This is a genomic window from Maricaulis sp. (assembly GCF_048270095.1).
In the GTDB taxonomy this organism is placed as follows: Bacteria; Pseudomonadota; Alphaproteobacteria; order Caulobacterales; family Maricaulaceae; genus Maricaulis.
Map to the genome: position 1 here is coordinate 165197 of NZ_JBLWTL010000001.1, position 113695 is coordinate 278891.

The window sequence follows — 113695 nt, forward strand, 5'->3', positions numbered from 1 at the left end:
GCGCCCTAAGCGGTCGCATTCCTCTAGCGAGAGTCTGTCGCTTAGCTGTCCGCAATGTCGGCAAATCACCCCCAATTCGTCCGGATGCATGTAACCGTCGCACCGCGACAGGCCGGCTAGAAGGATCGCATGGGGCCTGGCTCTGTCACGGGCCGCTCGCAATCTGGCAGAATCGACATCGGCCACAGGCGCTTTCACGCTGATGTCTAAGTCCAGTGTTTCGAGCAAAAAAGGTGCCGGTTCGTGAACTTCTCCATCGTAATCGATGCAGCACTGGATACGGTCAATCCGGAAAGAGCGCGGCGCATTGCGATGGTGGCAAATGGCCCAGAGGGACGGGTCGCCATGATCGTTGTACTTTACCGAGAGGACGGAAATCGGGCGGCGCGATTCCCTGTTCTTTGTATCAATGTATTCGATCATGAAGGACTGCCCCTCGAACGCGATCTCTCTCGCGAAAGGTTGTGTTTCTTGGGCATCTTCTTCGGGGAGCACTGCGGGCTGGGGCTCTAGAGCCCGGGCGTCGTTGGGCCGCCAACCAGTATAGAACTTCCCCCAATCCATTCCCATTGCAGCCACCTCAATCTTCAGAGGCGTCACTCTAACGGGAAGTTGCCGGAAAAACACCATTGAATTGAGCGGTCACGCGTTCCCGTTCGCCGTTTCCTCACCACCGCCTAATATTCCGTCACCCTGACGAAGGTCAGGGCCCAGTTCACAGGGCTCTTTCGCTTCGGGAGTTCGCGCTATTCTCGTTGGGTTGAGTTTGAAACTGGGTCCTGACCTTCGTCAGGATGACGGTTTGGGGGCGTGGTGTCTGGTTGGGCAGCGCTTCAAACCACCTGACCGCATCTCTTCCCACACTCCTTCCCCCGGAACAGGTCCGGGGGAATTGAGCTGCTTGGGGAATGGGTTGGTCGCTGCAGTTCTGCGCCCGCCACCCGGCTCGCTTTGCTCGCCGCCCCTCCGACATCCTTCGCCAGGGCGAAGGACGTCACCTCCCCGGCTTCGCCAGGGAGGAAAGGCGTGGCGCCTGGCTTTCTTCCCCGCTTGACGGGGAAGTGGGCTGACGCGTAGCGGCAGGTCGAAGGGGCCGCAGCCAGCGGCTGCGGGTGGCGGGATCTCGGCACGGGTTTTGGGTGAGGCGCCCCCCCGCTACCCCGCCGTCAGCGTCTCGATCGTCAAATTCTCATTGGTGTAGATGCAGACCTCGGCGGCGATGGCCATGGCCTTGCGGACGATGATTTCCGGGTCGGCTTCATAGTCGAGCAGGGCGCGGGCGGCCGAGCTGGCATAATTGCCGCCGGAACCGACGGCGACGACGCCATGTTCCGGTTCGAGTACATCGCCGGCACCGGTCAGCACGAAGGTGGCGCTGGTGTCGGCGACGATCAGCATGGCGTCGAGCTTGCGCAAGTAGCGGTCGGTGCGCCAGTCCTTGGCCAGTTCGACGCACGCGCGCGCCAATTGTGAAGGATATTGCTCGAGCTTGGCTTCGAGGCGTTCGAACAGGGCGAAGGCGTCGGCGGTCGAGCCGGCAAAACCGGCGACGACCTTGCCGTCGGCGAGACGGCGGACCTTCTTGGCATTGCCCTTCATCACGGTCGGGCCGAAGGAGACCTGGCCGTCACCGGCGATGACGACGGTTTTGCCCTTGCGCACGGCGAGAATGGTGGTGCCGCGCCATTGCGTGGCGTCAGTGGATGAAGGTCTGGACATCGGCGTCTCCGTCAAACTGCAGAGACAGATGTGGCCGCAGCCGCCGCCGCGATCAAGCCCTCAGACCATTGGCCGTCTCAGCCCGGCTTATTCGGAAACCGCGCGTCTGGCCGAACCACCTTCTGTATATTCGACGAAATCATGGGCCGGCATCGGGCGGGCAAACAGATAGCCCTGGGCCAGGGTCGCGCCCTCTGCGCGCAGCATTTCGAACTGTTCCCGGGTCTCGATACCTTCAGCGACGGTTTGCAGCTTCAACGCCTTGGCCATGGCCAGGATGGTCTCGACCACGACGCGGGCGTGCGGATCTGTGGTCATGTCGCGGACAAAGCTCTGGTCGATCTTGAAGACGTCAAACGGCATCCGCGTCAGATAGGAGAGCGAAGAATGGCCGGTGCCGAAATCATCAATGGCGAAATTGACGCCGCGATCCCGCAGGGGCTGAACCTGAACGATGGCGCGCTCGGGATTTTCCATCGCGATCGACTCGGTCAGTTCCAGCTCGAGCAGGTGTGGCGGCAGGTCGGCCAGTTCCAGCGCGTGCAGCACGGATTCCGAGAAGCCTTCACGCTCGAATTGCATCGCCGAGACATTGACGGCCACCGGGATCTCGATACCCAGTGTGCGCCAGCGGGCGGCTTCGATACAGGCAGCGCGCAAGACCCAGTCGCCAATCTCGCCGATCAGGCCGCATTCCTCGGCCGCCTCGATGAAGGCGCCCGGCGATAACAGGCCGGCGGTCGGGTGTTGCCAGCGCACCAGGGCCTCGGCCCCGGCGACAGCGCCGGTCTTCATGTCGATCTTGGGCTGGTAGAAGACCACCAGCTGGTCCTTGAGGACAGCGTCGCGCAGCTCGTTTTCCAGCACCAGGCGCTCGAAGGCGGACTGGTTCATGGCCGATTCGAAGAAGCGGGCCGAGGAACCGCCATCGCGCTTGGCATGTGCCATGGCCAGGTCGGCATGGCGGATCAGGGATTCCGGATCGGCCCCGTCCTGCGGGAAGACGGCAATCCCGATCGACACACCCAGGAAGACCTGGTGACCGGAGATTTCAAACGGCAGGCGGATGGCATCGACCAGTTTATTGGCAATCCGGGCTGCGTCGGCCGGTTCGTCAATCTCGGGCAGGAGCACGGTGAATTCATCACCGCCCAGGCGCGCCACCAGGCTCGGTTCGCCATTGCGGCCGGCTGCGAGATCGCACCCACGGGTCACTTCCGACAGGCGCCGCGCGACCATTTCGAGCATGCGGTCGCCTTCGCCTATGCCCAGGCTGTCATTGACGCGCTTGAAACGGTCGAGATCGAGGAAGAGGACGGCGCCGGTCTTGCCTTCTTCGAGCGCCTTGCGAGAGACCCGTTCGGTCTCCTTGCGGAAGCGTTCGCGATTGGGCAATTCGGTGACCAGGTCGACATAGGCCAGGCGGTGGATACGTTTCAGATTTCCGTCGAGGCGCGCAAACATGCGGTTGAAGGCATTCGCGAGCACTTCCAGCTCATCACCGGAGCGAACATCAATGCGCATGTCGAGGGTTTTTGACGAGGCCAGCCGCGCAGCATCGGTCAGGGTCTGAACCGGTTTCAGCGCCCGTCCCACGATCAGGGCGGCCAGCGGCAGGAAAATCCCCAACGCGAACAGGGCGATCAATGTCTGGCGCTGGATGGCAGCATTGCGCGAGCGCACCAGTTCCGTCAGCTCCTGACTGGCAAATACAACCCCGACCAGGCGGCGTGAAGACGTATAGATCGGAACGGCGACTTCCAGCGTCGTGGAACCGAGGGCTGCCCGGCGATCGCCGGCGCCCAGCGCCATGACGGCCAGGTCGGACTGAACCAGGCGTTCCGGCTCCAGACCTTCAGCAAAGGCGCTGCCCAGAACTTCACGACGATTATTGATCGCATAGACTGCGGACAGGTTGAGCCCGGCCAGCATTTCGGTGAGGTAGCCCTGAATAAAATCGACATCATTGCCGGCGAATGCGACGGCCATCCGGTCGGTGGTCGCTTGCAATCTTGCGATCGAGCTTTCGGCCAGCAGATTGCGGGTTTCGCGCTGGGCCGCGATATTCTCCAGCGTCATCAGCATCAATGTGGTCGCAAAAATCAGCATGCCGGTGAGAAGCGTGAACTTCATCACCAGTGATCGCATTACACGCGATATCGCCTTGCGGATGGGTGCCATGTCTGCCCCTGATCGCGACCTTTTCAGATCGCGCCTACACCATCAAAACCTCTGGCATGACACGAAGTCCGCCAGTTCTCAGGGAGCAGAATGGGGGCAACCACTTGAATTGTGGTTAAAATGCCGGACAATTTTCATTAAGAATTGAATCGAATTTACGGCCAAGCCTTACTCAAAAGGGATTCCGGCCTCTTCGGCGAGTGTTTTAAGACTGCATTCAGGGCGCGCACCGAAGTGAGAAATGATTTCTGCGGCGCAAATAGCCCCCATCCGGCCGGATTCCGCCAGATTTCTGTCCTGGGCGAGGCCAAGCAGGAAGCCGGCGGCAAACAGGTCGCCCGCGCCTGTCGTGTCAATCAGTTCGGCCACAGGCTCGGCCTCGATGGTGATTGTTTCCCCGTCACGCAACAAGACGGCACCCTTGTCGCTTCGCGTCACGGCGGCGATCGCGACGTCGCGGCGGCACATCTCGATCGCGGCGTCAAAATCATCGGTTTCGTAGAGCGCGGTGATTTCGGCCTCGTTGGCGAGCAGAATATCGATGTGATTGGCGACGAGATGGCGGAAGGCGGCGCGGTGGCGTGCGACGCAGAATGTGTCCGACAGGGTCAGCGCGGTCTTGCGGCCGGCGGCTGCGGCCAGTTCGGCGGCGCGGACATAGGCGCGCTTGGCCTCCTCGCGATCAAACAGATAGCCTTCCAGATAGACGATGCTCGACGCGCGCAGTGCGTCGGCACCAGCTTCGACATCCTCTTCGGTCACCAGGGCTGCAGCGCCCAGGAAGGTCGACATGGACCGGCCGGCGTCGGGCGTGACATTGATCAGGCAGCGCGCGGTCGCCGGACCGCCCTTCAGCGGGGTGGAGGCGAAATCAACGCCGATGGCGCGGATGTCATGACTGAAAATCTCGCCCAGCTGGTCATCGGCGACCTTGCCGATATAGGCGGCGCGTCCACCGAGCGAGGCGATGCCGGCCACTGTGTTGGCGGCTGACCCACCCGAGGCCTCCTTGCCCGGCTGCATCCGCTCATACAGGGTGCGGGCGCGCTCTTCATCGATCAGCGTCATCGCGTCGCGGGCAATACCCTCGGCGGCGAGGAAGGCGTCGGTGGCCGGCGACAACACGTCGACAATGGCATTTCCAACGGCAAGAACGTCAAAGCGGGTCGCGGTCATGGCGGGTCTCTCGATCATTAAGGTTAAGCCCGGCTGGGCTGGCGGGCTGCCTCGCGGGCTCAATCTGGGTTAACCCCGACCGCGCCATACAGCAAGACTTGCGGGCATTGCCATTCCCGATTACGAGCGCCCCATGAAACATGTCGCTTTTCTCTCCGCCGCCTGCATGCTCAAGGACAATCCCGAAGCCCGCAAGGATTATTGGGAATATGATCTCGAGATCTCCGCCCTGGCACCAGCCTGCCGTGAAGCCGGTATCGAGCTGGTCACGCGTATCTGGGATGATCCGGATCTTGACGCTTCGCAATATGATGGCGCGGTGATCGGTACCTGCTGGGACTATATGCAGAAACCCGAAGCCTTCGCGGCTGCGCTGGAAAGCATGGCTGGCAAGACTCGCCTGCTGAATCCGATCGAAATCTTTCGCTGGAACCAGCGCAAGACCTATCTCAAGGACCTGGCGGCGCGCGGCGCGCCGATGATCCCGACGCTCTGGGCCGATCGTGCTGACGCGGCGACCATTGAGGGTGCATTTGACGCGCTGGGGAGCGACGACATCATCGTCAAGCCGGTGGTCGGCGCCGGCGCCTGGCGCCAGGCCCGAATCCGGCGTGGTGAAACCCTGCCAGAGGCGGAAAAGCTGCCAATCGCCGAATGCATGATCCAGCCTTTTCTGCCAGCCGTGTCGGAAGAGGGCGAATACGCCTTTCTTTTCTTCGGTCGCGAGTTTTCCCATTGCGCCCGCAAGGTGCCAGCCAAGGGCGATTACCGGGTGCAGTCGGAATATGGCGGGCGTGAAGAGATCCATATCCCGACCGATGAAGAGCGGGCGCTGGCGCAAGCCGTGATCGATTGTGTCGACGGCGATCTCCTCTATGCCCGCGTCGACATGCTGCGCGGCCTCGATGGCCAGCTGGCCCTGATCGAGCTGGAATTGATCGAACCCTATCTCTATCCCGAACAGGGGCCGCAGATGGGTGCCGCCTTCGCGCGGGCGCTGAAGGCGCTGATTTAGACCCGACCCGCCATAATCTGGCCGTCACAACGCGATTGCATGGCGTCTGGTTCTGCAACGGGGTTGATGATGCGTGTTCTTCTTCTGGCTTTGACAGCGCTTGCCCTGTCGGCCTGCGCCACGACGCAATCTGGCCCCGGCCCGACCGGCCCGGGGTCAACGGGGCCGGCCTGGACCGAGATCGAGATTGTCGAGGGCGCATGTTACGGCTTCTGCCCGATCTACACCATCACCGTCACGCCTGATGATCGCTATACGCTGAATGGCGAGCGTTTCACCCGCCATGACGGCCAGACCAGTGGTCGCCTGGAGGCCGGCAGTTTTCAGCGCCTTGCCGCGATCCTGCAGGCACACGGTGCCGCCGCCCTGCCCGCCGATATCACGATGAATAATCCAGCCGCCTGTGGCCGCACCATGATGTCGGATCTGCCCGATTTCCGGCTGGGGCTGACAGGCCCGGCCGCCCGGCAGGATATTGTCTGGTATCCGGGTTGTGCGGACTCGCCGTATCGGGAGGCGCTATCGCAGATCCGCGATCAGGTGCGGGTGGCGTATCAGTACGAGACCTTGATCGTGCCGAAACGCTAGGCTCCCTTCGGCGCCGGCGTCTTGTCCTTGAAGCGGCAGAGGTCGGCGATCGGGCAACGCCAGCATTCCGGCTTTCTCGCCTTGCAGACATAGCGCCCGTGCAGGATCAGCCAGTGATGCGCGCCCTTCATATAGGCGGGCGGCACGATCTTCATGAGCCGCGCCTCGACCTCGTCAGGATTCTTGCCCGGCGCCAGTCCGGTGCGATTGCCGACGCGGAAGATATGGGTGTCGACGGCAATGGTCTCCTCGCCGAAGGCCTCATTGAGCACGACATTGGCGGTCTTGCGCCCGACCCCGGCCAGCGCTTCCAGCGCGGCGCGGTCATGCGGCACCTGGCCGCCATGGCGGTCGACCAGCTGTTGCGACATCAGGATCGCGTTCTTCGCCTTGTTGCGGAACAGGCCGATCGTCTTGATGCGGTCGCGGACATGGTCCTCGCCCAGAGCCAGCATTTTCTCCGGCGTATCGGCCTCCTCGAACAGGCGCTTCGTCGCCTTGTTGACCCCGACATCGGTCGCCTGCGCCGAGAGCGCGACGGCGACGAGCAGAGTGAAGGGGTTCACATAGTCCAGCTCGGTCTTCGGGTCGGGACGGTCCTGGGCCAGGCGGGCGAAGATATCGAGCGCCTGCTCACGGGTCAGACCACGCGGGGCGCGTTTGGCGGGTTTTCTGGTTGGCGTCTTGCTCATGGTGCCCTGTCTAGCGCAGGCCGGAGGTCAGCGTCATGCCGTTTCTTGCGCTAGCGCGCTGTCGCAGCCAGCAGCCAGATCGCGACGCCGACCAGCAGCAGCGACAAGGCGCGCTGAAAGACGCGGTGACGGGCGGGGTCGTTGAGGAAATGGCGGGCACTGCCGGCCAGCAGTACAATCGCGATATGGATGGCCGTGGCGATTGCGACGGAAATCACCGCCAGCAGGGCCGCCTGGATCGCGACCGGTTTGGCCGGATCGATAAATTGCGGGAAGACGGCGACATAGAAAAGCGCGGCCTTGGGGTTGAGCGCATTGATCAGGAAGCCGCGGGCGAAATAGCGCATCTTGCTCTGATGGTCCGGGGCCTCCTGGCGGGTATTGGCCTTGCGCCAGCCTTCCAGGCCGAGATAGAGCAGAAAACCCACGCCCGCCCAGCGCAGGCCCTGATACAGCCAGTCATAGCGCTCAATCACCGCGCCGAGCCCCAGCGCCGCCGCTGCCGCGATCACGGTCAGGCCGAGCGCAATGCCCGCCACCGCCGCCAGGCCCGCCCGGCGGCCTTCACTGACGCTGAGCACGGCCAGCCAGGCCATATTCGGGCCGGGCGTCAGCTCGATCACCAGCACGGTGAAGGCGAAGGCGAGAAGGGCGGTGATTTCGATCATGTCGTCTGACTAGGCAAATGGATGCGCGGCGTCACCTGTTCTTGCAGGCCTGGCCTGCCGAGGTCCGGTTCGCCCAAATCGTCTCAGATCAAGAGTTTTTCTATACCCTGTGAGCATGAAATCGATTGGAGTTATGGCTAAAGGCGCTGCATCATCCAATCATAGCGTCAGAGCGTAGGACCCCCTCAATTCAATCTGGACCCTGATCGGAGATCAATATGGACGGCGAGAGCAAATGCCCGGTAATGGGCGCATCCCAGCGACACACAGCGGCCGGTACGGCCAATAATGGAGATTGGTGGCCCGAGCAGCTGAACCTGCAAATCCTCCGCCAGAATTCCAGCCTTGCCAACCCGCTCGACCCCGATTTCGATTATGCCGAGGCGTTCAAGAGCCTCGATCTCAAGGCGGTCAAGCAGGATCTCTACGCCCTGATGACGGATAGCCAGGACTGGTGGCCGGCTGATTACGGCCATTACGGTCCCTTCTTCATCCGCATGGCCTGGCATAGTGCCGGCACCTATCGCATCAGCGATGGCCGCGGCGGCGCCGGTTCCGGCTCGCAACGCTTTGCACCGCTCAATAGCTGGCCCGACAATGTCAATCTCGACAAGGCGCGCCGCCTGCTCTGGCCGATCAAGCAGAAATACGGCAAGAAGATTTCCTGGGCGGACCTGATGGTGTTGGCCGGTAATTGCGCCCTGGAATCAATGGGCTGCCCGACCTTCGGCTTCGCCGGTGGCCGCAGTGATATCTGGGAGCCGGAGCAGGACATTTATTGGGGGCCCGAGAGCACCTGGCTTGGCGATGAGCGCTATAGCGGCGACCGCGATCTGGAAAACCCGCTCGCGGCCGTGCAGATGGGCCTGATCTACGTCAATCCGGAGGGCCCGAACGGCAATCCCGACCCGGTCGCATCCGGCGGTGATGTGCGCGACACCTTTGCCCGCATGGCGATGGATGATGAAGAGACCGTGGCGCTGGTCGCCGGCGGCCATACTTTCGGCAAATGCCATGGTGCCGGCGATGCCGGCCTGGTCGGCGCTGAACCCGAGGCGGCCTCGATCGAGCAGCAGGGGTTGGGCTGGAAGAGCAGTTTTGGCAGCGGCAAGGGTGCCGATGCGATCGGCAGCGGTATTGAAGGCGCCTGGAAAGCCAATCCGACGAAGTGGGATATGGGCTATCTCAACGTGCTGTTCAAATATGAGTGGGAGCTGTCGAAGAGCCCGGCCGGCGCCCATCAATGGCATCCCAAGGATTGCGAAGAGGCCGATATGGTCGTCGACGCTTTCGATCCGTCGAAGAAGCATCGGCCAATGATGACCACGGCCGATCTCTCGCTTCGCTTTGACCCGATCTATGAGCCAATTGCGCGCCGCTATCAGCAAAACCCGCAGGCCTTCGCTGACGCCTTTGCCCGCGCCTGGTTCAAGCTGACCCATCGCGATATGGGTCCGGTCTCGCGCTATCTCGGGCCGGAAGTCCCGTCCGAGGAGCTGATCTGGCAGGATCCTGTCCCCGACGCCGATCAAAAGCCGATCGGCGACAAGGATGTCGCCGCACTGAAGGCGAAGATCCTCGCCTCCGGTCTCACCACGGCCCAGCTGGTCCAGACCGCCTGGGCGTCGGCGTCGACTTTCCGCGGTTCGGACATGCGCGGCGGCGCCAATGGTGCCCGCATCCGGCTCGCGCCGCAGAAGGATTGGGCGGTCAACCAGCCGGCCGAGCTCTCACAGGTGCTCGCAAAGCTGGAGGAGATCCGCAAAGCCTTCGGCGAGACGAAAATCTCCATGGCCGATCTGATCGTGCTCGGCGGGTGTGCAGCGGTTGAAGCGGCGGCCAAAAAGGCCGGGCATGATGTCACCATGCCCTTCACGCCGGGCCGCACGGATGCGTCACAGGCGCAGACCGATATCGACTCCTTTGAACCGCTGGAGCCCAGATCGGACGGTTTCCGGAATTATCCGGGCAAGACGGCCGACCGGCCAGCCGAGGAATTGCTGGTCGACAAGGCCCAATTGCTCACCCTGACAGCACCGGAAATGACGGTTCTGCTGGGCGGCATGCGTGTGCTCGGCGGTAATTTTGGCGGCACCAAGCATGGCGTCTTCACAGACCGGCCCGGTACGCTCAGCAATGACTTCTTCGTCAACCTGCTCGATATGGGCACGACATGGGAGCCGGTCGCCGGATCCGATGTGCTATTCGAAGGGCGTGACCGCAAGACCGGCCAGGTCAAATGGACCGGGACACGCGTCGATCTCGTCTTCGGTTCCAATTCGCAATTGCGCGCCCTGGCCGAGGTTTACGCGTCTTCGGACTCGAATGCCTCCTTCGTGCGTGATTTCGTCAAGGTTTGGGACAAGGTGATGAATCTGGATCGCTTCGATCGGGCCTGATCCATCTGGCCTCAATCAATCTATGATGCAGGAGAAGAGCGGGCCAGACGGTCCGCTCTTTTCTTTTTGGCGGGCCGCCCCGGCTTGGCCTGCGATGAAACGCCACCTGTCGCGCCGGGCCAGGCCGGGCTTGAATGGTGTCATGACAAGTCTTGTCGAAACCTGGCCCGCCTCCAGCGATGGCCATGAAGCGGCTACCGGCCCCTTCACCATGGATGCCGAGCTCGCGCCCAATCGTTCCCTGCCCAACCCGGCCTTCACCGTGTTGATGCTGACACTGGCGGCGGTCTCGTTCTTCTCCGGCATTCTCTTTGTCTCGATGGGGGCCTGGCCGGTCATGCCGTTTTTCGGGCTCGATGTCCTGCTGGTCTGGCTCGCTTTCCGGGTGTCCTATCGCGATGGCCGGATGCGCGAATATGTCCGCGTTGATGCGCGCGATATCGAGGTGACGCGCCAGCACCCGACCGGCCATGTCCGCCGCTACCGCCTGCCGACCGGCTGGTCGATGCTGCGTCATAGCAATGCCGGCAAGCATGACGCCCAGGTCGCCATTGGTTCGCACGGCCGCTGGCTGGTGCTGGGCACATTCCTCAGCCCGAAGGAGCGCGATGAGTTTGCCGCCGCGCTGGGGGCGGCGATTGATGTCGCGCGCCGGTTCGAGCCGCAAGAACCGGGTGGCGAGCTGGCGTAACCGGCCTAAACTCCGCCCCATGACCGCTGAAATCTACACCCTCGACGCTGCTGCCCGCGATTTTGATCGCGTCTCGGCCGCCCTCGCCTTTCTCGGCGATCATTGGCAGGACCATCCCGATCTGGATGCCGCGGCCCGCGCTGCCGGCCTTTCGCCGCACCATTTCCAGCGGGTTTTCACGCGTTGGGTCGGGGTCAGTCCGAAGAAATTTGTGGGTGCCCTGGCGCACGGCGCTGCCCGCGCCGCGCTTGATGAGGGCGCCTGCGTGCTTGATGCGAGCTTCGAGGCCGGCCTGTCAGGGCCCGGACGGCTACATGATCTTTTCATCGCCCATGAAGCAGTGACGCCAGGTGAGGCGCGCCGCCGCGGGGCCGGGCTGGACTTTGTCTGGGGTGCCGCACCGACACCGTTTGGCGAAGCGGTGTTTCTGATTGCGCCGCGCGGCTTGTCGGCGCTGGCCTTTGCCGATCCGGATCCGGAAGGCGGTTTCGCCGACCTGCAGGCGCGCTATCCCGCCGCGAATTATCGCCGCGATGATGATGTCGCGCGGCAATGGGCCGAGCGTGTATTTGCGTCCACGCCCGGCGAGCCGATCCCGCTGGCGCTTTACGGCACGCCCTGGCAGCGCCAGGTCTGGCGCGCCCTGCTCTCGATTCCGGCTGGCGCGACGACGACCTATAAATCCATCGCTGATGCGGTCGGATCGGCCAAGGCCTCGCGCGCTGTCGGCGCTGCCGTCGGGGCCAATCCGGTCTCCTGGCTGATCCCCTGCCACCGCGTGCTCGCCAGCAATGGTCTTCTGACCGGCTACCACTGGGGTGTAGACCGCAAGCGCGCCATGCTCGCCTATGAGGCAGCGAGGGGGTAAAAGAGGGTCATGGACCTGACCCTGTTTATCGTTGCGCTGGTGATATTCACCGTCTCCGCCGCCTTGCTGTCGCGATGGCTGTCGGCGCGGATCAATCTGACCGCTGATGCCCGCGCTGAATATGCCGAGCGTGTTCTCACCAAGCCCGGCACGATTGCCGGTGTCGAGGAGGCGGTCTTCGTGAAGCTCTATGTCGGAGCGCATGAGCCGCGCTGGGCACTCTATATGCCGATCGCCCTGCTGAGCGCGACCCTGGCCACGCCGCTGGCGGCAATTGCCCTGGTCGCCTTCTGGCCGGTCTTTACCTCAATGCTGGATGGCGGCCCCTGGTATGATGTCGGCTATTACCCGTGGATGTTCTACATGTTCTTCGGGTTTTGCGGCCTGTGGGCGCTGTGTGCTGCCATTGTCGCGCGCATCCATCACGCCCGTTCGCCGGAAGCCTTCCAGCCAGCCCTGGCGCGCGCCCGCGGCGAACCGCTCGATGATGTCGTGATCAGGCGCGGTCGTCCGAAATGGGCCGTCAAGGCGCGGCCCAATCCGACGCCTGATCCGAAACCCGAAGCCAAGCCAGAAGCGGAGCTCGAATAAATGGAATTCCTGCACACCATGGTCCGCGTTTCCGACGTTGATGCCAGCCTGCGTTTTTATTGTGACGGGCTTGGCCTGAAGGAAATCAGCCGCTTCGACAGCGAGCCCGGCCGTTTCACCCTGATCTTCCTGGCGACGCCCGAAGACATTGCCCGCGCCGGCTATACAGGCGGGCCAATCCCGACCGGGCTGCCCTGCGTTGAGCTGACCCATAACTGGGATCCGGAAACCTATGAGGGTGGCCGCAATTTTGGCCATCTCGCCTATCGTGTCGCCGACATCTACGCCACCTGCGCCCATCTCGATGCGATGGGCTATCTCATCTGCCGCCCGCCGCGCGACGGCCATATGGCCTTTGTCCGCTCACCGGATCTGATCTCGGTTGAATTGCTGCAAAAGGGCGAAAGCCTGCCACCGCAAGAGCCCTGGGCCTCGATGGAAAATACCGGGAGCTGGTAGGGAGCGCGGCTCAGCCGGCCCGCTGCATATCCTCGAAACGTTTGCCGATTTCGTCTTCGAAGCTTTCGGCGAGGACGGTCACGCGTTCGATTCTGTCAGTGCGGAAGTGGCGAAAATCATTGCGCAACTCGCACCAGGCCGTCAGTAGCCAGATGCGGCCGAAACAGGTCAGTGCGAGCGGGCGAATGATGCGCGTTGTCGCTTCATCATTGAGCGAATTATAGCGGACCCGCAATTTGCGCCGGTTTGTGATCGCATTGCGCACCGGCCCGAACGCTTCCGGACGCACCGTGTCGTCGAGGAAGGCTGCAAAGAGCGGCGCCGACTTCAGACGTTCGCGATGGGTGTCGGGCAGGGCGTGCTCGATCTTCGACAGGGCTTCATCGGCTGCCGAAGCGAGATCGCGATCGCCGGTGGCGCGCACAAAGCGGGCGCCCAGGGCGAGGGCGTCGAGCTGTTCATAGCTGAAGGTGATCGGCGGCAGGTCGAAGCCCGGCCGCAACACATAGCCGACACCGGCTTCGCCATCGATCGGCGCACCGGAACCGATCAGATGCGCAATGTCGCGATAAATGGTGCGCTCGGAGACATCAAACTTGCCCCCCATTTCCTGGGCCGTAACAGCACCCGGCGCGGCCTGACGCAGGGCCTGGATAATGCGGATCAATCTTTCGGCGCGACGCACTGACAATCTCCTGACGCCAACGGGCAGAGTGGCAAGGTGTCAGGGTTCGACGGGCTGATCAAGCGTAGAATTGCCGGGATGGACGCGCTTGCGCGTTTGACCTGTCTGGTGACGTCAGGCTGACAAAAGGCAGGTCACGCCGCTATCGACCGGTGCAGGATTGGCGGCCAGTGGCGCGGCGCGAGACAGGCCGCGCTCATGACATCTCCCGACATTAAGCTCAAGGCTCCGAAATGACGCGTGAAATTCGCGCCCGGGCGTCATTTCGGGCATTCCTGAGCTGACCCGCCCTGTCCCACGTGAAACAGCTTGCCTAAGCCTTAACGACATCCTGCATCGAATACAGGCCGGGTTCGCGGCCCGTACCAGCGTCACACATCCAGCGTGCGGCTGTGATTGCGCCGCGGGCGAAGACGCGCCGGTCATGCGTGCGGTGGCTGATGGAAATGTCCTCCATGTCGGACAGCAGGCGCACTTCATGCTCGCCAATAATGCCGCCGCCGCGCGAGACGGCATAGCCGATCGTGCCGGGCCGGCGTGGCCCGGTCACGCCTTCGCGGGCCCAGACGGCCATTGCCTCATGATGGATACCGCGGCCGCGCGCGGCCGCATGCCCGAGCAAAAGCGCAGTACCCGAGGGCGCATCGGCCTTGAGCCGGTGATGGGTTTCCGAGATCTCGATATCCCAGTCCTTGGCCGGCAGGATGGCCGCCTGCTCGACCAGGGCCTCGATGACCGCGATGCCCAGGGAGAAATTGCCGGCGGCCAGCAAAGGGACGCGCTGGGCGGCGGTGGCCAGGCGTTCGGATTGTTCGGTCGTGAAGCCTGTCACCCCGGTCACCAGGCCACACTTTCGTTCCTGGACAGCCATGCGCTCGGCCACTGAGACGGTCATGGCGGGCAGGCTCGCATCAATGACGATATCGCTCAGTTCAAGCGCGTCCTCGAAGGGGACTGTGGTGCGGCAACCGGCTGTATCGCGATCCAGCATTTCGCCGACATCCTCGTCAAGATAGGCCGACTGGCTGCGAACGATGGCGCCCACCAGTTCCATATCCGGAGCATCGAGAACGGCGGCGCAGATGGCGCGCCCCAGGCGGCCCGTCGGGCCCAGCACGGTGACTTTGGTGACTGATTTCAAAACACGCCTCCGGAAAGAATGCGATCAGCAAACTTTTCAAACAGATAAGAGCCTAGAATCGGCAGGATGGGGATCAGGATATAGAGGCTGAAACGCAGCGTGACCGAGGTCGAGATCGGCCATTCCGGGCGGCGCTCGACCCAGACTTCGTAATCGGTCAGACCAGCCAGTGCCGAGGCCGCCGCATCATCGCCGGCAAAGGCCCGCTCGCGCGCCTGTGCCATGTGCCGGTGCACTTCGACCAGTTCGGTGGCTTTGGCCGCCTGTACCTTGCGCTGGATCGGACGAACCGCATTGGTCAGCGCCACCACCCCGCCCAGCGCTGCCAGGGCGATCGCCGGCACAGCGATCCAGGCCTGCCGGGGATCTGCGATGAAGAGCAGGAGCACGCCGGCCATCACCAGCCATGAACCCGCTGCGGCCAGCCCGATACGGCCGAAAATATCCAGATTTTCGAGATGATAGAGATCGATCACCGCATGGCGGTCGATCAGTTTTCGCATTTCCCGGCCTTCGCGGGCCAGGCTCAGTCCGGCCCGCAGGCCGACAGCATAGAGCCAGGGCGAAAAGACGAGGAACCACAGCCCGATTGACTGGACGTATTCGAGCGGCGTGACGGCTTCGGCATCGGTCATGATGATGTTGAAGATCAGCCCACCGATAAAACCGAAAATGGTCAATGCCCAGTAAGAGCGGCGCCAGGAGGCCGGGACGCCTTCGCACAGGGCATTCGCGGCGGCGCGGCCCTGTGGGTCCATGGCGGCGAGCAGGCTGGCCCGTTCCGTTTCCCAACGGCGGCGTCCGATCTGGGTCAGCGCGACCCCGGTTGTCAGGATCATGGACAGAACGAAACCGATCCAGCTGACTGTATTCAACTGCCAGGCCCCGGCAGCATTCACATAGCCCAGATGCGGCCGGCCGGTAATCTCGGCGATCAACGCGAAGGAGCCAAAGCTGACTGCGAAAACCGTCAGTGTGGTGCCCCAGAAACCCAAGGGCGACCAGCGATAGAGCGCGGTCTCGGCGGGGGTGAAGCGCTCGAGGTCCAGGACCTGCTCGGGTGTGGCATCGCTGTCGGTCATGCCCGCCACATTAGGCTGCACCGGGCGCGCGTGTCACCTGCCCTTTGAGCGGGCCCTGGTCAGGCGTTCGGCCGTCCGTCATCCGTGGTGACGTCGCTCCAGAACTGCTTGACCTTGGTGAAGAAGCCATCGCTGTCGGGGTTGCAGCCCTCGCCGGAGAGCGAGCAGAATTCCTTCAGCAGCTCCTTCTGGCGTTCGCACAGATTGCGCGGGGTCTCGACAAAGAGCTCGATCACCATATCGCCGCGCGGTCCGCCACGCAGGCGGGGCATGCCCTTGCCGCGCAGGCGCATGCGCCGCCCGGTCTGGGCGCCGGCCGGGATTTTCAGTTCGGCCTTGCCGCCATCAATGGTCGGCACTTCAATGGTGGCGCCCAGGGCAGCGGAGACCATGGAGGCCGGGGTGCGGCAATAGAGATTGGGTCCGTCGCGCTCGAACAATTCGTGCGGCTTGGCGGAGAGGAAGAGATAGAGGTCGCCGCGCGGGCCACCGCGCGCTCCGGCCTCGCCTTCACCGGCGAGGCGGATACGGGTGCCGTCCTCGACGCCAGCGGGGATATTGACGGTCAGGGTGCGGTTCTTGCGCACGCGGCCGACGCCGTCACAGTCCTGGCAGGGGGTTTTGACATATTGGCCGCGGCCACCACACTGCGGGCAGGTCTGTTCCATGGTGAACAGGCCCTGGGAGCGGCGGATGCGACCGGCGCCATGGCAGGTCGGGCATGATTCCAGATCAGTGCCTGGTTCATTGCCATGACCATCACAGCGCTCGCAATTCATTGCGGTCGGAACGGTGATGGTGGTTTCCTTGCCAGTGAAGGCGTCTTCAAGGCTGACTTCCATGTCGAAGCGCAGATCATTGCCGCGCGCCGGGCCGGTATGGCTGCCGCCACGGCGGCCACCACCACGCCCGAAGGCATCGCCGAACACTTGTTCGAAGATATCGGCAAATTCCGCAGCACCGCCGGCGCCAAACGGGCCCTGGCCGCCATAGCCGCCGCCACCGCCCTGATCGAAGGCGGCGTGGCCCATGCGATCATAGGCGGCACGCTTGTCACCATCGGACAGAATGGCATACGCCTCGCCGACTTCCTTGAACTTGGCCTCGGCTGCGTCATCGCCCGGATTGCGATCCGGGTGAAACTCCATCGCCAGCTTCCGGTAAGCCAGTTTCAGGGTTTTTTCATCAGCCGTCTTGGCGACGCCAAGGATTTCGTAGAAGTCACGCTTGCTCATTAAATTTCACCCGGTTTCAGCACCAGCACCGCGTTCTGACGCATCTGCAAGGCCAATTCATATCCATTTCGCAGGCACAGGCCGGCCGCCCCCGCTGTGAGGCCGGCCACATGGCGGGTCTCGAGCAGGATCATGCGGGGCCATATGGTTCGGGGCGCGTCCCCGAAAAAGGCTTCGAGGACAATTTCCTCAAAGCCTTCAATGTCCATTTTCATGATGTCGACATGGTCGACACCGGCTTCATGCAAGGCGGCGCGCAGCGGGCGCAGACGGATGCTGCTGCCTTCGCCGCCGGCCTCGATATGGACTTCGCCGCGATTATGGTCGGACTGGACCAGCACGGCTTCGCCTTCTTCGGCACCGAGCGCATAGGGCAGAACGGTAACATTGGCCGCATTCGAGGCCGCGAGATTGAATTCCAGCCGGCGCCGGTTTTCGACGTCCGGTTCGATCGCGACCGCCTTGACGCTTCGCCCGAGAGCCTGGCCGTCGGCCACCGCCGACAGCGTGTAGAAGCCGGCATTGGCTCCGGCATCGACGAAGACAAAATCTTTTCCCGCCGGTTTGGCGGCGATGCGCTCGCGAATGGCGGCGCGTTCAGCATTGTCCCAGGTTCGGGAACCGACGAAGACCCGTTTCTCACAGCGATTATCGCGCATGTGCAGGCGGGCGAACTGGCCCGGAAAGACCTCGACATCGGCGATGTCGCGACCGCCTGACATCAGCACGCGGCGGATGGCGGATTCGGCGCCGCGGCGCAGCCCGTCTGTCGGGAGCGACATCGCCAGCCGGCGCAGCCACTCCTCGCGGGAAGACAGGGCAAAGGCGCCAAAAGGCGCGGTCATCGGATCGGGGTTCGACATGATTACGCTCTCAAGTCCGGTGCGGGCCGGCACCGCTGACGCGGTGCCGGCCCGGATACCGTTTCTTAGGCGTCTTTCTTGGCGTCGTCGTCAACCTCTGAGAATTCAGCGTCGACGACATCGTCATCGGCTGCCTCTTCGGTTTCGCCTTCAGTGCCGCCCTCGCTCTGCTGGGCGGCATAGATGGCCTCACCCAGCTTCATCGAAGCCTGGACGAGGGCCTGGGTCTTTTGCTGGATGGCTTCGAGGTCTTCGCCGTCCTTGACGTCCTTCAGCTCTGCAAGGGCGGCCTCAATGGCTTCCTTGTCGGCGGTCGGGACCTTGTCGCCGAACTCCTCGAGCTGTTTCTCGGTCTGGTGCACCATGGCTTCGGCGCCGTTCTTGGCTTCGACCAGCGCACGGGCGGCCTTGTCGCTTTCGGCATTCGCCTCGGCGTCCTTGACCATCTGGTCGATATCGGCGTCGGAGAGACCACCGGAGGCCTGGATGCGGATCTGCTGCTCCTTGCCGGTTGCCTTGTCCTTGGCCGAGACATTGACGATGCCGTTGGCGTCGATGTCGAACGTGACCTCGATCTGCGGCAGGCCGCGCGGTGCCGGTGGCAGGCCGACCAGGTCGAACTGACCCAGCAGCTTGTTGTCGGCAGCCATTTCACGCTCGCCCTGCGAGACGCGGATGGTCACCGCGGTCTGATTGTCATCGGCGGTCGAGAAGACTTGGCTCTTCTTGGTCGGGATCGTCGTATTACGCTCGATCAGTCGGGTGAAGACACCGCCCAGCGTTTCGATGCCCAGCGAGAGCGGGGTGACGTCGAGCAGCAGCACGTCCTTCACATCGCCTTGCAACACGCCGGCCTGGATGGCGGCGCCCATGGCGACAACTTCGTCCGGGTTCACACCCTTGTGCGGGTCCTTGCCGAAGAAGCCTTTCACGACTTCCTGGACTTTCGGCATGCGCGTCATGCCGCCGACCAGGACGACATCATCAATGTCGGCCGGGGACAGGCCGGCATCCTTGAGCGCCTTCTTGCAGGGCTCGAGCGTGCGCTTGACGAGGTCTTCAACCAGGGCTTCCAGCTTGGCGCGGGAGAGTTTGATATTGAGGTGTTTCGGACCGGAGGCGTCAGCGGTGATGAAGGGCAGGTTCACTTCATAGCTGGTGGCCGAAGAAAGTTCTTTCTTCGCCTTTTCAGCTTCTTCCTTCAGGCGCTGCAGGGCCAGCTTGTCCTTGCGCAAATCGATCGCGTGTTCTTTTTTGAACTCGTCGGCGAGATAGCCCACGATACGCATGTCGAAGTCTTCACCGCCGAGGAATGTGTCCCCGTTGGTGGCTTTCACTTCAAACACGCCATCGCCGATTTCCAGCACGGAAACGTCAAACGTGCCGCCGCCGAGGTCGAACACGGCAATCGTCTTGCCTTCATTCTTGTCGAGGCCGTAGGCGAGCGCCGCTGCGGTCGGCTCATTGATGATGCGCAGGACTTCAAGCCCGGCAATCTTGCCGGCATCCTTGGTGGCCTGGCGCTGGGCATCGTCGAAATAGGCCGGCACGGTGATGACGGCCTGGTCGACCTTCTCACCGAGATGGGCTTCGGCGGTCTCTTTCATCTTTTGCAGGATGAAGGCCGAGACTTCCGACGGCGAATACTTCTTGTCGCGGCCCTGGACCCAGGCGGCGTTATTGTCGGACGGGACGATCTTGTAGGGCACCATATCGATGTCCTTCTTGACCGTCGGGTCGTCCATCGTGCGGCCGATCAGGCGCTTGATGGCAAAGAAGGTAAAGTCGGGGTTGGTGACAGCCTGGCGGCGGGCCGGCTGGCCAATCAGGCGTTCGCCGTCAGCGGTGAACGCGACAACAGACGGGGTGGTGCGGGCGCCTTCGGAGTTTTCAATCACCTTTGCCGTGCCGCCATCCATGACGGATACGCAGGAATTGGTGGTTCCGAGGTCGATGCCGATGACCTTGCTCATAGATATATTCTCCGTTTTTCTCACAGCGGGACCGCCACGCGGACAGGGACCTTGAGACCAAGCGTCCATTACCCGGGTTGACTGCCCCCTTCGGGATCGTCGTTGAGTGTCCGGCGGAGCCGCCACCGGACGTGGTTCGTGTTCAGCGGGAATACCCCCGCTCTTGGTAGGCGATTTAGGGAGCGATCACGCCAAGCGCAAGTGCGCGTGCAGGATCAGTGCAGGCATTCGCAGATTCATGCCGACCCGGCCGGGGGCCTGGCACGGCCGGTGAGAACGCCTTGCCCGCTTGAAGGAATTCGCGGGGCGGATCCGGCGTGCGCTTTCCGGGTGGCGGCGCGGCCCGGTCTGCGGCAGTTTCGCCTCCATGACTACATCCTTCACCCTCCCCGACGGCTTTCGCTATCTGCCCGGCCATTACGACCGCACGGCCCAGACGGCATTGATGGAGGCGGTTGTGGCGGCAACGCGCACCGCGCCTTTCTGGCGCCCGGCCATGCCGCGCACCGGCCAGCCGCTCTCGGTGATGATGACGAATTTTGGTCCACTCGGCTGGGTCACCGACAAGGCGAAGGGTTATCGCTATGAGCCCTGCCACCCGCAAAACGGCCAGGCCTGGCCGGACATCCCGCCAGCATTGCTCCAGCTCTGGTCGGATTTCGCGGACTATCCTGCGCCTCCCGAGGCCTGTCTGGTGAACTGGTATGCGCCGGACAGCCGCATGGGCATGCATATCGACTGGGATGAGGCGGCCACCGATGCCGCCGTGCTCTCGGTTTCGCTGGGGGACAAGGCGCGGTTTCGTATCGGCGGCCCGCAACGTGGCGGCAAGACCGGCTCGATTGTGGTGTCCTCGGGTGACGTAGTGGTGCTCGGCGGCGCGGCCCGGCGCTGCTATCACGGCGTCGATCGTATCTACCCCGGCACATCGACGCTGCTGCCGCCCGAGCACTTTGCCGGTGGTGGACGCATCAATCTGACGCTGCGGCGGGTGAATTTATTTTGAGCCCGACCGGAACAAAATACCGGCCATGGGCGTTATTGCCATGATTTCGACAAGGGCGTGATATCGGCTGGCGCTTGCCGTCAGCATCCGGCCTTGAGAATGATGCGGGTAATTCACCATGGCAGGTCCGGTTCGGATTTGTCTCAACAGAAAGGCGACATCATGTTGACCAAGATTGTCACGATTTCCCTGACCGCGCTGGCCCTGACGGCCTGTGGCGCGACCACTCAGGGTGCCATCTCCGGCGGGGCGATGGGTGCTGCAGCTGGCGCCATCATCGGCAATAATACCGGTTCGGGCGATGCCCGTACCGGTGCCATCATTGGCGGCGCGATCGGCGCTGCAGGCGGTGCCTATGCCGGTTGCCGCAGCGAAGGCACCTGTGCGTGGGACCAGAATAACCGCCACCAGTCGCGCCTCTATACCGACCAGCGCACCGGCGGCCAGTATTATCTCGACGACCGGGATGGCTGCTCCTACTGGCGCAATGGCCAGTTGCGCGGCTGCTAGACGCGAACGCATGACATAAAGGGCCCGCCTCACCGATCATCGGTGGGGCGGGCTTTTTCTTGCCCGAAATCAGTCCTGTGCCGGCAGCTCAGCCGGCCCGGACTCGTCCGGCGGCATGTAATCGATCGCGGTCATCGGGATCGAGCGGCCATTGGCCTGCACCAGCCTGACATGCTTGCGCCGCAACAGGCGTGGCTCGGCGACGCCGCAGGAATGGGCGATCATCTCGACATGCTCACGCACGGTATTGGCATAATGGGCAACCTTCTCGAATTTCTCCGTCACCACGAGACCACGCTGCAGGCGCGGATTATGGGTGGTGACGCCGGTCGGGCAGGTATTCATGTGGCATTTCATCGCCTGGATACAGCCAAGCGAGAACATGAAGCCGCGGCCGCACTGGATGAAGTCCGCACCCGAGGCGAGCGCCCAGGCGACGGAGCCCGGGGTGAGAAGCTTGCCCGAGGCGATAATGCGCATCCGGCCGCGCAGCCCGTGCCGCTCCAGGATCGTGACAGCAATCGGAAGGCTCTCGCGGATCGGCAGGCCGACATTGTCCATCAAGGCCATGGGTGCCGCGCCCGTGCCGCCATCGCCGCTATCGATGGTGAAGAAATCCGGCGCAGTGTCGAAGCCGCGTTTCCTGATCTCCAGGCATAATTCCTCAAGCCAGCCATAGGCGCCGATACAGGCCTTGAATCCGACCGGCTTGCCGGTGACCTCACGCAGATGGGCGACCAGGTCGAGCAGGTCTTCGGTATTGGCGACTTCGGGATGGCGATTGGGGGAAATCGAGGCCTGGCCAGCGGGTATACCGCGGATCGCCGCGATCTCGGCCGTCACTTTCTCCGCCGGCAAAATCCCGCCCTTGCCCGGCTTGGCGCCCTGGCTGAGCTTGAGCTCGAACATCTTCACTTGCGGTATGGCAGCGATCTCGCGCAGCTTCTCCTCGGACAAATTGCCAAGCGCGTCACGCACACCGTATTTGGCGGTGCCGATCTGGAAAACGATGTCGCAGCCGCCATCCAGATGCATTTCGGTCAGGCCGCCCTCGCCGGTATTCATCCAGATCCCGGCCTTGCCCGCACCGCGTGACAGGGCGCGCACCGCCGGCTTGGACAGGGCGCCATAGCTCATGCCGGAAATATTGAAGAAGGAGGGCGCGTCATAGGGCTGGCGCGCGGTTGGCCCGATCCGCAGCGCCTGGGTATCGGCGGCATGGTCATCGAGCGGGGGAAAAGCGCTGTTGGCAAAGATCGCTGTTCCCACCGGGGTCAGCGGTTTGGTCGAGCCGAAGGGCACCGTGCCGCCTTCGCCGCGGGCTGAACGATAGACCCATTCGCGCTCGGCGCGGTTGAAGGGCAATTCCTCGCGATCCATGGCAAAGAAATACTGGCGAAAGAACTCGCCGAGGGTTGTGAACAGACTGCGGAAACGCCCGACCACAGGGTAATTGCGGCGGATGGCATCGCTGGTCTGGGTGCGGTCGATGATGAACAAGACCAGCGCGATCAGCGCCAGCACGCCCAGTGCGAGGATGAAAGCCTGGGTCAGGACCGACATCGCCTGCACTGCCCAGCCCGGAAGCCCCATCATGCCGCATTCTCCCGATTCAAAACTGCCGCCATGATGGCCCAGCCCGTGGCGCGAGGCGAGCGCCTATAGCGCCAGCTCCGTCTTTGGTGATCCGGTATGAGGTTCTATTCCGCGTTGGCCGCCTCAAGCTCGGCCGCGATGGCTTCGGCGCGATCGATGCGCAGGTCCGGCGTCTGGTCGGCGGCACCCATTTCAAGCTGACCGGCCTTCCATTGCATCGCCATGAAGACGCGGGCCCGGCCCGACGGATGGTCGAACATGAAGCCTTCCTCCAGCGGGCCCGGCTCGATCTTGCGATAGGAGGACAGGCGCAGCGCCGTGGTCGCAAAACCATCGGGTTCGCGCGCGGCATTGAGGCCGAAAATATCGGCCTCCGCCTCATTGGTGCGGATGATGGTGTTGAAGACCGGCGTCGCCGCAAAGAAGAAGACCGAGAGGCAGGCGATCAGCAGGGGAAGGCCCGCGACATCGCCAATATCGGCGATGCCCCAGCGCTGACCCAGAACGCGATTGGCCCAGCCGAACAGCCCGTTGGTGACGGCAAAGCCGATCGCCAGCAACAGGGTGAACATCGCAAACATTTCCCAGATATGGTTGAGCACATAATGGCCCATCTCATGCGCCATCACGGCCATGATCTCATCGCGATCCGTATTCTCGATCAGCGTGTCGGACAGGGCGATGCGGGTGGTGTCGAACAGGCCGGAGACATTGGCGGTGATCCGGTTGGACTGGCGCGAGACGTCGAAGACATAGACATCGTCGGCCGGGATGCCATTGGCGTGGGCGACCGCGAGAATTTCGTCGCGCAGCTCACCCGCTTCCATCGGCTGATAATCATTGAAGAGCGGGTCGATATAGATGGGCGAGAGAAAGAGCATGAAGCCGAGGAAGAGCACGGACAGCGCCGTGCCCCACATCCACCAACTCGCCTTGGCGATCCGGATGACCGCGTAGAGAATGGTAAAGAAGACTGCGAACATCAGGGTCGAAACCCCGAGATTTATCGCCCATTCGCCCAGCCAGCCCGGCAGGCTCATGGTCGAGAGATTGAAGGCGTGCTCGCGGTAAAAGCCTTCATACAGCGCCATCGGAAAAGTCAGGATCGAAGTGATCAGGGAGTAGACCGCGGCGAAGATCAGCGTCGTCAGCCAGTTGAATTTCACGGCGGCGCGCAGCTTGTCGCGCAGGGTTCTGGCGAAACCGGTTTGCAGCAGGATCCCCGCGACGATCAGGCCGATCACGAAATTGGCCAGGATCAGCCAGTAGCCGCCTTCGAAATAGGCGTCAGACCGGGCTCGGGCCGCGCCATCGAGGGTCGCAAGATAGGCCTGGGTTGCCGTTTCCGGATCAAAAGCCGGCGCCGCCTGCAGCGCCAGGCTGGCAAACTGGGTGATGATCATCCTCGTATCCCCGCATTCCCGCGCCGGTACAGGGCGGCGCTTTGGCGGCGATTAGAGCGGAGTCATCACCCAATAGGCAAGCATGAAGCTGGCGAGAGGGCCTTGATCAGGCCTTCATGTCGATATGTCCGCCCGGTTCGCCACCTTGCGCTGCATCACCGGCGGGCTGTCCTGCGGAGACGGCCACCATGGCGGCGCGCAGGGTGCGTCCGCCAATCGTGAAGCCGGTCTGCATGGCTGCCGCGATCGTGCCGGCCGGTTGATCGGACGGGATTTGCGCTACGGCCTGGTGCAGGTGCGGATCGAACGCCTCGCCCGGCTGCGGGTCGACCTTGCGAACGCCATGGCGTTCCATCTTGGCCAGCATGGAGCGCTCGGTCATCGCGACGCCCTCGATCAGATTCTTCATCGGCTCAGAGGCATTCGCGATGGTGTTTTCATCAACTGCAGCGACAGCACGCGACAGGCTGTCAGAGATGTCGAGCATGTCCTCGGCAAATTTGGAGACGGAATAATCGCGCGCGTCGCGCACTTCCTTCTCGGCCCGTTTGCGGGTGTTGTCGGCATCGGCGACGGAACGCAGCAGGCGGTCGCGTGTCGCTTCCAGCTCGGCATTCAGCTTGAAAATGATGTCATCGCGCCCGGCGGGGATGTCCTCGGCGGCGTTATTGTCGTCGTTCTCGATCGCGTCGTCGGTCATGATGTCCTCGTTCTCAGTGTCCTGAGGCGTGCCGTCGGTCGTGTCAGTCATGCTTCTTCACTCTCAAGGTCTGGCGCCGTCCAGGATCTTGCCGACGACGCGGGCTGTATAATCGACCAGGGGGATAACACGCGCATAGTTCAAACGGGTGGGGCCAATTACACCCAGTGCGCCGACAATCTCCTGATCCCTGTTCATATAGGGAGCCACGATCACACTTGAACCCGACAGGCTGAAAAGCGGGTTTTCGGCGCCGATGAAGAGGCGCACGCCCTGGCCGTCGCGAGTTCTGTCCAGCAGGGCAATCAGCTCCTGCTTGCGCTCGAGATCGTCGAACAGCATGCGGATGCGTTCGAGGTCATCGGCGGCTTCGAGGTTCTCCAGCAACCGGCCCTGGCCGCGAACGATCAGCGAACGATGCTCACCGCCGCCGCCCCAGTCGGCGAGGCCCTGCTTGACCAGGCCCTGGGCGGCGCTGTCGAGCTGGGAGCGGTTTTCGGCGATTTCGCGCTCGATATCGAGGCGCGCCTGTTCCAGGCTGCGGCCGGTCAGGCGCGAGGAGAGGAAATTGCCCGCCTCCACCAGCGTCGCCGGTGGCAGGCCTTCCGGCGCCGTCATCAGCCGGTTCTCGATCGAGCCGTCGGAGAAGACCAGAACGGCGAGGACTTCATGGCGCGAAATCGGCACGAATTCGACATGGCGCAGCGGCGCGTCCCGCTTGGGCGTGACGACCAGTCCGGCCCCGCCCGACAGCCCGCCCAGCACGGCGGAGACCTCGTTGAGCAGATCCGGGACGGTGCGTCCCGTGGTCGCGACACGGCCTTCGATCGCGCCGCGCTCGGACGCATTGAGCTCGCCAACCTGCAACAACCCGTCCACGAAGAGGCGCAATCCGGCATGGGTCGGCATGCGGCCGGCGCTGGCATGGGGCGCCGACAAGAGGCCCATCTGGGCGAGATCGGCCATGGTATTGCGGATCGAGGCCGGCGACAGCGCCAGCTTGCCGGCCTGGGCCAGGGTGCGTGAGCCGACCGGACCGCCCGATTGCAGATAATTCTCGACGATCTCGCGGAATATATCGCGCATGCGCTCATCGAGCGCGGCCAGGCCGGTCTTGGGTGTCGTGTCGGACATGTCTCTCAATTAGGCCCGACCGCGCAAAGGTTCAATTACCCTGTTCAATTGTCATGCTCCGCGGGCCCATGCCGCCATCATCGCCGGTGTGAATGCTTGATGCGCGGCGGGATGACCGCTAGAGCGGCAGTCGAACACCCTATGGAGACAGCTATGAGACCTTTTGGACGCGCGCCCGACGCGATGCGCGAAATCACCCTTGAGCCGGGCGTCTCGCTCTATGCCGAGGGTTCCTGCCTGGCCCGTTTTGGTGGCACGCATGTGCTGTGCACCGCCAGTATCGAGGACAATCTGCCGCCCTGGCTGCGGGGTGGCGGCAAGGGCTGGGTGACGGCTGAATACGGCATGTTGCCGCGCGCCACCCATACGCGTTCGCGCCGTGAGGCGGCTGCCGGCAAACAGTCGGGCCGGACCCAGGAAATCCAGCGTCTGATTGGCCGCTCCCTGCGCGCTGTCGTCGATCTCAAAGCCCTTGGCGAGCGTCAGATCACCGTCGATTGCGACGTGCTGCAGGCCGATGGCGGCACCCGCACCGCTGCCATCACCGGCGCCTGGGTCGCCCTGAAACAGGCGACCGCCTATCTGATGGAAGAAGGCCTGCTGAAAGCCGATCCGGTCTATGGCCAGATCGCCGCGATTTCCTGCGGCGTCATCGATGGTGAATCCCGTCTCGACCTCGAATACGAGGAAGATCGCCGCGCCGAAGCCGATGCCAATTTTGTTTTGTCGCCCAATGGCGGTATCGTCGAAATCCAGGCAACGGCGGAAGACCGGCCGATTCCTGAAACGGCATTTGAAGAATTGTTTGCGCTGGCCCGCGCCGGTGTGGCGACTTTGGGTGAAGCACAGCTTGCTGCCCTTCGCGCCTAGATCTTTGGATTTTGGCTTGTTGGTCAGAGCATAGGCAGACGGCGGGAGCGCGCTGGGGGGCAGAAAATGGCCCGCTCGGACTCTCTTGGGAAGGGGCGTACCGTGCAGGCCCGCTCCCGCCGTCTGATCCGCTCACCGAACCGGTGAACGAATTTCATTGCAGCCCACGCGCCTATCGTGCGGCGTCGGGACTGTCGTCCTCGTCTTCATCATCGAATGACAGCAGGTCGCCCGGCTGGCATCCCAATTCGCGGCACAGCGCTTCAAGGGTCGAGAAGCGGACGGCCTTGGCCTTGCCTGTCTTGAGGATGGACAGGTTGGCCATGGTGATTCCGACGCGGTCGCACAGCTCGGTGAGCGACATGCGACGCTCCAGCAGCATCCGATCGAGGGTGACGCGAATAGGCATATCTGGCGCTCCCCCTAAATCGTCAGTTTTTGTTCTTGGCGCATTTTCGCACCTTCGCGGAACACTTCCGCAAACACCAGCAGGGTTACCACTGCGAACCAGGCACCGAGGCTGATATTCGGCATTACGCCAAGCTCTGCGCCGCCGATGACCGGCTCTTCCATATCCATCAGGGTCAGGATCATGGCGACCGCGCCCTGGGTGAGATGGCGCAGCACCTGATAGGCGGCGATGGCGATCGCGATCACTTGCAGATGGCGCGCATTCTCCGGCACGAAAGGATCGCCGGCGATCAGTGTTGCAAAGACCCGGCGCAGGCGGTCGACGACCACCATGGCTGCCACGATCTCCGCGATCAGAAAGGGGTAGATCCAGCCGAGCCGCTGTACGGCGTCAAAAACCTGCGAGGCCGGACCCGGCGAATAGCCGAGAATGTCCATCAGGAAAGCGGCTGCCGCGGCAACCAGAACCAGTGAGGCAAAGGCCAGCAGGGCCCACCCCAGATACCAGGCACCGCCCAGTATCATTCTGAGAACCGATGTAATCGATCCGCGTCCCAGCGTTTTCATGCCCAGCCCTTCCCAAATTCATTGGGTGGGCCGGCGGCGGAATGACCCGTCGCCAGCCTCACCTGATGTCAACCATTACGCGACCATCGGCGCAATAGCGTAGAACGTACCGGCGGCGACTGAAATCAGCAGCACCATATTGATCGCGATGGAAGCGAACATACGAAAGCCGGAATTCTCGGACCTGACCATCTGACTGTTTCCTTTGTGTTGAATCGAAACCATTACCGTTGTCATTTCTGCTAACAGGACGATGTCTCCCGTCCTTGTTGATTATCGATAAACGCGAACTGAAGGAGACGCAAGTGAAAAATATCGTTTTTCGATATTAATTTCTCGAAAGCCGATAAACTCTTGGTAGGAAACCGGCCATGATCGATCAGGATATCTGGGTGCTGGCGAGCCATAATCCCGGAAAAATCAGGGAGTTGCAGGCCCTTCTCGCGAGCCGCGGGATCGCCCTGAAAGGCGCTGCAGGACTGGGTCTGGATGAACCGGAAGAAACCGAGTCGACATTCGAGGGCAATGCGGCGCTGAAGGCGAAGGCGGCCTGGCAGGCTACCGGGCTGACGTGTCTGTCCGATGATTCCGGCCTGTCTGTTGATGCGCTGGGCGGCGACCCCGGCATTTACTCGGCCCGCTGGGCCGGCGAGGCGCGCGATTTCGACATGGCCATGACCCGGGTCCAGGAAGCGCTGCTGGCCAGTGGTGCCGCGGACCGCACGGCGCGCTTCGTCTGTGTAGTGGCGCTGTGCCGCGCGGACGGGACGCTGGTGCATTATCGCGGCGAGGTGGTTGGCGAGATCGTCTGGCCGCCGCGCGGTGAGGGTGGTTTCGGCTATGACGCGATTTTCCAGCCGCACGGGCATGACCGCACATTCGCGCAAATGGGCGCCGCCGAGAAACAGGCGATGAGCCATCGGGGCCGCGCCCTTGAGGCTCTGGTCGCGGCGGAATTCGGGCGATGAACCCGCTCGCCGATGCGCTCGGCCTCTATGTCCACTGGCCCTATTGCGCCCGGATCTGTCCCTATTGCGATTTCAACGTCTACCGTCCCAAAGGCCAGGAAGACGCGCTGCTCGAGGCGATCCTCGCCGATATGAGCCATTGGCGCGCCCGCAGCGGCGCGCGGCCGCTGGCGAGCCTGCATTTCGGTGGCGGCACGCCCTCCCTGATGACGGGCGCGCAGATTGAACGCCTGATCGCCCATGCCGACGCGCTCTGGGGTCTGGCGGCCGGGGCCGAGATCGGGCTTGAGGCCAATCCGAAGGATGTCGACCATTTCGGCGACTTCATTGCGGCCGGGGTCAACCGGCTATCGGTCGGCGTCCAGAGCCTTGATGATGCCGCGCTCAAACAGCTCGGCCGCGATCATGACGGACCGCTGGCGCGGCGGGCGATCGAGCGTGCGATGGCGGTCTGTGATCGCGTTTCGATCGACATGATCTATGCCCGCGCCGGCCAATCAGCGAAATCCTGGGAAGACGAGTTGCGCGAGATCCTGGCCTTTGGCGCTGGCCATATATCGCCCTATCAGCTGACGATTGAAGCCCGGACTGCCTTTGGCCGCCGCGCGGCGCGCGGCGAGCAGCTCGACAGCCCCGAGGAGCTGGCCGCCGATCTCTATGAGCTCACGCATGAGATTTGTGAGGCCCATGGTCTGGCCGCCTATGAAATCTCCAACCACGCCCGCACCCCCGCAGACCAGTCGCGTCACAACCGGTTGTATTGGGAGGGGGGCGACTGGATTGGCGTCGGACCGGGCGCTCATGGCCGGATTGGCTCAGCCTGCGAGACCGGGCGTCAGGCCTGCGAGGCCCGGGCACAACCCAAAGCCTATCTCGACGCGATAGCCGCCACGGGCAGTGGTGTGGGGGAGGCCGAAACGCTCAGTCCCGCCGATGAGCGTGCCGAGCGCATCCTGATGGGCATGCGTCTGGCAGACGGTCTTGATCTCGACGTCCTGCAGCGCAAGACCGGACTGGGCATCGACGCGCCAGCCTTCGAAAGGCTCAGTTCTCAAGGCCTGGTCGAACGGTCCGGCGGACGCATTCGATTGCTCCCGGCCGGTCGGATCTTCGCTGACCGGATTTCCGGTGAACTGGTTCCGGACCTGTCCTGACGGCTAATAGGCCAGTGGGTCGAAGGTCAGTGGTGCCGGTTCGATTTCCCGGAAGCCGCGCGACTGCACCTCATAGATCGCCAGTCCGCGTTCAATCACGCCTGATGACGAGAAGCGGAACAGACCGTCGATGCCGAGAAAGCCTTCAGAATTTTCGATGGCCTCACGGCTGAAGCCGAGCTCGCCGCCTTCAAGATGCGCCGCCAAGGCGAGCGCATCATAGCCGAGGCTGGCAATATTTGAGGCCCGGCTACCATAAGCGGCCTCATAGGATTGCTCGAACCGCTCATGCGAGGCCCGGTCGGGGCCGGCAAACCAGCCGCCATGCAGGGCCGGCTCGCGCAGCAAATCCTCGTCATTCCACAGGCCTGTGCCCAGGAAGCGGACCACCAGCGGGTCGACCGCCTGGGAAATCAGCAGCGGGCCCAGCGTGCGCAGACGCGTACTGCCCTCAGGCAGCATCACGGCCTGGAAAGGGGCATCGGGGTGCGGCACCCACTCGGACTGGCGCAAGACCAGCGCCTCTTCCGGGGTGATGGGCTCGAACACACCGCGCGCCAGCCGCGAAGAGGCGCTGGCCATCGCTTCGACATCGCCGGTGTAGAAGGCCTCTGCGGTCAATTGCGCGCCGGTCAGCCCGGCATTGTCGCGCAGCGCCGTGTTGACCGCCATGCCATAGCGGCTTTGCGGACCGAGATAGGCGTAGCGCTGGACGCCCTGGCGCGAGGCGTATTCGACGACGCGCGCAACTTCGAGCTCCGGCGGAAAGCTGAGCAGATAAACGCCATTCCCCGCGGTTGAGGTGTCGGTGGAAAAGGCAATGACAGGGATGTTGGCGCGCCGGGCGACCTGACCGACCACGGTCACGGACTGGCCGAAGAGCGGGCCGATAATCATGTCGGCGCCGTCTTCAAAGGCGGCCATGGCTGCGGCGCGGGCGCCGTCGGCGGTGCCTTGTGTGTCCTTTGGGATGAGCAGGAGATTGCTGCCGGCACGCTCGAACAATGCCAGTTCGGCGGCCCGCAGCAAGCGCAGCGATTCGGCGCGGGCGCCGGCGTTCTCGCTCGAGAAAGGCAGGAGAATGGCGATGCGCGCTGCGTCGCGGCCGGCCATATGCGGCGGGACCAGGCCAACAGCTTCGTCGATCACCGGCGTTTCCACCGGCTCGACCGGGGTCGGGACCTGCGGCGGCAATTCAACGACGACCGGCGGTGGCGGTGTGGTCGCTGTCGTACCGCAGGCACTGAGTGTCAGTGCCGCGATGATCGCGAACAGGCGCACGCCACCTTTTTGTGTCATTCTTCCTGCGGTGCCAAACACGCGCAATGCTACATCTGATGTCATGACTCAATCACCCAAGGAATTTCAGCCCGAAGCTATCCGCCCTGCACGCGGCGGGCAAGCGCTAGCGCCCGGCCTTTATCTGGTCGCGACGCCGATCGGCAATTTGCGCGATGTGACCTTGCGGTGTCTCGACGTGCTGGCCGGGGCTGATCGCGTGCTGGCCGAGGATACCCGCGTCACCCGGCGCCTGCTGGATGCCTATGGTATTGAGGCCAGGCTACAGCCCTATCATGATCACAATGGCGACAAGGTCCGGCCGCGTGTGCTCGAGGCGATCGCGGCTGGCGAAATTATCGCCCTGGTCTCCGATGCCGGCACGCCGCTCGTGTCTGATCCGGGCTATAAGCTTGCCCATGCGGTGATCGAGGCGGGCTTGATGGTGACGGCGATCCCCGGCGCTTCCGCTGTGCTGAGCGCGCTGTGCGTCGCCGGCCTGCCGACCGATTGCTTCACCTTTGCCGGTTTTCCGCCGCCCAAGACGGCAGCGCGCGAGGCCTGGCTCAAACCCTTCCGGGAAATTCGCGGCTCGCTGGTGATCTATGAAGGCGCGTCGCGGCTGGCAGCTTCGCTGGCCAGCATGGCCAAGGTTCTCGGTTCGCGGCAGGCGGCAGTCTGCCGTGAGCTGACCAAATTTCATGAGGAAGTTCGGCGTGGCACGCTGGAGGAACTGGCGGCCCACTACGAAGAGGCCGGTTCGCCGCGCGGGGAAATGGTGATCGTGGTCGGTCCCGGCCCCGAAGATCATTGGGATGAGACGCGCATTGATGCCGCGCTGGGGCAGGTGATGGCCGAGATGCGGATCAAGGATGCCGCCGCCCGCATCGCCGATGTTTCAGGTTGGAGCAAGCGCGATGTCTATGCCCGCGCCCTGCGCCTCAAGGGCGATGGCGGTGCGGGGGAGACGGCGTGACGGCGCCGCGCCGGGCCGCTGAATCCCGCGGTCGCTGGGCCGAGCGGCTGGCGATGCTCTGGCTGGGCTGCAAGGGTTACCGCCTGCTTGATCATCGTGCCCGCACGGCGGCGGGCGAGATCGATCTGGTCGCGACGCGCGGCGATTATCTCGTCTTCGTCGAGGTCAAGGCGCGGCGCACTCTGAACGCCGCGCTGGAATCCTTCGGCGAACGCCAGCGCCGGCGCATCATTCGTGCCGCTTCGATCTGGCGGGCCCGGCATCGCGGTTTTGAACACCTGCACATGCGCTATGACTTGTTTCTGGTCGCCGCCGGCCGTTGGCCGCAGCATCGCCGGGCGGCCTGGATTCCCGAAACTCGCGAGGCTCTCGATCTTCTGTAGGAAACAGCCTAGCTTGGCCGTGTACAGGTCGAGACCTGCCCTGAATTATCGTGCGGATCGCCTGATCCGTTTTCCAGACCGACAGGAGCCTGCCGGATGACGGCCCGAAACAAACTCAGCCTCCTTTTTCCCTGTCTCTGTGTGCTGGCCAGCCTTGCGGCCTGCTCAGCGATTCAGCCCGAGCGCTCGATCGGGCGCGAGCTTGACGACACCAATGCCTCCCTGTCGATCAAGTCGGCCATGTTGCGCAGCGAGGGTTTCGTGCTCAACGGCGTTGATGTCGAAGTGACCGAAGGTATTGCCCTGCTGACCGGGAGCGTGCCGCGCCAGGACGACCGGATGATGGCGGAATGCCTCGCCTGGTCATCGGTGGCAGTGCGCTCTGTGGCCAATGAAATCGAGGTTGGCGCCTCCAGCGGCCTGCGCGACCGCAGCCGTGATGCCTGGATCACCCAGCGCGTGCGCGGGCATCTCCTGTCTGACCGCAATGTCAGGAGCGTCAATTTCAACGTCGAAACCTATGCCGGCACGGTCTATCTGCTCGGTGTGGCGCGCTCGCGCGGTGAGCTTGAACGGGTCAGTGCCCATGCCGCCCTGGTCGGTGGTGTGGTCGAGGTTGTCAGCTATGTGCGCGTAGCGGGCGTGCCGAGCGAGCTGCCGTCGCGCGGCGAAAGACGGGCCGAGGCCTGTGCCGGCGAATCCATGCCGGGCCTTGATTCCGAGGGCAATCCCCCCAATTCCACACCACAATTGCTGGGTGCCCCGGGAGATCCACAGTGAACATGCGTGTAGCGGTACAGATGGACCCGATCCAGGACGTCAATATTGACGGCGATACCTCCTTTGCCCTGATGGAAGAAGCGCAGGCGCGCGGTGCCTCGCTCTGGGTCTATCAGCCTGAGCACCTGTCCTGGTGCGAGGGTCGCATCACGGCGCGGGCGCGGCCGGTCACCGTGCGCCATGTCCGCGGCGATCATGCGACGCTGGGCGATGAAGTCGTGCTCGATCTCGCCGAAGACATTGATGTCATCCTGATGCGTCAGGATCCGCCCTTTGACATGGCCTATCAGACCGCTGCCCATATTCTCGAAATGCTCGAGGGCCGGACCCTCGTGCTCAATGATCCGGCCTGGGTGCGTTCCAGTCCGGAAAAGATCGTGCCGCTTCTCTTCCCGGATCTGGTGCCGCCGACCCTGATCAGCCGCGACGCGAAAGCCATCGAGGCGTTCCGCGATCAATACCAGGACATCATCATCAAGCCGCTCTATGGCAATGGTGGTGCCGGTGTGTTCCGGCTCAAGTCCGGCGACGGCAATTTCAAGGCCCTGCTGGAGATGTTCTTCGAGAGCAATCGCGAGCCTGTTGTGACCCAGGCTTTCCTGCCGGCGGTCGAAAAGGGCGACAAGCGGGTCTTGCTGATTGATGGCGAGGCGGTCGGCGCGATCAATCGCGTGCCCCAGAAGGGCGAAACACGTTCCAACATGCATGTCGGCGGCAAGGCCGAGGCCTCGACCCTGGATGCCGATGATCTGCGCATCTGCGCCGCTATCGGGCCGATGCTCAAGGCGCGTGGCCTGGTCCTGGTCGGGATTGATGTGATTGGCGGCCGCCTGACCGAGATCAATGTCACATCGCCGACCGGCGTGCAGGAGCTCAAGCGCTTCTCCGGCATTGATAGCTGCGCCCTGTTCTGGGATGCGGTGGCGCGAAAACTGGCGGCATAGCCCTCACACACGCTTGACTTGTGGGCGTCATGGTTTCATTCTGCGTTCTTGTTATGGACGTGGTTTGTTCTCTTGCCTGTGGAAAACTCAATACCCGTAACTGGTTAGCACAATGCCCACCTGCGGGGGTCGGCTTGAAAGCGGAACGCCATCCCGACTTTCGCCCTTGATTGAGCCCGAACCGGCAAGTCGCGGAGAGGTTTGGGCTTATGGCCGCTCGTACGACATCGGTTGCTTTTGAGGGCGCGGAGGCGCGTCTGGTCGACGTGCAGGTGCAGGTCGCCGGCGGATCGCAGCCGATCTTTTCCATCGTCGGGCTGGGCGACAAGGCTGTCACTGAAAGCCGTGAACGGGTGCGGGCCGCCTTTGCTGCGCTGGGGCTGTCGATGCCGTCGCAGCGCCTGATCGTCAATCTCGCCCCGGCTGACCGGCCCAAGGAAGGTTCGCATTTCGATCTGCCGATTGCGCTGAGCGTGCTGGCCGAACTGGGTGTCGTGCCGCGCGACGCGGTGGAGGAAAACCTCGCCTTTGGTGAGCTCGGCGTTGATGCCTCGATTGCTCCGGCGCCCGGCGCGCTGCCGGCGGCCGTTGCTGCCCAGGCAGCCGGGCTGTCGCTGATTTGCCCCGAGGCCTGCGGCCCGGAAGCCGCCTGGGCGGGCGGTGACTTGCCGATCATCGCCCCGGCCAGTCTGATCCAGCTCATCAATCATTTCAAAGGCACGCAAGTCCTCTCGCGGCCCGCTCCGGGCGAGCTGGTCGAGCGCGCCATTACCGCCGACCTCAACCAGGTCAAGGGCCAGGAAAGCGCCAAACGGGCGCTCGAGATCGCGGCGGCGGGTCATCACAATCTCCTGATGGTTGGGCCGCCAGGGTCCGGCAAATCGATGATGGCCGAGCGTCTGCCGGGCCTGTTGCCACCGCTTTCCGCCGCCGAGCTGCTTGATGTTTCGATGATCCATTCGGTCGCCGGTCTGCTCGAGCGCGGCTGTCTGCAGCGCGACCGGCCATTTCGCTCGCCGCATCACTCCGCTTCGATGGCCGCCATGGTCGGTGGCGGCGCGCGGGCCAAGCCGGGCGAGGCCTCGCTGGCGCATCATGGCGTTCTCTTCCTCGATGAATTGCCCGAATTCCACCCGCAAGTGCTCGACAGCCTGCGCCAGCCGCTCGAGGCCGGGCGGATCACTGTCGCGCGGGCCAATGCGCATATCTCCTATCCAGCCCGTTTCCAGCTGGTGGCGGCGATGAATCCCTGCCGCTGTGGCGGCGGTGCCCAGGATGGCTCGGCCTGTCGCCGCGGGCCGCGCTGCGCCAGTGACTACCAGGCGCGCATTTCCGGCCCGATGCTCGACCGGATTGATCTGCAGATCCAGGTCCCCGCCGTCACGCCCGCCGATCTGGCTCTGCCTGCGCCGGTCGAGGGCACTCAAGCCGCGGCCGCCCGTGTGGCCGTCGCGCGCGCCGTGCAGGCTGAGCGCGGTTGTCTCAACGCGCATCTGCCGCCCGACATTCTGGAGCACGCCGCCGCGCCCGACCGGGCCGGCGAAGCCCTGCTCAACCAGGCCGCCCAGCAGCACAGCCTCACCGCCCGAAGCTATCACCGCGTCCTGCGCGTCGCCCGCACCATCGCCGATCTCGATGGCAGTGAAGCCGTGCGCCGCATCCACATCGCTGAAGCGCTGTCCTGCCGCCGGGGTCTGGTGCCCGCGGCGGGTCCGCCGCCGCAGGGGCAGCGCATGCCCGGTCTGGTGTAATGCGGGACATGGCCCGCCCGCCCCGTTTCACAGGCGCGCCAAGGCTGGCGAGGCGCGCCCAATTGAGTGGCGGGGCGTTCTCCGGCAGCCCTGCCCAGGCGGCCTTGTCCGGGAGCACCTATCCGGGAGGACTTGTCTCGGCGACCCTGTCCAGAGGGCCTCGTCCGGGAGGGCCCGCCCTAGACCGGGTGTCTGGGCCTGTCCTTGCGCCGTCTGTCCTCGCGCCGTCTGTCCCTGCGCCGTCTTCCCTCGCGGCGTCTGGCCTCGCGTCGTCTGTCCTCGCGCTGCCTGTCCTCGCGCCGTCTATCCTTGCGCCGTCTGTCCCTGCGCCGTCTGGCCTCGCGCTGTCTTTCCTCGCGCTGTCTGGTCTCGCGCCGTCTGGCCTTGCCTGGGTGTGGCCTTGTCTGGGTGTGTCCTGGCGGCCCGGCCACCCTGGACCGGACACCCTGTTCAGCATCGTGCATCGTCACCGGAACCCGTCTCTGTCTTTCCGCGAGACGCCCCCTGCCGCGACGATAGATCATTAACCTCGAACGACTAGCTTTCCCCCTGTCATGACACGCGATACCCCGCCCGACAGCCGGGCCGGCCCTGCAGCATCCATTCCGGGGACGGACCAAGAGCCATCGACGACTGCGACCGAGCTGGGCGCGGCGGAATTTCTCATATCTGCGCTCGACGTCGCCGGTGAGCTGATCCTGGTGCGCGGCCGCGGTGGCCGGGTGGTGCATGTCAATACTGCCTTTATTGCCGCTTTCGGAGGCGTGCGCAGCGACTGGGTCGGGCGCTGGTTTTCTGTGGCCCCGCCTGTCACTACCGATGATCCGCGCCGCTATGAAATGCTGATGCGAACGCGTCAGGGCCCGCTCTGGATCGAATGGGATGAGCGGCTCCTGCCCGATGGCCGCGGTGTGATCTCGGTCGGCCGCGATGTCAGCTCGCGCCGCGAGGCGCATGCCGATCTGGAAGCCTCCCAGCGCGCCAAGTCCCTGTTTTTTGCGGCCGTCACCCATGAAATGCGCACGCCGCTCGCCGGAGCGCTGGGCGTTGCGCGCCTGCTCGAAGCGACGCCGCTACGCCCCGACCAGGCTGATTATGTCCGTACGCTCGCCAGTTCGGCCGGGCACGCGCTGGCCATGGTCGATGATATTCTTGACCTGTCCCGGCTCGAAGCCGGCAAGCTGACCTTGCGCCCCGAACAGGTCGATATCGCCGAACTGGTGCGCGAAACAGCCGAGCTCGCCGCACCGCGGGCCCAGGAGAAGGGGCTCGAGATCGGCATCGTCCAGTCGGCCGCCGCTCCGGCCCGGATCGAGGGTGACCCGGCCCGCCTGCGCCAGATCCTGTTCAATCTGATCGGAAATGCCGTCAAATTTACCCATCAGGGCGGGATCCGGATCGATATTGGCTGCGCCCCGGACGCCGATGGCCGCCGCCGGCTCTCCCTCTCGGTCAGCGATACCGGGCCGGGGATATCCGAACATGACCAGCAATCCCTGTTTGAACAATTCGAGCGCGGCGCTGCCGAGCGCGACGGCGCTGAAGGTGGCGCCGGCCTCGGCCTCGCCATGGTTCGCCGCCTGGTCGAGGCGATGGATTCCTCGATGGGGGTCGAAAGCCGGCTTGGCGATGGGGCCAAATTCTGGGTGATTTTCGATCTGCCGGTGTTTGCCGGCGGGCCGGGTGAAAGCCTGGCCGGCCGCGAATTGGCGATTGCCAGCCCGAATCCGGTGCTGCGCCAGACGCTCGCCGACCAATTGCGTGAACTCGGCGCCGATGTCGTCGCGATTGACCAGGTTGAAAACCTGGCAGCGGCCTCGGGCCGCGAATTATTGCTGGATGCCGGCTGGGCGAGCCAGGTCAGCCAGGCGCACGCCCGCCATGTCTGGCAATTGGTGACGCCGGCCGGCAAGGATGACGTCATCGAAGACCTGCCCGAGGGCGTCGATGGCTGGCTGGTCAAACCGGTCCGGCTGACCAGCCTGGTCGAACAGATCACCGGCTCGGCCCCGGCGCGCCCGGCGGCACCCAGGCCGAAAGCGGAAGCCGGGGCCGAGCCGCTGGCCCTCGAGGGTTTGCGAATCCTGGTCGCCGAGGATGACCCGGTCAATGCCCTGATCGCCCGCCGCACGCTGGAACGGCTTGGCGCTCATGTCACCCAGGTTGATAGTGGCCGCGGCGCCCTGCGTGCGCTCGAAAATGGCGGTTTTGATGCGGCCCTGCTCGATCAACGCATGCCGGGCATGAATGGCCCCGATGTCGCGCGTATGGCGCGGATGAGCGGTCATGATCTGCCGCTGGTCGCCCTGACGGCCAATAGCAGCGAGGATGATCGCACCAATTGCCTCGAGGCCGGGATGAATGACTTCCTGTCCAAACCGGTCGACCCCGATCTCCTCGCCCGGACACTCGCGCGCTTGTGCAGCGCCGGGAAGCAGGCCAGCATGGCGCGAAATATGCCAATCGGCTGAGGAGTTTCAGGGATATGACGCAGGCCGATATCGAACGGAAGAAGTCCTGGCGGCAGGCGATCTCGGTCTATGGCCGCCCCATCATGCTGGCGATGCTGATCCTCGGATTCGCCTCCGGCCTGCCGCTGATGATGGTCTTCTCCAAACTCTCATACTGGCTGCGCGATGTCGGGATTGAACGTTCCACCATCGGTTTCTTCTACTGGATCACCATCTCCTACACGCTCAAACCCTTGTGGGCGCCGATGGTTGACCGCCTCTCCATCCCCGTCCTCACCGCGGCCCTGGGCAAGCGCCGCTCCTGGATGATGGTGGCCATTCTCGGCACCATGATCGGCCTGTTCATCATCGCCTTTTCCGATCCGTCGCAAGGCTTGTGGCTGACCCTGGCCGGCGCCTTCATCCTCTCCTATTCCGGCGCCACGCTGGATATTTCCATCGATGCCTGGCGCATTGAATCCGGACCGCGCGAGGAGCAGGCCAATATGGCCGCCGCCTATGTGCTCGGCTATCGCGGCGCGATCTTCTTTTCCGGCTTCGGCCTGGCGCTCTCCTCCTGGACGAACTGGACCGTCTCCTTTTCCGTCATGGCGCTGACCATGGGGATTTGCGGTCTGCTGGTGCTGGTGATGAAGGAGCCGGCGCATGCCGTGCGCCTGCAGACCGCGGGCAGTTTCGGCCAGCGTGTCGCCGAAGCGATTATCGAACCCTTCAAGCAATTCGCCACCCGTCTGGGTGTCTGGATCGTGCCGGTCTTCCTGCTGGTCGCCTTTTATCGGCTGAGTGACTTCACCATGGGCGTGATGGCCAGCCCGCTCTATTCCGATATCGGTTTCGACCGTGCCATTGTCGGTGGTATCCAGAGCGGACCGGGCCTGATCGCCACTATCGCCGGCGGTTTTCTCGGCGGCCTGATCGCCTATAAATTCGGCGTGCTGCGCGCGATGTTCATCGGCGCCTTCATCACGTTCGCGACCAATGGCGCCTATGCCTGGCTGGCCGCGACCGGCACGCCGGACAGTGTCGGTCTGCTCGGCCTGGTGATCAGCGCCGACAATCTCGCCGCCGGTTTCGTCGGCACCGTCTTTATCGCCTATCTCTCGTCGCTGACCGACCCGATCAATGCCGCCACCCAATACGCCCTGCTCTCATCGCTCTATGCCCTGATCAATAAATTCGTCGCCGGCTTCTCCGGCGTCCTCGCCGATGCGATGGGCTATGTGAATTTCTTCCTGCTAACAGCGGGCTATGCCCTGCCGGCGGCGGCGCTGGTGATGTTCATCATGATGCGAGGCTCACCGGCCGCGAAGGGGTTGGTGAAATATGATGCCGGGGCTGATCAAACGCCTTAAATCCACCGCCATGTCATCCCTGACCCTCGCCTTCGCGAGGGCCGGCGGATGCCCCGCAAATGCGGGGCGCAGATCAGGGACCCAGACGCGCCGGCGCTTGTGGTTCTGGGTCCCCGATCTACGCCCGGATCGCTGCGCGTCCGGGCATCCGTCGGGGATGACATGAGGTGTTGGATTTCAGGGCGAAAAAACGACCCGCTTTCGCCGCGAGGTACACGTCCGGGGGAAGTCTGCTGAGTGCTTGATAAGCCGTCGAATCGCCCACTGCCGGCACCCGTCATCCTCACCAGCTCCGCCCCGGGCTGCGCCCGGCGCACCTCTTCCATCAAGGAAGAGGAGGGCGGTAGTCGAGGCGTTGAGCATCATCTCCTCCTCTTCCTTGATGGAAGAGGTGGCCGCGAAGCGGTCGGAGCTGGTGACGGCCCCGCACAGCCGTTCGCGCGACCATAGCAGGTCCCGGAACCCCGCATCGGCGAGGGCCGGCAGATCCGGGGGGAGATTGGGGTTGATGACCGGGGTGAAACTACTCCCCCATCACCCCGACCTCATGCTTCTCCGGATCATAGGCTGCCAGCGCGGCCAGCGTCGTGATCTCGCTGACCGAGGCGCCGAGGCGGGCGATCTGGACCGGGAGTTCGAAGCCGAGCAGCATCGGGCCGATCACGGTGGCGCCGCCGCCGACGCGCAGGAGTTTGGTGGCGATCGAGGCGGAGTGGATGGCGGGCATGACCAGGACATTGGCCGGGCCGGAGAGGCGCGAGAAGGGGTAGAGGAAGCGGTGTGAGGGGTCGAGGGCGACGTCGACATTCATTTCGCCCTCGTATTCGAAATCGACGCCGAGCTTGTCGAGCGCGTCGACGGCTTCCTGGAGTTTTTGCGAGCGTTCGCCGGCCGGATTGCCGAAGGTGGAATAGGACAGGAAGGCGACGCGCGGCGTGAAGCCGAAACCTTTCGCTGCCGCGGCCGCCTCGATGGCGATGTCGGCCAGGGCGTCGCTATCGGGGAATTCGGTGACATTGGTGTCGGCGATGAACAGGGTGCGGTTCTTGGCGAGCGCAATGGACATGCCGATCACGCGCTGGTCCGGTGCCGCATCGAGCACGAGTTTCACATCGCGCAGGGCGGCGTCATAGCTGCGCGTCGTACCGGTGACGATGCCGTCGGCGTCGCCGAGCTTGACCATGCAGGCGGAGAAGACATTGCGGTCATTATTGACCAGGCGCTGCACGTCGCGGCGCAGATAGCCCTGACGCTGCAGGCGTTTATAGAGGAAGTCGGCATAGTCGCTATTGCGTTCCGACAGGCGCGCATTGACGATTGTGATCGCATCTTCCGGCACACCGACCAGACGCATATTGGCGCGCGTAATATCCTCGCGGCCAACCAGTATGGCCTTGCCGAGCTCCTGGCTCTGGAAGGCATAGGCGGCGCGGATCACGGCCGGTTCCTCGCCCTCGGCGAAGACGATGCGGCGGCCCTGGCCCATCACCGCGCCCTGGATGCGCTGCAACAGGGCAGCGGTCGGATCGAGACGGCGGGCCAGTGAATGGCGGTAGGCCGACATGTCGGCAATCGGCTTGCGCGCGACACCGCTATCCATCGCCGCCTGGGCGACATAGGGCGGTACATAGGAAATCAGGCGCGGATCAAACGGCGAGGGAATGATATAGCCGCGGCCGAATTTCGGGCGTGCGCCATGATAGGCGGCGGCGACCTCGTCCGGCACGTCTTCCTTGGCCAGCGCGGCGAGCGCATGGGCGGCGGCGATCTTCATCTCTTCATTGATGGTGCGGGCGCGGACATCCAGCGCGCCGCGGAAAATATAGGGAAATCCGAGGACGTTGTTGACCTGGTTGGGATAGTCCGAGCGGCCCGTCGCCATGATGGCATCGGAGCGGACAGCTTCAACATCTTCCGGGGAGATTTCCGGGTCCGGATTGGCCATGGCGAAAATGATCGGATTATCGGCCATCGACTTGATCATTTCGCCGGTAAAGGCACCCGCGACGGACAGGCCCAGCACGCAATCAGCGCCATCCAGCGCTTCGGCGAGGGAGCGTTTATCGGTCTCGACCGCATGGGCGGCCTTCCACTGATTGAGATCGTCGCGCTCGGTATGGATAATGCCCTTGCTGTCGCACAGCACGGCGTTTTTGGCATCGACACCCATCGCCTTGAGCAATTCCAGCACGGCAATCCCGGCGGCGCCGGCGCCATTGACGACGACTTTGAGGTCGGCCATGCGGCGGCCGGTGATCTCGCAGGCATTGATGATGCCGGCAGCGGAAATGATCGCGGTGCCGTGCTGGTCGTCATGGAAAACGGGGATATCGAGCAATTCGCGCAGGCGTTGCTCGATGATGAAGCTCTCCGGCGCCTTGATGTCTTCCAGATTGATGCCGCCGAATGTATTGCCGAAACGGCGCACGCATTCGATGAAGGCCTCACCGTCTTCTTCCTCGACCTCGATATCGATCGCGTCGATATCGGCGAAGCGCTTGAACAGGACAGCCTTGCCTTCCATCACCGGTTTGGAGGCCATGGCGCCGAGATTGCCGAGGCCCAGGATCGCGGTGCCATTGGAGATGACGGCGACCATATTGCCCTTGGAGGTATAGTCGTAAACCTTGTCCGGATCGGCAGCGATCGCCTTGACCGGGGCAGCGACGCCGGGGCTGTAGGCGAGGGACAGGTCGCGCTGGGTGGCCATCGGCTTGGTGGCTGCCATGGCGATTTTGCCGGGGGTCGGTTCGCGGTGAAAGGCCAGGGCTTCTTCGTCATCGACCTTGCTGATTCTGTCGCTCATCACTGCCATCCTTGCCCGCGCCGGAATTTCCCATAGAACTAGGCCTCTAGCCGCTTCGCCCCCTTGCACGCAAGACGAAACCTCGTCACGGACCGCCTCGATGAATGCGATGATACAAATGCCGGTTCCGGCTGATCGGCAATTTCCCGACCCTGAAGGCGCCACGCCGATGATGGCGCAATACCTCGCCCTGCGCGCGCAGGCGCCGGGCGATGCGCTGCTGTTTTATCGCATGGGCGACTTCTACGAACTTTTCTTCGACGATGCCGTGCGCGCTTCCGCCGCACTCGATATCGCCCTGACCAAGCGCGGCGAACACCAGGGTCAGCCGATCCAGATGTGCGGTGTTCCCGCCGCAGCATCGGAAGCCTATCTCGCGCGCCTGATCAAGGCCGGTTTCAAGGTTGCCGTTGGTGAGCAGACCGAGGATCCCAAGGCGGCCAAGGCGCGCGGTTCCAAATCCGTCGTCAACCGGGCGATCCGCCGCGTCGTCACGCCGGGCACGCTGACCGAAGACACATTGCTCGATCCGCGCAGTTCCAACCGCATTGCGGCGCTGGCCCGTCTGGCGAGCGGCGAGTGCGCGATTGCCTGGGCCGAGGTCTCGACGGGTGAGTTTGCGGTCATGCTGGTGGCAGCCGAAAATCTCGCCGCCGAACTCGCCGCGATGAATCCGGTGGAGCTTCTGGTCGAGGAAACCCGCTTCAAGGAGGGCGGCGAACTGGCGCCGCGCGCGACGGTCACACCGCTCGCCCGGGCCAAATTCGACGCGGCCTCTGCCGAACGGCAACTTAAAGGCCACTTTGCGGTACATGAACTGACGGCTTATGGCGAGTTTACGCGTGCTGAGCGGTCCGCTCTTGGCGCATTGCTCGACTACCTCGCCCTGTCGCAGGCCGGAGCGCCGGCCAAGCTTGCCCCGCCACGCCAGATCGCCCAAGGCAGCGTCCTCGCCGTCGATCCGGCGACCCGCGCCAGCCTTGAAATCGACCGGACATTGAGCGGCAACCGCACCGGCTCCCTGCTCGACGCCATCGACCGCACCGTCACCGCCCCGGGCGCCAGATGCCTCGCCGAACGCCTGGCGCGGCCGCTGACGGATGTCGTGCAGATCGAACAACGCCTTGATGCAATAAGCTTTTTCGAGGCGTCCTCGGAATTGCGCCGCGACATCCGTGATCGCCTGAAATCGGCGGGTGACCCGGAACGCGCCCTGTCCCGCCTGCTACTCGGCCGCGGCGGCCCGCGCGATCTCAAGGCCCTGGCCGCAGCCCTGGCCGAAGGTCAAGCGCTCGCGACCCGCATTCTCGCCGCCCCGCTCACCGCCCCGCCGCCCTTGGTCGCCGAAAATCTGGCGGCGCTATCCCTGGCCGACAAGCCGGAATTGTCTGCCCTGGTGGGTGATCTGGAACGCGCTATCCTTGATGAGCCCCCCTTGCTGGCCCGCGATGGTGGTTTTGTCGCGCCCGAATGGCGGCCCGAGCTCGACGAGACCCGCAAATTGCGCGACGCCTCGCGCCGTATCGTCGCCGGCCTGCAGCAGACCTATGCCGAAGCCACCGGCGTTAGCGGATTGAAAATACGGCATAATAACGTGCTGGGCTATTTCGCTGAAGTGACCGCCAAACATGCCGATCAGCTGATGGGCCGCGAAGATTTTATCCATCGCCAGACCATGGCGAATGTGGTGCGTTTCTCGACAGTGGAGCTGGCCGATCTGGAATCGCGCATCTCCAGTGCCGGCGAACGGGCGCTGGCAATGGAAATCGAGGTTTTTCAAGGGCTTTGCCAAGGGGTCGAGGGTCAGGCTGAGCTGATCCGGCAGTCCGCTCGCGCCCTGGCCGAGCTCGATGTCGCCGCCGGGCTCGCCGAATGGGCCATTGAAACAGAAGCTTGCCGCCCGGTGGTCGAGGACAGTTCGGTCTTTGCCGTCGCCGGCGGCCGCCATCCCGTCGTCGAACGCGCCTTGCAGCGCACCGGTGAAGGCCGTTTCACGCCCAATGATTGCAGGCTCGACGGGGCCGGTACCGCCGCAGCCCGCCTGGTCTTCGTGACCGGGCCGAACATGGCCGGTAAGTCCACGTATTTGCGGCAGAATGCACTGATCCTGATGCTGGCACAGGCGGGCTGTTATGTGCCGGCCCGTTCGGCCCGGATCGGGATCGCCGACCGGCTCTATTCGCGCGTTGGCGCTGCCGATGACCTGGCGCGCGGCCGCTCGACCTTCATGGCGGAAATGATCGAGGCTTCGGCCATTCTCAACCAGGCCACGGGCCGCAGCTTTGTCATCCTCGACGAAATTGGCCGCGGTACGGCGACATTCGACGGTCTCTCCATTGCCTGGGCCGCGGCGGAACATTTGCATGGCGTCAATCAGTGCCGCGCCTTGTTCGCCACGCATTATCATGAGCTTACCCGGCTGGCCGATGACCTCGAAGCGGCGGGCAATTGCTCGCTCAAGGCGCGCGAGTGGAAAGGTGAGCTGGTTTTCCTGCACGAGGTCGGGCCCGGGGCTGCGGATCGCTCCTACGGGATTGAGGTTGCGCGCCGTGCCGGCCTGCCGCCGGTTGCGATCCGGCGTGCCAAGACGATCCTGGCGCGGCTGGAATCGGAGGGCGCACCGGCTGCGGCGCTCGCCGACCTGCCCCTGTTTGCGCTTTCCGAACCGGTTGTCGAGGCCCGGGAATCGGCGGTCGAATTGCGATTGTCTGACATCGAACCTGACGGGCTGGCGCCGCGCGAGGCGCTCGATATCCTGTATCAACTCAAGGCGCTGATGAAGAATGAGTGACGCCGCACCGCACCGTAGACTAGGCTGAGACCCAGATGACCCATCCGGCACTCCCCGCTTCGCTGAATGCCTTGACGCTGCGCGCCCAGCTGGCGGCGGCTATCGCCAAGCGGGGCTGGGATTCCCCGGCGGCCCGGCCGACAGCGGTGGGCCATGTCCGCGCGGCGCTCGACCGGGTCCGCGAGCAGGCGGGGGACTGTCTCTCGCAAGGCGGCGGCGGGGCGGTGGCACCCCCGGCGCGGGGCGGCGGGGGGAGCGTCAGCCTGCACGCCCTGTTTGATTCCATGGCCGCAGGCGACCTCGACGGCTCGCGCGGCGTTACGCTTTGCGCCCTGGGTGGTTTCGGCGCTGGTGAATTGGCGCCATTTTCCGATGTCGACCTGCTCCTGATCAAACCCGATGATGGCGATGCCGCGACGGATGCCTTCCTGGAGCGCGTGCTCTACGCGCTGTGGGACATCAAGATCGATGTCGGCGGCGGCGCCTGCCGCACGATCGATGAAACCCTGGAAATCACCCGCGAAAACGCCTCCGAACGCACGGCCTTGCTGAGCCTGCGTTATCTGGCCGGTGACGAGGCGCAGGCCAATGCACTCGCCAGCCGTTTTCGTGAGGAAGTGATCGCTGGCGACAAGACCGGATTCGTCGAGGCGAAACTGCGCGAACGCGACGCCCGGATCGAGAAGGCGGGCCGGTCGCGCTACACGGTTGAGCCCAATATCAAATCGGGCAAGGGCGCCCTGCGCGATCTGCAGCTGATGCGCTGGCTGGCGCAATTCCTCTATGGCGCGGATGCGTTTGAACGCTGGGTCGGCAGCCGCCTGCTATCGGTCGATGACGTTGTGAAATACGTCGCCGCGGATGATCTGTTGTGGACGATCCGCTTTCACCTTCACGCCCTGGCTGGCGGAAAGGATGAAAGACTGACATTCGATCTACAGCCGGAAATCGCGGCCCGGATGGGGTTCGAGGACGGCGAAGATGAAAGTGCAGTCGAACGCTTCATGCGGGCGTATTTCCGCGCAGCCATGGATGTCGGTGCGCTGACGCGTCTGGTGTGCGCCAAGCTGGAATCCGATGCGTGGAAGTCAAAACCGCGCGGCCTGGCGCGTTTCCTGCCCGGAGAAGACCCGGACGAGACGCCGGATCTCGGCAAATTCGTGCTGCGCGATGGCCGTCTCGATTTCGCCAATCCGACCCAGATTGCCGACGATCCTGTCTGCCTGATCCGCTTCTTTCACGTCGCGGCTTCCCGGCGGCTGGACCTGCACCCCGAGGCCGTCGCCCGGATCGGACGGACCTTGCATCATGTCGACGAGAAATTCCGCGAGGATCCGCGCGCAGCCCGGGCCTTCTTCGCGGTCCTGCTGGACTCGCCGGCGCCCATGCCGGTTCTGCGTCTGATGACCGAAGCGGGGCTCTTGGGCCGCTACATACCGGAATTCGGGGACATTGTCGCGCGCACCCAGTTCAACATGTATCACCACTACACCGTCGATGAGCACACCCTGCAGGCGCTGGGGATATTGCGCGAAATCGAGGATGGGCTGCACCCGCTGGATCATCCGCTGACGACCCGGATCATGCCGCTGATCAAGCGGCGGCGCGCCCTGCATCTGGCGGTCCTGCTTCACGATACCGGCAAGGGTTCGGGCGATCAGTGTATTGAAGGCGCGATCCGTGCACGCACCGCCTGCAAGCGGCTCGGACTTGATGATACCGAAACCGAGCTCGTTGCCTGGCTGATCCAGACCCATCTCCTGCTCAGCGATACCGCTCAACGCCGCGATCTCAGCGATCCGCAGACCGTGGCGGATTTCGCCGCCGCTGTCGGCACAGTCGAGCGCTTGCGTCTGCTCACTGTGCTGACCGTGGTCGATATTCGCGCCGTCGGGCCGGGCGTGTGGAATGGCTGGAAGGGCCAGCTGATCCGGGATTTGTACGCGGCGACCGAACAGGTGCTCAAAAGCGAAGGGGCCGGACTGGAGCGGGCGCGTGAAACCCTGTCTGACAAGGCGCGGGCAACACGTGACAGGGCGCTGCCCAGCCTGGCCCGGATCAATCCGGCCTTCGCTGAGTGGTGGGCGGCGGAGTTGAATGATGCCTATTGGGTCTCATTCTCCGAGGAGGATCGTTTCCGGCACGCAGCCTTCGCCCGGCATGTCTTCGAGACGGGTCGTGCCTCGGCCGCCGCAGTCCGGGTCGACCGGCGGCGGGCGGCGACGGAAGTCATGATCTGGTCGCCGGACCGCGAGCGCGTGTTCGCGGATATTGCCGCTGCCCTGGCCGATATGGGTGCTGATGTTGTCGGCGCGACCATCAATACGACCGTGTCGGGCAATGTCTTTGATATTTTCCATATCCAGGACGCGGCAGGCCAGCCCTACGGCCGTGACGATACGCCGAAGCGAGATGCCCTGGTGGACTATCTCAGACTGGTGGCCACGGGAGAGTTTCCCGTGCGGCGACGCCGCATCATGCCAATGAAGCATCGTGACGCAGCTTTCCGGGTCGAGCCCTATGTCAGTATTTCCAATGAATTGGCTGAACATGCCACAGTGATCGAAGCGTCCGGGCGCGACAGGCCGAGCCTGTTGGCGGATCTGGCTGATGTTATCGCCGATGAGAACCTGTCGCTGACCTCCGCCCAGATCGACGGTTATGGCGAACGTGCCACGGATGTGTTCTACGTCACCCATCTGGGCCACAAGCTGGAGGACGCCGCCGTGACAGAACGCCTTCATGCCGGTTTGATCACAGTCCTGAGTGCCAGTGAAACCGCGCTCGACGAGAAGGCTGCCGAACGCGGTATCGCCCGTGCCCGCGCCAGCGTTTTGAGGTAGTCATGCGTCTTTTGCGGTCGTCAGCCATTGTCGGCCTGTTCACGTCGGCAAGCCGGGTTCTTGGACTGGTGCGGGAAATGCTTCTGGCGGCGGCACTGGGTGCCGGTGCCACGACAGACGTCTTCCTGACGGCCTTCCAGTTTCCCAATCTTTTCCGGCGCATTTTCGCCGAAGGCGCGTTCAATTCTGCCTTTGTGCCGCTCTATGCAGGCAAGCTTGAAGGCGACGGCCCAACGGACGCCCAGCGTTTTGCACGGCAGGTCTTGTCGCTGCTCTTCACCGCGATGCTGATCTTCGTGATTGTGGCGCAGATCGGCATGCCCTGGCTGATGTATCTGCTGGGTCCGGGTTTCATCGAAAATCCGCAAACCTTCGAGCTGGCCGTTCTGCTGACGCAGATCACCATGCCCTATCTGCTGATGATGTCGCTCTCGGCCATGCTGAGTGGCGTGCTCAATTCGCACGGCAAGTTTGCCGCCGCGGCTGCGGCGCCGGTGCTGCTCAATCTGACCCTGATCGGCACCATGCTTTTCTCCGGTGCCGGCGGCGAGCAGATGGCGCTTTATCTTTGTATCGGTATCACGGCATCCGGCGTGCTGCAGACCGCCTGGCTCTGGTTTTCCGTGCGCCAGCTCGGTGTGCGCCTGAGTTTGCGCCTGCCCAGGCTGACACCGGACACCCGGCGGTTGATCGTGCTGGGCGTTCCCGGTGCTGTGGCGGCTGGCGTGACGCAGATCAATATTCTCGTGACGTCGTCGATCGCGACGCTGGAGGAGGGGGCACGGTCCTGGCTGTATTATGCGGATCGCCTTTACCAATTCCCGCTCGGCGTGGTCGGCATCGCAATGGGTGTTGTGTTGCTTCCGACATTGTCCGGCCGGCTGCGTTCCGGCGATGTGACGGGAGCTGCCAATGTGATGAATCGCGGTCTCGAGGTCTCGATGGCGTTGACGCTACCCGCGGCTGCGGCGCTCGCCGTCATTCCGCATTTTATCGTCACCGCCCTGTATCAGAACGGTGCTTTCACGGCCGAAGCGGCTGACCGGGTGTCGCTGGCCGTGGTCGCCTTTGCGTTCGGCTTGCCAGCCTTTGTACTGATCAAGGTGCTCTCGCCCGGATTTTTCGCGCGCCAGGACACGATGACACCGATGCGGTATGCGGCGGTTTCTGTCGCGGTCAATCTGGTGCTTGGCCTGATCCTCTTCTTTGGACCGTTGAACTTCCTCGGTCTGGCCATCGCCACTTCAGTGGCTGGCTGGGTCAATGCCATTTTGCTCGCGGTCACCCTGCGCAAGCGCGGATTGTTGCAGCCGGACGCCCGCTTGCTGCACCGTCTGCCGCGCATTCTCGGCGCGGTGATCCTGATGTCGGCCTTCCTGGCGATGGCTGATCAGCATACGGCCTGGATTATCGATCACAGCTTTGGCATTCCGCTTTTGGCGCTGGTGCTGGTCTGTGGTTCTGGTGCGCTGGTATTTGGCGGGTCGGCGATGCTGACCGGCGCGTTGAGGGTTTCCGAGCTGCTTGACGCGCTCAAGCGCCCTTGAGGCCTGCCATTGCGGCCGTTATGACCACAGGCTTCTTTCAACCTCATTCCACCCGAGGCACGCCATGAGTGAAAACCCGACCGAATATAACGGCCCGAAGCGCATCTTCTCCGGCATGCAGCCGACCGGTCAGCTGCATCTGGGCAATTATCTCGGGGCACTCAAGAACTGGGTCGCCTTGCAGGATGAGGGTAGCTTCGAGTGTTTTTATTGCGTCGTCGACATGCATGCGATCACCATGCCGCACGACCCCAAGGCGCTGCCCGGTGCGGTGCGGGCTGCCGCTGCGGCCTATATTGCTGCCGGCGTTGATCCGGCCAAGAGCGCGCTCTTCGCACAATCGGCGGTTCCCGAGCATGCGGAGCTGGCGTGGATTTTCAATTGCGTCGCCCGCATGGGCTGGGCCGAGCGCATGACCCAGTTCAAGGACAAGGCCGGCAAGGACAAGGAGCGCGCCTCGGTTGGCCTGTTCACCTACCCGGTCCTGATGGCGGCCGATATCCTGGTCTACAAGGCGACCCATGTACCGGTCGGTGATGATCAGAAACAGCATCTCGAATTGTGCCGCGACGTCGCCGCCCGTTTTAACCGGGATTATGGTGACGGCGAGATGATCTTCCCGATCACCGAACCCTATATCCAGGGGCCGGGCGCGCGGATCATGAGCCTGCGCGACGGATTGTCGAAAATGTCAAAGTCGGATGTGTCCGACAATTCGCGCATCAATCTGCATGATGATGCCGACACGATTGCCAGGAAGATCCGCAAGGCCAAGACAGACCCCGAGCCTCTGCCTGACACGCTTGAGGCGTTGAATGCCCGTCCCGAAGCCACCAATCTGGTCGGGATTTATGCCGCCCTGACGGGCCGGACCAAGGCCGACGTGCTGGCTGAGTTCGCCGGCCAGGGCTTCGGCGTGTTCAAGCCCGCACTTGCTGATGTCGCCGTCGAGTATCTGGCACCAATCTCCGATGAGTTCCGTCGCCTGGTGGCGGATCGGGCCGAGATCGACCGGATTCTCACCGACGGGGCAGAGCGGGCACGCACCGTGGCGGCGCCGGTGCTCAAGCAAGCCAAACAAATCATTGGATATTGGAGCTAGCTCCGGCTCCGGGACAGATGGCCGCACTGACAGGCTGTCTGCTGGCGGGGTAACTGGACTGGCGAAATCTGGAGACGCGTGATGTTGAGATTATCCCTGAGTGTGGCCGCGGCCGCTCTGCTGGTCGGCTGTGGCGGCGTCGAGGAAGATGTTGCCGTCAGCCATGATGGCGGTCATGCCATGTCCGAGATGGCGCCCGATGCTGCGCCGGCGCCCTTGCCGGATGATGGCATCGCACCGGTGATCAATGTCCGCGCCGCCTGGATGCGGCCGCATCCGCAAGGCCGTGACGTCACCGCCGCCTATTTCGCGGCTTCGCTGGGTGCGGGCACCGCAGACCGTCTGGTTTCGGCCCGCATTGATGGTGCCGACCGGGTCGAACTTCATGGTCACACCATGGACCCCGAGACCGGCATGATGCAGATGCGTCCGATCGGCCCGCAGGATATCGGGCCGGCAGGTCCGCTGCTGTTCGCGCCCGGCGGCCATCATCTGATGGTGTTCGGGCTGGATCCGGTGGTTGAGGGCCAGAGCGTGTCTGGCGTGCTGGTGTTCGAGCGCACGGGCGAGATTCCGGTCGAGTTTGACGTCCGCTCGACGGCGCCGGCGGCCGCTCCCGACTAGCGTTTCAGCCTGCGTCCGTGCCGGTTGTCGGCGCGGGCTCCAGTGGTTTGGCCAGCGCATAGCGGTCGGGATCATAGGGTTTGGGCGCGCGCGGCCAGAACACACGCATCAGCCAGGCGCCGCCCAATACGCCTGGAAGGAAGAACAGGCCGACGGCGTTTTCCTGCAACAGGAAAAGCCAGCCAAAGCCTGCCAGGCAGGCCGCGCCCGCCGTGGCTCCGGCGGTAAACAGGGTCCACATGAAGCCGGGCTTCGAGCCCTCAAGGAATTGAATCGCGTGGCGGTGCGGTGCGAGCGCCCGGTGCAGGCCGACAAGAAGATTTCGAAACGTGTCGGCCTTCAATTCCCAGGCGCCCGGGCGCACCCAGCTCATCGATCCGAAGACGAGTTCATGGCCGGATTCGTCCTGGACCCGGCAGACAACCTGGCTCGCAGGCCCGGCCATTTCCACATTGAGCCGGACCGAGCGAATATCAGCAAACGCCATGGTATGCGCAGCCTCGTCGCGGTCATTCGCCTGCACGAGGGCCTCGTCAGTCAAGTGTGTCGTGCGCAGGCCACTGGCTGCATTGCGCCGGTCTTCATGTTGAATCATGGCGGATCGCACCCTTGTTTCACCCGTCCGGGAAACCAAATACTGGACGAGGCCCGTTGAACTCGCCAAACTCCACGACAATGTCAAATCGCACCCGAAAATTTCTCACCATCGCCGATGACAGCCCCGAGTGTCGCAAGGCGCTCTATTTCGCTGCGCGTCGCGCCCATACGCTCGGTGCCAAGGTGGCGATCCTCGCCACCTACCAGACCGGTGATTTCAATCACTGGATCGGGGTCGCCGAGACCGCGAAGCGGGAGGCTGAAGTGGCTGCCGAAGCCATGCTCGAATCCCTCGCCGAGGATGCCGAGGCTGTCACGGGTGAGCGGCCCGAGCTGGTTTTGCGCGAAGGGGAGCGCCGCGCCGTCCTGGCCCAGGTGATCGAGGACGATCCCCTGATCTCGTTTCTGGTGCTGGGCGCGTCGGTTTCGAGCGAAGGTCCCGGCCCGCTTGTGATGGCGCTGGCACGGGGCAAGGGCTTGTTCAGCGGCCGCGCCATCCCGGTGACGGTGGTGCCGGGTGATATGGAAAACTCCGAAATCGACGCCATGTCCTGATAACCCTGTCCATGATGGGGTTGAACCTTGTCTGATTCAGCGCCAATTGAGGGACAAGGAGATGCCCGATGTTCATCCAGACCGAAGCTACACCCAATCCCAACACGCTGAAATTCCTGCCCGGCCGCGAGATATCTCCCGGCGGACCGCATGAATTCGAGACAGCGGATGCTGCCGAGGCCTCGCCGCTGGCGGCTGATCTCTTCCTGATCCAGGGCGTGACGGGCGTGTTTCTCGGCGAGGACTTCATTGCCATAACCAAGGATGGCACCGTCGAGTGGGATCATGTCAAACCCTTCCTGCTGGGCGCCATCATGGACGGTCTGCAATCGGGTCGACCGATTCTCGGCGATGCGGAAACCGAGAGCGGCCACGCCGCCTATGCCGGCGACGACGCCGAGATCGTCAAGGAAATCATTGAGCTCATCGATACGCGCGTGCGTCCCGCGGTGGCCCAGGATGGCGGCGATATCCTGTTCCATTCCTTCCTTGCCGAGAGCGGCACGGTGCGGCTGAAGATGCGCGGCGCGTGTTCTGGCTGCCCGTCCTCGACGATGACGCTGAAGGCCGGAATCGAGAATCTCCTCAAGCATTACATCCCGGAAATCCAGTCCGTTGAAGCGGTCGCCTGACGACTGCGTCCGGGACGAAGCAAGTCTTTTTCCAATTCGGCATATTAAATTCGGTTCCCGGCCTGTTTATGTCTGCCGCAACATCAATCCATTCTGCGGAGATCGAAACATGTCAGGCGAAGTGACCAGCAAACCCACCACCAACACCGTCATCGATGAAGATGCCATCGCGCAAATCTTTCTTGAAGCGCGCACCTATAATGATTTCGAGCCAACGCCGATCCCCGAGGAAACGCTGAAGCGTTTGTACGACATTACGAAAATGGGTCCGACCAGCGCGAACAATTCGCCGGCCCGCTTTGTCTTCGTGCAATCCGAGGCCGCCAAGGCGCGGCTCAAGCCGTTTCTGGCTGAAGGCAATGTCGACAAGTCGATGCAGGCTCCGGTGACGGTCATTTTCGCTTGGGACGAGAAATATTATGACAAGATTCCCCAGTTAATGCCCCACAATCCCGGGGCCCGCGAATGGTTTACCGGCCCGGGTGCCGAGCTCAATGGCCGCCGCAATTCGGTGCTTCAGGCTGGCTATTTTCTGATTGCCGCAAGGGCCCTGGGGCTCGATACCGGTCCGATGACCGGCTTTGATGCGGCCGGTGTTGATGCCGAATTCTTTGCCGGAAATCCGGCGACGGAAAACTGGAAGTCGGACATCCTGATCAATCTCGGGGTCGGGACGACGAAAAACCTCTTCCCGCGCCTGCCGCGTCTGAGCTTCGACGAGGCCGCGCAAATCATCTAGACCGCTCGCATGGCTTTGTTGGCGATTGATACGACCGGTTCTGATTGCTCCGTGGCGCTGCGCGTCGCGGGGCAGCCGGATTTGTGCCGCTCGGACCCGATCGGGCGCGGCCATGCTGAATATCTCGCCCCCATGATTGCACGCATGTTGGAAGAGGCGGGTCTGAAAGCCGCCCAGATCACGCGGATCGGCGTGATGACGGGCCCGGGTAGTTTCGCCGGCAGCCGGGTTGGCGTGGCTTTCGCTCGAGGCCTCGCCTTCGCAATAGATGCGCAGGCGGTCGGGATCGGCAATCTGGCTGTTTTGGCCCAGGCCGCGAGAATTTCCGGCCCACTGGCCGTGCTGCATGATGCCAAACGCGGCGATATTATTCTTCAGGTCTGGGCCGGTGGGATCGCGACCAAGCCCGAATTATTGCCCGTCGCCGGCGTGGCCACCCGGATCCGGGAATTGGCCGGCGATACCGGACATCTCGCGGGTAGCGGGGCGGCTCTGATCGATCTGCCGCAATTTACCGATCTCGCCCTGACGACAATCGACCTGCCGGCCCTTCTGGACCTGGCGGAATGCGCCGATATCACGCAGGCGCCGCCCCTGCCTTTCTATGCGCGCCCTCCGGATGCGAAATTGCCTGGAGGCCGGCAACCTTGAGCACGATACGGGTCGAGCGAACCGGGCCGGACTCGGCTGGTAAAATGGCGCAAGTCCATGCGCTCTGTTTTCAGCCTTTCTGGTCGGAGGGTGAAATCGCGGCGATGATGCATATGCCGACGACACTTGGCCTGGTGGCGTGGTTCGGTGATGCCGTCGTGGGCATGGCGCTATACCGTGTCGCGGCTGATGAGGCCGAGCTCCTCACAATCGGTGTCGTACCCGCACAGCGGGGCCGGGGAGCCGGTGCTCAAATCCTGGCCTGTGGCGAAGCGTATGCTGCGGCGCGCGGCGCAGCACGGCTGTTTCTTGAAGTTTCGACGCTCAACACCTCGGCGAAATCATTGTATCTTCGGGCAGGTTACAGCCAGATCGGACAAAGGCGGGCTTACTACCCTGATGGCAGCGATGCCCTGGTTCTTGAAAAAGCACTCTGCGGTGATGGACAGACCAGCGGTTCACAGCCTATCACTCCACTCAGCGAATAAGGGATATCTCATGGCGGATCGGATCGAAAAACTTTGCGTCGACAAGGGTCTGCGGATGACCGACCAACGCCGGGTGATTGCCCGCGTCCTGTCGGATTCTGAAGATCACCCTGATGCCGAGGAGCTTCACCGTCGCGCCGCCGCGGAAGATCCGCGGATATCCCTGGCAACCGTCTATCGGACCGTGCGGCTGTTTGAAGAAGCCGGCATTATCGAGCGTCATGATTTTCGCGATGGACGCTCGCGCTATGAGGAAGTCGGCGACGAGCATCATGATCACCTGATCGATCTGAAATCCGGCGAGGTGATTGAATTCGTCAATGAAGAGATCGAGCGGCTGCAGGAAGCGGTCGCGCGCAAGCTGGGCTACAAGCTTGTCGATCACCGCATGGAGTTATACGGCGTACCGCTCAAGAGCGCCGGGGAGTAGGCGCCCGATCGAGGAGCGCTCATGTCTGCACGCCCACCCGGCAAGCACGCTTTCGTCTTCATCTTCATCACCGTTCTGATCGACATGATCGGATTTGGCATCATCATTCCGGTGATGCCGCAATTGGTGATGGAGCTGACAGGTCAGCCCATCGAGAGCGCCGCGGTGATGGGCGGACTGCTGATGGGCGTTTTCGCGTTCACGCAATTCATCTTTGCGCCGATCATTGGGGGATTGAGCGACCGTTATGGCCGCCGCCGTATCCTCTTGTTTGCGATGGCCGGGTTTACGATCGACTATCTGATCATGGGCACGGCGACGAGCTTCGCCGTCCTGTTTCTCGGCCGTATGCTGTCGGGCGTATTTGGTGCCACCTATACGACAGCGAACGCTTATATCGCTGATATTACTGATGCCAAGGACCGCGCCGGGCGTTTCGGAATGATGGGCGCTGCCTTTGGGCTCGGCTTCATCCTGGGCCCTGTGGTGGGCGGCCTGCTCGGGGAAATCGACCCGCGTTATCCATTCTTTGCCGCGGCCGCCCTGGCCGGGATCAATGTGATTTATGGCTATTTCATCCTGCCCGAAACCCTGAGCCCCCAGAACCGCCGGCCGTTCAGTATCCGGCGCGCCAACCCGTTCGGGTCGCTCTTGCAGATGCGCCAGTATCCAGTCGTTTTTGCCATGTTGACGGCGGCATTTCTCTTCTTCCTGGGGCATGCGGCCTTCCCGGCATTGTGGACTTATTTCTCGACTTTGCGCTTTGACTGGACGCCGAGCGATATCGGCTTGTCGCTGATGGCGGTCGGGCTGGCGTCGGCCATTGTCCAGGGTGGGTTGACCCGGATTATCGTCGCCAGAATTGGCGAGTGGCGGGCTTATGGAATCGGCTTCTCGATCGCGGCCCTGGCCTATATCGGCTATGGATTTGTCAGCGAAGTCTGGGTCTTCTACGTCATCATGGCTTTCGGTTCCCTGGCTGGAATCGGGGGTCCGGCGATGCAGTCGATCTGTACCCGGCTGGTGCCGGCCAATAGCCAGGGCGAGCTGCAGGGCGCGATGTCGAGCCTGCAGAGCCTGTCGATGGTGATCGGTCCGCTAACCTTGCCGTTAGTCTTCCGTTACTTCACCGCTGACTCAGCCCCCGTCTACCTTCCCGGTGCTGCATTCCTGCTGGCCGCCGTGCTGACGGTTTTGGCGCTCATCGTCGGCCTGTCCTCGCGCAGCCAGGATGTCGCAACCCTCGCAAAACCGGTCCCGGCCGAGGCCGAGTGAAGCGGCAGGTCTTGCTTTGAGGATGAGTTTCGCCCATAACGCGCGGCTTCCCCGGCATGGACCGGAGTGCCAACAAGTCGACCGGTCGCGGTTGCACCAGAGTGACGATGAGCTCGACGCGTAAACGTCTTTATATCAAGACCTATGGTTGCCAGATGAATGTCTATGATTCCGAAAGGATGAAGGACGTTCTGACGCCGCTTGGCTATGAGACCTCCGAGGAGGCCGAAGGCTCCGACCTCGTCATCATCAATACCTGCCATATTCGCGAGAAGGCGGCGGAGAAGCTGTATTCCGATCTCGGGCGCCTGCGCCCCTTCAAGGACGCCAAGGCTGACCAGGGTGGCATGACGATCGCCGTCGCCGGCTGTGTCGCCCAGGCCGAGGGCGCCGAGATCATGCGCCGGGCGCCGACCGTCGATCTCGTGGTCGGGCCGCAGAGCTATCACAAATTGCCTGAACTGATTGCCCGCGCCCACCGGGCCCGGGGTGAGGCGCTGGATACGGAGTTCGAGGTCGAGGACAAGTTCGACCAATTGCCGACCGAGCGTCATGTCGAGGGGTATTCGGCCTTTGTGACGGTGCAGGAAGGCTGCGACAAATTCTGCACCTTCTGCGTCGTGCCCTATACGCGCGGCGCCGAATGGTCGCGCCCGGTTGACCAGCTGGTTGACGAGATCCGCCGTCTCGCCGCCAAGGGCGTGCGCGAGATCACCCTGCTGGGCCAGAATGTGAACGCCTATCATGGCGCCCCGCCGGCTGGCCGCGAGGCTGACGGATCCTGGGGGCTCGGCCAGTTGCTGCGTCATATCGCCCTGATTGGCGGTATTGAGCGCGTGCGTTATCTGACCAGTCATCCGCGCGATATGGATGAGGCGCTGATTGCCACCCATCGCGATGAATCCAAGATCATGCCCTATCTACACCTGCCGATTCAGAGCGGGTCGGACAAGATCCTCAAGGCGATGAATCGCCAGCACACCTATGCCGAATACGCCGAGCTGATAGCGCGTATGCGCGAAGTACGCCCCGACATCGCGATCTCGGGCGATTTTATCGTTGGCTTTCCGGGCGAAACCGATGCCGACTTCGAGGATACGATGCGCTGCGTCCGCGAGATCGGCTATGCCAGCGCCTTTTCCTTCAAGTATTCGCGTCGTCCGGGCACGCCCGGTGCAGCCATGCCAAACCAGATCGACGAGACAGTGAAGACGACGCGTTTGCATGCGTTGCAGGCCCTGCTCGACGAACAGCAGACGGATTTCAATCGCTCGCAGATCGGCCGCACCCTGCCGGTCTTGTTCGAAAAAGCAGGCCGGCTTCCCGGGCAATTGCACGGCCGCAGCCCCTATTTGCAATCGGTCCATGTCGACGGTCCGGCCGAGTTGATCGGCCGTATCGGCCAGGTCGAGATCGAGGCGGCGTCGCGCAATTCATTGTCCGGCCGGCTGGTGGGCACCGAGCGAGACGTCGCGTGAGTCCGGTCAAGCCTCCATCGAAGACACGCGCTGCCAAACCGCGCCGGGAAGTTTCCGAAGGTCTGCATTTTGATGATGTCGAGCGCCTGCGGGCCATGGTCGGTGCCGGTGACCGTTTCCTGATCCTGATCGAGGAAGAGCTCAATGTGCGCCTCAGCGCGCCGGGCGGCGGCCAGATCGTGATCGCGGCCGGCGATCCGCAGGCGCGCGATGATGCCAAGCGTGTGCTCAAGGGGCTTTATGCCAGCCTGGCGCATGGTCTGACCTGCGATGAGGCGACGGTGCGCGCTGCCTTGCGCATGCTTGATGGCGGCGATGTCCCGACCCAGCCCGATGACGGTGTGATCCGCGTGCCGCGCGGCGCCAGCCTGATTGCCCGCACCGAGGGCCAGCGCGCCTATGTTCGCGCGCTGAAGAATGAAAAAGCCTATGACCTGATCTTCGGTGTCGGCCCGGCCGGTACCGGCAAGACCTTGCTGGCGGTGGCCTATGGCGCCTCCATGCTGGTGCAGCGTAAGTTCGAAAAACTCATCATCACCCGGCCGGCTGTCGAGGCGGGCGAAAAACTGGGCTTCCTGCCGGGCGACCTCAATGAAAAGGTCGACCCCTATCTTCTGCCGGTCTGGGATGCGCTGGCCGATACGCTGGGGCGGGCCGAGCTGGAACGTATGCGTGCCGATGGCCGCATCGAAGTTGCGCCGATCGCCTTCATGCGCGGCCGCACACTCAACCGGGCCTTCGTCATTGTCGACGAGGCGCAGAATACCTCGCGGGCCCAGATGCAGATGGTGTTGACCCGGCTCGGCGAGGGCTCGCGCATGGCGGTCACCGGCGACCCAAGCCAGTGTGACCTGCTGCCGCGCGATCCGTCCGGCCTGCCACACGCACTGGAAATCCTGGCCGAGACCAAGGGTGTCGCGGCAATCCGCTTTACCCGCGCCGATGTGGTGCGCCATGATCTCGTGGCCCGCATTGTCGCGGCCTATGAAGATGATCTGAACAAGCGGGGTGGAGCCCGGACGTCATGAATGCTGTTGATGTCATCGTTGAAGATGAGGCCTGGGACACCATTGAGGGCAAGACCCGGCTGGTCGAGCAGGCGATTGCCGCCGCCGGCGCTGAAATCAGCGATGCCCTTCCCGGTGTGATCGCGGTTTTGCTGACTGATGATGCGGCCATGGCCGATCTCAACACCCGTTTCCGTCAGAAGGCGGGGCCGACAAATGTGTTGTCCTTCCCGGCATCGGAGCACACCGCCAATCATCTGGGCGATATCGCGCTGGCGTCGGGCGTTGTCATCCGCGAGGCGCACGAGCGTTCGCTTCGCCTCGCCGATCATCTGCGTCATTTGATCGTGCATGGATTCCTGCATCTTCAGGGTTATGATCATCTCGAAGATGACGAGGCCGAGGTGATGGAATCGATTGAGCGCCGGGCATTGGCCCGGCTGGGGGTTGCCGACCCCTATCTCGAGACGACAGGCGGCGGGACGGAAGCCGATGAGTAGTGACGACGACAGTTCTGAAGCCGATACCCGGTCCTGGTTCGGGCGAATTTTTGGTGGACCTGACGATATCGGGGAAGCGGCGGCCCCGCCCGTCCCGCTCAAACCGGCATCGCCGGCCGCGTTCGCGATTGATCCTGATGCGCTTGAGGATTTGCGCGTCATCGACGTCATGGTGCCACGCGCCGATATTGTCGGCGTCGAGGTTTCAACGCCGCTCGGTGAGCTGGCGCATGCCTTTGCCAAGGCGGCCCATTCACGGCTGCCCGTCTATCGGGAAACCCTCGATGATCCGATTGGTGTCGTCCATATCAAGGATTTGATCGCTCATCTCGCCCCCAATGAGGCGGGTGTGCGCGAAGCTGGCTGGGCCGACCTCCAGGTCTTGCCGGCGATTACGCGGCCCTTGCTGTTCGCACCGCCCTCTATGCGGGCCACCGATCTTCTGCGCCGCATGCAGGGGCGCCGCATGCACCTGGCCCTGGTTGTCGATGAATATGGCGGCACCGATGGTCTGGTGACGTTTGAAGACCTGATCGAGCCGATCGTCGGCGATATCGAAGACGAGCATGATGACGAGGATTCCCCGGCGATTCGCGCCCGCGGACCCGGCGTCTGGGATGTCGAGGCGCGCGCCGAGATCGACGCCTTCGAGGAAGTCGTTGGCGAGGAAATCGCCGGTCCCGACGAGGATGAGGATGTCGATAGCCTGGGCGGGCTCGTCTTCACCCTGACCGGCCGTGTTCCCGAGCGCGGCGAGGTGATCCGGCACCCCAAGGGTTATGAATTCGAGGTGTTGGAAGCGGATCCGCGCCGTATCAAGCGGATGCGCGTGCGGGCGACGCACTGGACCCAGGCCGCCGTCGCCGCGGATGAGGGGGTCGACCCGTCTTGACCCGCACTGCCTGGTACTCTCCCGGGCGATTGCGTACGCGGATCGCCGCCGCCAGCGGATGGCGACTGGCCCTGATCCTGTTGACCGGCGGCGCTCTGTCAGCCCTGGCGATGGCGCCGGTCTTTGCCTGGCCAATCCTGATTCCCGCCCTGGCACTGCTTCTATGGACGGTTGACGGTGCGCGCCGGCGTCCCAAACCGCTGCGTGCGGCCTTCGTCCGCGGCTTCCTGTTCGGGTTTGGCTATTTCCTGGCCGGCATGTTCTGGCTCGCTTACGCCTTCATCAATCGCGGACCGGAATACATCCCCCTGATACCCATCGCCGTGCCGGCGCTGGCCGCATTGCTCGCCGCCTTCTGGGGCGGCGCCATGGCCGCCTATGCCCTGCTGGCGCAGCGTTCGGAATGGCGCGTGCTGGTCTTTGCCGTTTGCATCGCGGTGTTTGAATGGCTGCGCGGGCACATGTTTGGCGGTTTGCCGTGGAACCTGCCCGCCTATGCCTGGCCGGCCGGTGGAGCGATCAGCCAGACCGCATCATGGTTTGGCGTCTATGGTCTGACCCTGCTCACGATTTTGACGCTGGTCTCGCCGGCGGTGGCGGTCGGACCGGTCTTCAATCTGAAACGGACGATGCCGGCCATGGGCGGCATGGCGATCCTGTTGATCATGTTCACCTTCGGCGCCCTGCGCCTGCAACAGCCCGACCCCGGCCTGGAGCCAGGTGTGCGCTTCCGGATCGTGCAATCGGCGCTTACCCAGCGTGAAAAATGGAGCGAGGACGGTGCCTTGCTGGCCCGGGATCGATATCTTGCCCTGACCGCGTCGCCAGGCCTTGAGGAGGTCACACATGTCTTGTGGCCCGAGGGCGCCCTGCCGATCTACATGCTCGAAGATGGCGCGACCCTGAGCCTGATTGGCGAGATCTTTGCCGATGACCAGGTCCTGATGGCCGGTATCAGCCGGCGGGTCGTGGGGCAGGAAGACGAAACCTATTTCAATTCCCTCGCCGTATTGCGCTATCACAGCGGCACGCCGCGCATTGTCGGCCTTTATGACAAGGTCTTGCTGGCGCCATTTGGCGAGAGCATTCCCTTCTCCGGCCTGTTGTCAGCGATCGGCTTCGCCGATTTTGCACGCCTGCAATATACGCCCGGCGCCGGCCCATTCGTGATGGACTTGCCGGGTGCGCCGCCGGTCATGCCGCTGATCTGCTATGAGGGGATTTTCCCCGGTTTCGTACGCGCCGGCGCGCCGCGACCCGCCTGGCTGTTCAATCTGTCGAATGATGCCTGGTTCGGAGAGACCAGTGGCCCGCGCCAGCACGTCAATCAGGCGCGCTATCGTTCGATCGAGACCGGTTTGCCGATGATTCGCTCTGCATCGCGGGGCGTTTCCGGCGTGATTGACGCGTTTGGGCGTATGCCGGTGGCGATCCCGCCCGGTAGCGATGGTGTGCAGGATGTCGATTTGCCGCGTCCGGTGGCCGCGCCGCTCTATGCGTTCTGGGGCGACTGGCCATTCTGGATTATCAGTGGCTTCGTGATTGCAGGCATCATTCTACAACGACGTAAAGTGGTAGGGCGATATTTAAAAATTCCGGCGCTGAACAGATAGTAATGATGCCGCGCGGCCCCGCCCATGCTATTTATCGGGTGTGATCCACGGGCATTTGGCCCGCAAAAGAGGTGAATTCATGCAGAAGGTAAGCCCCCGCATTCCCAATCCGGTTGATATGCATGTGGGGTCCAGAATACGACTGCGGCGCCAGCTGATGAAAATGAGTCAGGAAAAACTTGGTGATGAGCTGGGTGTGACTTTCCAGCAGGTCCAGAAATATGAGCGCGGAGCCAACCGGGTCGGTGCGAGCCGGCTGTATCGGCTGTCGCGGGTGCTCGAAGTGCCGGTTCAGTTCTTCTTCGAGGATCTGGCTGACAAACCCATTGTTACCGGCATGGCTGAAGGCGATCAGACGCCCGTCGTCTATAATTTCATCCAGAGCTCTGACGGTGTTTCGCTCGCTGAAGCCTTTTCAAAGATCAGCGATGCGAAGGTCCGGCGGCGCGTGCTCGAACTTGTGCGCACCCTGGCCGCAGAGCAGGACGATTCGGCTCACTGACGTTGTGCGTGCAGGCGGCGACACAATTGGCTATGTCGTGCGGATGACCGATCAACTCAACGCTTCCGGGGATTTCCGGCTGTTTGGACGTGCCAAGGGCAAGCCGCTCTCGGCGCGCCAGCAGGCGCTTGTCGATGATGTCCTGCCGATGATTGATCTGCCACCGGACGGAGTGATTGACCCTGCCCGTCTGGCTTCTGGCAAGGCCGCGCAGATTCTCGAAATCGGCTTTGGCAGTGGCGAGCATCTCGTGGCCCAGGCGGCGGCGCATCCGCAAAACCTCTATATCGGCATTGAACCCTTCCTCAATGGCGTCGCCAAGACCCTCGCCGGGGTCGATGATGGCGCGCTGGAGAATGTCCGCCTGCATCGCGGTGATGCGCGCGATGTATTGCCGCGCTTTGCCGACGGGGTTTTCGACCGCATCTTTTTGCTCTTCCCCGATCCCTGGCACAAGAAGCGGCACGCCAAGCGCCGTTTCATCCAGCAATCATCGCGTGATGATTTCGCCCGCATTCTCAAGCCGGGCGGACAATTGCGCATCGCCACCGATGTGAAGTCCTATGCCGATCATGTGATGGTGGAGTTTGCCGGCGACGCGCGCTTCGAATGGACCGCCAACCAGGCCGGAGACTGGCGCCTGCCACCGGCTGATCATGTCCGCACTCGCTATGAGACCAAGAATCTCGGCGATTGCGCGCCGGTCTTCATGGATTTCATTTGTCGCTCGACCGCTCCCTTGCCAAGCGGCCCCAAGACGGCTATATAGCGCCCATACACAAGTTCGATCGCATTGGATGATGCTATCGAGCGGTCGCCTAACGGCGGCCGCTCTTTTTGTTACTGCTGACGGAGCCGCCGGCTTGAAGACGAAGACACCACTCGATATCCGCATTCTGAATCTGGCCGAGCCGGTTGCCGCCGAGCTCGGGCTGGAGATTGTTCGCGTGCGTGTCCTCTCCGGAAAGCGCGCCCGCCTGCAAATCATGGCCGATCGCCCCGATAACGCCATTGACGTCGAAGATTGCGCGCGCCTGTCGCGCGGCATTTCCGGTGCCCTGGAGACCGAGGATCCGATTTCCGGAGAATTCGATCTTGAGGTATCATCACCGGGTATCGACCGGCCCTTGACCACCCTGCCGCATTTCGCGCGCTGGGAAGGCAATGAGGCCAAGATCGAGCTGGACCGCCTCGCCGATGGCCGCAAGCGCTTCAGAGGTATTCTCGCCGGTATCGAGGGGGATAATGTCCTGCTCGACGCGGATGGCGAAGAGGACACAACATTGATCCCGTTTGACTGGATCACCGATGCCAAGCTGGTTTTGACGGACGCCTTGATCGAGGCGAATTTGAAAGCGCGCGCCGAGGCGCCCGCGACGACCGAAGGAGACGAATGATGTCGCAGTCCATCGTAACGGGGAACTTCCGATGAGCATTGGTGTCAGCGCCAACAGGCTTGAATTGCTGCAGATCGCGCGTGCCGTAGCGGCCGAAAAGTCGATCAGCGAATCGATCGTGATCGAGGCGATTGAAGAAGCGATTCAAAAAGCTGCGAAATCCCGCTACGGCGCGGAGAATGACATTCGGGCCAAGATCGACCCGAAGACTGGCGAACTCTCGCTCACCCGTTGCATGACGGTTGCTGAAGAAGTCGAGAATGACAGCCAGGAAATCTCTCTCGTTGAGGCCCGCAAGATCGACAAGACCGCCGAGATCGGCACTGTCTTCTCCGATGAGCTGCCTCCGATCGAATTCGGCCGTGTCGCCTCGCAGACCGCCAAACAGGTCATCACGCAGAAAGTGCGTGAAGCCGAGCGGGCGCGTCAGTTCGAGGAATACAAGGACCGTGTCGGCGAAATCATCAATGGTATCGTCAAGCGCGTTGAATACGGCAATGTGATCATGGATCTCGGCCGCGCCGAGGGCATTATCCGCCGCGCCGACGGCATCCCGCGCGAAAACCTGCAGACCAATGAGCGCGTCCGGGCCTATATCTACGACGTACGCGAGGAAATTCGCGGACCGCAGATCTTCCTGTCCCGCGCCCATCCGGACTTCATGGCCGCCCTGTTCGCGCAGGAAGTGCCGGAAGTCTATGAAGGCATTATCGAGATCTCGGCCGTGGCCCGCGATCCCGGCAGCCGCGCCAAGATCGCCGTCATCTCCAATGATGCCTCGATTGACCCGGTCGGCGCCTGTGTCGGTATGCGCGGTTCGCGCGTCCAGGCCGTGGTGTCTGAGCTGGCCGGCGAAAAGATCGATATCATTCCCTGGTCCGATGATCCGGCGACCTTCATCGTCAACGCCTTGCAGCCCGCCGAAGTGTCCAAGGTTGTCCTCGACGAGGAAGACCGCCGCATCGAAGTCGTGGTGCCTGACGAGCAGCTTTCGCTTGCCATCGGCCGTCGCGGCCAGAATGTGCGTCTCGCCTCGCAGCTGACCGGCTGGTCGATCGACATCCTCACCGAGGAAGAAGAATCCGAACGCCGCCAGCGCGAATTTGCCGAACGGACCGCCCTGTTTACCGGTGCGCTGGACGTCGACGAGGTTATCGCCCAGCTGCTGGCGACCGAAGGCTTCACCGACGTGTCGGAAATCGCCTATGTCGGCCTTGGCGAAATTGCCGCCATTGAGGGCTTTGACGATGATACGGCGGAAGAGATCCAGGCACGTGCCCGTGATTATCTCGACCGCCTCGCCGGCGAACAGGATGCCAAGCGCAAGGAGCTCGGCGTCGAGGACGCGCTGCTCGAGGTCGAGGGTATTGATCTGCCCATGGCCGTCGCGCTCGGCGAAAACGACGTCAAGACGGTCGAGGATCTCGCCGGTCTGGTGACCGACGATCTGCGTGGGTGGTTCGAGTCGGTGAATGGCGAACGCGTTCGTCAGCCCGGCGTGCTGGAGAGTTTCGAGCTCTCCGCCGACGATGCTGAAATGCTGATCATGCGCGCCCGCGTTGTTGCAGGCTGGATCTCCGAGGAGGACCTGCCGGTGCGCGAAGTCGAGGAAGTCGAGGATGAAGATCCCGACGCCCATGTCTTCGACGTCGAGAATATGGATCTGGCGGAGCTGGAAGCCGAGGCCGCAGCATTGGGTCTCGACCTCGACGCAGCTGATGCCGACGAGGAGGAACAGAAGGCTGAGTAATCCGAAGGCGGCGACACAGGCGATCCGGGAGAAGCGTTGTATCTTTTCCGGAGAGGTCAAGGACGAGGCGGAGCTGATCCGTCTCGTGATTGGCCCGGGAGACGAAGTCTTCCCTGATATCGCCGCCAAATTGCCCGGCCGAGGCATATGGGTCAGTGCTGATCGCACGGCAGTCGAGACCGCGGCCCGCAAGGGCTTGTTCAACCGGTCTGCCGGTCGAGCGGTCAAGGTGCCTGGCGGGCTGGCCGATATGATCGAGGCGCAATTGTCGGCACGCGCGCTGAGCCTTCTTGGCCTGGCGCGGCGGGCCGGCGAGGTGGCGCTCGGATTTGACGCGGCGCGCATCGCCCTGAAGGCCGGCCGGCCGGCCTGGCGGATCGAGGCGATTGACGGCGCCGAGGACGGGCGGGTGAAGCTCGACCGCCTGACCCAGGCGGCTTGGGGCGATATTCCGGTTGCCGGTGGTTTTACCGCCGAGCAGCTGGGCGAGGCGCTGGGACGCGGCTCGGTCGTGCATGGAGTGCTTACCGGAGGTGCGCAAGTGCGGGCTTTCGGCGTGACAATGGGGAAGCTTGCGGGCTTCCGGCCGCCGGCTTCCTGAACCGGAAGCTGCGGCGCATGCCGCAACAGCGGTTGAATACGGGGTGGAGGTCGCTAGGTTAGCGAGCCTTCAGACCGGATCAGGTATGAACAGCGCGGATTTCCGGCACTCGGCTACCGGAAAAGCCCGTCAAACGATAGCCGAACTTGGAAGGCTCGCATGAGCGACGCAGACGACAAAGACACCTCCGGCCGCCGGCCGCTTTCTCTGAAACGACCCGGTGCGGGCACCGTGCAGCAAAGCTTTGCGCGCGGACGTTCGAAGGCCGTGGTGGTTGAGAAGAAGCGCAAACGTGTGGTGACCCCTGGCAAGGACTCCGGTCCGGCCGGCGGGAGAGGTCAGGGTGGCGCAGGCGCCAGCAAGGGTGAGTCCGCACTTGCCGCGAAAGCCCGTCAGCTGGGACTGTCCGAGGAAGAACTCGTATCGCGTCAGCGGGCGATTGCCCGTGCCCGTGCCGAATCTGCCGAACGCGACGCGAAGAAAAAACAGGAAGAGGCAGACCGCTCGGCCCGCGCCGATGCTGAACGCCAGAACCTTGATGATCTGAAAGCCCGCGAGGCCCGTGAGGCCGAGGAGGCGCAGCGCGCTGCGGAAGCTGAAGCCGAGGCGCGCCGTCTCGCTGCAGCCGATGCGTCGCGCGATGCCGATGACGGTCCGAAAAAGGGTGATGGCGAAGTGCGCCGCAAACCCGCCGCCGACAAGCGTCCACAGCGCCCGATGGACGGGGCCGATCTTCCCGATCCTGCCGCGACACTCGACGCCATGGGCGGCCGTATCAAACGCAAGGGCCCGCCGGTCAGTGCCGGTCCGGTCAAGCCTGGCCAGCAACAAACGCCTGCGCGCGCCAAGGCTGACAGCCGTCGCCGCGGCAAGCTGACGATCCAGAATATTCTCGAGGGCGATGAAGAGCGTCAGCGCTCGCTGGCTTCGGTCCGCCGTGCCCGTGAACGTGAGAAGCAACGCCGCAGCGACGGCACGACGGCGCGCGAGAAGATTTCTCGCGAAGTCATCATTCCGGAATCGATTACGGTTGCCGATCTGGCCAACCGGATGGCCGAGCGCTCCATGGACGTCATCAAATATCTGATGAAGCAGGGCCAGATGGTCCGCATGGATGACGTGCTCGAAGCCGATGATGCAGAACTGATCGTGGAAGACTTCGGTCACACGGTGAAGCGCGTCTCCGAATCCGATGTCGAGACCGGCTTTATCGCCAGCGACGATCCGGAAGAGAGCAAGGTCAAGCGCGCGCCCGTCGTGGCGATCATGGGTCATGTCGATCACGGCAAGACCTCGCTGCTCGACGCCCTGCGTTCAACCGATGTCGTGTCGGGCGAAGCCGGTGGTATCACCCAGCACATTGGTGCCTATCAGGTTCAGCTGGAGTCGGGCGACAAGATCACCTTCCTCGACACGCCGGGCCATGCCGCTTTCTCCGCCATGCGTTCGCGCGGCGCTGAAGCGACCGATATCGTCATCATCGTGGTGGCTGCCGACGATTCCGTGAAGCCGCAAACCATCGAGGCGATCAAATTCGCCAAGGCGGCCGGCACACCTATCATCGTGGCCGTCAACAAGATCGACAAGCATGAAGCCGATCCGCAAAAAGTCATCACCGACCTGCTGCAACAGGACATCGTCGTTGAGGCCATGTCCGGCGACGTCCAGTCCGTCAATATCTCGGCGAAGAAGCGCCTCGGTCTTGATGAGCTGACCGATGCCATCCTGCTCCAGGCTGAATTGCTGGATCTGAAAGCCAATCCGGACCGTGATGCCGAAGGTGTCGTGATCGAGAGCAAGATCGACAAGGGCCGTGGCTCTGTCGCGACGGTTCTGGTTCGTCGCGGGACCCTGAAGCGCGGCGACCTTCTGGTCGCTGGCGGTCAGTGGGGCCGTGTGCGTGCCCTGACCAATGAGCGCGGCCAGACCCTCGCTGAAGCCGGACCATCGGTTCCGGTTGAAGTGCTGGGCCTCGATGGCGCTCCGGATCCGGGTGAAGTCTTCGCCGTGGTCGAGAATGAAGGCCGGGCGCGCGAAATTGCGATGTACCGTCAGCGCAAGACCCGCACGGCTTCCGGCGGCCAGAATGCTGGTCTCGGCACTTCGCTCGAGCAGATGATGGCGCAGCTGCAGGAAAACCAGACCAAGGAAATGCCGCTGCTGATCAAGGCCGATGTGCAAGGGTCTGCGGAAGCCATCAAGCAATCGCTTCAGCGGCTCGGCAATGACGAGGTCCAGGCAAAAATCGTGCTCGCTGCCGCTGGCGGCGTGAATGAGGGCGATGTCCTGCTGGCCAAGTCGTCCGGTTCGCCGATTTTCGCCTTCAATGTCCGCGCCAATAAACAGGCCCGCGACCTTGCCGAGCGTGAAAAAGTCGAAATCCGCTATTACTCGGTGATCTATGATGTCATCGATGATGTGCGCAATACGATGGAAGGCATGCTGGCTCCGGAGAAGCGCGAAAACTTCATCGGCTATGCCGACATTCTGGAAGTCTTCAACATCACCCGCTTCGGCAAGGCTGCCGGTTGCCGCGTGACCGAAGGCATCGTCAAGCGCGGCTGTGGTGTTCGCCTGTTGCGCAACGACACCGTTGTGCACGAGGGCCATCTCTCGACCCTGAAACGCTTCAAGGAAGAAGTGAAGGAAGTGAAGGCCGGCACCGAGTGCGGTATGGGCTTCATCGAGTATCAGGACATCCAGAAGGGCGACAAGATCGAGTGCTTCGAGATCATCGAAGTGCCTCGCAAGCTTGAGAGCAACGGCTAGACCGAAGCTTCTGATCCGGAATACGAAAAGGGCGGCTCCATCGGGCCGCCCTTTTTGCTGTCTCAATCATATTGTGGGGCTCGGCCCGCCGAATTTACTGCTCCGGAACCAGGCCCTGCTCGGGTGCAGCGTAGTTGGCGAAATCCTGATGGTGGACCACCAGGCCGTCGCGGACCGTGATGACGCTGACCTGGTCAGCACGCCAGCGGAAATGCTTGCCTTCGGTTGCGGTCGGGTACAGGGCGTTGACATGACCGGTGAAAATGACCCGGTCATTGCTTGTGAAGACGGTATCCCAAACGAAGCCGAGCTCGATCGGGTCATAGGCGGTGATGAACTCACGCAGCATGGCCAGGCTGGCGTCGCGGCCGTCACGATGAATCCCGTCGGGACCGACCCCTTCACCCAGAGCCGTCGGATCGTCGAACACCATGTTCGCGGCCATCAAGGGCTCCATGGCATCAAGGTTCACGGCCGAATATGCAGCCATATAGGCGCGCGCAACGCTTTCGGCGTCGGCGACATCCTGTGCGCCGGCGTTGGCTGACAGAGCGATGAGCGTGGCCAGGGCGGCCAGGGTGCGTGTCATGGGCGTCTCCTGTTGTGAGGCATTCTGGGCCCCTGTTTGCATCCAGCCAGCCCGGAACGGCAAGACACGACCGGGGTGGCCGGGGTCACATTTTCGCGCGCTTCTTGAACACGCGGTAATCCTGAAGCGGTCGATCCCTGGCCCTTGCATCCCCGGCGCAACCAGCGTACACCCGCGCGCCTTGCGGTGCAGCGTTGACGCCTGCGCCGCCGACCTCGGAGAGGTGATACATGGCCCGTAAGCACGTCCAGGAACCGAAAGGTCCGACCCAGCGCCAATTGCGCGCGGGGGAGATCATCCGGCACGCCCTTGTCACGCTTCTGGCGCGCGGTGATCTGCGCGATCCCGAGCTTGAAAAAGCCCTGATCACGGTCAGCGAAGTGCGGATGAGTTCCGATCTGCGCGTTGCGAAAGTCTATGTCGCGCCACTCGGGCCGGGCGAACCGGCCGCATTGGCCAAGGCGCTCAATCGCGGGGCCAGCTTCCTGCGCGGCCGTCTGGGGCGTGAGATCGAGTTGAAATTCACTCCGGAACTGCATTTTCACGCCGATAACAGCTATGAGACCGCCAGCCATGTCGACCAGCTTTTGGCGCGGCCACAGGTGCAGCGCGACCTCCGGGCTGATGATGATGGCGACGACCCGGAATAAGACGTTGCGTGCCGATCATCCCGGCGCGTGTGCGTGGTCTCGTCTACGCCCTTTTTATCGAAACTGAGAGACAGACATGGCTCGCAAGAACAAGGGTCAGGACATTCATGGCTGGGTGATCCTCGACAAACCTTACGACATGACCTCGACCCAGGCGGTTTCGGCGGTTCGCCGGATTTTCGACGCCAACAAGGCCGGCCATGCCGGCACGCTCGATCCGTTGGCGACCGGCATCCTGCCCATCGCATTGGGGGAGGCGACCAAGACGGTCCCGTTCACCATGGAAGGCGCCAAGGTCTACCGGTTCACGGTCAAATGGGGCGAACGCACCGATACGCTCGACGCCGAGGGCAAGGTGATCGCGACGTCCGGGGTGCGGCCGCAGCGCAGTGCCATCGAAGCGGTCCTTCCGGATTTTACCGGTGAGATCCAGCAGATTCCCCCGATCTATTCTGCGATCCGGGTCAATGGCGAGCGCGCCTATGATCTGGCGCGCGATGGTGAGGAGGTCGAGCTCGAGGCGCGTACCATCCGGATTGATGCGCTCGAGCTGGTCGATTGCCCGGATCCTGATCACGCCGTGTTCGAAATGCGGTGCGGCAAGGGCTCCTATGTTCGTGCCATGGCGCGCGACCTCGCACACGCGCTCGGCTCGGAGGGCCATGTCGTAGCCCTGCGGCGGCTGGTAGTCGGGGGCTTTGTGGAGGCAGAATCCACAACGCTGGACGGATTGCGCGAAATGGCTCATAAGGACGCCGCTTCGGAAGCTTTGCTCCCGGTACAGACCGCGCTGGACGACATCCCGGCGCTGGCCATCACCGGCGAGGAGGCATCAAACCTGAAGTTAGGACGGTCGATCGTCCTGCTCCCGCGTCAAGCGCAAGAGCTGAAAGCCCTTCGGCGCCCTCTCATGATAGCGGGCAAGGATTGTTCTTTCATGGCTCTGGCGACCCTGGACGGGCAAGCAGTGGCGCTCGGCGAGGCGCGGGCCGGAAGGTTTCAGCCCGTGCGTGTATTCAACTTGCCCCTCACAGGGGTCGACAGAGTTTAGGAGAACCCGATGTCGATTACGCAAGAGCGCAAATCCGCGCTCATCACAGAGCATTCCCGTGGCACTGCCGATACCGGCTCACCGGAGGTCCAGGTGGCCATCCTGACTGAGCGGATCGCCAACCTCACAGAGCATTTCAAGACCCATAAGAAGGACAACCACTCGCGTCGCGGCCTTCTGAAAATGGTCTCCCAGCGCCGCCGTCTTCTCGATTACGTGAAGAATAAAGACGATGCCCGTTATCGGGCAATCATCGAGAAGCTTGGCCTGCGCCGCTGATCCGCGACCGCATCCGTACGAAAGACGATATGTTCGATATTCAAAAAGAAACGATCGAGTGGGAGGGCCGCCCTCTTACTTTTGAAACAGGGCGCGTAGCCCGCCAAGCCAACGGTTCGGTCATGGTGACCTATGGCGAGACGACTGTTCTCGCCACCGCCGTTGGCGTCAAGACCGTCAAGGAAGGGGCCGACTTCTTCCCTCTCACGGTCAATTACCAGGAAAAGACCTTTGCCGCCGGCAAGATCCCGGGTGGGTTCTTCAAGCGCGAAGGCCGTCCATCGGAAAAAGAGACGCTCACCTCGCGCCTCATCGACCGTCCGATCCGTCCGCTCTTCCCCAAAGGCTTCAAGAATGAAGTCCAGGTGATGCTGACCGTGCTCTCGCACGACATGGAAAACGACCCTGACATTGTCGGCCTGATCGGCGCTTCCGCCGCCCTGGTCCTGTCGGGTCTGCCTTTCATGGGTCCGATCGGCGCGGCTCGCGTTGGTTATTTTGATGGCGAATATGTCATCAATCCGCCTGTCTACGACATGGTCGACAGCGCGCTCGACCTCGTTGTCGCAGGGACCGGCGATGCCGTCATGATGGTTGAATCGGAAGCGAAAGAGCTTTCCGAGGACATCATGCTTGGCGCCGTCATGGCCGGCCACAAGGCTTTCCAGCCGGTGATCGATGCGATCATCCGTCTGGCTGAAAAAGCCGCCAAGGAGCCTTGGGAATACGAGCCGGAAGATCATTCCGCCGACGAAGCCCAGGTTCGCAAGCTCATCGGTGATGAGCTGGCTGCTGCCTACACCAATGTCGACAAGACCGCGCGTTATGCGGCTGTTGGCGTTGCCAAGGCGAAAGCTGTCGCGGCACTGGCACGTTCCGAAGAAAACCCTGACGGCTTGCCCGGCACGGTCCTCAAGGACGTGATGAAATCGGTTGAAGCCTCCATTGTTCGTGGCGGCATCATCAAGACCGGCAAGCGTATCGATGGCCGTGCCCTCGACACGGTGCGCCCGATCGTGTCCGAGGCCGGTGTCCTGCCCCGTACGCATGGTTCGGCCGTGTTCACACGCGGTGAAACCCAGGCGCTGGTCGTTGCCACGCTCGGCACCGGCGAAGACGAGCAATTCGTCGACGATCTGACGGGAACCTATAAGGAGCGCTTCATGCTCCATTATAATTTCCCGCCTTACTCGGTCGGTGAAACTTCCTTCCGCCTGGCTCCGGGCCGCCGCGAAATCGGTCATGGCAAGCTTGCCTGGCGCGCTGTTCGTGCGGTTCTGCCATCGCATGTCGATTTCCCTTACACGATCCGTCTCGTGTCCGAGATCACCGAGTCCAATGGTTCGTCCTCCATGGCGACCGTTTGCGGTGCATCCCTGGCCATGATGGATGCGGGCGTGCCACTGACGCGCCCGGTTTCGGGTATCGCCATGGGCCTGATCAAGGATCCTGAAGGCATTGCCGTGCTGTCCGACATCCTGGGTGATGAAGATCACCTCGGCGATATGGACTTCAAGGTTGCCGGTACGTCCGAGGGCATCACATCGCTCCAGATGGACATCAAGATCGCCGGTATCGACGAGAAAATCATGCACACAGCCCTCGCCCAGGCGAAGGGTGGCCGTCTGCATATTCTCGACGAAATGGCCAAGGCACTCGACACCTCGCGTGCCGAGCTCGGCGAATTTGCGCCGCGCATCGAAACCATCACCATCCCGACCGACAAGATCCGTGACGTTATCGGAACCGGCGGCAAGGTGATCCGTGAGATCGTCGAAAAGACCGGCGCCAAGGTCGACGTCAATGATGAAGGCGTGATCAAGGTCTCGTCTTCGGATGCGGCTTCGATCAAGGCTGCGCTCGACTGGATCATCGGCCTCACCGCCGAGCCTGAAGAAGGCAAGATCTACAAGGGCAAAGTCGTCAAGGTCATGGATTTTGGTGCCTTCGTGAACTTCTTCGGCCCGAAAGACGGCCTGGTCCACGTGTCTCAGCTTCGTGCCGAGCGTGTGAATCATCCGTCCGACCTGCTGAAGGAAGGCGATGAAGTCTACGTCAAGCTCCTGGGCTTTGACGATCGCGGCAAGGTCCGCCTGTCGATGAAAGTCGTCGACCAGGAAACCGGTCTCGAGCTCGCCAAGGATGGTGCAGAGGCGTAAGCCCCTTTGCGTCCTGACGCGTATCGAAATGAATGAAGAGCCCGCCGGATCCATCCGGCGGGTTTTTCTATGCCGCGAGGCGGTCGCGATAGCGGCGGCTGCCGGGGATGGTCTCGCCATTGCTCAGGGTGAGGGTGACATCGCCTTCACCGGTCGGCACGGTCTCGGTGATCATCGCCCGATTGACCAGCCAGGAGCGGTGCACACGCACGGCATCGACCCCGGCATCGCGGAGCAGGCTGTCCAGCTCGTTCAGCGTCATGCGGGCGAGGTGTGTTCGCGTGCCAAAGCGGGCTTCTACATAATTGCCGGCCGCCTTGGCGGAACTGAATTCTGCAGCGGTCAGGTGCATGACCCGCCCGCCACATTTGAGATTGACCCGGTGATGGGTGCGCGCCTCGGTCCGCGCCGCGGCGGCTTCGAGCCGGTGCCATTCAATAGTCCGAAAGCCGGTCAGCGTGAGGACGACCGCAGCGTAGCTCAGCACGTCCTTGCGAAGTTCATAGAGGAATGTCTGTAGTGGATCGCCGAAGAAATGGTAGGCCTCGTTGAACAGGACCGGAAACAGTGCTTCGCGGGTGAGGCCCATGGCGGCGACATGCAAGCCGGAAAAAATCACTGCGCCGCCGATATGGGCCGGCAGCCACCGGGTCCATGACGCCGCGCCGATCGGAAAACGGCGCTCCCACCTGCGCACCGCCACCCAGCACAGCAACAGCATGTAGGCGGTGCTGCTACCCTCCAGAAACCAGGCCTTCCAGGCGTTGAAGCCATGTCCGTCTCGCGCCTCTTCCATGATGATGGACGTGGAATTGACGACCCAGAAGGCCATCGCCATCGCCGAAAAGGCGATAAGCGCATGCAGCCCTGCGCGCCGCTCGGCCGCCTGCTCGTTCTGAAACTCCAGCGTGCTCATGATGCGATCATGCCATTGCCGGGCGCTGTGGCAAGCCGGGGACTGCGCGTTTCGGCCCTGTTTCCCGCCGCCCGTCCCCGCGCGTCAGCATTTGGTCCCGTGGAGCCGGTCATGGTCCCGGCGGGCTGGCGGGTCCAGCCGGTGATGTGATGGATGGGGGCAATGTTATTGGAGATCGAGCATGTCACACCCAGCCGCAACCCTGTCCGGGACCGCCACCAGCACCCGCCGCTATGATCTTGACTGGCTCAGGATCATCGTCTTCGGCTTGCTGATTTTCTATCATATCGGGATGTTCTTCAACACGGAGGGCTGGCACGCCAAGAGCACGCACATGAATGATGCGATGGAGCCGCTGATGTGGCTGTCCAGCCCCTGGCGGCTGCCGCTGCTCTTCTTCATCTCCGGCGTCGCCATCCGTTTCCTCTCCGACAAGCTCGGCGCGGCACGGTTCGCACGCGACCGGTTCTGGCGGCTTTTCCCGGTGATCCTGTTTGGCATGTATGTGATTGTCGCGCCGCAGACTTGGGTGCAATTGCAAGAATCCGGCGATATCGGCCCGGACTTCTGGACCTTCTATCAGGGCTATGCCTTCGTTTGGGACGGCCCCTGGTCGGTCGAGACGCCGACCTGGAATCATCTCTGGTACGTCGCCTATCTGTTCGTCTATTGCATGCTGCTGGCGCCGGTGATCCCGGCCCTGCGGGCTATCGCCGACAGCAAGGCCCTGAAAGCCATTGGCGGCCTGTTCGAACGCCAGGTCATCGGCCCGATCCTGATGATCGTCCTGCCGATCCTGCCCTTCGTGCTGCTCCGTTTCACCCTGGTCGAGCATTTCCCGACCACCCACAACCTCACCTGGGACTGGGCCAATCACGCCAACAGTCTGTTGATCCTGCTCTATGGCTATGTCTTCGCGAAGAATCAGGCCCTGTGGCGCGCGGTTGACCGGGTCTTGCCCTGGGCTGGTGTTCTGACGGTGACCTCCTTCATCTTCCTCTATGTCAGCTATTCCACCTGGCCGGCCATCGAGAACAATATGGCGCTGGTGTGGACCGCGCGCTTCGACCGTATCTTCTTTGCCTGGGCCATCATCCTGACCCTGCTGGGCCTCGCCCGCCGCTTCGGCAATCACGACAATGCCGCCCGCCGCTATCTCACCGAAGCCATCTTCCCCTATTACATCCTGCACCAGACCATCATTGTGGTCGGCGGCTTCTGGATCGGCTCGATGGGCTTTCACGTCTGGACCGAGTTCTGGATCCTTGTCGCCATGACGGTGACGGGCTGCGGTCTCGGCTATGAGCTGATCAAGCGGGTGCCGCTGCTGCGGCCGGTGATGGGGCTGAAATGGGTGGCCACCCCGCGCAGCGGCCGCGCGGTGAGTTCGACGGTGTAATCCGGCGCAACATTACAAACTTGTCAGACGCCGCGGTGGCAATCTCATCTACTCTCCCGGGCACAATCCGGAGCGGCGCCAGCGCCGCTCCGCGCAACGGGAGCGAATGATGATGACAGTCCAGGCATGGTGGAAAGCAGGCGTTTGCGCAGCGGTCGCCGGATTGACGGGTTGGGGCGCGGTGGCGCTGGCGCAGGAGCCCTACCGGCTGCCGCCGCAGGAAATCGTCGATATCGTCGATGCCCAGCCGACGCCCTGGACGTCGCTGTCGCCCGCCCGTGACACGCTCTTGCTGATGCATCGCGAAGCCCTGCCGCCGGTCGCCGAACTGGCCCGGCCGATGGAGCGCCTGGCCGGCCTTCGCCTCGATGCCACCCTCAACGGCCGGCATGGGCCGCGCTCGGTGGTGGGTCTGTCGCTGGTCGATCTGGAAAGCGGCGAAGAGCGCGCGGTCGACCTGCCCGGCGATGTTGGCATTTCCAACACCAGCTGGTCGCCGGACGGTTCGCAGATCGCCTTCGTGATGACCCGCAATGACGCGCTCAGCCTGTGGGTGGTGGATGTCCGCCAGGCCCGGGCCCGGCAACTTGTGAACAGCGGCATCAATGCCATTTTCTCGCCGTTTGAATGGATGCCGGATGGCGAACGCCTTCTGGTCAGCCTGGTGGATCCCGATCGCGGCCCGATGCCCGAGCGTCCGCGCGTGCCGTCCGGGCCGGTCACCCAGGAAGCCAGCGGTTATGAAGCGCCGGTCCGCACCTATCAGGACTTGCTCCGGGACGAACATGACGCCGCGCTGTTTGCCTGGCTGTCCGCCAGCCAATTGGCGCTGGTCAATACGACCGGCCGCACCCGTATTCGTGAGGTCGGTGAGCCGGGACTCTATTTTTCCGCAGACCCTGCGCCCGGCGGCGATTACATCCTGATCGGCGAGATGGAGCAGCCCTTTTCCTATCAGGTGCCGTGGTACAGCTTCCCGGACCGCGTTTTCGTGGTCGATACCGATGGCGATGAAGTCGCGACGATCGCCCGCCAGCCTCTGGCCGACAATGTGCCGATTGGTGGCGTTGTCACCGGACGTCGTTCGGTCACCTGGCAGGCCAGCCACGCGGCCCGCCTGATCTGGGCCGAGGCGCTGGACGGCGGTGATCCGCGTGTCGAGACCGATCAGCGCGACAGCGCCTGGGCACTGGCCGCTCCGTTTGATGGCGAGCCCGTGGAAATCCTGCGCACCGAGGACCGCTATTACGGCACGCAATTCACCACACAAGCCCAGCTCGGCTTTGCCATGGAGTATGATCGCGATACCCGCGTCATCCGCCGCTGGCTGGTCGATTTCGCTGACCCGTCGGTCGAACCGCGCCTCGCCGAGGAACGCAACTACCAGGACAGCTACGCCAATCCGGGTAATGCCCTGAGCGTGCGCAATGAATTCGGCCGCAGCGTTGTCGGCGTCCATGATGGCTACATGTATATGGCTGGTGAGGGTGCGACGCCGGAGGGCGACCGTCCCTTCCTCAACCGGGTTGATTTCGAGACCTTCGAGACGACCGAGATCTGGCGCAATTCCGGCGAAAATTTCGAGGAAATCATCGGCCTCACCGCGCCCGACGCCGCGTCCTTCCTGACCAGTTGGGAAGACCCGGTCACGGCGCCGAATGTGCGCTGGCATCGCGCCGGTCAGGACACAGTCCAGATCACCCAATTCGCCAATCCGCATCCGCAGCTCAACGAGATCAGCCGCGAGCTGATCACCTATGAGCGGGAAGACGGCGTGCCGCTGTCAGCAACACTCTACCTGCCGGCCGACTACGAGGAAGGCGACACCCTGCCGGTTCTCGTCTGGGGTTATCCGCTGGAATATAATGACGCCTCGACCGCCGGTCAGGTATCAGGCTCGCCCTATCAGTTCACGCGTGTCGCCGGCACCAGCCCGCGCTTCCTGGTGACCCAGGGCTATGCCCTGTTGGAGAACGCCACGATGCCGATCGTCGGGGATGATCCGGAAACGGTGAATGATACCTTCATCCACCAGCTCGTCCTGTCTGCCGAAGCGGCCCGCGATGTCACGGTCGAAATGGGCTTTGGCGATGGCGAGCGACTGGCCATTGCCGGCCATTCCTATGGCGCCTTCATGACGGCCCACCTTCTGGCCGCCTCCGACGTCTTCCGCGCCGGGATTGCCCGTTCAGGCGCCTATAACCGCACCCTGACGCCGTTTGGCTTCCAGTCCGAACGCCGCACCTTCTGGGCCGCGCCGGAGACCTATTTCGAGCTCTCGCCCTTCATGCATGCCGATCAGATCAATGAGCCCATGCTGATGATCCACGGCCAGATGGACAATAATTCCGGCACCTTCCCGATGCAGTCCGAACGCATGTTCGCCGCCGTCAAGGGCAATGCCGGCACTGCCCGCCTGGTCATGCTCCCCTATGAAAGCCACGGCTATCGCGGCCGAGAGAGCATCCTCCACGTCCTCGCCGAGTCGATTGACTGGCTCGACCGCTGGGTGAAGCCGCTGGAAGATCCGATGGGTGGGGGTGACGCCGTGGAGGAAGCTGAACCGGGGGAGTGAGGTTAAACTCACCCTGATTCAATGAAAAACCCCGCCAGATTGTTCTGGCGGGGTTTCTTGAATCCTGATTTGGGTCAGGTGAAGTCTTGATCGTTCTCAGGTCGAGGCCGGAGTGTATCTTAATCTTGGCGCGAATCATGTCGGCTATGGGAGGTTTGCCTCCGCCATCGTGCAGCACTCTTGCCCTGCTCCTGCCTGCACGCGACCTATCATCGGTGGGGCGCGCGTGATCGCTAGGAGGGACTTGGCCTAAGTTGAGCAAGGGGCTCTGACCTTAGGGAGAAATGGGGCGCAGGCCGAGATTGTGCGTTGACCGGCGCATCCGGCGTTCGGCCAATAGTGTTGCCGGATGATATGCTCTCTGAGGCAATGTGAACTCATCTGATAGACGTTTGACTGTTTAGGTCAAATTGTTTGCAAGCACGACGGCAATTAATATGATGCAACATGTTATAAAAAGGAACGCAATAATGAATTCGTGCCTATTTTCATTAAAAGAATCTGATATGGAGCGATAATAGAAAGATATTTGATTTTCTAAAGTAGACTTAAAATCTTGCTTTTTAAAAAAGATATTTGTTACATTGTCGCCTTCGATCAACATTCGACGCTCTGCGTTTGCGTCGGAAAAAGAATATTTACCAATTTCAACTGTAGAGCTACTTCGTATATTGTTTGAGCCTTCGTGAAAAAATGCAATAGATTTCATTGGATCCGAGATTGAAACATATTCAATACGACCTGAATGATTAACTCGTATTTCCTCTAGTAGCCCATGGTAAACAGTAGTTTTATTATCGATGTTGTGTTTTGATACAATAGAAACGAAAACCTTTTGACTTTCCCATCCTCGGTATACCCCGTAGAGGCCACCGTAATAAAGGCGTCCGAGAAGGTCTAGGCCGGGAACCCCATATGTAGATAGCCTGCCTAACGCGCAGCCGGCGAATGCAGAGAAAATAAGCAGACCCAATACATATATCGTTAGCGTGGTGTCGGGCACTGGTGTGTTAGTTGCTTGCGTCAAAGATTCCGATTGAATGACATGTTGTAAAAACAAAGTCAGATCATTCACGTGGCCGCTAAATATAAAGTTAAATAACGTGAAATAAAGAAAGTTAACATATACTGAGCAGAAAATGAATGATGACACTGTAACTGTCGCCCCCTGATCAATGGGCCGCCTAATGCGACAAAGATACTGGAAACAGTAAGAGTGAATAAATGCGGGGATAGTAAAAAAGACAAATGTTAGCGCTAATATGCTGCTCGTCATTACGCTGAAATCTTCTTCGGCGAAAATGCCTTCCCGAGAATGCTGTAAATCACTTCCAAAACCTCCATTGTGGTTGGAGGTCGGCGGTGCTTGACGTGAGCGTATTCAATTGCAGCATTGACCAGATGGATGTCTCCGTCTGCCGCTTCTAAGAACTCTCTTAAGCGCTGCTTCGAATTGAACATCGGCTTCTCCCTAACCGGATCTACAGTCTATCAGCTTCTCGTCCGAACTGTCGAAAATCTCGTGGCCCGAGTCGATTTGTCGCACATGCTGCTTTCAGTCATCCCCCTCCATGCTCGGCACGCCCACAGCGTGGAAGCCGGCATCGACGTGGAGTGTTTCGGCGGTGCAGGACTGGCCGATATCCGAGAGCAGATAGAGCGCGGCGCCGGCGACGCCTTCCATCTTGGTGTCCTCTTTCATCATCGACCATTCGCGGCCTGTGCGCATCAGCGCCTTGCCGCCCGAAATTCCGGCCATGGCGAGGGTGCGCATCGGTCCGGCCGAGAGCGCGTTGACGCGGATACCGGCCGGGCCGAGATCGCGGGCCATATAGCGCATCGAGGCTTCCAGGGCCGCCTTGGCGACGCCCATCACATTATAGGACGGCACGACACGTTCCGAGCCGAGATAGGTCAGCGTGATCATGGCGCCGCCATTGGGCATCATGTGCGAGGCGCGCTTGCCGGCATCGACAAAGGAGAAGGCGGAGATTTCCATCGCCCGGCGCCAGCCCTCGCGGGTGGTATTCTCGGTGAAGGAACCGACCAGCTCGTCCTTGCCGGCAAAGGCAATGGCGTGGACCAGGAAATCAATCGTGCCCCACTTGTCTTCGAGCGCCTTGAAACAGGCATCCATCGAGGCCTCGTCAGTCACGTCAGCGGCCACCATGAAAGGTTCGCCGCCGAGGCTTTCGACCAGAGGCCGCACCCGGCGTTCCAGTTCCTGCCCCTGGTAGGAGAAGGCAATTTCGGCGCCCTGGGCGGCCAGTTGCTGGGCAATGCCCCAGGCGATCGAATTCTTGTTGGCGACGCCCATGATCAGGCCCCGCTTGCCCTTCATCAGGGTCCCGGTGGGGAATTGGTTCTCACTCATCATGTGTCTCCTCGCCTGCGATCACAGGTAATGTGGGATCAGACTTTCTGGAATACGACCGTGCCATTGGTGCCGCCAAAGCCGAAACTGTTCGACATGGCGGTCTGCAGATTGGCATCGCGCGTTTCGGTGACGATCGGCAGATTGAGCGCCGCGATTTCAGGATCCATCTCGAAAATATTGATCGAGGGGGCGACGAAACCATGCTTCATCATCAGCAGCGTATAGATGGCTTCATGCACGCCGGCCGCGCCAAGCGAGTGGCCGGTCATTGATTTCGTGCCGGAAATCATCGGCGCATTATCGCCGAACACTTCCTTGACCGCGCCCATCTCCTTGATGTCGCCAACCGGCGTCGCTGTCGCGTGCGGGTTGAGATAATCGACAGGCTTGTTGACGGTTTCCATCGCCAGTTTCATCGAGCGCACGGCGCCCTCGCCGGACGGGGCGACCATGTCATAGCCGTCCGAAGTGGCACCATAACCGGTGACTTCCGCATAGATCGTCGCGCCACGCTTCTTGGCGCGCTCATACTCCTCGAGCACGACAACGCCGGCACCGGCGCCGCCGACAAATCCGTCGCGGTCCTTGTCGAAGGCGCGCGAGGCCTGTTGCGGTGTGTCGTTATACTTGGTCGACATTGCGCCCATGGCGTCGAACAGGTTGGAGAGCGCCCAATGGATCTCCTCGCAACCGCCGGCGAACATGACGTCCTGCTTGCCCCACTGGATCTGTTCCGTGGCAGCGCCGATGCAATGCAGCGAGGTCGTACAGGCGGAGGTGATGGAGTAATTGACGCCGAGAATCTTGAACGGTGTTGCCAGCGTCGCCGAGGCGGTCGAGCTCATCGCCTTGGGTACGGCGAAGGGGCCAACCCGTTTGGGGCCTTTTTCACGGGTGATATCCGCGGCGGCGACGATCGTGCCGGCCGAGGGGCCGCCGGAGCCCATAATGATACCGGTGCGGATATTGGAGATGTCCGACTCGGGCAGGCCCGCATCGGCGATCGCCTGTTCCATCGCCATATAATTCCAGCCGGCACCTTCCGACATGAAGCGGTAGATCCGCTTGTCGACATGTTCGGCCGGATCGACCGTCGGCTTGCCGCCGACCTGGCAGCGGAAATTATACTGCGCGAAGCTTTCCATGTGGCGGATGCCACTTTTGCCTTCTTGCAGGGATTGGGTGACGTCGGCGGCATTATTCCCGATGGGAGAAATTATGCCGAGACCAGTGACAACAACACGGCGCATCGCGAACTCCTGGATCAGTCTTCTTGAGTTTCGGCAGGCTGGAACAGGCCCACACGCAGGTCTTTGGCCGTATAGATGATCTTGCCGTCGGCTTCGACATGGCCATCACCAATGGCCATGATGAGCCTGCGCTGGATCACCCGCTTCAGGTGGATCACATAACGGACTTTTTTGGTTTCCGGTGTGATTTCGCCGGTGAATTTCACTTCGCCGACGCCGAGCGCCCGGCCCTTGCCGGGATTGCCCTTCCAGCACAGGAAGAAACCAACCAATTGCCACATCGCATCAAGGCCGAGACAGCCTGGCATCACCGGGTCGCCCTTGAAGTGGCAGGCGAAGAACCAGAGGTCCGGATTGATGTCGAGCTCGGCGACAATATAGCCCTTGCCATGATCGCCTGTGTCGTCATCGATATGGGTGATGCGGTCCATCATCAGCATGGGCGGGGCGGGCAGACGGGACCGGTCGGGGCCCCACATGCCACCATCTCCGGCGGCGATCAGATCTTCGTAGCTAAAAGAGCTTTGGCGTTCAGACATGTAACCGATCGGCTGCGCCGCGGGCCGGACAGCACATGCTGCCGTTCGCCGGGCTGGGAATGGGGACCCGGTCTTGCGTGAAAACCGGGAGGATCAGCGCAGAGCGGTATCACGCGCCGCAGAGCCGCTCAAGGCGGGGCTGCCGTCATTTTCGGCTCCCGCCTCGTCGCCGCGCTCGGTGGGATAGACGCCCCAAAGTGCGTCGGCCCTTGCCCAGCCGCGATATCCCTGGCCTTCAACCCGGCACCAACCGGTCCGGCAACGCTCCAGGGCGAGGACGACGCCGGCCTCGGCAATCGCCTCGGCAGAGGCTTCCTCGTCGGCCCGGGCGCGCAGGGTAGTGTCATGCGTGGTGACCACAGTGCGCCGGCCGGACAGGATGGATCGGTGCATCCAGGTCAATTCCCCGCCCGGATCACGAACGCGGCGCCAGTCGGGCGTTTCGGCCACGACTTCCATCGGAAGTCCGGCGCGAACATAGCGCCAGGCGACTGGATGGGCCCGGCTTGGCCCGGACCGGCCATTGGCGACATCGAATTTGAGGCTCACGAAACGCGGTACGGCCTGACCCGAAGGCGTCGGCTGATCGTCCTGCTGCGCCAGAGTTGGCGCCGTCAGGCAGCTGAGAATGAGTAGGGCAGCAAGATGGCGCATGGAAGACTCCTCATCCCTATCCCTGTCCCCGGCCGGGTGAAGACCGGGTAAATTTTCCGCGAGCGAGGCGATGATATCGCCGGTGAGGGTGTAATCGGCAAATCACACCCTATATCCTCTTCCGAAGCGCCGGACCGTCAGGCCGGGCTGTTATCGTGAGGGGAAATCATGCGCTTTCGTTTGGCTATATCGACCGCCGCGGCCTTGCTGGCCGCCAATTCACTGCCGGTGCTGACCAGCCCGGCGCAGGCCCAGGACGGGCCGGCGGAAATCACCGTCGACTCCACCGCGCTGGGCGATGGTCTCTACATGTTGTCGACGGGAGTGGCGGGTAATCTTGCCGTTCTCAACGGACCCGATGGCGTGGTGATGGTCGATGACCAATTGCCCAATACTGGCGATCTGATCGAGGGCGCCGTGGTCGAAATTTCCGGCGGCGATGCGCCCCGCTTCATCGTCAATACCCACTGGCATGGTGATCATACCGGCGGCAATGCCCATTTTGCCCAGCAAGGCACGACGATTGCGGCGCATCATAATATCCGCGCCCGTCTCGATGCGGCCGAGGATGAGTGGGCCCAGACGCCGGGCACATTGCCGATCCTGACCTTTGGCGAGGATCTCACCTTCCATATGAATGGCCAGACCGTCGAGGCGGTCCACATTCCCGCGGCCCATACCGATGGCGATGCCATGGTGTATTTCCGTGAGGCCAATGTCCTGCATATGGGTGACACCTTCTTCTCGGGAATCTTCCCCTTCATCGATCTTGCGGCCGGCGGGTCGGTTGACGGCTATATCGCCGCGATGGAGCGCGGGCTGGAAATTGCCGCTGACGACACCCGCATTATTCCGGGCCATGGCCCGCTCTCGACCCGTGTCGAACTCCAGGCCTCGCTCGACATGGTGCGCGAAGCCGCATTCCGTGTCCGCACCTTGGTCGAAGGCGGTGCTGATCTTGAAACTGTCCGCGCGGCCGCGCCCCTGGCCGATTTTCATGATGACTGGAATTGGGGTTTCATCACCACCGACCGCATGGTGCAGACGCTGTATAATGATGCCGCCGGCAATGCGGTGTCCTACGAATAGAGGGCTGTGACGGCAGGCGGGGACGGGTTTCTGTCGAAGATTTAAACCTGTCCCCAGTTTCGCGCAGGACCAGGCACCCCATATTGGGTTGATGAACCTGTCTGACAAAAACCACCCCTCGTCTCGCCTGCCCGAACCACGCAGTTTGCTGGGCCTGGCCGCGGGGCTCAGTGCCGGTTGTCTGCTCTGGCTGATTATCGGACTGAGTACCGGAAGCGTCTGGCTGGGCTTGTTGTTTGGTCTGGCGCCGGGCGTCGCGATCGGTATCGGCCTGCTCCTGACGGCCCGGCCCTGACGCTCAGCCGCCGCATTCCGGGCATTCCGGATCGCGCTTCAGCTTCACAGTCCGGCTCTCCATCGCCAACCCGTCGAACAGCAGGATGCGCCCGTCCAGCGTATGGCCGGCACCGCAGATATGTTTGACCGCTTCGAGCGCCATCATTGAGCCGATAACGCCAGTCAGGGCGCCGACCACACCGACGCGCGCACAGGTTTCCGCATCGGGCGGGATTTCCGGCACCCAGCAGCGATAGCAGGGGGCGTCCGGACCGGCATTGAAGAGTGAGACCTGGCCATCCCACCGCCCCAGCGCCCCGGAGATCAGCGGAATACCCAACGCCCGGCTGGCGGTATTGACCGCGAAACGCGTCTCGAAATTATCGCAGCCATCGAGCACCAGATCGGCATCGCCCAGAAGCTCGGCGGCATTGTCGGGCTCAAGCGAGGTCTGGACGGGCCGGACCTTGGTGCCCGGATTGAGTGCTTGCAGTGCCGCCGCACCGGTCTCGACTTTGGATTGACCGACATCGCCGGTGCGAAACAGGATTTGCCGCTGCAGATTGTCAAGGCTGACCGTGTCGGGGTCGATCAGGGTGATCTGGCCGACCCCGGCGGCGGCCAGATATAGGCTCGCCGGAGCGCCCAGCCCCCCGGCGCCGATAATCGTTACCCGGGCGCGGCCCAGTGCCTGCTGGCCCGGGCCGCCAATCTCGCGCAGCACGATGTGGCGGGCGAAGCGTTCGATATCGATGGGAGTGCTCATGACTGCACAGGTGACCGAGAAGCCGCCGTTGATCAAGTGCAATCCGGTTGGCTTGAACGGCGAACAGACGCAGTTTGCGGCCATGTCTGACACGCCACTCACCACCCGCGCCGAACCCACGCTCTCCGAAACCCAGATCAATCTTCTGGGCTGGTTGCGGCGCGACAAGCCGAATATCTTTCTGACCGGCCGTGCCGGCACCGGCAAGACGACGCTGATGCGCGAGCTGCTGCGTCAGGCCGGCAACAAGGCCGCTGTGCTCGCGCCCACGGGCGTTGCGGCGATGCAGGCCGGCGGGCAGACGATCCACAGCTTCTTCCACCTGCCACCGCGCGTCATCACCGGCCGCGATATCCGCAAGGTGCGCCATAGCCGCGTCGTCAAGGCGCTGGAGACGCTGGTGATCGACGAGATCTCGATGGTCCGCTCCGACATGATGTGGGCGATCGACCAGTCGCTGCGGCTTAACCGCGAATGCAATGAACCCTTTGGCGGTGTCCAGATGGTGATTGTCGGCGATCTGGCGCAATTGCCGCCTGTGGTGCAGGGCGGTGAGGCGGAATATCTCGAAAACGCCCATGGCGGGCCCTTTTTCTTCAATCCGCAATGCTTCCGCGAGGCCGGGTTTGCCCTGGTCGAGCTGGAGGAGGTCTTCCGTCAGACCGATGAGGATTTCATCCATTTGCTCAATGTGGTGCGTGAAGGCGATGTGCGGGCCGATGAGGCTGAACGGCTCAATGAACGCGTCACCGGCCGTTCCGGGCTGGAAGCGAGCCTCAGCCATGTCGTGCTGACGGCGACCAATGAGACCGCCTTCCGCATCAATAATGCCCGCCTTGAAGGCCTGCCGACCACGCCGCACGCCTTCAATGCCAAGGTCGAGGGCCAGTTTGATCAGCGCCTGTTTCCGGCCGAGGAGCCGTTGGTGCTCAAGATCGGCGCGCGGGTGATGATGACCCGCAATGATCCCCAGGGCCGCTGGGTCAATGGCACGCTGGCCGAAGTTGACGGCTTTGACGAGAAAGCCGTGCGCGTGCGCATTGGCGAGAATGTCTGGTCGATCGAGCCAGCCAAATGGGAGCGCAATGCCTATGCCTTCGACGAGGCGACGCGGGCGCTGACCAAGACAACTGCCGGTGCTTTCACCCAATATCCCTTGCGCCTGGCCTGGGCGATGACGATCCACAAGGCCCAAGGCCTCACCCTCGACAAGGTCTATCTCGACCTCGCCCGTCGCCTCTTCGCCCACGGCCAGGCCTATGTAGCGCTTTCGCGGGCCCGCACGCTGGAGGGGCTGGAATTATCGCGGCCGCTCACACCAGGCGATATCATCTGCGACGCGCGGATTTTTGACGTGAAGAGTTTCTGCGACCCGGTGCCGTTGAGCGTGATGGGTCAATCCTCAAACAACGCAGTCGACAGATAGCGTTCCGCCGAGCTGGCCAGCACCACGACAATCGTCTTGCCGGCCATGTCATCGCGTTTGGCGACTTCCAGGGCGGCGTGGATGACGGCGCCTGAGGAAATACCGGCCGGAACGCCTTCGCTGCGCGCGGCTTCGCGAGCCATGGCGAAGGCCTGGTCATTGGTGACCTGGATGGTTTCGTTGATCAGGGAGACGTCGAGATTGTCGGGGATGAAGCCGGCGCCAATGCCCTGGATCTTGTGCGGGCCGGGCTTGCCGCCGGAGATGACGGGGCTGTCAGTGGGCTCGACGGCGATGATGTGGATGCCGGGTTTCTTTGCTTTCAGCACCGAGGCGACGCCGGTCAGCGTACCGCCGGTGCCGACGCCGGCGATGAAGACATCAACCTCGCCGGCGGTGTCGTTCCAGATTTCCAGCGCCGTGGTCTGGCGATGAATGTCCGGATTGGCGGGGTTGGAGAACTGGCTCGGCATCACCGCGCCCGGCGTCGCCTCGATCAATTCCTTCGCCTTGGCGATCGCGCCATTCATGCCCTTGGCGGCCTCGGTGAGCACGAGTTCGGCGCCGAGATGGGCCAGCAGTTTGCGGCGCTCGATCGACATGCTTTCCGGCATGGTCAGGATCAGCCGATGACCGCGTGCGGCGGCAACGAAGGCCAGGCCGATACCGGTATTGCCCGAGGTCGGCTCGATCATGACGCTGCCTTCGCCGAGCTTGCCGGCGGCTTCGAGCGCATCGATCATCGCGACGCCGATCCGGTCCTTGACGCTGGAGAGCGGGTTGAAGAATTCCAGCTTGGCCAGAATGCGGGCTTTCGCACCATGCCTGGCCGCCAGCCGCGAGAGCTCGACCAGCGGCGTATTGCCAACCGTGTCGGCGATTGAGCTGTAAATGCGGCCGCGGCCCGGAGTATCGGTCATGGAAAAAGTCCTCGATGGAAGCTGGGGTCTGTGTAGACGGGCGAGGCCAAGGTGTCACCGCGCGCTGCGATCACGCTTTCTCGATCACACGCCGGTGGATCCGAAACCGCCTGTGCCGCGCTGGGTCTCGCCGAGTTCATCGGTGACCAGCCAGAGCGCCTGCATCACCGGCGCGATCACCATTTGCGCGATGCGGTCGCCGCGATTGATGATGAAGTCTTCTGGCCCGTGATTGATCAGATTGACCCGGATCTCGCCGCGATAATCGGCATCGACCGTGCCGGGAGAATTGACGCAGGAAATCCCCTTCTTGGCTGCAAGGCCCGAGCGCGGGCGCACCTGGGCCTCGAAACCGTCCGGAAGGGCGATGGCAATGCCGACCGGCACCAGCCGCCACTCGCCATGCGGGATCACGATCGGTTCATCGACCGGGATCGCGGCGCGCAGATCCATGCCGGCCGATTGCGGTGTCTCATAGGCTGGCAGGGCCAGGCCCTCATAATGCGGCAAGGGCTTGATCTGGACGTGGATGGTTTTCATCGGGTCGGGTCCGGCGCGGTGGCAGATGGGGTGATTGAAACCCGGCAATGATGGGCTGACCAGTCCTGCCGGCATGCGGGCTGGGGAAAACCTGGCTCCTGAGTCAGAGCGCGCGGGCGATCCGGTCGGCGAGTTGGGCCGAGATTTGTGCTTTTGGTGCCCGCTGCCAATGCTCTGCCCCGTGGTCGGTGATCAGGATGACAGCATTATCGGCCCCGCCCATCACATCGCCGGAGACGTCATTGGCCACAATCCAGTCGCAACCCTTGCGGATGCGCTTGGCGATGGCCGTGGCCTCGACATCATGGGTCTCGGCGGCAAAGCCGATCACCAGGCCGGGCCGGCCGGCATCGCGCTGGCTGATGGTTTTCAGAATATCGGGATTTTCGGTCAGCCGCAGGGTGGCAAAGCTTGATTTGTCGGCCTTGATTTTGGTGCCGGAGGGTTCTGCCGGACGCCAGTCGGCGACGGCGGCGACGGCGATGAAGACATCGGCCGGCAGCGCGGCTTCAACCGCGGCCAGCATCTCACAGGCGGTTTCCACGCGAATGACGCGCATGCCGCCGGGATCCGGCAATGCCGTCGGGCCAGACACCAGCGTGACGCTGGCGCCGAGCTGAGCGCAGGCGCTGGCGATCGCATAGCCCTGCTGGCCGGAGGAATGATTGGAAAGATAGCGGACAGGGTCGATCGGTTCCCGGGTCGGGCCTGCAGTCACCAGGATATGCCGGCCGGCCAGGCGCTCAGACATGCAGCAGGCCTGCGACCGCTTCGGCGATGGCGAGTGGTTCGGCCATGCGTCCAGGCCCGAATTCGCCGCAGGCCATTTCGCCCTCGTCTGGACCAATGAAGTGGATGCCGTCGCCGCGCAGCGTTGCCAGATTTCGCTGGGTCGCCTTGTGCTGCCACATCCGTACATTCATCGCCGGCGCCATAAGCACCGGCTTGTCGGTCGCCAGCAGCGTGGTCGAGGCGAGGTCGTTGGCCAGGCCCTGGGCGGCCTTGGCCATCAGATCGGCGGTTGCTGGCGCCACCACGACGAGATCGGCCGAGCGTGAAAGCTCGATATGGCCCATCTCGGCTTCGTCAGTGAGGTTGAAGAGCTGGCTGTAGACGCGATCGCCCGATAGTGCGGAAACGCTGAGCGGTGTGACGAATTCGGCGCCCGCATTCGTGAGAATACAGCGCGTGCCAATACCGCGCTTCTGCAATTCGCGGATCAGCAACAGGCTTTTATAGGCGGCAATACCGCCGCCAATGATCAAGAGGATCCGCTTGTCGGACACGAGTGTGCTCCCAGGTCGATACCGGGACTAACTAGCGGTTTGCGGCAGGAATCCCAAGCCCCTTGTCGGCTTGTGGTCTGCAGGCGGGACGCTCTTGTCCGGCCTCAGCTGGCGAGCCGGCGCTCGGTCATCATCTCGCGAACCTTCTCGGTGTCGGCATAGAGTGCCGCCTGCTTGTCGAGCTGGTGCCGGAAGAAGGCCGCGATGGTCAATTCCATATCATAGATCGAGATGCGCGTGATCGCGGACAAATCCTCGGCATCAAGCTTGCGGTCGGCTTCCAGGCCGAGGCGCATAATGCCGGACATCAGATTGGCGTAGGCCGAGGAATAGGCGTGCGACGGGTAGTCCAGCTTGCTGTGGCGCAGACCCATCTGGTCGACGGCCTCATAATATTTGGCGTCAAAGCGTGCCGAGAAGACGAGTTCGCAATGGGCCAGCATGCCGTCGCGCAGATATCGCGTATTGTCGGAAATCTCGAAATAATCACCGACCTCGGGATTGGAGGTGAGGTGGTCGAACAGCGTTTCGAGAGTCTCGGCGGCATAACCGAGAATGCGCGGCTTCAGCCTTTGAACGCGCGCGACGGTCGCCGCGTCGATACGGAAGAACTCGCGCTGAAGTTCGAGATGCTCGGGTGTGGGGCTTTTGCTCAATGTCATGCTGACACTAAAGCACAAGAGTATTACCGGAGCGTGTCAGAGACGCGTCGGATTTTACAAGATGGCCCACATCGCAGCAGCGCCCGCGAGTGCTGCGGCAGCCAGCCAGGCGAGTCGGACCGCCCAGGGCCGCGGCGGCGGTGCGGTGCACAGGGCCAGCTCGCCCGACTTCAGGCGCGCACCGATTTCGTTCCAGTGCTCGATCGTGTCAGGTAGCGCGCGCAGGGCGCCATGCAGGCGCTCCAGATCTTCGCCAATATCGCGGATCCGCCCCTCAGGACCGAGCTCACGCTTCATCCAGGCCTCGACCACCGGTGTGGCGGCGGTCCACATATTGTGTTGCGGATCGAGGCCGCGCGCGACGCCTTCGCACTGGACCATGGTTTTTTGCAGCATCACCAGTTCGGGCCGCAAGCGCATGTCGAACAAGTCGGTGATCTCGAATAGCTGCATCAGGACGCGCGACATCGGGACTTCGTCGGCGCGTTTGCCGAAAATCGGCTCGCCGACCGCCCGAAGCGCGCTCGCGAAGTCCGCTACGGCATGTTCGTCCGGCACGTATCCGGCGGCGAAATGCGCCCGCGCTGCGGCCATGTAATCGCGCGTCAGAAAGCCGTGCAGGATGAGCGCCAGAAAGCGCCGCTCGGGCCGGCCAATCCGGCCCATGATCCCGAAATCCACGGCCCAGAGATCGCCACTGGCCGACGCGAACAGGTTTCCGGCATGCATGTCGGCGTGAAAGACGCCGCGATCGAGGGCTGTGCCGAGAAAGGCGCGCGTGAGGGTCGTGGCCAATGCCGCCTTGTCGAGGCCGAGCGCCTCCACCTGGGCCGGGTTGCTGAGCGGCACGCCTGGCACCCAGTGTGTAGTGAGGATGCGTTTTGAGGACAGGGTCCACTCGACCTCAGGGATGCGGTAATGCTCGACTGCCATGGCGGCTTCGGACAATTCCGAAGCGGCAGCGGCCTCAAGCCGCAAATCGGTTTCAAAACTGAGCGATCGGGCAATCGTGGCGACGAATTTGCGCGGTTCCAGACGGCGGCTGGCGGGCGCCAGTCTTTCTGCGAGGGCGGCGCCGAGCGACAGGGTGCGGATATCGCGAGCGATGCGCAGCTCGATATCCGGCCGCAGCACTTTGACGGCAACTTCGACATCGTCCTGCGTTGTCGCACGGTGAACCTGGGCGATCGAGGCGGCGGCGATCGGTGGCCCGAAGGTTTTGAACAGGGTCTCGACCGGCGCGCCTAGCTCGGCCGCGATGATGGCGCGGGCTTCGGCATCGTCGAAGGCCGGCATCCGGTCCTGAAGCCGCGACAGGCCGCGCGCAAAGCGTTCGCCGATCACATCGCCGCGCGTGGCGAGGATCTGGCCGAATTTCACATAGGAGGGGCCGAGCGTTTCCAGCGCGCGGGCCAGCCGCTCGCCCGGATTATCGGCCGCATCCCGCCGGGCAAACAACCGTGCCAGCCGTCCGGCCAGCCGCGCTGGCGCCGGATACAGCGCCTGGTACTCGACCGGCAGGATGGCGTCGTGGCGCACCAGTGTGAGCAGGGCGCGCAGCAATCGCGCGAAAGAGGCAAGGGTCGCAAACATGTTTGAGCTGTTTAGAGGGCGGCGCCGCGCTTGGCGAGGGCGGCGTGGAGTCGCGGCGCCGCCGGGCAGCATCGCCTCCTTGCGCCCGGCCAACCAGAGGTTAGCATCGGGCAGGAGTTAATCTTGAAATGCGCCATACTGTTGAATTCGATCATGAGAACCGGTGGGTTTTGACCCGCTTTCACGGACCGCTGTTAATTGAGGACGCGGTGGCCTTGTTGAAGCAGTCAGTCCTGTTTCCTGGCTGGACACCGGAGTGGGACCGCATTGTCGATTATAGCGATGGCATGCTGGGCGATCTTGATGTGGAGGCGGTGCTGCGTGGCAAGGTTGCTCTGGGCGAGATACTCAGAGCGGCCTATGCCGGTAAACCCACGCTGAGCGCCCAGGTTTGTGCGGACTCGATGAAGCTGCCGCTGGTGAAATACTGGATCGGGCTCGGCACGGACAGCTATCCGGCGGCGCTGGAAGTCTTCGACAATATTGCCGAGGCGCAGGCCTGGATCCTGGCGAGCCGGACGGCTCGCTGAGTGATCAGGCCCAGCCGGTGTGCAGCGCAGCGATCCCGCCGGAAAAATTCGTGTAGCCGACCTGGCTGAAACCGGCGTCGCGCAATTCCGTAGCGAAGCTTTCCTGGTCCGGGAAGCGTCGAATGGATTCAACGAGGTATTGATAGCTGGCGCGGTCCTTGGCGACATGCTCGCCGAGTTCGGGCATCACATTGAATGACCAGGCGTCATAGAGGTTTTCCCAGGCGCGGGTGGTCGGGCGCGAGAACTCCAGGCACAAAAAGCGGCCGCCCGGCTTCAGGACGCGCCGCATATCCTTGAGCGCAGCTGCGCGGTCGGTGACATTACGGATGCCGGTCGAGATCGTCACGCAATCGAAACTGTGATCCTTCAGCGGCAGGTATTCGGCATTGCCGGTCACCCATTCGATCCGTCCTGACTGACTGGCCTCGACGCCGCGCTTGATGCCGGCTCGCAACATTTGTTCGTTGATGTCCAGCACGATAGCTTCGGCGCGGCGCGGGTCATTGCGGCGCCTCCCGGCCCGGTCCGCCTTGGTCAGAAAGCTGCGCGCCAGATCGCCGGTGCCGCCAGCGACATCGAGCAGCCGTTCGCCGGGCTGCGGATTGGCGCGGGTCATCACCATGTCTTTCCAGGCGCGATGCACGCCCAGCGACATCAGATCATTCATCAGATCATAGCGACGTGCAGACCGGTCGAAGACGTTGCGCACAAGGCCCGCCTTCTGCGTGCGGTCGACATCTTCAAAGCCGAAGGGAACGGTTTCGGCCGGTGCCGCTGTATCGGGAGAATTGCTCATGCGCCGACAATAAGTGAAGCCGACCGTCCCGCAAAGTGGCCTCGGCGGTCCGTGATGCCGCAGGACGGGCCGGGGTGTCGCATGATGGCGGCCTTGCCCGTGCGGCGGTGCTGTGGCCGACTATGCCCGCGCGCCGCTGTTGCGAGCTCGATCCTGCGGCGCCATTTTGAGTCAATTTTGTCGGTCTGGCTGCGCTGCGCAGCACCGGCGGGGAGCTGAACTGGAGCGCGAGTGCCTGAACTGCCTGAAGTGGAAACAGTGCGCACCGGCTTGATTCCGGCGCTACAGGGCCGCCTGATCGAGCGGCTGCAGCTGAATCGTGCCAATCTGCGCTTTCCGTTTCCCGAACGCATGGCGGCGCGCCTGGCCGGGCGCCGCGTTGAGCGGATCGACCGGCGCGCAAAATATCTTCTGCTTCGCCTGTCGGGCGCCGAGACCCTGCTGGTCCATCTGGGGATGTCAGGCCGCTTCTCGATCGAAGCCGAAGCCACCAGCCGGCAGCCCGGTGACTTTGTCCACGCTGCGCCGGCCAATCCGAAACATGATCACGCCATTTTCCAGATCGAGGGTGGGGTGACCGTGCGCTACAATGATCCGAGGCGGTTCGGCTTCATGCTGATGTTTGCGACCGCCAGCGAGGAAGAGCAACCCAATCTCGCCGGCCTCGGGCCCGAGCCCAACTCGAACGCCTTCTCGGGCGCTGCGCTTGGCGAGGCACTGGCCGGCAAGCGCACGCCGATCAAGTCGGCCCTGCTTGATCAGCGCGTTGTCGCCGGGCTGGGCAATATTTATGTCTGCGAGGCTTTGCACCGGGCCGGCATCAGCCCGCTCAGGGAGGCGCGCAACATCCCGGGTGTGCGGGCCGAACGGCTGGCGATCGCGGTGCGCAATGTGATCGAGGACGCGATTGCTGCCGGAGGATCCACGCTGAAAGACTTCGCCGGTGCGGACGGGGCGTTGGGGTATTTTCAGCACCGCTTCAGCGTCTATGGACGCGAGGGGGCCGCCTGCGCGACCCCGCAGTGCCAGGGCCAGATCAGGCGGATTGTCCAGGCTGGCCGTTCGACTTTCTATTGCCCGACCTGTCAACGCTAGCCTCCGTAGCCGCGGCGCCCGGACCATTCATTTCTTGCCGCAATTTCGGCAGAACGGGCTAGTATCGTCTCAGCAACCCAAACCTGATCCGGAGCACCGACCCATGCATCGTCCGTTCCAGTTTATTCATCGCCTGACATCGGTTTGTGGCGCGGTCTTCGCCGCCGCGGGCCTGGCTTTCTCCGGCACTATCGCCACGGCCCAGGCGCAATTGGTCGACTATTCCGGCCTTGAGGCCTCGCCGGCAATGTGGCGCCTATCCGATGAAGATTCGGATATTTATCTGTTCGGTACATTCCATCTTCTGCCGCCCAGCCTGGATTGGCAGACCGATGATCTGCGCGCCCGCCTCGCCAGCTCCGACGCCCTGTATCTTGAAGCGGACGTCCAAAGTGATGCGGCGCAAGCCCGGCTGCAGGCGTTGGTCATACAGCTCGGATTGAATCCGCAAGGCGTAACCCTGTCCTCAATCCTGGACGCTGAAGCCGTGACACTCCTGGCCAATGTGGCGCCAACAGTCGGGGCTACACCGCAAATGCTGGAGCCGATGCGGCCATGGCTGGCGCAGATTGTCCTCTCTGTCGCGCAGATGCAGACGCTCGGGCTGGATCCCGAAGCCGGCGTCGAGAAGGCCTTGCTCGCCGCGATTGCCGGCAGCGATACGGAAGTCGGCTATTTCGAGACGGCGGAGCAGCAAATCCGAGTGCTTGCCGATTTGCCGGACGAGGTCCAGGTGCGCGGTTTCGCCGAAGGCTTGCGCGAAATGGAGCGCACACCGGCCATGCTCGACGAGATGGTCCGCGCCTGGGCCGCAGGCGATGTCGAGACCATTGACCGTATCGTGAACGCGGACATGCGCGAGCAGACGCCCGAAATGTATCAAGCGCTGATCGTTCAACGCAATCAGGACTGGATTCCGCACATACAGACCTTGCTCGATGGTGAGGGGACCGTCTTTGTCGCAGTGGGCGCGGCTCATCTCAGCGGCGAAAACGGTGTCGTGGAGCTCTTGCGGGAATCCGGTCTTATCGTTGAGCGGCAATAACTTAACCGGTGTCGCCTGACTCCCGGACTGTTGCCGGTGTCGACCGGCAGCCTGGTCTGCGCTATAGCGGCGCGGTTTTTCAGCGTGGAGCAACCGCGCAGGCATACGGAGCGCCGAGATGGCCTACAAGACAATTCAGGTAAAGACCGAGGGACGCGTCGGGGTAATCACCTTCTCGCGTCCTGAAGCCCTCAACGCGCTTTGCGATGAGTTGACGACGGAGCTGGCAACGGTTCTCACCGCCTTCGAAAAGGATGGTGGAATTGGCTGCGTTGTGCTGACCGGCTCGAAGAAGGCCTTCGCCGCCGGCGCCGACATCAAGGAATTGCAGGCCCGCGACTTTGTTGGTCTCTACATGCAGGACCCCTTCGCCGAGACCTGGGAGGCGGTTGCCCGCTTCCGCAAGCCGATCATCGCAGCGGTCTCCGGTTATGCGCTCGGCGGTGGCTGCGAAATTGCCATGATGTGCGATTTCATCATCGCATCGCAGACAGCCAAATTCGGCCAGCCTGAAATTAATCTCGGCGTCATGCCAGGCGCTGGTGGCACGCAACGCCTGCCACGTGCAGTCGGCAAGGCCAAGGCCATGGATATGTGTCTGACCGGCCGGATGATGGATGCGGAAGAGGCAGAACGTTCGGGCCTGGTGTCGCGAGTCGTGCCAGCGGAAGACTTGCTGGACGTTGCGATGGAAGCCGCAGAAGCCATTGCCGTCAAATCATTGCCGGTGGCGATGATGACGAAAGAATCCGTCAATCGCGCCTATGAAATCGGATTGACGGAAGGCGTTCGCTTCGAACGTCGCGTATTCCAGTCCCAGTTCGCACTTGAAGATCAGAGTGAAGGCATGTCTGCCTTCGCCGAGAAGCGCGCTGCGCATTTCAAGCATCGGTAGTCAAACTGGCGGCAGGGGCAGTTGACGCCCCGGCTTCTAGGGCCTATACGCCGCCGCTCACGGATTTAATCGGGCTCTCGTCCCGGTCGCATGAAGAGGTTAGAACCCATGGCCAATACAAGCTCGGCCAAGAAGATGGTCCGCAAGATCGCGCGCCGCACTGCCGTCAACAAGGCTCGCCGCTCGCGCGTGCGGACCTATGTCAAAAAAGTCGAGACCGCGATTGCGGCCGGCGATCAGGCTGTGGCGAGAGCCGCGCTGGTGACTGCTGAATCAGAAATGATGCGCGCAGTTCGCAAGGGCGTGTTTCACAAGAACACCAGCTCGCGCAAAGTCTCGCGTCTGTCGGCTCGCATCAAGGCGATGGCGGCCTGATCACGCATCAAGGCTGAATGAATTGAATACGCCCGGGACTCGCGTCCCGGGCGTATTTTTTTGCCCGGTGCCCAAGGGGGCCGAGTCTGGCCTGGTCGCGGGACCGGCTGTCAGCAGCTCATATATTATTCCTGATACGGAGCTGTTTAAGCAGCCCTATTTATGCAATGCGAACCCGTGTTTCGGGGAGAATTCTGTGGTGAAATTGAACCAGCTGCAGACGAAAAAATTAATCGCATTTGCCAAGCTTCGACCTGATCACGGATTTCCCTTGTCAAGCGAAGAATGTCGAAATCCGGACGTTGAATCATGTTGACCGTCTTTATGGAAGCGGTAACCTTTGAGGCTCTGAGGGCGATCATTCCGATGCGGAAAATATTCCGATTTCAACGCGGCGTTTCGACGCGTTGAATGCGTGCGAATGTGCCATAATAACAAACACCTAGCTCTCACCTCGAAGTGGGGCAGATCACAAGTGTGGCGGACGATGGCATATAAGAAATTGGCAATTTCGGATACCAAGGCGGCGGCATTCGAGGCGCAAAGTGCGACCGATATCGCAGCTATCTGGCGTGCCGTCCGTGCGCGCTTGCGGACCGAGCTTGGCGACGCCCTCTACTCCCAGGAAATTGCCCGCCTGCGTGTCCGTATGTCTGATGCCGGGGCGATCATTGTCCTGGCTCCCAGCACCTTCAATCGTGACTGGATTGAAGATCATGTCGGTGCACGAATTCGGGCAATTTGGACCGAACTCGATTCCATGCATCGCGACCTGATCGTCCTGGCCGAGGGGCAGGCGGAGCCACAATCGGACGTGGTGCGCGATCGTCCGGCGCCGCAAGCGCCGATCGGGGCAGCGCCGGTCGTGAATCCACGTCTGGATGATGCGGTCGAGCCGCGTTTCAGCTTCGATTCATTCCGTGTCGGGCCTGCGAATGAAGTGGCTGCTGCCGCTGCGCGGAGCATTGTTTCGGCGGCCACGCCGCCCTTCAATCCTGTTTTCTTCTACGGCGATTATGGAGTCGGCAAGACGCATCTCATGCATGCCGTCGCCAGCGCAGTCTCCAAGGCGTCGAGGCCCCGCAAGGCGCTGTATCTGACCGCTGAGGAATTCCTGTCCGGCTTCGTCACGGCAATGCGCGCGCGTGACACCACAACTTTCAAGGAGACGGTCCGCGGGGTCGATTTTCTGCTGATCGATGATGTCCACTTCATTGCCGGCAAGCCGAAGACGGAGGACGAGTTTCTCAACACCATTGCGGCGCTGATTGCCGAGAACAAGCAGGTTGTCCTGGCCTCCCATCGACCGCCCGCGGAACTGGCGATTGCTGATGATCGTTTGCGCTCCCTGCTCACCGGCGGCCTGGCCTGCCCGTTGAGCAAGCCGGACCTGGACTTGCGGCGCCAGATTCTTGATTGCAAGATTGCCCAGGCGAAGTGTCACTACCCGATCCTCAACGTGTCTGAGCCGGTGCGCGATTTCCTCGCGGCCCGCATCACGACCGGCCCGCGTGAGCTGGAAGGTGTGCTCAACAACGTCATTTGCCGCACAGCGCTGCTGGGTCTGCCGGTGACGATGGAGGCGGTGTCGACGGCCCTGCGCGACTTGTCGCTGAGTGCCGAGAAGCGCTTGACGGTGGATGAGATACAGAAGGCGGTCGCAACCCATTTCGGTGTAACCACGACGGATATCTGTTCCAAGCGCCGCACCCAGAGCGTGGTTCGCCCGCGCCATGTCGCGATGTACCTCGCAAAGGTTCTGACCACGCGCTCATTGCCGGATATCGGGCGCCGTTTCGGCGGTCGGGATCACTCGACTGTCATTCATGCGGTCAACAAGATCATCGCGATGATTGAGGCCGGGGACCCGGTCGGGCAGGACGTCGATTGCCTGACCCGGGAGTTGCGGGGCTGATTTCCGCTGGAAAAAGCGCCCGCGGCTGGATAATTGTCTTGCGGTTGTGTTTTTTCATGTATCCTCTTTCACCCACCCTTTCCGGTGTCGGCTGATTTGCCAGCGCGCCACTGAACCATGAAGACGTCAAAGCGGAACGCGAGATATGAAGCTGACGATCGAGCGCGCTACGCTCCTCAAGGCCCTTGGCCATGTTCAGGCCGTGGTTGAGAAGCGCAATACGATTCCCATCCTCTCGAATGTGCTGATTTCAGCAGGTCCCAATGGCGCGAGTTTCGCGGCCACAGACCTCGATATCGAGATCCTGGAGACCACAGAGGCGCGCTGTGATGGCGAAGGCATGGTCACCGCACCGGCCCACACCCTCTACGACATTACCCGCAAGCTACCTGACGGCGCTGACGTAACCCTCGAAATGACGGGTGAAGATCCACGCCTGGTCCTCAAGGCTGGCCGGTCGAACTTCTCGCTGCCCTCGCTGCCACCGGGGGACTTCCCGGTCATGCCGACCGAGGATCTCGAGCATAGTTTCTCGCTGCCGGCTGCAGCGCTGGCACGGCTGATCGACAAGACCCGTTTCGCGATTTCGACCGAGGAAACCCGGTACTATCTCAACGGTATCCATTTCCATGCCTCCGACCAGAATGGCCGCAAGACCTTGCGTGCCGTGGCGACCGACGGCGTCAGGCTGGCGCTGGCAGAAGTCGACCTTCCGGATGGCGCGGCCGGCATGCCGGGTGTCATCGTCCCACGCAAGACAGTGCAGGAAATCCGGCGTTTGCTGGAAGATGCCAGTGATGATGTCGAGATCTCTGTGTCAGAGGGCAAAATCCGCTTCCGTCTGGGCCGCGCAGTGCTGACTTCGAAATTGATCGACGGGGCTTTCCCCGATTACGAGCGCGTCATTCCACGCGGCAATACCCGCATGATGTCCGTTGAGAACAAGCGTTTCGCTGAAGCGGTGGACCGCGTGGCGACGATTTCGATGGAGAAGTCGCGTTCCGTCAAGCTGTCGCTCGGTGAGGACGCGCTGGTCCTTGCAGTCAATAATCCGGAAAGCGGGCAGGCCGAGGAAGAATTGGCCGTCTCCTATAGCGATGAGGGTTTTGCGATCGGTTTCAACGCCCGCTACATGCTGGACGTTGCATCGCAGATCGAAGGCGACCAGGCGCAATTCCATTTTGCTGACGCTGCGTCACCGGCACTCGTCACCGATAGCGGCGACCCCGATGCGCTTTACGTGTTGATGCCGCTGCGCGTGTGAGCAAGCCTGCTGATACAGAGCAATCAGACTCACCGCCGCCGGTCGCCCCGGCGGCGGTTCGTCGTTTGCGGCTGACTGATTTTCGCGGCTATCAGGTCCTCGACCTTGAAGTGGATGCCAGGCCGGTCGCGCTGTTTGGCGAAAACGGATCGGGCAAGACCAATTTGCTTGAGGCGCTTTCCTTCCTCGCGCCAGGGCGGGGCCTGCGCTCGGCCGGTGCCGACGGCGTTGCGCGCAAGCAGGACGGCGTCGCGGCCCCGGCCTGGGCGGTATTTGCGGAAATCGAAAACAGTGATGGCCGCTTCAAGCTTGGCGTCGGAGCGCGCAGCGGCGGCCGGCGGGAAACCCGTATTGATGGTGACCCCGCCCAGCAGGTCGAACTCTCCCGGCTAATCCCCATGATCTGGCTGACCCCGGCCCAGGACCGGCTGTTTGCCGGTCCCCGAGCCGATCGGCTGAAATTCTTCGACCGCCTCGTCTACGCTGCCGATCCGGTGCATGCCGAGGCGGCGACAGCGTATGAAAAGACCCGTATACGGCGCCAGCGCCTGCTTGATGATGGTGGCGCTGATCCGGTCTGGATCGATGCGCTTGAGACCGAGATGGCGGGCCATGGTGTCGCTGTCGCGGCCGCACGGCTTGAAGCACTGATCCGGTTGCAGGCGGAGATCGATGCCCGGCCGGAAGGGGCCTTTCCCCAGGCCGACCTCGCGCTCGATGGTGTCGTCGAGGCCGATCTCGCCTCCGGCGTCGCCGCGCCTGAGGCGGAGGACCGGTTTGCGCGTGCCCTGAGAGAGGGGCGGGGCCGCGACGGCGCTGTGGGGCGCACCCTGACGCGTGGGCCGCATCGAACCGAGCTGGCGACCCGGCATCGCGACAAGGACCAGCCCGCCGGCGATTGCTCTACCGGTGAGCAGAAAGCCTTGATCCTCACCCTTGCGCTGGCCCAGGCCCGGGTCCTTGCTGTCCGAAGCTCGCTCGCGCCACTCCTCCTGTTCGATGAGGCGTGCGCCCATCTCGATGCGGCACGGCGTGAGGGTCTGGCCCGCGAAATCCTTGCGACCGGCTCCCAGGCCTGGCTGACGGGCGTCGAGCGTGTCTTGTTCGAGCCCTTCGGGCCAGCAGCCCAATATCTGAAAGTCGAACACGGGCAGATTGCGCAACCGGCCCCGGCCGGTGATTGAGGCCAATGGCATGAGTGTTGACAATCTTCTCCTTTTCGCCGGCGCCTTGCTGATCCTGTTCGTGACGCCGGGACCCGGCATTGCGGCAATGATCGCACGCACGCTCGATGCCGGCCCCTGGTACGCGGCGATGTACGGGGTGGGTATTCTGACGGGTGATATCTTCTGGTTCACGCTGGCGGTTACGGGGCTTTCTGCGGTCGCGCAGCAGCTCGAAGCGGTGTGGCTGGCGGCCAAGCTGGTCGGGGCCGGCTATCTGTTGTGGATGGCGGGAAATGCGTATTGGAGTGCCTGGACCGGCGCGCGGCCCAAACCGGTCTTCGCGGCCGGTTCCCGGCGCGGATGGGCCGGCACGTATCTGGCCGGTCTGGCGATGCCATTATCCAATCCGAAGCCGATTATCTTCTACCTCACACTGGTGCCCGCCTTCATTCCACTGGAGGCGATCACGCCTCCGGTTTACGCTCTTATGTTGTTGATTATGCTGACCCTCGCCGTCCCCACGGCCGGGGTCTATATTGCCGCAGCTCACAAGGCGCGTGACTGGCTGAAAACCCCGGCTGTGCGGCGCGGTGCCGACATCCTGACCGGTAGCGTGATGTTGGCGATCGCGGTCGTGCTTCTGTTGCGCTGACAGAAGACTCACGCGTGCGCGCGCGTATGGCCACAGGACTCCGTGTGCGGTAGAATAACACCATGACCGAACAACCGAATCACGAATACGACGCGGAATCGATCAAGGTCCTCAAGGGCCTTGATGCCGTCCGCAAACGTCCAGGCATGTATATCGGCGACACCGATGACGGCTCGGGCCTGCACCACATGGTCTATGAGGTCGTCGACAACGCGATCGACGAAGCTTTGGCGGGCCATTGTTCCGAAGTCCTGGTGACGCTGCATGCCGATGGTTCGGCCAGTGTGCGCGATGACGGGCGCGGTATTCCGACCGATTTCCACAAGGGCGAAGGCATGTCGGCCGCGCAGGTCATCATGACCCAGCTGCATGCCGGCGGTAAGTTCGACCAGAATTCCTACAAGGTCTCCGGCGGTCTGCACGGTGTTGGCGTTTCGGTCGTCAATGCCCTGTCCGTCTGGATGGATCTGACGATCTGGCGCAAGGGCAAGGAGCACTATATGCGCTTCCGCCACGGCGTAGCGGACGAAGACCTCAAGGTGATGGGCGATGTCGATCCGGGCAAGACGGGCACGGAAGTGCGCTTCATGCCGTCTGAAGAGACTTTTACAATGACCGAATTTGATCGGCCCACGCTGCAGCACCGCCTGCGCGAGCTGGCCTTCCTCAATTCGGGCGTCAAGATCACCCTGCGCGATGAGCGCGAGGAAGAGGTCTGGTCCGACACCATGGTCTATGAGGGCGGCGTCGCGGCCTTCGTCTCCCACCTCGATCGCACCAAGACCCCGATCTTCCCCGAGCCGGTCCTGATCCAGGGCGAGCGCGACGGCGTGATGGTCGAGGCGGCGCTGGAGTGGAATGACAGCTATCACGAGAATGTTCTCTGCTTCACCAACAACATCCCGCAGCGTGATGGCGGTACCCATTTGGCCGGTTTCCGCGGTGCGCTGACGCGTATCGTCAATAATTATGCGGCGTCCTCCGGTCTGGCGGCGAAGGCCAAGATTTCCATCACAGGTGATGATGCCCGCGAAGGCCTGACTTGCGTCCTGTCGGCCAAAGTGCCGGACCCGAAATTCTCGTCCCAGACCAAGGACAAGCTGGTTTCGTCCGAAGTGCGCCCGGCCGTTGAAGGCATTGTCGGCGAGGCGCTGGCGGAATGGTTTGAAGAGCATCCCATTGAAGCCAAGCAAATCGTTGGCAAAATTATCGAGGCCGCGGCGGCCCGCGAGGCCGCGCGCAAGGCGCGTGAGTTGACGCGGCGCAAATCGGCGCTGGAAATTTCCTCCCTGCCCGGCAAGCTTGCCGATTGCCAGGAGAAGGATCCGGCCAAGTCTGAAATCTTCATCGTCGAGGGTGATTCCGCCGGTGGTTCTGCCAAGCAGGGTCGCCATCGGGGCAATCAGGCCGTGCTGCCGCTGCGCGGTAAAATCCTCAATGTCGAGCGGGCGCGTTTTGATCGCATGCTTGGTTCCGAACAGGTCGGAACCTTGATCACGGCGCTCGGTACCGGGATCGGCCGCGACCAGATCAATTACGACAAACTGCGCTACCACAAAGTCATCATCATGACCGATGCTGATGTCGACGGCGCCCATATCCGCACGCTTTTGTTGACGTTTTTCTATCGGCAAATGCCCGAGTTGATCGAGCGCGGGCATCTCTATATCGCCCAGCCGCCGCTCTACAAGATCACCAAGGGCCGCTCGGAACGCTATGTCAAAGACCAGGCCGAAATGGATGCCTATCTGATCGAGGAAGGTACCAGCGAGGCCGATCTGCGTCTGGCCAATGGCGAGGTTATCACCGGTGCCGATCTGGCCGACCGGGTGGGTACGGCGCGTGCCGTGAAGGCGTCGGTTGACCGGCTCCAGGTCCGTGCGCCCGGCTTTGCGCTGGAAGCGGCGGCGCTGTCGGGAGCGCTGGTTCCCGAGCCAACGGCGGATGCGATCCAGGCTGCAGCCGAGCGGCTCAACGGCTTTGCTGACGAGGGTGAGAATACCTGGGTTGGTGAGCTGAATGCCGATAATAATCTGGTATTTACCCGCGATGTCCGTGGCGTCACCGAGACGGTGGTGCTCAATGCGCCGCTGCGCGAAAGCCCGGATGCCCGGCGTCTGTCGGAGCGTGGCCTGGCGATTGCCGATGTCTATATCGGACCGGCGGTTTTCAGCTCGAAAAACGGTCCGGTGACGACTTACAGCCCGACACAACTCGTTGATGCTGTCGTCACGGCAGGCTCCAAGGGTATGAAAGTCCAGCGCTATAAGGGCCTTGGCGAAATGAATCCGGAACAGCTCTGGGAAACCACGCTGGATCCGAATGTGCGCACCCTGCTGCAGGTCTCTGTGACTCACGCTGATACCGCCGACGAGCTTTTCACCAAGCTGATGGGCGATGTCGTTGAACCGCGGCGTGAATTTATCCAGGAGCACGCGCTGGAGGCGGAAGTCGACGCCTGATCCGGTCGGGGTCGCGTTGAGTGGCCACGGGTTGGCTGCACCGCTGCCGCCGGGCTGGCGTTAGCCTGCTACAAGCCTGCCATTCCGGGCGGGCTGGTTGGCTATAGCCCCTCTGCCTTCGCCTTGCGCCAGAAGATGACGGCCAGGACCGTCGTCACGGCCGGCATCATCAGACCATATTCGCCGGTCCATAAACTGGTCTGCCCGGTATCGGTGGTGAGCGGATTGAACAGTTTGTCGAAGTAGACATTGTGCGCGGCGTGAAACATCACCGCCGGCCAGAGGCTGCCCGATTTGAAGGTGAAATAGGTCATGACCACTGACATGCCCGTGATCATGATGGTGAAGGCCGACATTTGCAGCCAGGCTTCGCCGCCGCCATAGAAGACCACGATGGGCCAGTGCCAGAAGGCCCAGATCACGCCGCTGAACAGGGCGACGGCTCCAAACGGCATCACCTTGCGCAATTCCCAGATGAAGAAGCCGCGCCAGCCGATCTCCTCGCCGACAATCGTGCTCATCGCCCGGATCGCCCCGACCGTGCCGATCAGCGCCGCCATCACCGCGATGAGCTGCCATTGCGGTATATCTGTGAGCCCGGATTCGGCCGCCCAATCCGCCAGGGTTTCGGTGTCGGGAAATCCTCCCAGGCCAAACGCCCAGATCAGGCCATAGGCGATTGCGACATAGGCGATCGGCACAGCAAAGGCCTGCAGGTTGAAACGCCAACGCCCCCATTTCCAGGGCAGGGAGCGGATCGAGCGGCCCTGTATCAGCAGGGTGGCGAAGGCGGCAATCGCCGGCATCCACATCAGCGGACCGACATAGAGGCTGGTCGGATTGAGATTGACGATGGCCCAGTGAAACACGGCGCTCAGCGCGGTGACGATAACCAGGAAGATGGTGATGGACGTCCACGCCCTGCGGCGTTCAGTCGTGTCGGTGCTCATGGCGTGTCCCCGCGCTTGTGGTGCTGGTGGTTTAGGCGCGGGAGCGGGGCGGGGAAAGCGGGATGGTCCGGTCTGGCGTCCCGGTTGGGGGCCCGATGGGAGAGCTCGGCGCTGCCCCCCTCACCCGCCCCTGCGGGGCACCCTCTCCCCAGGGAGAGGGCGTGCGTCTTCCTTCTCCGCGAGGAGAAACTGCCCGAAGGGCGGATGAGGCGGGTGGTGCAAAGATGGGCGGACGAAATCGGAGCCTTAAAGGACGGCGATTAGACGCGGGCCCCCAAAAGGTTCCACAAGCCCCAAACCACCTTCCCCCGGAGGAGCGTAGCGAATTCCGGGGTCTGCCGGAGGGTGGGTCGTGCTGGCTCAATTCAGCTCCGGTTGGCCCCGGAACAAGTCCGGGGGAAGGCTATAGAGTGGCATTGGAGGGGGCGTGTTTCAGTGCGCCTCGCCCCAGGTCTTCCCGGCCTTCGCATCCACATCCAGCGGTACGCTGAGCTCAAGCGCTGGCCGGCAGGCCTCGCTCATGACCTTCCTGGCCAGCGCAATCATGTCATCGGCCTGGGCCTCAGGTACTTCGAAGATGAGTTCGTCATGGACCTGCAAGAGCATGCGGGCGTCGAGATTGGCGCGGGCAATAGCGTCGGGCATGCGGATCATGGCGCGGCGGATGATGTCGGCGGCGGCGCCCTGTAGCGGGGCATTGATGGCCTGGCGCTCGGCGAACTGGCGCATATTCGGGTTCTTGTCCTTGATGCCGGGGAAGTGGCAGCGGCGGCCGAAAATGGTCTCGACATAGCCGCGGGCTTTCACCTCCTCCTTCATCTTGTCCATATAGGCCATGATGCCGGGGAATTTCTCGAAATAGGCGTTGATGAAATTCTTGGCGTCTTCGCGGCTGACATCGATCTGCTTGGCGAGGCCGAAGGCGGAAATGCCGTAGATGACGCCGAAATTGATCGCCTTGGCCTTGCGCCGCACCATCGGATCCATGCCCTCGATCGGCACGCCAAACACTTCCGAGGCTGTCATGGCGTGGATGTCGGCGCCGGTGCGGAAGGCCTGTTTGAGGGTGTCGACTTCGGCGACTTCCGCCAGCAGGCGCAGCTCGATCTGGGAGTAATCCGCCGCGACCAGGACATTGCCCGGCTCGGCGATGAAAACCTCGCGAATGCGGCGGCCTTCCTCGGTGCGGATCGGGATATTCTGCAGATTGGGCTCGTTGGAGGACAGGCGGCCCGTCGTGGTCGCCGCTAGCGAGAAGGAGGTGTGGACGCGGCCGGTTTTGGGGTTGATCGCGGCGAAGAGCGCGTCGGCATAGGTTGATTTCAGCTTGGCGAATTGCCGGTATTCCAGCAGCGCCACGGGCAGGGCATGGCCCTCGGCGGCGAGATCGTCGAGCATGGCGGCATCGGTCGACCAGGCGCCGGTCTTGGTCTTCTTGCCACCGGGCAGACCCATCTCGTCAAACAGGATCTCGCCCAATTGCTTGGGGCTGGCGACATTGAAGCTGCGACCTGCCGCTTCATGGGCAGCGGCCTCGGCACCGGCCATTTTCTGCGCGAATTCCGAGGACAGGCGTTTGAGTTGGTCGGGATCGACCTTGATGCCGCAATTTTCCATGCCTGAGAGCACGGCGGGCATCGGACGTTCCAGCGTCTCGTAGACGGTCGCCTTCTTCTTGGCGACCAGGGCCGGTTTCAGGATCTCCCACAGGCGCAAGGTCACATCGGCGTCCTCGGCGGCATATTCCGTCGCCTTGTCGAGGGGGACCTTGTCGAAGGTGATCTGGTTCTTGCCGGAACCGCAGACTTCCTTGAACGGGACGCAGGTGTGGCCGAGATGCATTTCGGCGAGCGCGTCCATGCCATGGCCGTGCAGGCCGGCATCCATCACATAGGAGATCAGCATGGTGTCATCGATTGGCGCGACATCAATGCCATAGCGGGTCAGCACGCCGAGATCATATTTGAAATTCTGGCCGATCTTGAGAACCGCCGGTGACTCGAAGAGAGGCTTCAGCGCATCGAGTGCGGCCTGCATCGGCAATTGTTCCGGCGCCTTGCCGGTATCAAACATGTCGCCAGTGCCTTGCGGATCGATATGGGCAAGCGGGATATAGCAGGCTTGGCCCGGCGCTGTGGCCATGGAGATTCCCACCAGGCCGGCGGCATTGGAGGACAGCGCATCGGTCTCGGTATCGACGGCGATCACGCCGGCGGTATAGCAGCGCTCGATCCAGTCCTTGAGCTGCGCCATGGTGGTGACGCACGCATATTGCGAGCGGTCGATGGGCGCTGTCGCTGAGCCGGTTTCGTCGGCGGCGGGTCCGCCGAGCGTTTCCTCGACCTTGCGGGTAAAGGTGCGAAATTCCATCTTTTTCAGGAAGGTGACCAGGGTCTCCGCATCGGGATCGGTAATGCCGAACTCATCGAGCCCCGCATTGAGCGGGCTGTCGCAATCGAGCGTCACCAGGGTGCGCGACATGCGCGCATCATCGCCGTGGGCGAGGAGTTTTTCGCGGCGGGCATTCTGTTTGATCTCCCCGGCACGCTCCAGCAGCGTGTCGAGGTCACCATATTCATTGATCAGGAGCGCGGCCGTCTTGATGCCGATACCGGGCACGCCGGGCACATTATCGGCGCTGTCGCCGGCCAGGGCCTGGACATCGATCACGCGGTCGGGTCCGACACCGAATTTCTCGAACACGCCATCGGCATCGATGCGCTTGTTCTTCATCGTGTCGAGCATGGAAATCTTGTCAGAGACCAGCTGCATCAGATCCTTGTCGGAGGAGATGATGGTGACATTGGCACCCTTCGCCTCGGCCTGGCGGGCATAGGTGGCGATGAGGTCATCGGCCTCGAAATTCTCGACCTCGACGCAGGGCGCACCAAAGGCCCGCGTCGCTTCGCGGATCAGCGCGAATTGCGGCACCAGATCCTCCGGCGCCGGCGGACGGTGGGCCTTGTAGAGCGGGTAGAGATCATTGCGGAAGGTCTTGCCGGAATGGTCAAAAATCACCGCCATATGGGTCGGTTTCTCGCCGTTATTGATATCTTCCAGCAGCTTCCACAACATGTTGCAAAAGCCCTGCACCGCCCCGACCGGCGTCCCGTCCGAGCGGGTCAGCGGCGGCAAGGCATGATAGGCGCGGAAAATATAACCCGATCCGTCGATCAGATAGACATGGCTGGAGGCATCGACGGGTCTTTGAACGGCCATGGGAGAATCCTCGGGATTTCGGTTTGGCGCAGACTAGCGCGCTGCGGCGCGCAGGTCATGGGGGAGTTGCGGCGGGGCATGCCATCCACGCGGTCATTCCGCGAGCGGGCGATTTGTGATAATATTTATCACCCCGATCAGCAGGAGTGCCCCGCCATGCCCAGCAGTTATTCTCTCGGTCCGCGTTTCGAAGCTCTGATGACGGAGCTGGTCAAATCCGGTCGCTATAATTCCAGAAGCGAGATCCTGCGCGATGGCTTGCGCATGGTCGAGGAGCGGGAAGCCAAGTTTGTGTCCGAGCTGGAAGAGCTGCGCGAGGCGGTCCGGCTGGGCGCCGAGAGCGGCCCGGGGATCCCTGCGGAGGATGTGCGCGCGTATCTCAAGGCGAAATACACCGCGATGGCGAGGGAGCGGGGCGAGTTGTGAGGGTCGAATTTCAACGAAAAACCAAATCCTTGTCATCCCTGACGGATGCCCCGCGAATGCGGGGCGCAGATCAGGGACCTACCCCTGAAACCAGCTGGAATTGCGGGTAGGTCCCGGCTCTGCGCCCGGCTCAAGGCCGGGCATCCGGCCGGGATGACAACCGTTATGGTGTTGGGGTGAAGGCAACGGCTCCCGACCCCGACTAACCCCCGAACCCCAACTGCCCGGCCACAATCCCGATCGCCGTGATGATCAGGATGGCGGCGATATTGAGCCGGAAGCCGGCCTTGATCATCTGGCCCTGGGTGACGGCGCCGGAGGCGTAGACGATGGCGTTGGGCGCGGTCGCGACGGGCAGCATGAAGGCGGTCGAAGCGGCAATCGCGACGGGCAGGACGAGCTGTTCCGGCGGCACGCCGGCGCTGACGGCCAGCACGCCGAGTACGGGCAGGAAGGCTGTGGTGGTGGCGACATTCGAGGTCAGCTCGGTCAGGAAAACGACGGTGGCGACCATCACCAGGATGAGTAGCGGGATCGGCCAGTCGGAGACGAAGGAGAGCTGACCGCCGAGCCAGTCCGCCAGGCCGGTTGATGACAGTGCTGCGGCCAGCGACAGGCCGCCACCAAACAGGACCACCACATTCCACGGCAGGCGGGCGAGCCCGTCCCAATTCATCAGCGCTTCGCCGCGCGCTTCGCCCTTGGCACCGGCCGGGATCAGGAAAGTGGCCAGCGCGCCCATCACGGCGATCTGGGTATCGGTCATCTGGATCGCGACGGAGATGCCGAGCGTATCAGTGAGCCAGGCCAGAAGCGGGTTCCAGCCCCAGTTCCAGCCCTCGCCGGAGAAGAAGGGCGTCCAGGTCAGAAGTTCGGCCGGCAGGGAGCGGCCCATCCAGAGCAGGGCGACGGTGCCGAACAGGGTGGCGACGCGGATTTCCGGGATGGTCATCTTGCCGAGGCCGATCAGCTCGCTGCGGACCATCTCTTCGGCGGCGCTGCTTTCGCCGGCGCCCTTGAGATTGAAGGCGAGCCGCGTGAGCACGAACCAGCCGACCGGGATCATCAGCAGGACCGCGGGCAGGCCCATGCCCATCCAGGTCGCGAAATCGAGCGCCTGGCCGAACTCATTGCGCAAAAAGCCGATGGCGATGAGATTGGTCGGTGTCCCGACGGGCGTGCCCATGCCGCCGATTGAGGCCGCATAGGCGACACCGAGTGCCAGCGCCGGCGCAAAGTATTTCGAGCTGACGCCCTCGCGTTCGACTTCCTGGGCGACGCGCAGGGCGATCGGGATCATCATCAGCGTGGTGGCGGTGTTGGAAATCCACATCGACAAAAGCGCCGAGGCGAGCATGAAACCGCCGATCAGGGCCGCCGGATGGCCGCCGAATTTGGCGACGATATTCAGCGCGATGCGGGTGTGGAGATTCCATTTCTCGATGGAGAGCGCGACGATGAAACCGCCCAGCAGCAGCATCACGATCGGGCTGGCATAGGGGGCGGTGGCGCCGCCGGTGGTGGTGATGCCGAGCAGCGGGAAAATGGCGATCGGGATCAAGGCGGTGGCGGCGATGGGTATCGCTTCGGTGGCCCACCAGCTGGCCATCAGCAAGCCGAGCGAGGCGAGCAGCCAGGCTTCGCGGCTGAGCCCGTCGGGCAGGGGCAGGAATTGCAGGCCGACGGCGAGGGCGATCCCGGTGATCAGACCGGCCTTCTGGCTCGACATCGTGGACATGCAGCGCCTCCCCGGACGGTCAGGTCTCAGCCCTGCGGCCGTAAATGATCAGGCTTTGCGGTCTTGCGCCGAGCCGGCCTTGACGAAGCGGCGGTCGCAATAGGGGCATTCGACGAAATCATCCTGGCCCATTTCCAGGAAAACCCGGGGGTGTCCCAGCGCGCCGCCGCCGCCATCGCAGGCGACACGATGGCCGGTGATCGGGATGATTTCAGACGGTGGAATCGTATTTGCGGCGTCGGCCATGCGTCAGCCCTCATGGACAGGGGGTAAGAGGATGCCTAGTTATGGCCTTCACCCGCTGGCCGTCAATTCCGAGGCGACATGTCCGACACAATAAAACTGCCCGAATATGCGCTTGAAGCGATCGATTTGCGCAAAACCTATCGCGGTGGCGGCAAGGCGCCGGACAAGGAAGCGCTCAGGGGAATCGATCTCAAGGTCAAGCGGGGTTCATTCTTTGGCCTGCTCGGACCGAATGGCGCCGGCAAGTCCACCTTCATCAATATTTTCGCCGGCCTGACCAACAAGACCAGCGGCACCGCCCGCACCTGGGGCGTCGATATCGACCAGGACAGCCGCGCCGCGCGCGCTGCCATCGGGGTCGTGCCGCAGGAAATCAGCGCCGACGTGTTCTTCACGCCCTATGAAACGCTGGAATTGATGGCGGGATTTTACGGCGTGCCGAAAAACGAGCGCCGCACTGACGAGCTGCTCGAAGTGCTCGGGCTGAGCGACAAGCGCGATGCCTATGTGCGGCAATTGTCCGGCGGCATGAAACGGCGTCTTCTGGTCGCCAAGGCGATGGTGCACACGCCGCCGGTTCTGGTGCTCGACGAGCCGACGGCCGGCGTCGATATCGAGCTGCGCAAGCAGTTATGGACTTTCGTGCGCGAGCTGCACGCCAAGGGCACGACGATTGTGCTGACGACGCATTATCTCGAGGAAGCGCAGGAATTGTGCGACGAGATCGCGATTATCGACCAGGGCAAGGTGATCGCCTGCGAGCCGAAGGAAACCCTGCTCCGGCGCATGGACAAGAAGACGCTGGTGATCACGCCCGGCGAAGCCTTGGCCGCGGTGCCCGCATCGCTTGACGGCCTGGATGCGGAAATCCGGCCCGACGGGTCACTGGCGATTTCCTATCGCTTCGGCGAAGTCTCGGTCGCTGAAATGATCGAACGTTTTCATGCCAGTGGCGCCCGTATCGCGGATCTGCGGACCGAAGAAGCGGATCTGGAAGACGTCTTCCTGTCGCTGACCTATCATCGCGAAGACGCGTAGGGCGCGGCCATAATTTTTCTGGCGACCAGGCATCGCCTGCTACAACTATGACTACAGGGACTGTCACCGAAAGCCGCTGTCTGCCAGTCTGTCATTCTGTCATCGCGGGGCGGATTTGCCTTGTGGGACAGGGGGAAGCGGCTTGCCTGCGGGTGATGGCACGGCTGTCAGCCTGTCATGGACTGCCAGGCTTGAGCTGCCCTGCCGCACGGCTGGACACAGCCAGTCCCGGCTACCGGCAAGCGGGGAATTGGGGGGAGGGCCGACAATGTCAAAGAGCGTCATTCGGCCGGGATTATAAAGCGGCGGCCCGCCGGGCGGATAAGTCACAAAGCCTCGCCCTCCCTCCCCTTGATGGGGAGGGTGGATCGACGCGTAGCGGCGAGACGGGTGCGGTGAGGATCGTGGTGCTCCACGGCCGTCACCATCTCCGCCGGCTTTGCCGGCACCTCTTCCATCAAGGAAGAGGAGGGTGCAGGGTGATCGCCTAATGCCGCAATACGCCCCGCCCCCGAAAGGAACACCATGTCCGTCTCAGACCAGACCCCGCTGCAATCCGGATTTCACGCCAGATCGAGTGCCGCCGAGGTGCTGGACGGTATCGATCTGACCGGCCAGACCGCCATCGTCACCGGCGGTTATAGCGGTATCGGGCTGGAGACGGTGCGGGCGCTGGCGGGCAAGGGCGCGAAGATCATTGTTCCGGTCCGCTCGCCGGCGAAGGCGGAAGAGACCCTCGCCGGCCTCAAGGGCGATATCACCACGGCACCGATGGATCTGGCCGACCTGGCCTCGGTGCGCGGCTTCGCCGCCGCGATGCGCGAGGCCCTGCCCCGGCTGGACCTGCTGATCAATAATGCCGGTATCATGGCCTGCCCCGAGGCGCGCGTCGGACCGGGCTGGGAATCCCAGTTCGGCATCTGCCATATGGGCCATTTCGCGCTGACCCGTGGCCTCATGCCGCTGATCGAACAGGCCCCGGCCGCGCGCGTCGTCGCGCTCTCCTCAACCGCCC

103 protein-coding genes and 1 pseudogene (2 of these 104 cut by a window edge) are annotated in these 113695 nt (G+C 62.7%); 64 read left to right on the forward strand and 40 right to left on the reverse strand.

Annotation, left to right across the window (positions count from 1 at the left end; all coding sequences use genetic code 11):
- The 4 genes from ACN0YJ_RS00845 to ACN0YJ_RS00860 form a co-directional block, all read right to left on the reverse strand.
- Positions 1–423, reverse strand: partial view of a hypothetical protein gene (locus ACN0YJ_RS00845; RefSeq protein WP_417495061.1) — the 5' portion only. Its footprint begins 201 nt before the window's first position; only the first 423 of its 624 coding nucleotides appear in the window; its start codon is at positions 421–423; the stop codon falls past the left edge of the window.
- A 732-nt stretch (positions 424–1155) separates the two neighbouring features.
- A complete protein-coding gene (gene hslV / locus ACN0YJ_RS00850) occupies positions 1156–1719 on the reverse strand; it encodes an ATP-dependent protease subunit HslV (protein WP_417495062.1) in 564 nt (187 codons plus the stop codon).
- A gap of 87 nt (positions 1720–1806) precedes the next feature.
- Entirely contained in the window at positions 1807–3900 is a 2094-nt protein-coding gene (locus tag ACN0YJ_RS00855; RefSeq protein ID WP_417495063.1) for a putative bifunctional diguanylate cyclase/phosphodiesterase, read from the reverse strand.
- Between the two features lie 168 nt (positions 3901–4068).
- On the reverse strand, positions 4069–5076 hold the full coding sequence (locus ACN0YJ_RS00860) for an adenosine kinase (RefSeq protein WP_417495064.1): 1008 nt from the start codon (positions 5074–5076) through the stop codon (positions 4069–4071).
- A 133-nt stretch (positions 5077–5209) separates the two neighbouring features.
- On the opposite strand from ACN0YJ_RS00860, the gene ACN0YJ_RS00865 reads away from it, so the two are divergent.
- On the forward strand, positions 5210–6091 hold the full coding sequence (locus ACN0YJ_RS00865) for an ATP-grasp domain-containing protein (RefSeq protein WP_417495065.1): 882 nt from the start codon (positions 5210–5212) through the stop codon (positions 6089–6091).
- 66 nt (positions 6092–6157) lie between these two features.
- Positions 6158–6679, forward strand: a complete 522-nt coding sequence (locus tag ACN0YJ_RS00870; protein ID WP_417495066.1) for a DUF6438 domain-containing protein — start codon at positions 6158–6160, stop codon at positions 6677–6679.
- Here the strand turns inward: ACN0YJ_RS00870 and nth are convergent.
- Both nth and ACN0YJ_RS00880 read right to left on the reverse strand, forming a co-directional pair.
- A complete protein-coding gene (nth, locus tag ACN0YJ_RS00875) occupies positions 6676–7371 on the reverse strand; it encodes an endonuclease III (protein ID WP_417476561.1) in 696 nt (231 codons plus the stop codon). The two genes, ACN0YJ_RS00870 and nth, sit on opposite strands and share 4 nt — an antisense overlap.
- 50 nt (positions 7372–7421) lie before the next feature.
- The gene (locus tag ACN0YJ_RS00880) at positions 7422–8039 is read right to left on the reverse strand and encodes a LysE family translocator (protein ID WP_417495067.1); all 618 of its coding nucleotides are present in this window, start codon (positions 8037–8039) and stop codon (positions 7422–7424) included.
- Between the two features lie 218 nt (positions 8040–8257).
- Here ACN0YJ_RS00880 and katG point away from each other — a divergent pair, with 218 nt between their 5' ends.
- The 5 genes from katG to ACN0YJ_RS00905 all read left to right on the forward strand — a co-directional run bounded on the left by katG (position 8258) and on the right by ACN0YJ_RS00905 (position 13047).
- Positions 8258–10438 (forward strand): catalase/peroxidase HPI, encoded by a 2181-nt coding sequence (katG, locus tag ACN0YJ_RS00885; protein ID WP_417495068.1) that lies wholly within the window; start codon positions 8258–8260, stop codon positions 10436–10438.
- A 142-nt stretch (positions 10439–10580) separates the two neighbouring features.
- On the forward strand, positions 10581–11129 hold the full coding sequence (locus ACN0YJ_RS00890; protein WP_417495069.1) for a DUF2244 domain-containing protein: 549 nt from the start codon (positions 10581–10583) through the stop codon (positions 11127–11129).
- A gap of 19 nt (positions 11130–11148) precedes the next feature.
- Positions 11149–11997: a methylated-DNA--[protein]-cysteine S-methyltransferase gene (locus ACN0YJ_RS00895; protein ID WP_417476565.1), complete on the forward strand. Its 849-nt coding sequence runs from the start codon at positions 11149–11151 to the stop codon at positions 11995–11997.
- Between the two features lie 9 nt (positions 11998–12006).
- Entirely contained in the window at positions 12007–12588 is a 582-nt protein-coding gene (locus ACN0YJ_RS00900) for a hypothetical protein (protein ID WP_417495070.1), read from the forward strand.
- Positions 12589–13047 (forward strand): VOC family protein, encoded by a 459-nt coding sequence (locus ACN0YJ_RS00905; protein ID WP_417481269.1) that lies wholly within the window; start codon positions 12589–12591, stop codon positions 13045–13047.
- A gap of 10 nt (positions 13048–13057) precedes the next feature.
- Here ACN0YJ_RS00905 and ACN0YJ_RS00910 read toward each other — a convergent pair whose 3' ends face one another.
- The 6 genes from ACN0YJ_RS00910 to dnaK form a co-directional block, all read right to left on the reverse strand.
- Positions 13058–13732 (reverse strand): helix-turn-helix transcriptional regulator, encoded by a 675-nt coding sequence (locus tag ACN0YJ_RS00910; RefSeq protein WP_417476568.1) that lies wholly within the window; start codon positions 13730–13732, stop codon positions 13058–13060.
- Positions 13733–14045: 313 nt separating this feature from the next.
- Positions 14046–14873: a 4-hydroxy-tetrahydrodipicolinate reductase gene (gene dapB, locus ACN0YJ_RS00915; RefSeq protein WP_417476569.1), complete on the reverse strand. Its 828-nt coding sequence runs from the start codon at positions 14871–14873 to the stop codon at positions 14046–14048.
- Positions 14870–15955: a hypothetical protein gene (locus ACN0YJ_RS00920; RefSeq protein WP_417495071.1), complete on the reverse strand. Its 1086-nt coding sequence runs from the start codon at positions 15953–15955 to the stop codon at positions 14870–14872. The genes dapB and ACN0YJ_RS00920 overlap by 4 nt, the downstream gene beginning before the upstream one ends.
- Positions 15956–16014: 59 nt before the next feature.
- On the reverse strand, positions 16015–17190 hold the full coding sequence (gene dnaJ, locus ACN0YJ_RS00925; protein ID WP_417495072.1) for a molecular chaperone DnaJ: 1176 nt from the start codon (positions 17188–17190) through the stop codon (positions 16015–16017).
- Positions 17190–18053 (reverse strand): FkbM family methyltransferase, encoded by an 864-nt coding sequence (locus ACN0YJ_RS00930; protein WP_417476572.1) that lies wholly within the window; start codon positions 18051–18053, stop codon positions 17190–17192. The genes dnaJ and ACN0YJ_RS00930 overlap by 1 nt, the downstream gene beginning before the upstream one ends.
- A gap of 65 nt (positions 18054–18118) precedes the next feature.
- The gene (dnaK, locus tag ACN0YJ_RS00935) at positions 18119–20026 is read right to left on the reverse strand and encodes a molecular chaperone DnaK (protein ID WP_417476573.1); all 1908 of its coding nucleotides are present in this window, start codon (positions 20024–20026) and stop codon (positions 18119–18121) included.
- Between the two features lie 367 nt (positions 20027–20393).
- Between dnaK and ACN0YJ_RS00940 the strand changes: the two genes are divergently transcribed.
- Together ACN0YJ_RS00940 and ACN0YJ_RS00945 are read left to right on the forward strand one after the other, a co-directional pair.
- Positions 20394–21032, forward strand: a complete 639-nt coding sequence (locus ACN0YJ_RS00940; protein ID WP_417495073.1) for an alpha-ketoglutarate-dependent dioxygenase AlkB — start codon at positions 20394–20396, stop codon at positions 21030–21032.
- Positions 21033–21194: 162 nt separating this feature from the next.
- Positions 21195–21542: a YMGG-like glycine zipper-containing protein gene (locus tag ACN0YJ_RS00945; RefSeq protein ID WP_417476575.1), complete on the forward strand. Its 348-nt coding sequence runs from the start codon at positions 21195–21197 to the stop codon at positions 21540–21542.
- A 69-nt stretch (positions 21543–21611) separates the two neighbouring features.
- On the opposite strand, the gene ACN0YJ_RS00950 is transcribed toward ACN0YJ_RS00945, so the two are convergent.
- From ACN0YJ_RS00950 to hrcA, 4 genes are all read right to left on the reverse strand, one after another.
- Complete coding sequence (locus ACN0YJ_RS00950) at positions 21612–23138, reverse strand: FMN-binding glutamate synthase family protein (protein ID WP_417495074.1); 1527 nt, start codon at positions 23136–23138, stop codon at positions 21612–21614.
- A 104-nt stretch (positions 23139–23242) separates the two neighbouring features.
- Positions 23243–24541, reverse strand: a complete 1299-nt coding sequence (locus tag ACN0YJ_RS00955) for a M48 family metallopeptidase (RefSeq protein WP_417495075.1) — start codon at positions 24539–24541, stop codon at positions 23243–23245.
- Between the two features lie 106 nt (positions 24542–24647).
- Positions 24648–25292 carry a nucleotide exchange factor GrpE gene (gene grpE, locus ACN0YJ_RS00960; protein ID WP_417476578.1) on the reverse strand — a complete coding sequence of 215 codons (645 nt, stop codon included), beginning with the start codon at positions 25290–25292 and terminating at the stop codon, positions 24648–24650.
- A gap of 12 nt (positions 25293–25304) precedes the next feature.
- The gene (gene hrcA / locus ACN0YJ_RS00965; RefSeq protein WP_417476579.1) at positions 25305–26375 is read right to left on the reverse strand and encodes a heat-inducible transcriptional repressor HrcA; all 1071 of its coding nucleotides are present in this window, start codon (positions 26373–26375) and stop codon (positions 25305–25307) included.
- Positions 26376–26528: 153 nt separating this feature from the next.
- Between hrcA and rph the strand changes: the two genes are divergently transcribed.
- A complete protein-coding gene (rph, locus tag ACN0YJ_RS00970; RefSeq protein WP_417476580.1) occupies positions 26529–27245 on the forward strand; it encodes a ribonuclease PH in 717 nt (238 codons plus the stop codon).
- A gap of 172 nt (positions 27246–27417) precedes the next feature.
- Here rph and ACN0YJ_RS00975 read toward each other — a convergent pair whose 3' ends face one another.
- Entirely contained in the window at positions 27418–27654 is a 237-nt protein-coding gene (locus ACN0YJ_RS00975) for a helix-turn-helix domain-containing protein (protein WP_417476581.1), read from the reverse strand.
- Between the two features lie 14 nt (positions 27655–27668).
- Positions 27669–28223 (reverse strand): DUF2975 domain-containing protein, encoded by a 555-nt coding sequence (locus ACN0YJ_RS00980; protein WP_417476582.1) that lies wholly within the window; start codon positions 28221–28223, stop codon positions 27669–27671.
- A 371-nt stretch (positions 28224–28594) separates the two neighbouring features.
- On the opposite strand from ACN0YJ_RS00980, the gene rdgB reads away from it, so the two are divergent.
- Positions 28595–29191 carry an RdgB/HAM1 family non-canonical purine NTP pyrophosphatase gene (gene rdgB, locus ACN0YJ_RS00985; RefSeq protein ID WP_417495076.1) on the forward strand — a complete coding sequence of 199 codons (597 nt, stop codon included), beginning with the start codon at positions 28595–28597 and terminating at the stop codon, positions 29189–29191.
- Positions 29188–30345 carry a radical SAM family heme chaperone HemW gene (gene hemW / locus ACN0YJ_RS00990; RefSeq protein ID WP_417488958.1) on the forward strand — a complete coding sequence of 386 codons (1158 nt, stop codon included), beginning with the start codon at positions 29188–29190 and terminating at the stop codon, positions 30343–30345. The genes rdgB and hemW overlap by 4 nt, the downstream gene beginning before the upstream one ends.
- A 3-nt stretch (positions 30346–30348) precedes the next feature.
- On the opposite strand, the gene ACN0YJ_RS00995 is transcribed toward hemW, so the two are convergent.
- The gene (locus ACN0YJ_RS00995) at positions 30349–31644 is read right to left on the reverse strand and encodes a penicillin-binding protein activator (protein WP_417476585.1); all 1296 of its coding nucleotides are present in this window, start codon (positions 31642–31644) and stop codon (positions 30349–30351) included.
- Positions 31645–31687: 43 nt separating this feature from the next.
- On the opposite strand from ACN0YJ_RS00995, the gene rsmI reads away from it, so the two are divergent.
- The 7 genes from rsmI (at position 31688) to ACN0YJ_RS01030 (ending at position 40280) form a co-directional block, all read left to right on the forward strand.
- On the forward strand, positions 31688–32599 hold the full coding sequence (gene rsmI, locus ACN0YJ_RS01000; protein ID WP_417476586.1) for a 16S rRNA (cytidine(1402)-2'-O)-methyltransferase: 912 nt from the start codon (positions 31688–31690) through the stop codon (positions 32597–32599).
- Positions 32596–32982: a YraN family protein gene (locus ACN0YJ_RS01005; protein WP_417495077.1), complete on the forward strand. Its 387-nt coding sequence runs from the start codon at positions 32596–32598 to the stop codon at positions 32980–32982. Before rsmI ends, ACN0YJ_RS01005 begins: the two co-directional genes overlap by 4 nt.
- A 96-nt stretch (positions 32983–33078) precedes the next feature.
- Complete coding sequence (locus ACN0YJ_RS01010; RefSeq protein WP_417495078.1) at positions 33079–33762, forward strand: BON domain-containing protein; 684 nt, start codon at positions 33079–33081, stop codon at positions 33760–33762.
- 2 nt (positions 33763–33764) lie between these two features.
- Positions 33765–34706 carry a glutathione synthase gene (gene gshB, locus ACN0YJ_RS01015; RefSeq protein WP_417495172.1) on the forward strand — a complete coding sequence of 314 codons (942 nt, stop codon included), beginning with the start codon at positions 33765–33767 and terminating at the stop codon, positions 34704–34706.
- A 209-nt stretch (positions 34707–34915) separates the two neighbouring features.
- Positions 34916–36457 (forward strand): YifB family Mg chelatase-like AAA ATPase, encoded by a 1542-nt coding sequence (locus tag ACN0YJ_RS01020; RefSeq protein ID WP_417495079.1) that lies wholly within the window; start codon positions 34916–34918, stop codon positions 36455–36457.
- Positions 36458–37011: 554 nt separating this feature from the next.
- Positions 37012–38928, forward strand: coding sequence for a response regulator (locus ACN0YJ_RS01025; protein ID WP_417495080.1), 1917 nt, complete (start codon positions 37012–37014; stop codon positions 38926–38928).
- Positions 38929–38942: 14 nt separating this feature from the next.
- The gene (locus tag ACN0YJ_RS01030) at positions 38943–40280 is read left to right on the forward strand and encodes an AmpG family muropeptide MFS transporter (RefSeq protein WP_417495081.1); all 1338 of its coding nucleotides are present in this window, start codon (positions 38943–38945) and stop codon (positions 40278–40280) included.
- A gap of 523 nt (positions 40281–40803) precedes the next feature.
- Here ACN0YJ_RS01030 and ACN0YJ_RS01035 read toward each other — a convergent pair.
- A complete protein-coding gene (locus ACN0YJ_RS01035) occupies positions 40804–43086 on the reverse strand; it encodes an NADP-dependent malic enzyme (protein ID WP_417495082.1) in 2283 nt (760 codons plus the stop codon).
- 100 nt (positions 43087–43186) lie between these two features.
- Between ACN0YJ_RS01035 and mutS the strand changes: the two genes are divergently transcribed.
- The 5 genes from mutS to ACN0YJ_RS01060 all read left to right on the forward strand — a co-directional run bounded on the left by mutS (position 43187) and on the right by ACN0YJ_RS01060 (position 51993).
- Positions 43187–45877, forward strand: a complete 2691-nt coding sequence (gene mutS / locus ACN0YJ_RS01040; RefSeq protein WP_417495083.1) for a DNA mismatch repair protein MutS — start codon at positions 43187–43189, stop codon at positions 45875–45877.
- A 35-nt stretch (positions 45878–45912) separates the two neighbouring features.
- Positions 45913–48720: a [protein-PII] uridylyltransferase gene (gene glnD, locus ACN0YJ_RS01045; RefSeq protein ID WP_417495084.1), complete on the forward strand. Its 2808-nt coding sequence runs from the start codon at positions 45913–45915 to the stop codon at positions 48718–48720.
- A 2-nt stretch (positions 48721–48722) separates the two neighbouring features.
- The gene (murJ, locus tag ACN0YJ_RS01050) at positions 48723–50267 is read left to right on the forward strand and encodes a murein biosynthesis integral membrane protein MurJ (protein WP_417476595.1); all 1545 of its coding nucleotides are present in this window, start codon (positions 48723–48725) and stop codon (positions 50265–50267) included.
- Between the two features lie 64 nt (positions 50268–50331).
- Entirely contained in the window at positions 50332–51369 is a 1038-nt protein-coding gene (trpS, locus tag ACN0YJ_RS01055; RefSeq protein ID WP_417476596.1) for a tryptophan--tRNA ligase, read from the forward strand.
- A gap of 81 nt (positions 51370–51450) precedes the next feature.
- Positions 51451–51993, forward strand: a complete 543-nt coding sequence (locus ACN0YJ_RS01060; RefSeq protein ID WP_417476597.1) for a copper chaperone PCu(A)C — start codon at positions 51451–51453, stop codon at positions 51991–51993.
- Between the two features lie 4 nt (positions 51994–51997).
- Here ACN0YJ_RS01060 and ACN0YJ_RS01065 read toward each other — a convergent pair whose 3' ends face one another.
- Entirely contained in the window at positions 51998–52588 is a 591-nt protein-coding gene (locus tag ACN0YJ_RS01065) for a hypothetical protein (protein ID WP_417495085.1), read from the reverse strand.
- An 80-nt stretch (positions 52589–52668) separates the two neighbouring features.
- Between ACN0YJ_RS01065 and ACN0YJ_RS01070 the strand changes: the two genes are divergently transcribed.
- From ACN0YJ_RS01070 to infB, 18 genes are all read left to right on the forward strand, one after another.
- On the forward strand, positions 52669–53145 hold the full coding sequence (locus ACN0YJ_RS01070) for a universal stress protein (RefSeq protein ID WP_417476599.1): 477 nt from the start codon (positions 52669–52671) through the stop codon (positions 53143–53145).
- 68 nt (positions 53146–53213) lie between these two features.
- Complete coding sequence (locus ACN0YJ_RS01075; protein WP_417490064.1) at positions 53214–53777, forward strand: NifU family protein; 564 nt, start codon at positions 53214–53216, stop codon at positions 53775–53777.
- Between the two features lie 109 nt (positions 53778–53886).
- Positions 53887–54516 carry a malonic semialdehyde reductase gene (locus ACN0YJ_RS01080; RefSeq protein ID WP_417476601.1) on the forward strand — a complete coding sequence of 210 codons (630 nt, stop codon included), beginning with the start codon at positions 53887–53889 and terminating at the stop codon, positions 54514–54516.
- Positions 54517–54525: 9 nt separating this feature from the next.
- Positions 54526–55167 (forward strand): tRNA (adenosine(37)-N6)-threonylcarbamoyltransferase complex dimerization subunit type 1 TsaB, encoded by a 642-nt coding sequence (gene tsaB / locus ACN0YJ_RS01085; RefSeq protein WP_417495086.1) that lies wholly within the window; start codon positions 54526–54528, stop codon positions 55165–55167.
- Positions 55164–55655 (forward strand): GNAT family N-acetyltransferase, encoded by a 492-nt coding sequence (locus ACN0YJ_RS01090; RefSeq protein WP_417476603.1) that lies wholly within the window; start codon positions 55164–55166, stop codon positions 55653–55655. Before tsaB ends, ACN0YJ_RS01090 begins: the two co-directional genes overlap by 4 nt.
- Positions 55656–55665: 10 nt before the next feature.
- Positions 55666–56085, forward strand: a complete 420-nt coding sequence (locus ACN0YJ_RS01095; RefSeq protein WP_417476604.1) for a Fur family transcriptional regulator — start codon at positions 55666–55668, stop codon at positions 56083–56085.
- 21 nt (positions 56086–56106) lie between these two features.
- The gene (locus ACN0YJ_RS01100) at positions 56107–57360 is read left to right on the forward strand and encodes a TCR/Tet family MFS transporter (RefSeq protein ID WP_417495087.1); all 1254 of its coding nucleotides are present in this window, start codon (positions 56107–56109) and stop codon (positions 57358–57360) included.
- 107 nt (positions 57361–57467) lie between these two features.
- Entirely contained in the window at positions 57468–58838 is a 1371-nt protein-coding gene (gene miaB / locus ACN0YJ_RS01105) for a tRNA (N6-isopentenyl adenosine(37)-C2)-methylthiotransferase MiaB (RefSeq protein WP_417495088.1), read from the forward strand.
- A 95-nt stretch (positions 58839–58933) separates the two neighbouring features.
- On the forward strand, positions 58934–59866 hold the full coding sequence (locus ACN0YJ_RS01110; RefSeq protein WP_417490072.1) for a PhoH family protein: 933 nt from the start codon (positions 58934–58936) through the stop codon (positions 59864–59866).
- Entirely contained in the window at positions 59863–60345 is a 483-nt protein-coding gene (gene ybeY / locus ACN0YJ_RS01115) for an rRNA maturation RNase YbeY (protein WP_417476607.1), read from the forward strand. The genes ACN0YJ_RS01110 and ybeY overlap by 4 nt, the downstream gene beginning before the upstream one ends.
- The gene (locus ACN0YJ_RS01120; protein ID WP_417476608.1) at positions 60338–61237 is read left to right on the forward strand and encodes a hemolysin family protein; all 900 of its coding nucleotides are present in this window, start codon (positions 60338–60340) and stop codon (positions 61235–61237) included. Before ybeY ends, ACN0YJ_RS01120 begins: the two co-directional genes overlap by 8 nt.
- The gene (lnt, locus tag ACN0YJ_RS01125) at positions 61234–62850 is read left to right on the forward strand and encodes an apolipoprotein N-acyltransferase (protein WP_417495089.1); all 1617 of its coding nucleotides are present in this window, start codon (positions 61234–61236) and stop codon (positions 62848–62850) included. The genes ACN0YJ_RS01120 and lnt overlap by 4 nt, the downstream gene beginning before the upstream one ends.
- Positions 62851–62929: 79 nt before the next feature.
- Positions 62930–63352 carry a helix-turn-helix domain-containing protein gene (locus ACN0YJ_RS01130; protein ID WP_417476610.1) on the forward strand — a complete coding sequence of 141 codons (423 nt, stop codon included), beginning with the start codon at positions 62930–62932 and terminating at the stop codon, positions 63350–63352.
- Positions 63353–63395: 43 nt separating this feature from the next.
- Positions 63396–64121, forward strand: coding sequence for a tRNA (guanosine(46)-N7)-methyltransferase TrmB (gene trmB, locus ACN0YJ_RS01135; RefSeq protein WP_417495090.1), 726 nt, complete (start codon positions 63396–63398; stop codon positions 64119–64121).
- Between the two features lie 94 nt (positions 64122–64215).
- On the forward strand, positions 64216–64749 hold the full coding sequence (rimP, locus tag ACN0YJ_RS01140) for a ribosome maturation factor RimP (RefSeq protein ID WP_417495091.1): 534 nt from the start codon (positions 64216–64218) through the stop codon (positions 64747–64749).
- 31 nt (positions 64750–64780) lie between these two features.
- A complete protein-coding gene (gene nusA, locus ACN0YJ_RS01145; protein WP_417476613.1) occupies positions 64781–66499 on the forward strand; it encodes a transcription termination factor NusA in 1719 nt (572 codons plus the stop codon).
- Complete coding sequence (locus ACN0YJ_RS01150; RefSeq protein ID WP_417476614.1) at positions 66468–67100, forward strand: RNA-binding protein; 633 nt, start codon at positions 66468–66470, stop codon at positions 67098–67100. The genes nusA and ACN0YJ_RS01150 overlap by 32 nt, the downstream gene beginning before the upstream one ends.
- A 159-nt stretch (positions 67101–67259) precedes the next feature.
- Complete coding sequence (infB, locus tag ACN0YJ_RS01155) at positions 67260–69869, forward strand: translation initiation factor IF-2 (RefSeq protein WP_417488868.1); 2610 nt, start codon at positions 67260–67262, stop codon at positions 69867–69869.
- 94 nt (positions 69870–69963) lie between these two features.
- Here infB and ACN0YJ_RS01160 read toward each other — a convergent pair whose 3' ends face one another.
- Entirely contained in the window at positions 69964–70458 is a 495-nt protein-coding gene (locus ACN0YJ_RS01160; RefSeq protein WP_417476616.1) for a nuclear transport factor 2 family protein, read from the reverse strand.
- A gap of 230 nt (positions 70459–70688) precedes the next feature.
- Between ACN0YJ_RS01160 and rbfA the strand changes: the two genes are divergently transcribed.
- The 4 genes from rbfA to pnp all read left to right on the forward strand — a co-directional run bounded on the left by rbfA (position 70689) and on the right by pnp (position 74597).
- Positions 70689–71108 carry a 30S ribosome-binding factor RbfA gene (gene rbfA / locus ACN0YJ_RS01165; RefSeq protein ID WP_417476617.1) on the forward strand — a complete coding sequence of 140 codons (420 nt, stop codon included), beginning with the start codon at positions 70689–70691 and terminating at the stop codon, positions 71106–71108.
- 76 nt (positions 71109–71184) lie between these two features.
- Positions 71185–72159, forward strand: a complete 975-nt coding sequence (gene truB / locus ACN0YJ_RS01170; protein ID WP_417488866.1) for a tRNA pseudouridine(55) synthase TruB — start codon at positions 71185–71187, stop codon at positions 72157–72159.
- 9 nt (positions 72160–72168) lie between these two features.
- Positions 72169–72438 carry a 30S ribosomal protein S15 gene (rpsO, locus tag ACN0YJ_RS01175; protein ID WP_417476619.1) on the forward strand — a complete coding sequence of 90 codons (270 nt, stop codon included), beginning with the start codon at positions 72169–72171 and terminating at the stop codon, positions 72436–72438.
- A gap of 29 nt (positions 72439–72467) precedes the next feature.
- The gene (pnp, locus tag ACN0YJ_RS01180; protein ID WP_417495092.1) at positions 72468–74597 is read left to right on the forward strand and encodes a polyribonucleotide nucleotidyltransferase; all 2130 of its coding nucleotides are present in this window, start codon (positions 72468–72470) and stop codon (positions 74595–74597) included.
- A 67-nt stretch (positions 74598–74664) separates the two neighbouring features.
- On the opposite strand, the gene ACN0YJ_RS01185 is transcribed toward pnp, so the two are convergent.
- Complete coding sequence (locus ACN0YJ_RS01185; protein ID WP_417495093.1) at positions 74665–75513, reverse strand: LytTR family DNA-binding domain-containing protein; 849 nt, start codon at positions 75511–75513, stop codon at positions 74665–74667.
- A 181-nt stretch (positions 75514–75694) separates the two neighbouring features.
- Between ACN0YJ_RS01185 and ACN0YJ_RS01190 the strand changes: the two genes are divergently transcribed.
- Together ACN0YJ_RS01190 and ACN0YJ_RS01195 are read left to right on the forward strand one after the other, a co-directional pair.
- Positions 75695–76912: an acyltransferase family protein gene (locus ACN0YJ_RS01190; protein WP_417495094.1), complete on the forward strand. Its 1218-nt coding sequence runs from the start codon at positions 75695–75697 to the stop codon at positions 76910–76912.
- Positions 76913–77018: 106 nt separating this feature from the next.
- Positions 77019–79487 carry a S9 family peptidase gene (locus ACN0YJ_RS01195; protein ID WP_417495095.1) on the forward strand — a complete coding sequence of 823 codons (2469 nt, stop codon included), beginning with the start codon at positions 77019–77021 and terminating at the stop codon, positions 79485–79487.
- Between the two features lie 400 nt (positions 79488–79887).
- Here the strand turns inward: ACN0YJ_RS01195 and ACN0YJ_RS01200 are convergent, their stop codons facing one another.
- The 6 genes from ACN0YJ_RS01200 to ACN0YJ_RS01225 all read right to left on the reverse strand — a co-directional run bounded on the left by ACN0YJ_RS01200 (position 79888) and on the right by ACN0YJ_RS01225 (position 84307).
- Positions 79888–80562 (reverse strand): hypothetical protein, encoded by a 675-nt coding sequence (locus ACN0YJ_RS01200; protein ID WP_417495096.1) that lies wholly within the window; start codon positions 80560–80562, stop codon positions 79888–79890.
- A gap of 200 nt (positions 80563–80762) precedes the next feature.
- Positions 80763–80948 carry a hypothetical protein gene (locus tag ACN0YJ_RS01205; protein ID WP_417495097.1) on the reverse strand — a complete coding sequence of 62 codons (186 nt, stop codon included), beginning with the start codon at positions 80946–80948 and terminating at the stop codon, positions 80763–80765.
- A 94-nt stretch (positions 80949–81042) separates the two neighbouring features.
- Complete coding sequence (locus tag ACN0YJ_RS01210; RefSeq protein ID WP_417495173.1) at positions 81043–81861, reverse strand: enoyl-ACP reductase FabI; 819 nt, start codon at positions 81859–81861, stop codon at positions 81043–81045.
- Positions 81862–81899: 38 nt separating this feature from the next.
- A complete protein-coding gene (fabB, locus tag ACN0YJ_RS01215) occupies positions 81900–83114 on the reverse strand; it encodes a beta-ketoacyl-ACP synthase I (protein ID WP_417476626.1) in 1215 nt (404 codons plus the stop codon).
- A gap of 14 nt (positions 83115–83128) precedes the next feature.
- Entirely contained in the window at positions 83129–83653 is a 525-nt protein-coding gene (fabA, locus tag ACN0YJ_RS01220; RefSeq protein WP_417476627.1) for a 3-hydroxyacyl-[acyl-carrier-protein] dehydratase FabA, read from the reverse strand.
- 93 nt (positions 83654–83746) lie between these two features.
- Complete coding sequence (locus ACN0YJ_RS01225; RefSeq protein WP_417495098.1) at positions 83747–84307, reverse strand: SH3 domain-containing protein; 561 nt, start codon at positions 84305–84307, stop codon at positions 83747–83749.
- A gap of 168 nt (positions 84308–84475) precedes the next feature.
- Here ACN0YJ_RS01225 and ACN0YJ_RS01230 point away from each other — a divergent pair, with 168 nt between their 5' ends.
- Positions 84476–85396 (forward strand): MBL fold metallo-hydrolase, encoded by a 921-nt coding sequence (locus ACN0YJ_RS01230; RefSeq protein ID WP_417476629.1) that lies wholly within the window; start codon positions 84476–84478, stop codon positions 85394–85396.
- A 91-nt stretch (positions 85397–85487) separates the two neighbouring features.
- Positions 85488–85691, forward strand: coding sequence for a hypothetical protein (locus ACN0YJ_RS01235; RefSeq protein ID WP_417495099.1), 204 nt, complete (start codon positions 85488–85490; stop codon positions 85689–85691).
- Between the two features lie 3 nt (positions 85692–85694).
- On the opposite strand, the gene ACN0YJ_RS01240 is transcribed toward ACN0YJ_RS01235, so the two are convergent.
- A complete protein-coding gene (locus tag ACN0YJ_RS01240; protein ID WP_417495100.1) occupies positions 85695–86438 on the reverse strand; it encodes a HesA/MoeB/ThiF family protein in 744 nt (247 codons plus the stop codon).
- On the opposite strand from ACN0YJ_RS01240, the gene ACN0YJ_RS01245 reads away from it, so the two are divergent.
- Positions 86437–87864 (forward strand): ATP-dependent DNA helicase, encoded by a 1428-nt coding sequence (locus tag ACN0YJ_RS01245; protein ID WP_417495101.1) that lies wholly within the window; start codon positions 86437–86439, stop codon positions 87862–87864. The two genes, ACN0YJ_RS01240 and ACN0YJ_RS01245, sit on opposite strands and share 2 nt — an antisense overlap.
- Here the strand turns inward: ACN0YJ_RS01245 and cysK are convergent.
- The 5 genes and pseudogenes from cysK to ubiB all read right to left on the reverse strand — a co-directional run bounded on the left by cysK (position 87834) and on the right by ubiB (position 92865).
- Positions 87834–88784, reverse strand: coding sequence for a cysteine synthase A (gene cysK / locus ACN0YJ_RS01250; RefSeq protein WP_417495102.1), 951 nt, complete (start codon positions 88782–88784; stop codon positions 87834–87836). The two genes, ACN0YJ_RS01245 and cysK, sit on opposite strands and share 31 nt — an antisense overlap.
- 84 nt (positions 88785–88868) lie before the next feature.
- Positions 88869–89324: a dUTP diphosphatase gene (gene dut, locus ACN0YJ_RS01255; protein ID WP_417495103.1), complete on the reverse strand. Its 456-nt coding sequence runs from the start codon at positions 89322–89324 to the stop codon at positions 88869–88871.
- Between the two features lie 103 nt (positions 89325–89427).
- A pseudogene (gene coaBC / locus ACN0YJ_RS01260) lies at positions 89428–90610 on the reverse strand (bifunctional phosphopantothenoylcysteine decarboxylase/phosphopantothenate--cysteine ligase CoaBC).
- Positions 90611–90714: 104 nt separating this feature from the next.
- On the reverse strand, positions 90715–91272 hold the full coding sequence (locus tag ACN0YJ_RS01265; protein WP_417476635.1) for a protoglobin domain-containing protein: 558 nt from the start codon (positions 91270–91272) through the stop codon (positions 90715–90717).
- A 54-nt stretch (positions 91273–91326) separates the two neighbouring features.
- Positions 91327–92865: a 2-polyprenylphenol 6-hydroxylase gene (ubiB, locus tag ACN0YJ_RS01270; protein ID WP_417495104.1), complete on the reverse strand. Its 1539-nt coding sequence runs from the start codon at positions 92863–92865 to the stop codon at positions 91327–91329.
- Positions 92866–92993: 128 nt separating this feature from the next.
- Between ubiB and ACN0YJ_RS01275 the strand changes: the two genes are divergently transcribed.
- Positions 92994–93395, forward strand: coding sequence for a hypothetical protein (locus ACN0YJ_RS01275; RefSeq protein ID WP_417476637.1), 402 nt, complete (start codon positions 92994–92996; stop codon positions 93393–93395).
- Between the two features lie 4 nt (positions 93396–93399).
- On the opposite strand, the gene ubiE is transcribed toward ACN0YJ_RS01275, so the two are convergent.
- Positions 93400–94194 carry a bifunctional demethylmenaquinone methyltransferase/2-methoxy-6-polyprenyl-1,4-benzoquinol methylase UbiE gene (gene ubiE, locus ACN0YJ_RS01280; protein WP_417476638.1) on the reverse strand — a complete coding sequence of 265 codons (795 nt, stop codon included), beginning with the start codon at positions 94192–94194 and terminating at the stop codon, positions 93400–93402.
- Between the two features lie 231 nt (positions 94195–94425).
- Between ubiE and mutM the strand changes: the two genes are divergently transcribed.
- The 9 genes from mutM to gyrB all read left to right on the forward strand — a co-directional run bounded on the left by mutM (position 94426) and on the right by gyrB (position 105063).
- Positions 94426–95289: a bifunctional DNA-formamidopyrimidine glycosylase/DNA-(apurinic or apyrimidinic site) lyase gene (gene mutM / locus ACN0YJ_RS01285; RefSeq protein WP_417495105.1), complete on the forward strand. Its 864-nt coding sequence runs from the start codon at positions 94426–94428 to the stop codon at positions 95287–95289.
- Positions 95290–95392: 103 nt separating this feature from the next.
- Positions 95393–96334, forward strand: a complete 942-nt coding sequence (locus ACN0YJ_RS01290) for a TraB/GumN family protein (protein ID WP_417476640.1) — start codon at positions 95393–95395, stop codon at positions 96332–96334.
- 118 nt (positions 96335–96452) lie between these two features.
- Positions 96453–97229, forward strand: coding sequence for an enoyl-CoA hydratase (locus ACN0YJ_RS01295; RefSeq protein ID WP_417476641.1), 777 nt, complete (start codon positions 96453–96455; stop codon positions 97227–97229).
- A gap of 108 nt (positions 97230–97337) precedes the next feature.
- Positions 97338–97604 (forward strand): 30S ribosomal protein S20, encoded by a 267-nt coding sequence (gene rpsT, locus ACN0YJ_RS01300; RefSeq protein ID WP_091771155.1) that lies wholly within the window; start codon positions 97338–97340, stop codon positions 97602–97604.
- A gap of 487 nt (positions 97605–98091) precedes the next feature.
- On the forward strand, positions 98092–99519 hold the full coding sequence (gene dnaA / locus ACN0YJ_RS01305; protein ID WP_417476642.1) for a chromosomal replication initiator protein DnaA: 1428 nt from the start codon (positions 98092–98094) through the stop codon (positions 99517–99519).
- 145 nt (positions 99520–99664) lie between these two features.
- Positions 99665–100783 carry a DNA polymerase III subunit beta gene (dnaN, locus tag ACN0YJ_RS01310; protein WP_417476643.1) on the forward strand — a complete coding sequence of 373 codons (1119 nt, stop codon included), beginning with the start codon at positions 99665–99667 and terminating at the stop codon, positions 100781–100783.
- On the forward strand, positions 100780–101967 hold the full coding sequence (gene recF / locus ACN0YJ_RS01315; protein WP_417495106.1) for a DNA replication/repair protein RecF: 1188 nt from the start codon (positions 100780–100782) through the stop codon (positions 101965–101967). The genes dnaN and recF overlap by 4 nt, the downstream gene beginning before the upstream one ends.
- Before the next feature lie 10 nt (positions 101968–101977).
- Positions 101978–102601, forward strand: a complete 624-nt coding sequence (locus ACN0YJ_RS01320; protein WP_417476645.1) for a LysE family translocator — start codon at positions 101978–101980, stop codon at positions 102599–102601.
- Between the two features lie 62 nt (positions 102602–102663).
- Positions 102664–105063: a DNA topoisomerase (ATP-hydrolyzing) subunit B gene (gene gyrB / locus ACN0YJ_RS01325; RefSeq protein WP_417495107.1), complete on the forward strand. Its 2400-nt coding sequence runs from the start codon at positions 102664–102666 to the stop codon at positions 105061–105063.
- Positions 105064–105164: 101 nt separating this feature from the next.
- On the opposite strand, the gene ACN0YJ_RS01330 is transcribed toward gyrB, so the two are convergent.
- Entirely contained in the window at positions 105165–106013 is an 849-nt protein-coding gene (locus ACN0YJ_RS01330; RefSeq protein ID WP_417495108.1) for a CPBP family intramembrane glutamic endopeptidase, read from the reverse strand.
- Between the two features lie 432 nt (positions 106014–106445).
- Entirely contained in the window at positions 106446–109232 is a 2787-nt protein-coding gene (gene polA, locus ACN0YJ_RS01335) for a DNA polymerase I (protein ID WP_417495109.1), read from the reverse strand.
- A gap of 156 nt (positions 109233–109388) precedes the next feature.
- Here polA and ACN0YJ_RS01340 point away from each other — a divergent pair, with 156 nt between their 5' ends.
- A complete protein-coding gene (locus ACN0YJ_RS01340) occupies positions 109389–109658 on the forward strand; it encodes a type II toxin-antitoxin system ParD family antitoxin (RefSeq protein ID WP_417495110.1) in 270 nt (89 codons plus the stop codon).
- A 202-nt stretch (positions 109659–109860) separates the two neighbouring features.
- On the opposite strand, the gene ACN0YJ_RS01345 is transcribed toward ACN0YJ_RS01340, so the two are convergent.
- Positions 109861–111396 (reverse strand): SLC13 family permease, encoded by a 1536-nt coding sequence (locus ACN0YJ_RS01345; protein ID WP_417495111.1) that lies wholly within the window; start codon positions 111394–111396, stop codon positions 109861–109863.
- Between the two features lie 48 nt (positions 111397–111444).
- Entirely contained in the window at positions 111445–111642 is a 198-nt protein-coding gene (locus ACN0YJ_RS01350) for a zinc-finger domain-containing protein (RefSeq protein ID WP_417476651.1), read from the reverse strand.
- A 78-nt stretch (positions 111643–111720) separates the two neighbouring features.
- Between ACN0YJ_RS01350 and ACN0YJ_RS01355 the strand changes: the two genes are divergently transcribed.
- Positions 111721–112680, forward strand: coding sequence for an ABC transporter ATP-binding protein (locus ACN0YJ_RS01355; RefSeq protein ID WP_417495112.1), 960 nt, complete (start codon positions 111721–111723; stop codon positions 112678–112680).
- Between the two features lie 525 nt (positions 112681–113205).
- Positions 113206–113695: the 5' portion of an oxidoreductase gene (locus ACN0YJ_RS01360; RefSeq protein ID WP_417495113.1), read on the forward strand. 488 nt of this gene lie beyond the right edge of the window; only the first 490 of its 978 coding nucleotides appear in the window; the start codon lies at positions 113206–113208; the stop codon falls past the right edge of the window.

What these genes read in the sequence shown, in the direction of transcription:
- ACN0YJ_RS01020 (WP_417495079.1), top strand. Translation starts at nt 34,916, where the DNA reads ATGGCCGCTCGTACGACATCGGTTGCTTTTGAGGGCGCGGAGGCGCGT.
- hemW (WP_417488958.1), top strand. Translation starts at nt 29,188, where the DNA reads ATGAACCCGCTCGCCGATGCGCTCGGCCTCTATGTCCACTGGCCCTAT.
- ACN0YJ_RS01100 (WP_417495087.1), top strand. Translation starts at nt 56,107, where the DNA reads ATGTCTGCACGCCCACCCGGCAAGCACGCTTTCGTCTTCATCTTCATC.
- ubiB (WP_417495104.1), bottom strand. Translation starts at nt 92,865, where the DNA reads ATGTTTGCGACCCTTGCCTCTTTCGCGCGATTGCTGCGCGCCCTGCTC.
- murJ (WP_417476595.1), top strand. Translation starts at nt 48,723, where the DNA reads ATGCGTCTTTTGCGGTCGTCAGCCATTGTCGGCCTGTTCACGTCGGCA.
- ACN0YJ_RS01195 (WP_417495095.1), top strand. Translation starts at nt 77,019, where the DNA reads ATGATGATGACAGTCCAGGCATGGTGGAAAGCAGGCGTTTGCGCAGCG.
- ACN0YJ_RS00880 (WP_417495067.1), bottom strand. Translation starts at nt 8,039, where the DNA reads ATGATCGAAATCACCGCCCTTCTCGCCTTCGCCTTCACCGTGCTGGTG.
- ACN0YJ_RS01110 (WP_417490072.1), top strand. Translation starts at nt 58,934, where the DNA reads ATGGTCGGTGCCGGTGACCGTTTCCTGATCCTGATCGAGGAAGAGCTC.
- hrcA (WP_417476579.1), bottom strand. Translation starts at nt 26,375, where the DNA reads ATGTCCGACACGACACCCAAGACCGGCCTGGCCGCGCTCGATGAGCGC.
- ACN0YJ_RS01295 (WP_417476641.1), top strand. Translation starts at nt 96,453, where the DNA reads ATGGCCTACAAGACAATTCAGGTAAAGACCGAGGGACGCGTCGGGGTA.
- ACN0YJ_RS01010 (WP_417495078.1), top strand. Translation starts at nt 33,079, where the DNA reads ATGACGGCCCGAAACAAACTCAGCCTCCTTTTTCCCTGTCTCTGTGTG.
- ACN0YJ_RS01120 (WP_417476608.1), top strand. Translation starts at nt 60,338, where the DNA reads ATGAGTAGTGACGACGACAGTTCTGAAGCCGATACCCGGTCCTGGTTC.
- ACN0YJ_RS01205 (WP_417495097.1), bottom strand. Translation starts at nt 80,948, where the DNA reads ATGTTCAATTCGAAGCAGCGCTTAAGAGAGTTCTTAGAAGCGGCAGAC.
- infB (WP_417488868.1), top strand. Translation starts at nt 67,260, where the DNA reads ATGAGCGACGCAGACGACAAAGACACCTCCGGCCGCCGGCCGCTTTCT.
- ACN0YJ_RS01130 (WP_417476610.1), top strand. Translation starts at nt 62,930, where the DNA reads ATGCAGAAGGTAAGCCCCCGCATTCCCAATCCGGTTGATATGCATGTG.
- rsmI (WP_417476586.1), top strand. Translation starts at nt 31,688, where the DNA reads ATGACTCAATCACCCAAGGAATTTCAGCCCGAAGCTATCCGCCCTGCA.
- ACN0YJ_RS00900 (WP_417495070.1), top strand. Translation starts at nt 12,007, where the DNA reads ATGGACCTGACCCTGTTTATCGTTGCGCTGGTGATATTCACCGTCTCC.
- grpE (WP_417476578.1), bottom strand. Translation starts at nt 25,292, where the DNA reads ATGACTGACACGACCGACGGCACGCCTCAGGACACTGAGAACGAGGAC.
- ACN0YJ_RS01160 (WP_417476616.1), bottom strand. Translation starts at nt 70,458, where the DNA reads ATGACACGCACCCTGGCCGCCCTGGCCACGCTCATCGCTCTGTCAGCC.
- fabA (WP_417476627.1), bottom strand. Translation starts at nt 83,653, where the DNA reads ATGTCTGAACGCCAAAGCTCTTTTAGCTACGAAGATCTGATCGCCGCC.
- ACN0YJ_RS01030 (WP_417495081.1), top strand. Translation starts at nt 38,943, where the DNA reads ATGACGCAGGCCGATATCGAACGGAAGAAGTCCTGGCGGCAGGCGATC.
- ACN0YJ_RS01245 (WP_417495101.1), top strand. Translation starts at nt 86,437, where the DNA reads ATGACTGCACAGGTGACCGAGAAGCCGCCGTTGATCAAGTGCAATCCG.
- ACN0YJ_RS00855 (WP_417495063.1), bottom strand. Translation starts at nt 3,900, where the DNA reads ATGGCACCCATCCGCAAGGCGATATCGCGTGTAATGCGATCACTGGTG.
- fabB (WP_417476626.1), bottom strand. Translation starts at nt 83,114, where the DNA reads ATGCGCCGTGTTGTTGTCACTGGTCTCGGCATAATTTCTCCCATCGGG.
- rbfA (WP_417476617.1), top strand. Translation starts at nt 70,689, where the DNA reads ATGGCCCGTAAGCACGTCCAGGAACCGAAAGGTCCGACCCAGCGCCAA.
- ACN0YJ_RS00940 (WP_417495073.1), top strand. Translation starts at nt 20,394, where the DNA reads ATGACTACATCCTTCACCCTCCCCGACGGCTTTCGCTATCTGCCCGGC.
- dnaJ (WP_417495072.1), bottom strand. Translation starts at nt 17,190, where the DNA reads ATGAGCAAGCGTGACTTCTACGAAATCCTTGGCGTCGCCAAGACGGCT.
- ACN0YJ_RS01340 (WP_417495110.1), top strand. Translation starts at nt 109,389, where the DNA reads ATGCCCAGCAGTTATTCTCTCGGTCCGCGTTTCGAAGCTCTGATGACG.
- tsaB (WP_417495086.1), top strand. Translation starts at nt 54,526, where the DNA reads ATGGCTTTGTTGGCGATTGATACGACCGGTTCTGATTGCTCCGTGGCG.
- ACN0YJ_RS00980 (WP_417476582.1), bottom strand. Translation starts at nt 28,223, where the DNA reads ATGAAAACGCTGGGACGCGGATCGATTACATCGGTTCTCAGAATGATA.
- polA (WP_417495109.1), bottom strand. Translation starts at nt 109,232, where the DNA reads ATGGCCGTTCAAAGACCCGTCGATGCCTCCAGCCATGTCTATCTGATC.
- ACN0YJ_RS00995 (WP_417476585.1), bottom strand. Translation starts at nt 31,644, where the DNA reads ATGACACAAAAAGGTGGCGTGCGCCTGTTCGCGATCATCGCGGCACTG.
- ACN0YJ_RS00890 (WP_417495069.1), top strand. Translation starts at nt 10,581, where the DNA reads ATGACAAGTCTTGTCGAAACCTGGCCCGCCTCCAGCGATGGCCATGAA.
- pnp (WP_417495092.1), top strand. Translation starts at nt 72,468, where the DNA reads ATGTTCGATATTCAAAAAGAAACGATCGAGTGGGAGGGCCGCCCTCTT.
- rpsT (WP_091771155.1), top strand. Translation starts at nt 97,338, where the DNA reads ATGGCCAATACAAGCTCGGCCAAGAAGATGGTCCGCAAGATCGCGCGC.
- miaB (WP_417495088.1), top strand. Translation starts at nt 57,468, where the DNA reads ATGAGCTCGACGCGTAAACGTCTTTATATCAAGACCTATGGTTGCCAG.
- ACN0YJ_RS01190 (WP_417495094.1), top strand. Translation starts at nt 75,695, where the DNA reads ATGTCACACCCAGCCGCAACCCTGTCCGGGACCGCCACCAGCACCCGC.
- ACN0YJ_RS01095 (WP_417476604.1), top strand. Translation starts at nt 55,666, where the DNA reads ATGGCGGATCGGATCGAAAAACTTTGCGTCGACAAGGGTCTGCGGATG.
- ACN0YJ_RS00905 (WP_417481269.1), top strand. Translation starts at nt 12,589, where the DNA reads ATGGAATTCCTGCACACCATGGTCCGCGTTTCCGACGTTGATGCCAGC.
- ACN0YJ_RS00930 (WP_417476572.1), bottom strand. Translation starts at nt 18,053, where the DNA reads ATGTCGAACCCCGATCCGATGACCGCGCCTTTTGGCGCCTTTGCCCTG.
- ACN0YJ_RS01080 (WP_417476601.1), top strand. Translation starts at nt 53,887, where the DNA reads ATGTCAGGCGAAGTGACCAGCAAACCCACCACCAACACCGTCATCGAT.
- ACN0YJ_RS01185 (WP_417495093.1), bottom strand. Translation starts at nt 75,513, where the DNA reads ATGAGCACGCTGGAGTTTCAGAACGAGCAGGCGGCCGAGCGGCGCGCA.
- ybeY (WP_417476607.1), top strand. Translation starts at nt 59,863, where the DNA reads ATGAATGCTGTTGATGTCATCGTTGAAGATGAGGCCTGGGACACCATT.
- ubiE (WP_417476638.1), bottom strand. Translation starts at nt 94,194, where the DNA reads ATGAGCAATTCTCCCGATACAGCGGCACCGGCCGAAACCGTTCCCTTC.
- truB (WP_417488866.1), top strand. Translation starts at nt 71,185, where the DNA reads ATGGCTCGCAAGAACAAGGGTCAGGACATTCATGGCTGGGTGATCCTC.
- ACN0YJ_RS01070 (WP_417476599.1), top strand. Translation starts at nt 52,669, where the DNA reads ATGTCAAATCGCACCCGAAAATTTCTCACCATCGCCGATGACAGCCCC.
- ACN0YJ_RS01225 (WP_417495098.1), bottom strand. Translation starts at nt 84,307, where the DNA reads ATGCGCCATCTTGCTGCCCTACTCATTCTCAGCTGCCTGACGGCGCCA.
- ACN0YJ_RS01150 (WP_417476614.1), top strand. Translation starts at nt 66,468, where the DNA reads ATGCCGACGAGGAGGAACAGAAGGCTGAGTAATCCGAAGGCGGCGACA.
- ACN0YJ_RS00870 (WP_417495066.1), top strand. Translation starts at nt 6,158, where the DNA reads ATGATGCGTGTTCTTCTTCTGGCTTTGACAGCGCTTGCCCTGTCGGCC.
- ACN0YJ_RS00975 (WP_417476581.1), bottom strand. Translation starts at nt 27,654, where the DNA reads ATGCCTATTCGCGTCACCCTCGATCGGATGCTGCTGGAGCGTCGCATG.
- ACN0YJ_RS01060 (WP_417476597.1), top strand. Translation starts at nt 51,451, where the DNA reads ATGTTGAGATTATCCCTGAGTGTGGCCGCGGCCGCTCTGCTGGTCGGC.
- ACN0YJ_RS00950 (WP_417495074.1), bottom strand. Translation starts at nt 23,138, where the DNA reads ATGATGGGGCTTCCGGGCTGGGCAGTGCAGGCGATGTCGGTCCTGACC.
- ACN0YJ_RS01355 (WP_417495112.1), top strand. Translation starts at nt 111,721, where the DNA reads ATGTCCGACACAATAAAACTGCCCGAATATGCGCTTGAAGCGATCGAT.
- trmB (WP_417495090.1), top strand. Translation starts at nt 63,396, where the DNA reads ATGACCGATCAACTCAACGCTTCCGGGGATTTCCGGCTGTTTGGACGT.
- dnaA (WP_417476642.1), top strand. Translation starts at nt 98,092, where the DNA reads ATGGCATATAAGAAATTGGCAATTTCGGATACCAAGGCGGCGGCATTC.
- ACN0YJ_RS01240 (WP_417495100.1), bottom strand. Translation starts at nt 86,438, where the DNA reads ATGAGCACTCCCATCGATATCGAACGCTTCGCCCGCCACATCGTGCTG.
- dnaN (WP_417476643.1), top strand. Translation starts at nt 99,665, where the DNA reads ATGAAGCTGACGATCGAGCGCGCTACGCTCCTCAAGGCCCTTGGCCAT.
- ACN0YJ_RS00895 (WP_417476565.1), top strand. Translation starts at nt 11,149, where the DNA reads ATGACCGCTGAAATCTACACCCTCGACGCTGCTGCCCGCGATTTTGAT.
- nusA (WP_417476613.1), top strand. Translation starts at nt 64,781, where the DNA reads ATGAGCATTGGTGTCAGCGCCAACAGGCTTGAATTGCTGCAGATCGCG.
- ACN0YJ_RS01210 (WP_417495173.1), bottom strand. Translation starts at nt 81,861, where the DNA reads ATGAGTGAGAACCAATTCCCCACCGGGACCCTGATGAAGGGCAAGCGG.
- ACN0YJ_RS01230 (WP_417476629.1), top strand. Translation starts at nt 84,476, where the DNA reads ATGCGCTTTCGTTTGGCTATATCGACCGCCGCGGCCTTGCTGGCCGCC.
- ACN0YJ_RS01035 (WP_417495082.1), bottom strand. Translation starts at nt 43,086, where the DNA reads ATGAGCGACAGAATCAGCAAGGTCGATGACGAAGAAGCCCTGGCCTTT.
- ACN0YJ_RS00955 (WP_417495075.1), bottom strand. Translation starts at nt 24,541, where the DNA reads ATGATCATCACCCAGTTTGCCAGCCTGGCGCTGCAGGCGGCGCCGGCT.
- ACN0YJ_RS01025 (WP_417495080.1), top strand. Translation starts at nt 37,012, where the DNA reads ATGACACGCGATACCCCGCCCGACAGCCGGGCCGGCCCTGCAGCATCC.
- dnaK (WP_417476573.1), bottom strand. Translation starts at nt 20,026, where the DNA reads ATGAGCAAGGTCATCGGCATCGACCTCGGAACCACCAATTCCTGCGTA.
- glnD (WP_417495084.1), top strand. Translation starts at nt 45,913, where the DNA reads ATGACCCATCCGGCACTCCCCGCTTCGCTGAATGCCTTGACGCTGCGC.
- dut (WP_417495103.1), bottom strand. Translation starts at nt 89,324, where the DNA reads ATGAAAACCATCCACGTCCAGATCAAGCCCTTGCCGCATTATGAGGGC.
- ACN0YJ_RS01235 (WP_417495099.1), top strand. Translation starts at nt 85,488, where the DNA reads ATGAACCTGTCTGACAAAAACCACCCCTCGTCTCGCCTGCCCGAACCA.
- rpsO (WP_417476619.1), top strand. Translation starts at nt 72,169, where the DNA reads ATGTCGATTACGCAAGAGCGCAAATCCGCGCTCATCACAGAGCATTCC.
- ACN0YJ_RS00860 (WP_417495064.1), bottom strand. Translation starts at nt 5,076, where the DNA reads ATGACCGCGACCCGCTTTGACGTTCTTGCCGTTGGAAATGCCATTGTC.
- mutS (WP_417495083.1), top strand. Translation starts at nt 43,187, where the DNA reads ATGAATGCGATGATACAAATGCCGGTTCCGGCTGATCGGCAATTTCCC.
- rph (WP_417476580.1), top strand. Translation starts at nt 26,529, where the DNA reads ATGAGACCTTTTGGACGCGCGCCCGACGCGATGCGCGAAATCACCCTT.
- gyrB (WP_417495107.1), top strand. Translation starts at nt 102,664, where the DNA reads ATGACCGAACAACCGAATCACGAATACGACGCGGAATCGATCAAGGTC.
- ACN0YJ_RS00920 (WP_417495071.1), bottom strand. Translation starts at nt 15,955, where the DNA reads ATGACCGACAGCGATGCCACACCCGAGCAGGTCCTGGACCTCGAGCGC.
- ACN0YJ_RS01265 (WP_417476635.1), bottom strand. Translation starts at nt 91,272, where the DNA reads ATGACATTGAGCAAAAGCCCCACACCCGAGCATCTCGAACTTCAGCGC.
- ACN0YJ_RS01275 (WP_417476637.1), top strand. Translation starts at nt 92,994, where the DNA reads ATGCGCCATACTGTTGAATTCGATCATGAGAACCGGTGGGTTTTGACC.
- ACN0YJ_RS01330 (WP_417495108.1), bottom strand. Translation starts at nt 106,013, where the DNA reads ATGAGCACCGACACGACTGAACGCCGCAGGGCGTGGACGTCCATCACC.
- ACN0YJ_RS01075 (WP_417490064.1), top strand. Translation starts at nt 53,214, where the DNA reads ATGTTCATCCAGACCGAAGCTACACCCAATCCCAACACGCTGAAATTC.
- cysK (WP_417495102.1), bottom strand. Translation starts at nt 88,784, where the DNA reads ATGACCGATACTCCGGGCCGCGGCCGCATTTACAGCTCAATCGCCGAC.
- gshB (WP_417495172.1), top strand. Translation starts at nt 33,765, where the DNA reads ATGCGTGTAGCGGTACAGATGGACCCGATCCAGGACGTCAATATTGAC.
- ACN0YJ_RS01345 (WP_417495111.1), bottom strand. Translation starts at nt 111,396, where the DNA reads ATGTCCACGATGTCGAGCCAGAAGGCCGGTCTGATCACCGGGATCGCC.
- ACN0YJ_RS01065 (WP_417495085.1), bottom strand. Translation starts at nt 52,588, where the DNA reads ATGATTCAACATGAAGACCGGCGCAATGCAGCCAGTGGCCTGCGCACG.
- nth (WP_417476561.1), bottom strand. Translation starts at nt 7,371, where the DNA reads ATGAGCAAGACGCCAACCAGAAAACCCGCCAAACGCGCCCCGCGTGGT.
- rdgB (WP_417495076.1), top strand. Translation starts at nt 28,595, where the DNA reads ATGATCGATCAGGATATCTGGGTGCTGGCGAGCCATAATCCCGGAAAA.
- ACN0YJ_RS00865 (WP_417495065.1), top strand. Translation starts at nt 5,210, where the DNA reads ATGAAACATGTCGCTTTTCTCTCCGCCGCCTGCATGCTCAAGGACAAT.
- trpS (WP_417476596.1), top strand. Translation starts at nt 50,332, where the DNA reads ATGAGTGAAAACCCGACCGAATATAACGGCCCGAAGCGCATCTTCTCC.
- ACN0YJ_RS01290 (WP_417476640.1), top strand. Translation starts at nt 95,393, where the DNA reads ATGCATCGTCCGTTCCAGTTTATTCATCGCCTGACATCGGTTTGTGGC.
- ACN0YJ_RS00945 (WP_417476575.1), top strand. Translation starts at nt 21,195, where the DNA reads ATGTTGACCAAGATTGTCACGATTTCCCTGACCGCGCTGGCCCTGACG.
- ACN0YJ_RS01320 (WP_417476645.1), top strand. Translation starts at nt 101,978, where the DNA reads ATGAGTGTTGACAATCTTCTCCTTTTCGCCGGCGCCTTGCTGATCCTG.
- ACN0YJ_RS01350 (WP_417476651.1), bottom strand. Translation starts at nt 111,642, where the DNA reads ATGGCCGACGCCGCAAATACGATTCCACCGTCTGAAATCATCCCGATC.
- katG (WP_417495068.1), top strand. Translation starts at nt 8,258, where the DNA reads ATGGACGGCGAGAGCAAATGCCCGGTAATGGGCGCATCCCAGCGACAC.
- hslV (WP_417495062.1), bottom strand. Translation starts at nt 1,719, where the DNA reads ATGTCCAGACCTTCATCCACTGACGCCACGCAATGGCGCGGCACCACC.